The following is a 103,287-nucleotide window of genomic DNA, read 5'->3' on the forward strand; positions in this document are numbered from 1 at the left end:
CTCGTCGAGGATCGGGGACATCCCTCCATGGTAGGCGGTACCAGAACGCGCGTTCTCGGCCGGAGGCCGCGCTCTCCGCAGGGGGTCCGGGGCCGGGTGCTGCTGCTAGCGTCGCGCTCAGGCGCGCGGGCGCCCGGGAACGGGAGGCGGGCTCATGGTCGTCGCGATGCAGGCCGAGGGATTCGACGGGCCGGAGGCGCTGCGCGCCGTCGAGGTCGATCCGGGGGAGCCGGGCCCCGGCAGGGTGCGGATCGCGGTGCGCGCCGCGGGCGTGAACCCGGCCGACGCGAAGCTCCTGCGCGGGATGTTCGGGCGCGGGCGGGTGCCGGTCCGGCCGGGCAGCGAGATCGCCGGAGTCGTGACCGCGGTCGGCGAGGGAGCCGAGGGACTGCTCGGCCCGATCCGCGTCGGCGACGAGGTCGTGGCGTTCCGGGTCTCCGGCGGCTACTCCGCCGAGCTGGTCGCGCCCGCGAGCGCGGTCCTGCCCAAGCCCGCCGGACTCGGCTGGGCGGCGGCCTCGGGCCTGCTGCTGGCCGGGACGACCGCCGAGCACCTCGTCGAGGCCACCCGCGTCTCCTCTGGGGACACCGTCCTGGTGCACGGGGCGAGCGGAGCAGTCGGCTCGCTCGCCGTGCAGCTCGCGGTCGCCCGCGGAGCGCGGGTGCTGGGCACCACGAGCGAGCGCGGCGAGGAGGTCGTCCGCCGCTTCGGCGCGGAGCCGCTCCGCTACGGCGTCGGGCTGGAGGAGCGCGTGCGTGCCGTCGCTCCCGGCGGCGTCGACGTCGCGCTGGACACGGCGGGCACCGATGAGGCGCTGGACGCCTCCGTGGAGCTCGTCGCCGACCGCTCCCGCATCGCCACCGTCGCCGGCTTCGAGCACGCGGCCCGCCTCGGCGGGATCCTGATGCTCGGCGGCGGACCGGGAGCGGATCTCGGAACCGCACTCCGCGACGCCGCCCGGGCGGGCCTGCTCGAGCGCGCCGGTCGCGGGGAGCTCGAGGTCGTGCTCGGGCCCTCCTTCGCGCTGACCGAGGCGGCCGCCGCGCTCGCCCTCGTCGAGTCGGGCCGCGCGCGCGGCAAGACGGTGCTGCTCCCCTGAACGAGACGTCCTCCCTCGATCTGCCGGCCCTCGGGCCCTTCGACTCCGCCGGCGCCGCGAGCCTCCTCCGCAACCACGCCCTCCCCGGAGTGGAGCGGGTCTCGGCCGACGGCCGGCGGCTGGAGCGCCTGCTCACCCTCGCCGGGGCGCCGCGGCCGATCGCACTCGAGGTGACGGAGACCGGGCTGCGGGTGGAGGCGGAGCCGGATGTGCTGACGGCGGCGGCGGCGGTCGTCCGCGCCTGGTTCGACCTCGACTCCGACGTGGTGGCGATCGGCGCCGAGCTCTCGCGGGACCCGCTGCTCGCCCGCTCCGTCGCAGCCCGTCCGGGGCTGCGGGCGACGCAGTACCCGGAGGCGTTCGAGGCGGCGGTCATGGCGGTCCTCGGCCAGCAGGTGTCCGTCGCCGCGGCCCGGACCTTCGGCGGGCGGACAGCCACGGCCTTCGGCTCCCCGGGCGAGCGCGGTCTGCTGGCGTTCCCGGCACCCGCCGCCCTGCTCGCTCCGGAGTTCGAGGCGCTGCGCTCGGCGATCGGGATCACCAACGCCCGAGCGCGGACGGTGCGCGCCGTCGCCGAGGCCTTCGCCGCCGGGCCCGTGCTCGACCGCGCGGGCGACCTGCCGGAGCAGCGGCGCGCGCTCCTCGCGATCCCGGGCATCGGGCCGTGGACGGCCGACTACCTCGCGCTCCGCTTCCTCGGCGATCCGGACGCGTTCCCCGCCGGCGACCTGGTGCTGCGGAAGGCGCTCGGCCGGGTGAGCACGGCGGAGGCGGAGGCGGCGTCGCAGGCGTGGCGGCCGCACCGGGCGCACGCGGCGTTCCACCTCTGGGCGAGCACCGGAGCGGTCTGAGCGGACGGACGACCCGGGCTGAGAGGCCGCGCCGGGTGTCGCGGACCGGAACGACCCGGACGGATCAGGTCAGGTACTCGACGTCGTCGTACAGGATCGGCGCGTCCTCCACGTCCGGATCTTCGACCGGAACGTCCTCGTGCTCGAGGATGACCGCGACGCCGGGCGAGACCAGCACGCAGACCTCGCGCTCGCCGGCGACCGTGAAGCTCACCATGTCGCCGCGGTTGCGCACGGCCTCGACCAGGCGCTTCTCGAGCTCCTCGGTGTCGAGGGAGACGGCGAGGAGGAAGCGGCGGCCATCGATGCTGAGCGTGGTGCGCCGCATGGTCGCCTCGGGCTCGGGGGGAGTGCCGCGTCCGCCGCGGCCCGGCGTGACCGCCTTGACCCGCAGCGACGAGGCGTGCATCCGGATGACGGCGTTCACGAGCCCGCCTCCGGGCGCGACTCGTGGTGGCGGCGGCCGCCGGAGCGGCGGTCCTCCTTCATCTCGGACTCGAAGAGGTGGCGGCGTCCGCCGGCGAGCTCGTCGCGCGCGGCGCGCTCCTGCTCCCGGAACGCGGCGTAGTAGGTGGCGTCGTAGTCCTCGACGATCTGGAAGGTCCAGCGCCCCTCGATGACGTTGCGGCCGACGAGCTCGGCCTCGATCCGCTCGGCGGTCGCGGCGTGGCCTGCCTCGCGCAGCGCGTCGACGGCCTCGCCCAGAGCGAGGTCGGCCGCGCCGGTGAGCCGGTGGAAGCCGTAGAGCAGACCGCGGGCGTGCTCGACGGTCTCGAGCGCCTCCGAGAGCTTCCCGAGCGCCGCCACGGTGGCGTCGTCGAGACCCTCCGGGCGCAGGTGCGCGGAGTCGGGGTGGTCGTGTGAGCTGCTCATCCAGGTGAGCTTAGGCCGACCTAAATGCTCTGTGACCCCCTTGCGCCGCGGCCGGGAACCGTTCGCGCCTTCACTGGCAGGGCGTTCAGGTGCACGTCCCGCAGGGCGCCGTCGTCCGCCGTGGCGGTCAGGAAGGTGCAGGCCGGCCGGCGCCGCCGATCCGTCGGGGAGCCCGGGTTGAGCAGGCGGAGACCCGCCGGAGAGACGGTGTCCCAGGGGATGTGGCTGTGCCCGAAGACGAGCACGTCCGCGCCCGGATGGGCGGCGTCGGCGCGGATCTCGCGGCCGGTCGCCGCTCCGGTCTCGTGGACCACGCGGACGTCGAGGCCGGCGATGCGGGCGCGCGCGACCTCGGGCAGGCGGGCGCGCAGCGGCTCCGGATCGTTGTTGCCCCACACGGCCAGCAGGAGCGCCGCCCGCTCCTCCAGCGCGTCCAGCGTCGCCTCGTCGACCCAGTCGCCCGCGTGCACGACCAGGTCGGCCTCGTCGACCGCGCGCCACACCTCGTCCGGGAGGGCCTTCGCCCGCTTCGGGAGGTGCGTGTCGGCGAGCAGGAGGAGGCGGACCGGACCGTCGATCTCCGGCGGAGCGCCGTCGGGGCCGGGCTGGAGCAGGGGCATCAGCGGGCGGGGCCGGGCGTCGGCTCCACTCCGCCGTCGGCGCCGGGCTCGGTCGCGGTGCCGGAGCTGCGGAGGCGGGCGTCGAGCGCCTCGAGGTCGGCCGCGAACCAGAGGTGGTCGCCGCGGTTCGACTCGACGACGAAGGCCTGCAGCGCGCTCGACTCCGCCACCGGTCCGCTGACGTCGCCGAGGATCACCAGCCGCTTGCCGTACGACACGGACTTCTGCACGAACTCCCCGGCGATCCCGGAGCGCAGGCGGAGGAACTCGGGGTCCAGCCGGCCCACGGGCACCACGATCGTCTCCACGTCGCTCCCGTAGGTCTCGCCGATCAGTGCGATCGCATCGTCCGGGGTCGAGAGCGCGGCCCCGTCGTCGTCGACGAGCAGGAGGGGGACGCCCTGGCGGGTCTCGGTTCTCATCGGCCCAGCCAATCACGTCGGCCGGGGAGAGGCGAGCGGCGCCGTCCGGACCTCCGCTCGGGGCGTCCACTCCCGGGCCGGCCGCGCTCGCGGGGACACACCGATCAGGCGTGCGGACGGGCTGCCCGCGCCGCCGCTACGAGCCCGGCAGCTCGACGCGGCGCTGGAAGCCCACGTGCGAGTCGACGAAGCCCAGGCGCAGGGAGAAGCGGTGGGCGTCGGTGCGGGCGGCGTCCGAAGTCAGCTGGACGAGCGGCGTGCGGAGCTCGATCGCAGCGACGTCCAGCACCCAGCGCATCAGGGCCGTGCCGATCCCCGCCGACCGCTCGGCGCTCGCCACCCGGACCGCTTCGACGAGCAGACGGGAGCTGCCGCGGCGCGCCATTCCGGGGATCACGGTCAGCTGCAGCGTGCCCACCACGGCTCCGGCGCCGTCCACCGCGACCACGAGGTCGTTGCCCGGGTCCTGCGCGATGCTCCGGAAGGCGGACTCGTAGGCGGCCTCGTCCTCCTCGGAGGCGACGTCTCCGCGCCCGGCGCTGATCGGGTCGTCGGAGAGGAGCCGGACGAGCGCGGGGAGGTCGTCGAGGACCGCCCGCCGGAGGAGGAGGCTCCTCTCCTCGGGGCCGGCGTCGCGGGGGAGGGTCAGGTCGGCGATCATCCCCTCATCCTCCCGCTGCTCCACTCCGGGTGCAGCCGTTCGGACGCCGGCAGCACGCGGCTGAGAGCGGTCGGCGGATCCTGGTGGCCGGTCCGCACGTCCACGCGGCGCACTCCGCAGTCGACGCAGCGGATGTACACGACGGCGCCCTCGCTGGTCCGGTGCGCCGACTCGGTCGTCCAGCCGTGCTCGTGCGGATCCACGGCGGGCGCCGTGCCGGGACGAGGGGAGGGGGAGGAGGTGAGCATGAGGCCACTGTGCTGTCATGGTCTTATGCAGCTCAACCCTTACGGCGAGTACGCGGTCCTGCTCGCCGCCTCCCTCGCGAACGACTGGCCGTCCGACCGCGAGGGCATCGAGGCGCGAACGCGCGAGTTCGGCATGACGATGGCCTTCGAGTCCGGCCCGGACGACCACGCCAGAACACGCGACGTGATCGACGAGTGGCTGGACGTGGTCGACGCGCCGACTCCGAGCGACCGGGCGACGTCGCTGAACCGCCAGATGGCCGCGATCGCCGCGTACCCGCGCCTGACCGACCACGACGACGAGGGCTGGCACCTGCACTACCGCGACCAGGACCAGTCGCTGGCGCACGTCCTCCACGCCGTCATCGCGGTGGGCACGGCGCTGCACCTGACGACCCGGGGGATGAGCCGCCTCCTGCGGTGCGAGGCCGGTCGGGCGCCGGGAGACCACTGCAGGAACGTCGTCGTCGACGTGACGCGGAACGGCCGGCAGCGGTACTGCTCCGTCCGCTGCGCGAACCGGGCCGCGGTCCGGCGGCACCGCCTGCGCCACGCGGAGTGACCCCCCGGCTATTCGCACCGCCTGCGCCACGCGGAAGGACCTTCCCGGCCCTGTCGCACCGCCTGCGCCACGCGGAGCCGCTCCGTCACTCCGCCGCGTCGCCGCCCGGCTTCATCCAGAACGGGGAGTAGTGGTACCCGTCGAGGTCGTCGAACTGGCGCTGGTACATGAACGGGTAGTCGTCGGTGTCGCCGATCCGGCCGCCCGCGGCGGCGGCCCGCTCGACGAGCTCGTCGACGGCCTCACGGCTGTCGAGGTCGAACGAGACGGTCACCTTCGAGGGGGTGCCGGGGGCGCCGATCAGCTCCTCGGTGGCGCCGACGCTCTCGTACATCGCGCGGCTCGCGAGCATGACCGACGTGTCGGAGCCGATCGCGAAGCAGGACACGTCCTCGCGGGACATCTCGGCGTCCAGCGTCCAGCCGAGCGCGGTGTAGAAGGCGGTGGCGCGCTCGACGTCGTCGACCGGGCAGCTGATGAAGAGGCTCATGCGCTCACCCTCGCGATCCGCGGGCGGGCCGTCAAGAGCGCCGGGAGGCGACGTCGGACGGCCCGGCGGGACTCAGCGGAACGAGCGCAGCCGCAGGCTGTTCAGCACCACGAAGACGCTCGAGAACGCCATCGCGGCGCCGGCGACCAGCGGCCCGAGGAGTCCGGCCATCGCGAGCGGGATCGCGGCCACGTTGTAGGCGAAGGCCCAGAAGAGGTTGCCCCGGATGACCGCGAGGGTGCGGCGCCCGAGGCGCAGGGCGTCGGGCACCCGGCCGAGGTCGTCGCCGACGAGCGTGATGTCGCTCGCCTCGATCGCCGCGTCCGATCCGGCGCCCATCGCGATCCCCACGTCGGCGGCGGCCAGCGCTGCGGCGTCGTTCACGCCGTCGCCGACGAAGGCGACGTGCCGGCCCTCCGCCCGCAGCCGCTCGATCACGGCGAGCTTCTCCTCCGGCAGCACCTCGGCGACGACCTCGTCGATGCCGACGGCCGAGGCGACGGCCTGTGCCGCACGCGGGTTGTCGCCGGTCAGCACCAGGACCCGGAGGCCCCGCTCGCGCAGGGCGCGGACGGTGCAGGACGCCTCCGGCCTCGGCTCGTCGCGGAGGACCGCGAAGCCGCGCAGCGCTCCCTCCCAGCCGACGCCGACCACGGTGCCGCCCTCGGCGGTCGCGCGCTCGGCGCGCTCGGCGAGAGCGCCCGGCGCGAAGCCCCACTGCTCCTCCAGCCAGCGCAGCCGGCCGGCGACGACCAGGCGGCCCTCGACCCGGGCACGCACGCCGAACCCGGTGCTGGAGCGGAACCCGGTCGCCTCGGGGACGTCGAGGTGCGCGGCCCCGGCCACGATCGCCGCGGCGAGCGGATGCTCCGACCCGCGCTCGACGGCGGCGAGCATCCGCAGACTCTCGTCGTCGCTGGACTCGACGACCTGGAAGGCGCCGGTGGTGAGCGTGCCGGTCTTGTCGAGCACGACGGTGTCGATGCGGCGCCCGGCCTCGAGCACCTCCGGCCCGCGGAGGAGGATCCCGAGCTGAGATCCGCGGCCGGTGCCGACGAGGACGGCGGTCGGGGTGGCCAGGCCCAGCGCGCACGGGCACGCGACGACGAGGACGGCGACGGCGGGCGAGACGGCGGCGGCGAGGTCGGCGCCGGCGATCAGCCAGCCGGCGAGGGTGGCCAGAGCGAGCACCACCACGACCGGCACGAAGACGGAGGAGACGCGGTCGGCGAGCCGCTGGACGCGCGCCTTGCCGGCCTGGGCGTCCGAGACGAGGCGGCCCATCCGCGCGAGCGTGGTCGCGGAGCCGACGCGGTCGACGCGGACGGTGAGCAGGCCGTGCGCGTTGAGCACTCCGCCGGTCACGGTAGAGCCGGGGCCGACCTCGACCGGCACGCTCTCGCCGGTGAGCATGCTCGCGTCGATCGCGCTCGAGCCCTCGAGCACGGTGCCGTCGGCGGCGACGGTCTCGCCGGGGCGCACGCGGAGGACATCGCCGACGGCGAGCGAGGACGCGGGCACGCGCTCCTCCTGTCCGTCGGCGGCGACGCGCACGGCGTCCTTCGCGCCGAGGCGGAGGAGCGCCCGGAGCGCCGCACCGGCGTCGCGCTTCGACCGCGCCTCCAGGTAGCGGCCGGCCAGCACGAGGACGGGGACGGCGGCGGCGACCTCGAGGTAGATCTCGTCGTGGCCGGAGCGGCTGCCCAGCAGCTCGAAGGGCATGCTCATGCCGGGCCGCCCGGCGTCGCCGAGGAACAGAGCCCAGACCGACCAGGCGAAGGAGGCGCTGACGCCCAGGCTGATCAGGGTGTCCATGGTGGTCGAGCCGTGCCGCAGCGCCCGCCAGGCGTTGCGGTGGAAGGGGAGCGCGCCCCAGACCGCGACCGGTGAGGCGAGGGCGAGGGCGAGCCACTGCCAGTTCGCGAACTGCAGCGGCGGGATCATCGAGAGCAGGACCACCGGCACGGCGAGCAGGGCGGAGACGCGGAGCCGGGTGCGCAGGGCGCGCCGCTCGCGGTCGTCGTCGCTCTGCTCCTCCTGCTCCTCCTGCTCCTCCGCGGGAGCCGCGTCGCCGGTGGAGGGGACCGTCGCGCGGTAGCCCGCGGCCTCGACGGCGGCGATCGCGTCGGCCGGAGTCGTGCCGGGCGGGAGGGTCAGCGTCGCGCGCTCGAGGGCGAGGTTGACGGTCGCGTGGACGCCGGGGAGCGCGTCGAGGCGCTTCTCGACCCGCGCGACGCAGGAGGCGCAGGTCATCCCTCCGATGGCGAGCTCGAGCGGGGTGCCGGTGGTCTCGGGCATCTCAGCTCAGGGGAGCGAGGCGGTAGCCCGCGTCGGCGACGGCGGCGGCGATCTCCTCGCGGCCGAGCGGCCGGGAGGAGCCGACCGTGACGGTCGAGACCCCGTCGGGGGCGAGCGACACGTCGACCGCCGAGACCTCGGGGTAGGCGGCGAGCTCCTCGGTGACGCTGCGGACGCAGTGCTCGCACGTCATGCCCGCGACGCCGAAGCTCTGCACGGACGCGGCCGACAGGGAGCCCTGCGCCGCGTGGCCGGAGTCGGAGCGGTCAGCGCCTCCGTGGCCGCCGCACGCGCAGGCGCCGCCTCCGCCGCAGCCGCAGCCTCCCGTCGATCCGCTCGCGGTCAGGCCGAGGTCGATCCTGGTGCTCATGGGTCCTCCTGTGTCGTGCGTCCGGTCCGATCCGATCGATCGGCCCGGTGGGCGTCCGGTCGGCACGCCCGTCACGGCATACCCCCGGGGGGTACTCCATCGTAAGCCCGCCGGGCGCTCTCGGCAAGGCGGGAGGGCGGAGGAGGGATGATCTCAGGGGCGGCTCGGAGCCGCGCGAGGAGGGAGGGGCGCATGGATCCCGCATCGACGCCGCACTGGGGCGAGCCCCCGCCGCGCACGCCGCCGACGGTCCCGCTGCCCCCGCGCACGCGGTTCGAGCCGACCGCGCTGCTCGCCGCGCCCCTGCCCGCCCCGGCCGCCGTCCGGGCCCGGGTCCGCCAGGCCGCCCCGGAGCGGCAGCGCCGGCTGGCGGCGCTCGCCGCGGTCACCGAGGGGTTCGCCGTCCTGCGCACTCCCGAGCTCGACCGGGCGCTGCGCCGGATCGCGGCACCCGCCTCCGCCGCTCCGGCCGCCGCCGCCGCGGTGCTCGCCGTCGGCCGCGACGGACTCGAGCTCGCCGCCGAGCACGCGGACGCCCTGCGCATCGCCGGATGGGACCGGATCGTCTCGGTGGGCGTCGGCACCTCGCCCTCGGGAGCCCACCGGGTCCGTGCGCTGGTCCTGGCGGTCCTCGCCCCGCCCGCCTCCGCCGTCCTCCGAGCGGCCAGGCGGCGCCCGCGCACCGTCCTCGTGCCCCTGGTCGTCGCCGCACCGGCGGCCCTCGGCTGGCGCGTGGCCGACGACCGCACGTTCCTCCTCGCTCTCGACCGCCTCCAGCGCGCCCTCGAGGAGCGTGCCCGGTGAGGGTGCGGCTCCGCTTCGCGATCGCGGCCGTCGCCGTGCTCGGCCTGGGCCTGGCGCTGCGGTTCGTGCTGACGGGGCTGCTCGCGGACCTCGCCGGCGGAGTGGCCTACGTCGTGCTGGTGGCGCTGCTGATCGCGGTGCTCCTGCCCCGCATCCCGGGCGTGACGGCTGCCGGGATCGCGCTGGCCTGGTCGATCGCGATGGAGCAGCTGCAGGCGATCGGAGTCGCGTCGCGCCTGGTCGAGCTGTGGGCGCCGCTCCGCCTCGTCGTCGGCACCACCTTCTCCTGGCTCGACATCGCCGCCTACGTCGTCGGCGCGGTCGTCGCTGCGGCCGTGCACCTCGCCGTCGCCCCGCGCGAGAGTCCCGCGTGACGCGCGCCTCCGCCCCCGCGCCCCTGATTAGGGTGAAGCCATGAGCGAGCCGGCACTTTCCGAGACGACGGCCCCGAGGGCCTCGGCCCCGCACGACCACCGCCGCGACCGGCGCATCCCCGAGCCGGTCGACCGGTTCGCCACCGGCGAGGAGTACCCCGAGTACCGCGTCGACCTCGAGCGGATCCGCTTCTCGCCGTACTTCGCCCGCCTCTCCGCGGTGACCCAGGTCATCTCGCCCTCGGGCGTCGGGCAGGTCGTGCACAATCGGCTCACGCACTCGATCAAGGTCACCGCGGTCGCTCGGGCGATCGCGATGCAGCTGACCACGACCGATCCCGCTCAGCGCGAGCTGGTCGAGCGGCTCGGCGGCTGCGACCCGGTGGTCGTGCAGGCCGCGGCCAGCGCGCACGACCTCGGCCACCCTCCGTTCGGCCACCTCGGCGAGCAGGCGCTCGACCGCCTCGCGCGCGAGCGGCTGGGGCTCGCGGAGGGCTTCGAGGGCAACGCGCAGTCGTTCCGGATCCTCTCCGAGCTCGACGTCTGCGAGACGGTGGAGGTGGGGCTGAACCTCACCGCCGCCTCCCGTGCAGCCGTGCTCAAGTACCCGTGGGGGCGGACGGTCCACCGCCCCGGCATCGACTCCGCCGACCCGACCGAGCTGCCCCGCGGCTCGACCGCCAGCCGCTGGGAGACCGCGCCGCCGAAGTTCTCGGCGTACACCCTCGACCTCGACGACCTGCTCGACGCCCGCTCCGGCTTCGCCGCGATCGCCCCCTGGCAGCAGACCCTCGAGTGCTCGGTGATGGACGTCGCCGACGACATCGCCTACTCGCTGCACGACCTCGACGACTTCTACCGCGCAGGAGTGCTGCAGCAGGCGGCCGTCGCGGTGGAGTTCCGCGCGTTCCTCCGCGAGCAGAACGCCCTCGCCTCCCTCGACGCGGAGGAGCTGTGGGCGCGGGCTCCCGGGCACTCGCTCGAGATGCTCCGCCGGAGGCTCGTAGCCCGCGACCCGTGGATCGCGAGCGACGAGCACTTCCGCGCCTCCGTCGAGCGGGTGTCGACCGAGCTGGTCGAGGGGCTCCTCGCGCTCCCGTTCGACGGATCGACGCGCACCGAGCGCGCGATCGAGTCCTTCGTCTCCTCCTGGATCGGCCGCCTGCAGCGCTCCGTGGTGGTGCTCGCCGAGCCGAACGTCCGCTCGGGCCACCTCTCGCTGCTCCCGGACGCCTGGCACGACGTGGCCGTGCTGAAGTTCGTGCACACCCGCTTCGTGATCGACCGGCCCGACTTCGCCACCTACCAGCGCGGTCAGTCCCAGGTGCTCGAGACGCTGGTGACCCACCTCGACGCCTGGCTCGAGGACCCCCGCGACGGCTCGCGGGCTCCGCAGAAGCTGCTCGACCTGATCGAGCTCGCGACCGACGGCTACTTCCGCCTCCGCGCCGACCACCCCGACTGGCTCCCGGCCGACGAGCGCGGCCGGCCGACCTCCGACCCGGCGGCGCTGCAGCGGCTCGGCCGGGGACGCGGTGTGGTCGACTACGTCGCGACCCTGACGGACGAGCAGGCGATGGCGCTCGCCGCCCGCCTCCGCGGCGATCGCGAGCCGTGGGCGATGGGGACCTGACGCCCGGCGGGTGGGTTGACACCGCGCGTCGCGTATGGCCTCAGCAGCTCCTCGCCCGTCGTTCCGGGGGAGGAGCCTCGGCCCGGCCGCCGAGGACGCGTTCCGCGACCATCCAGCCGGCGTTCAGGAAGCGCTGCCTGAACGACAGCGTAAAATCACGGAGGCACATGCCAGGATCGACAACTCGACAGGGAGTTCCGTTGGACGGAAACGCAACGACCACGCACCGCAACGTCGCACTGCTGTCCGTCGCGACGACGCTGGCTCCGCGCGTGACCACGTCGGCCGAGATCGAGGCGCGGCTCGCCCCGGCGCTCAAGCGCCTCCGGCTCCCCACCGGGCTCCTCCAGCGCGTCGCCGGCGTGCACGAGCGCCGCAACTGGGGTTCCGAGCAGGGCTTCGACGGAGCGGCGATCGAGGCGGGCAAGCGGGCCCTCGCCGAGGCCGGCGTCCGCGCCGACCAGATCGGCCTGATCATCAACACCTCGGTGACCCGCAAGCACCTCGAGCCCTCGGTCGCCGTGCGCCTGCACCACGGGCTCGGCCTGCCCTCGTCGGCCATCAACTTCGACATCGCGAACGCGTGCCTCGGCTTCGTGAACGGCATGACCCTCGCCGCGCAGCTGATCGACTCCGGCCAGATCCGCTACGCGCTCATCATCGACGGCGAGGACGCCGACGAGATCCAGGTCAACACGATCGAGCGCCTCAGCCGCGACGGCGTGAAGCGCAAGGACTTCATGAGCGAGTTCGCGAGCCTGACGCTCGGCTCCGGCGCCGCTGCGGCCGTCCTCGGCCCGGCCGACGAGCACCCCAAGGGCCACCGCATCCTCGGCGGGATCACCCGTGCGGCGACGCAGTTCAACGAGCTCTGCGTCGGCAGCGTCGACGGCATGTTCACGGACGCGAAGGCGCTGCTCAAGGGCGGCATGGAGCTCGTGCTCTCGGCGTGGAAGGAGGCCACCCGCGACTGGAACTGGAGCGGGATGGACCGCTACATCACGCACCAGGTGTCGGACGTGCACACCGACGCCCTGGTGAAGGCCGTCGGCATCGACCGCAGCCGCGTCCCCACGACCTACCCCACCCTCGGCAACGTCGGCCCGGCGTCGATCCCGATCACCCTGGCCCAGGAGGCCGAGACCCTGCAGCCCGGCAACCGGGTGCTGCTCATCGGAGTGGGCTCGGGCATCAACACCGCGATGCTCGAGATCGCCTGGTGACCGCGCCCCACCCGGCCGAGCGGATCCGCGGAGCGCTCGGCTCCACGGCCGCGGCGATGCTCCCCCCGGCCGGGCTCGACGGGCTCGATCCCGCGTGGTCGCGCCTGGTCGACGCTCCGGACGCCCAGGGCGTCCCGCGCCGCTGGCACCTGCTCGACACGGGCGAGGCCCTCGGCACGGAGCCGGTCGGCACCGTCCTCTGCGTGCACGGCAACCCCACCTGGTCCTACCTCTGGCGCCGCCTCGCCGCCGCCACCCTCGAGTCCGCCCGCCGCGGGGGGCCCGCCTGGCGGGTGGTCGCCGTCGACCAGCTCGAGATGGGCTTCTCCGAGCGCACCGGCGCCCTGCACACGCTCGCCGACCGCGTGCGCGAGCTCTCGAACCTCACCGACGTGCTCGGGCTCGACGACGTGGTCACCCTCGGCCACGACTGGGGCGGAGTCGTCTCGCTGGGCTGGGCGGTCGACCACCCTCAGCAGCTGCGCGCCGCGATGCTCCTGAACACCGCGATCCACCAGAGCGCCGACGAGCCGATCCCGGCCCCGCTCCGGCTCGCCCTCGCCTCGGGCGTGCTCGGCGCCTCCACGGTCGGCACGCCGGCCTTCCTCGAGACGACCCTCGCGCTGGGGCGTCCGGCGCTGCCCACCGCGGTGAAGGAGGGGTACCGCGCGCCCTACCGGTCCGCGTCGCGCCGCGGCGGAGTGGGCGGCTTCGTCGCCGACATCCCGGTCGACTCCGCGCACCCGAGCGACCCGGAGCTGCAGCGCATCGCCCAGGGCGTCAGCACCCTGACGACGCCGGCCCTGATGCTCTGGGGCCCGCTGGACCCGATCTTCTCCGACCGCTACCTCGACGACCTCGTCGACCGCCTGCCCCACGCGCAGGTCCACCGCTACGAGGGAGCGGGCCACCTCGTGGCCGAGGACGTCGACTACGCCTCCGCCGTCCTCGCCTGGCTGGGCGACCTCTCCGACGGCGACGAGCCCTTCGGCGGCGACCCGGCCCCGGACATCCGCCGCCCGACCGCGCCGGTCGAGCCGCTGTGGGCGCACCTCGACCGCAACGCGCAGGACGGCTCGCTCGCCCTGGTCGAGATGGCGCCTCCCGGGGGCGGCGGCCCCCGCTCGGTCTCGTGGCGCCTGCTCTCGCAGCGGGTCCGCGAGCTCGCCGCCGGGCTGCGGGCCTCGGGCGTCTCCGCGGGCGACCGCGTCTCGCTCCTCGTGCCGCCCGGCGCCGACCTGACGGCGGTGCTCTACGCGTGCCTGCGGATCGGAGCCGTCGTCGTCGTCGCCGACGCGGGCCTGGGCCTGCGCGGTCTCACCCGCGCGGTCCGCGGCGCCTGGCCGGATCTCGTGGTCGGCGCCCTGCCCGGCCTCACCGTCGCGCGGGCCCTCCGCTGGCCCGGCGGTCGGGTGTCGACGCAGACCCTGCCCCGCGCCTCCGCCGCCGCTCTCGGCGTGGACACCTCGCTCGGGCAGCTCGTGGAGCTCGGCCGCGCCGAGCTGGCGGCCGACCCGGAGGCGCTGGGCGAGCCGCCCGCCGCCGACGCCGTGGCAGCGATCCTCTTCACCTCCGGCTCGACCGGCCCCGCCAAGGGCGTCGTCTACACGCACCGTCAACTCGCGGGCGTCCGCGACGCGCTCGCCCGCCAGTACGGGATCGGACCGGGCACCGGGCTCGTCGCGGGCTTCGCGCCGTTCGCCCTGCTCGGTCCCGCGCTGGGCACGCGCTCCGCCACTCCGGACATGGACGTCACCGCGCCCCGGACGCTCACCGCGTCCGCCGTCGCCGCGGCCGCCGCCCGGGTCGACGCGACCGTGCTGTTCCTGTCGCCGGCCGCGCTGGCCAACGTCGTGGCCACCGCCGGCGCGCTCGACGCCGACGACCACCGCGCCCTCGCCGGCGTGCGCACGTTCCTCTCGGCCGGCGCCCCCGTCTCGGCGGGACTGCTCGGCGAGGCGCAGGCGCTCATGCCGAACGCCTCCGCCCGCACCCCCTACGGCATGACCGAGGGGCTGCTGCTCACCGACGCGTCGCTGGAGGGCATCCGCGAGGCCGCCTCCGACGACGATCCGCGCGGAGGCGTCTGCGTGGGCGTGCCCGCCGCGGGCGTCCGACTGCGGATCGCCCCGCTCGACGCCGACGGCCGCGCCGCGGACGAGCCGGAGGAGATCGTCGGCGCGACCGGCGAGATCGTCGTCTCGGCCGGTCACGTCGAGGACCACTACGAGCGCCTCTGGCTGACCGACCGCGCCGCCCGCATCGGCGCCGTCCCGGGCGAGCGCTGGCACCGCACCGGGGACGTCGGGCGGATCGACTCCGCCGGCCGCCTCTGGGTCGAGGGCCGGATGCCGCACGTCGTCGTCACACCCGACGGCGTGGTCACGCCGGTCGGACCGGAGCAGCGGATCGAGGCGCGCGTCGCCTCGGTCGCCCGCGCCGCGATCGTCGGAGCCGGTCCGCGCGGAGTCGCGCAGCTGGTCGCCGTGGTCGAGCTGCGCTCGGGCGCGCGCCGCGTGGTGCTGGCCGAGGAGGCCCTCGCCGCCGAGGTGCGCGCGGCCGTCGGCCGGCCCGTCGCCGCGGTGCTCGTCGTCCCGGCGCTGCCCACTGACATCCGCCACAACTCCAAGATCGACCGGGCCGCGCTCTCGCGCTGGGCCGAGGGCGTGCTCGCCGGCGGCCGGATGGTGGCGCCGTGAGGGTCCTGGTCACCGGCGCGAGCGGCCTGCTCGGCGGCGCGGTGGCCGCGGGACTCGTCGCGCAGGGGCACGAGGTCCGCACCTTCCAGCGCCGGCCCTGCGGGGTCGCGGGCGTCGAGGAGGCACGGGGCTCCCTGACCGATCCGCGGGCGGTCGAGGCGGCGGTCGAGGCGGCTGAGGGCGTCGTGCACCTCGCCGCGAAGGTCTCGCTCGCCGGCGATCCGGGCGACTTCGACCGCGTGAACGTCGACGGCACCCGGCGCCTGCTCGCCGCCGCCGCCCGCGCCGGGGTGAGCCGCTTCGTCCAGATCTCGTCGCCCTCCGTCGCCCACTCCGGCTCCTCGATCACCGGCGACGACGCCGAGCCCGCCGATCCGGATCGCGCCCGCGGCGACTACGCCCGCACCAAGGCCCGCGCCGAGCTGCTGGCCCTCGCGGCCGACGCCCCCGGGTTCGCGGTGGTCGCCGTGCGCCCGCACCTGGTCTGGGGTCCGGGCGACACCCAGCTCGTCGCCCGCATCGTCGAGCGGGCGCGCGCCGGCCGACTGCCGCTCCTCGGGCACGGCCAGGCGCTGATCGACTCCACCTACATCGACAACGCCGCCTCGGCGATCGTCGCCGCTCTCGGGCGGGCGGAGGACGTGCACGGCCGCTCCTACGTCGTCACCAACGGCGAGCCGCGCCCGGTCGCCGAGCTGCTCGCCGGGATCTGCCGCGCCTCGGGCGTCGAGCCGCCGCGCTGGTCCGTCCCCGCCTCCGTCGCCCGCGCCGCGGGCTCGCTCGTCGAGCGCGTCTGGGCCGTGCGGCCCGGTGCCGACGAGCCGCCGATGACCCGATTCCTCGCCGAGCAGCTCTCGACCGCGCACTGGTTCGACCAGCGCCGCACGCGCGCCGATCTGCAGTGGAGCCCGTCGGTCACCCTCGACGAGGGTCTGGCCCGTCTGTCCGCCGCCCGCTGAGGCGCCGGCACCGGAGACGACAGAACGGACGGGACCCCGTCGCCGAGGCGAGGGGGTCCCGTCCGTCCGGGGGCTCCCGCGGCGGAGCGCGGGAGGGGAGCCGAGGTCAGTCGGCGAGGATGAGGTACAGCGCGCGACGGGTCTCGTCGAGCTTGGCGGAGGCGGCGGCGCGCTGCGCCTCGGTCGCTCCGCGGAACTGCTGCACGACGCCCATCAGCTTGCCGACGTTCTCCATGAAGGCGCGGTCGGCGTCGCTCGCGCCGGGAGTGGCCTCCCAGGCCGTGTCGAGCTCGTCGGCGTGCTCGCGCACATAGGTGCCGCCCGCGTCCGTGAGCTGGTACTCGGTGCCGCGGCCCTCGCCGACGGCCGTGATGAGGCCCTCGTCGACGAGCTGCTGGAGGGTGGGGTAGACGGAGCCGGGGCTGGGGCGCCACGATCCGTTCGTCTTCTCGGCGATGGCCTTGATCAGGCCGTAGCCGTTCGAGGACTTCTCGGAGAGGAGGGAGAGGAGGGCCGCGCGGACGTCACCGCGTCGGGCGCGTCCTCCGCCGCGGCCGAAGGGGCCGCCGAAGCCGGGGCCGAAGCCCGGGCCGAAGCCGAAGCCGGGCCCGAAGCCGCGGCCGTGACCGCCGGGTCCGCGGCGCTGTCCGCGGCCGGGGTGCTCGTGGCGGGTGGAGTGGTCGCCGTCGCGGGAGTCGCGGCGGTCGTCGGAGAAGAAGGTCCTGGAGTTCATGGGTGTGCTGCTCTCTGTCGTGAGGGGATCCCTTTCGATCGGATCCGGTCGCCCGTCGGGAGCGGCTGCTTCCGATCTGTCGGCGATGTAGTAACGATATATCGGTGATGGATCGGATGTCAACACCCGGTTTCCCCGTAGCCTGGGAGCTCCCCGTCGATCGAGAGGTCCCGCATGCCGCTGCCCGACTCCGAGCTCGAGGCGTACCTCGACTCCTCCCTCCTCGCCGGGGACGTCCTCACCGGCCGCGCGAGCAACCTCGGCAACCTCCGCCGGCTCGCCGCCCGGGAGCCCGCGCACCTCTACGGGGTGGACGTGGCCGAGCACTGGACGCTCGAGAGCCTGCTCGCCCTGATGGGAGAGCGCGTGGGGATCAGCACCGACCCCTCCTTCGAGAGCGGGCAGGACCGGATCGACGCCCGCCTGACGGTCGCGGGGCTCGCGCGCTACCGCGACCGGTTCGCCGCCGCCGTCCGCGAGGGGGCGCTGCTCCTGTTCGCGACCGCGCACCCCGCGACCCTGATGGACGTCTACCGCCGCTTCGCCGCCGCCGCGGCCGAGCGGGGCGCCCGCGTGATCGACGTGAACGGGCTCCCGTTCGCCGCCCCCGACGGCATCCGCGTCCCTCTCGCGGACGAGCACCAGGCCCTGTGGTGCACCGGCGGGGTCACCTGCGTCTACCGCGGCGGAGGGCTGCAGCACACGCACTCGCCGGAGCCGATGGACGCGCTGCTCGACCGCCTCGACGAGCTCGGCATCCGCCCGGACCTGGTCGTCGCCGACCACGGCTTCGCGGGCGCGGCCGGTCGGCGCGGGCTGCCGGTGATCGCGATCGCCGACTGCAACGACCCGGCGGTCTTCGTCGCCGAGGCTCAGGGCTCGATCGAGGTGGTCGTCCCGATCGACGACGGGCTGGCCGTCCACCTCTACGAGCCGGTGATCGACTTCGTCCTCCGCGCCCTCTGAGCCCGCGCGCACCTGACGGCTCGTAGAATCTCCTTCGGCTCGTCGCGATCCCGGATCCGACGGGCCGACCGCTCTCCCGAGTCCCCGCACTCGCCACCACTGCAGACGGAGCATCCGTGACCCAGCCCCACGACGGCCTCCTCCCGCGCTTCGCCGTCGGCGTCGACATCGGGGGGACGTCGATCAAGGCGTCCCTCGTCGACGTCACCACCGGCGAGCGGGCGGCCCGGCGCTTCGCGGTCGCGAACCCGCTGGGCAAGGAGCCCGAGGACTTCGCCGAGGCGATCGCCGGAATCGTCCGCGACGTCTCGCCGATCGCGGGCACGTCCGTGGGCGTCGGCTTCCCCGGGATCGTCCGCGGCGGCGTCGTCCGCCAGACCACCCACGTCTCGCAGCGCTGGGTCGGGCTCGACGCGCAGGCCCTCCTCTCGGAGGCCACCGGGGTCGACGTCGTCGTCGTCAACGACGCGGACGCGGCGGGGGTCGCCGAGCGCGAGTTCGGCGCGATGCGCGGCCGCGAGGGCCTCCTCCTGCTGACCACCCTCGGCACCGGCATCGGGACGGCGCTCGTCCACGAGGGCGTGGTGATCCCCAACTCCGAGCTCGGGCACCTGCACATCGACGGTCCCGACTTCGAGCCGCAGGTCGGCTTCTCGGCCGTCCGCCGCGAGGGCATCACCCTCGAGGAGTGGGCGGGGCGCCTCAGCGTCTACTACCGGCACCTCGAGATGCTGCTCTCGCCGCAGCTGTTCGTGATCGGCGGCGCGGCGGCGCACGTCTTCGACGAGTTCGCCCGCTTCCTCGACATCGGCACCGAGATCGTCCCCGCCCGCTTCGGCAACGACGCCGGCTTCACGGGCGCCGCCATGGTCGCCGTCTCGCCCGACCGCCTCGCGCCCTGGTACCGCTCCACCCGCGGCGCCCGCCTCGACCCCGGAGCCCCCGCCATCGCCGATTGACCCCCGTCGCCCCTGCCACCTCAGCGGGGCAGGAGGCCGCGGTAGACGGCGTCCAGTCGGGCGGCGGCGGCCGGCCAGGAGTGGGCGGCCGCCCAATCGACGCCGCCGCGGCCGAGGCGCGCCAGCTCCTCGGGGGAGCCCAGCAGGCTCAGGATCGCCTCGGCCCACGCCGCGGGGGAGCCGGAGTCGAGCAGCAGGCCGCTCCCGCCGTCGCGCACCGCGTCCACCAGGCCGGTCGTGCGGCGCGCGAGCACCGGAGTGCCGCTGCTGGCGGCCTCGAGCGCGATCAGCCCGAAGGTCTCCGCCGCCGAGGGCACGAGCGCCAGCTCCGCGCTCCGGAGCCGCTCCGCCACCCGGTCGCGGTCGGCGGCTCCCTCGATCAGCACGCGGTCGCCCAGCGGAGCCGCCGCGGCGCGCACCGCATCGAGGTACGACTCCCGGCCCGGTGCCGCCCCGCCCACCAGCCGCACCACGGGCCGCTCCGCCGGCGCCATCGCCGTGAGCGCCTCCACCGCCAGAAGCTGGCCCTTGAGCGGCTGCACCCGGCCGACCAGGACGACCCCGGAGCGCTCGCCGCCGCCTGGGCGGAACCGCGCGTCGACCCCGGGCGGCACCACGACGACTCGGTCCGGGTCCGCGCCGTACCCGCTGACGACGTCCGCCCGCTCCGAGGCGCCCGCCACCACGATCGCGTCGGCGGAGGCGAGCACGGAGCGCTCCGCGTCGACCCGCTGCTGCGGCTCCGCGACGTCGCCCGGGGCGAGCCGGGCGTTCTTGGCGAGCGAGCCCGAGTGCATCGAGTGCACGTGCGGTCTGCCGGTGAGCGCCCCCGCGAGGCCCGACACCCAGTAGTGCGAGTGCACGACGTCTGCTCCCGCCGCGGCCCGCGCGAACTCCGGCGCCGCGGCCGCCAGAGCGTACTTGTCGCCCGCCGGCACCGGCACGCCCACCACCCGCACACCCGGCGCGAGGGTGCGGACGCCCTCGCCGCGGGTCAGCACCTCGATCTCCCAGCCGAGCGCCGCCAGCTCCGGCAGCACCGCCGAGAGGTACACGTTCATCCCGCCCGCGTCGCCCGTCGACGGCTGCTCGAGCGGGGAGGTGTGCGCCGAGAGGACGGCCAGACGGGGCATCCCTCCATCGTAGGGACGGCCGTGCGTCCTCCACGGATCCCGGCCCGCGGCTCGCGGTGCCTCCGGAATCGGGTTGAATAGACGGATGCGCTCGTTCGAGCGCGGAGAGCGTGAGGTCCATGGCCCGCCAGAGTCCCCCCGGTGAGGTGCTGCCGTCGGCCGCACCCGGGCCGGTGACCGCCGGCCACGAGCCCTTCTCCGAGCAGGACGTCCGCGCCCTCGTCGGAACCGCCGCCCTCGAGAAGGGCACCGCGTACGCGGACGAGGGCCGCGTCCGCGAGCTGCAGTGGTTCGGCGGCCGCACCCGCCTCTTCGGCCAGGTCCGCGGATCCGGGCGCTCGCCGTACGCCGTGAGCGTGCAGCTCCGCGACGAGGGCGAGCACTGGACCCTCCTCGGCGGCGCCTGCAGCTGCCCGGTCAAGCACGAGTGCAAGCACGTCGCCGCCGTCCTGGTCGAGGCCCTGCGCCGTGAGCGCGAGGGCGGAGTGGCCGGTCCCTTCCCGGGCGAGGCCGCCGTCGACGCCGTCCCGGAGTGGCGCAGCGCGCTCGCCCCGCTGCTCGCCGGCGCCGAGCGCTCCCACACCGGCATACCGCTCGGCCTGCAGTTCGAGCTGCTGCCCGGCGAACCCGTGCGTCGCCCGCCCGGCCGCTACAACTCCTACCGGCCGCCGCCCGAGCCGCGTCCGCGCCTGGGAGTGCGCCCGGTGCGGATGGGCGACCGCGACCGCTGGGTGCGCACCGGCACCAGCTGGCGCGACCTCGGCTACCTGCACTACAGCCACGACTACGACGAGCGCCAGATCGACGTGATCCGCGAGATGCAGGGCCTGCTCTCCGGGCACAGCGCCTCCAGCTACTACTCGCCCGACACCTGGCTCTACCTCGACCAGTGCCGGAGCGAGGCGATCTGGGCGGCCCTGCACGGCGCCGTCCGCGCGGGAATCGGTCTGGTGATGGGCGACCGCGACCAGACGCCGCTGAAGATCCTCGACACGACGGCCACCGCCTCCATCGACGTCACGCGCACCGCCGCCGGCCTCGAGCTGCGCTCGCTCGTCGCGATCGGCGACCACCCGGCCCCCGAGGAGTTCGGCTTCATCGGCGACCCCGCCGTCGGCCTCTACACCTGGGAGGGCGGCGACGAGATGCGCGCCCGCCCGGTCACGCTCATCCCGTTCGCCGCGCCGCTGCTGTCCTCCGCGCGCACGTTCCTCTGGAGCCGCGAGGCCATCCGCATCCCAGTGGCCGAGGAGTCGGCGTTCCTCACGGAGCACTACCAGCGGCTGCACCGGCTGTTCGACATCGTCTCCCGCGACGGCTCCTTCGAGGCGCCTGCGGTGCCCGAGCCGCGCCTCGGCCTCACCCTCGAGCACACCGACGGCGCGGGCCTGCGCGGCTCGTGGTGGTGGCGCTACGGCGTGGAGGGGGCGCGCGGCGGCGTGGACGCCGAGCGGCTCCCGCTGCGGGTCGGCGAGGACGCGGGCTACCGCGACCCCGAGGCCGAGCAGCGGATCCTCGACTCCCTCGTCGGAGCAGGTCTCGACCCGGAGTCGACGCCGGCCCTGGTGTCCCCGTCGAGCAGGCGCCTGCGCCCCACCTTCGACCTGCGCGGCATGCAGACCGTCGGCTTCCTCACCGGCGAGGTCGAGCGGCTCCGCGAGCTGGGCACCGTCGAGATCGAGGAGATCGGCGAACGCGTCGAGTACCGCGAGGCGCAGACCGCGCCCGTGGTCGCCGTGCAGACCGTCGCCCGGCCCGACAGCCGCGACTGGTTCAACCTCGAGATCTCCGTCACCGTGAACGACGAGGCGGTCCCGCTCGCCGAGATCTTCCTCGCGCTCGCCCGCGGCGACGAGTACATGGTGCTGCCGAGCGGCGTCTACTTCGCCCTCGACGACGAGCGGTTCGGCCGCCTCCGCGAGCTGATCGCCGAAGCCCGCGAGCTCTCGGACGACCCCGGCGAGACCCTGCGGATCAGCCGCTTCCAGTCCTCCCTCTGGGACGAGCTGGTCGAGCTGGGCGTCGTGGAGGCGCAGGCCGCCGCATGGCGCCGCTCCGTGGAGGGGCTCTCCGGCTTCACCGCGACCGGTGCCCTGGAGTCGCGCGCCCTGCCCGAGGGGTTCGTGGTGGAGCTGCGGCCCTACCAGCAGCTCGGCTACGACTGGCTCTCGTTCCTCTACGACAACCAGCTCGGCGGCGTGCTCGCGGACGACATGGGCCTGGGCAAGACCGTGCAGTCCCTCGCCCTGGTCACCCGGGTGATGCAGGAGCAGCGCGCCGCGGCCGCGGAGGCGGGCACCTCGCCGCGCCCGTTCCTCGTCGTCGCCCCCACCAGCGTCGTGCCGAACTGGGTGGGCGAGGCCAAGCGCTTCGCCCCGGACCTGCGCGTGGTCGGCATCGACGAGACGTCGAAGAAGAAGCGGAAGGCGCTCTCGAGCGTCATCGGCGAGGCCGAGCTGGTCGTCACCTCCTACGCCCTGTTCCGGCTCGACTACGAGTCGTACTCGAGCATCCAGTGGTCGGGGCTCCTCCTCGACGAGGCGCAGTTCGTCAAGAACCGCCAGTCGGCGACGCATCAGCTCGCGCGCCGGCTCGACGTGCCCTTCAAGCTCGCCATCACGGGCACGCCGATGGAGAACAACGTGATGGAGCTGTGGTCGCTGCTGTCGATCGTCGCTCCGGGCCTGTTCCCCTCGCCCGCCGGGTTCGTCGAGTTCTACCAGAAGCCGATCGAGCGCGAGGCCGACACCGAGAAGCTCTCGCAGCTGCGGCGGCGCATCCGCCCGCTGATGCTGCGGCGCACCAAGGAGCTCGTCGCCAAGGAGCTGCCTCCCAAGCAGGAGCAGACCCTCGAGGTCGAGCTCGGCCCGAAGCAGCGGAAGGTCTACGACACGTACCTGGCGCGGGAGCGGCAGCGCGTGCTGGGCCTGATCGGCGACTTCGAGAAGAACCGCTTCGCGATCTTCCGCGCGCTGACCGTGCTGCGCCAGGTCGCGCTCGACGCGGCGCTGGTCGACGAGGCGCACGAGAGCGTGCCCTCCACCAAGCTCGACCTGCTCGACGAGCTGCTGGGCGACGCCCTCGGCGAGGGGCACCGCGTGCTGGTCTTCAGCCAGTTCACGCGGTTCCTCGGCCGGGTCCGCGGGCGGCTGGACGCGGCGGGCATCGAGTACGCGTACCTCGACGGAGCGACGAAGAAGCGCGACGAGGTCATCGAGCGGTTCCGCTCGGGCGCGGCGGGCGTGTTCCTGATCTCGCTCAAGGCCGGCGGCTTCGGGCTCAACCTCACCGAGGCCGACTACTGCATCCTGCTCGACCCGTGGTGGAACCCCGCCACCGAGTCGCAGGCGGTCGACCGTGCGCACCGCATCGGCCAGACCCGCTCCGTCATGGTCTACCGCCTGGTCGCGAAGGACACGATCGAGGAGAAGGTGATGGCCCTCAAGGAGGCGAAGGCCGCGCTCTTCGCCGCGGTCATGTCGGACGACGGCGCCGCGGCCACAGGCGGGATCACCGCCGAGGACGTGCGCGAGCTGCTGGGCTGATCGCCGCCGCTAGTCGCGCACCTGCTCCAGCAGGGTCGTGACGGCGGCGCGGGTGTCGGCGGCGAGTCGTCCGAGGCGGTGCGCGGCGCGGATCGACGCGGGCCGGTAGGGGTGCACGAGCCGCCGGGCCGCCGTGCAGGGCAGCGCGAACGCCGCGACGACGCCCGCGTCGATCCCGTCGAGTCCGCCGTCGTCCCGGCCGAAGACGAGCTCCCGACCCTCGCGGGCGAGAGCCTCCGGCAGGTCGGCCTCGCCGATCGGGAGGCGCAGCACGGCGAGCAGGCCGGCCGCCTGCACCCGGCGCGGCAGCGGGCGTCCGAGGCGTCCCGCCGCGTGCACCGTGAAGAAGTCGGCCTGCCGCTCGAGGATGCCCGTGACCGTCTCGGCGAGGCGCTCCATCTCGGGGTGCAGCGAGAGCCGGGCGAGCCGGCGGTAGCCGTGCACCGCGACCCGGGCGTCCACCGCGAGGGCCAGCGCGACGGGGCCGGCGAGGGAGGCCGCGGCGCGGTCGAGGAGCGGGCGCGACCTCACCGTCGGCTCCGGCGGGCGGATGTCGATGCCGCGGATCTGCGGCGAGGCCGCGAGCACGTCGCCCAGGGCGTCGGCGATCCGGTGCCGCTCGGCGGCCCAGACGGACGCGAACGCGCGGACCTGCTCGTCGGGGTGGGCGCGCGCGAGGGGGAGCACCCGGGCCACGGTGGCGTGCTCGATCGCCCGCAGGTACGCGGTGGCGACGATGGCCTCGCGGTCCAGCGGCACCTCCTCGAACTCGCGCACTGAGAAGTGCTCGCGCAGGGCGCCGTGCGCGCTGCGGTGGTGGTCCTCGAGGTCGAACGGTTCCGCGATGCCCACGTCGTGCTCCTCCGCTAGTCCGGTCCCTCCATCCTGGGCCCCCGGTGCGAGAGGCGGAAGAGCACGCGCCCATCCCTGGGACACTGGGAGCCGGTCGTCAGGCGGCCGGGGGAGCGGGGCGGGATGAGCGGGGCGCGGACGTCGGCGATCGGCGCCGTCCTCCTCGCCGCCGTCTGCTTCGGCACGACGGGGACCGCGCAGGCCCTCGGTGCGGCGGGCGTGGATCCGCTCCTCCTCGGAGCGGCGCGCATCGTCCTCGGCGGCGCCCTGCTGGCCGCCCTCCTCGGCGTGGAGGCGCTGGGCCGGCGGAGCCGCTCCCGCCCGACCCGCACCGTCGTGCTCCTCGTCGTGCTCGGAGCGGTCGGCGTCGCCGCGTACCAGCCCGCTTTCTTCACCGGCACCGCGCAGAACGGGGTCGCGGTCGGCACGATCGTCGCCCTCGGCTCCGCTCCCGCCTTCACCGGCCTGCTGGAGTGGCTCGTCCTGCGGACGACGCCGAGCCCGCGCTGGTTCGCCTCGACCTCGCTCGCCGCGGCCGGCGTGGTGCTCCTGAGCGGAGGCGGGTCCGGCGGCGTGACGCTCCCCGGCCTCGCCGCCTCGGCCGGCGCCGGCGCGTCCTACGCGCTCTACGCCGTCTGCGGCAAGCTGCTGCTCGAGCGCGGACTCAGCCCCGTCGCCGCCATGGGCGCTCAGTTCGGAGTCGCGGCGCTGCTCGCGCTCCCGTTCCTGCTGCTGGGCGATCCCTCGCGGCTCTCCGGCTCGATCCCGGCCGTGCTCTGGCTCGGAGTGGTCACGGTCGCCGTGGCCTACACCTTCTTCGCGCGCGGCCTCAGGCAGCTGCCCGCGGCCACCGTCTCGACGCTCACCCTCCTGGAGCCGGCGACCGCGACGCTCCTCGGCGTGGCGGTGCTGGGCGAGCGGCTGACCGCGGGAGCCGTGCTCGGCATCGCGGTGCTGGTCGCGGCGGTGCTGCTGCTGGCGGTGCGGGGGCGCGGTCGTTCCGGGGCGCGGACAGAGGCGCCGCCGCCCTCCGCGGAGTAGCGTCGACTCCCACCGACCCGAGGACGAGGCGGAGCGCATGACCAACCCGTGGCTGGCACGCCCTGGCAGCGGTCGGCGGCGCGCGCTGGTCGAGGAGTCGTGGGAGCGCGCACGGCGGCGGCGCCTGGATCCTGACCGGCTGACCGCGCCGCTCTCGTTCTCGGGGGACGACCTCCGCGAGTACCGCACCGGGCATCCGCTCGCCTCGGTCCTCCCGGTCATCCGCCGCCTGCTGGTGCGCGACGCCGATGAGGACAGCGGCGTGCTCGTCGCGGTGGGCGACGCGCTCGGGCGACTGCTCTGGATCGACGGGGACCAGCACCTCAAGAGCCTCGCCGAGGGGATGTCGTTCGTCGAGGGCGCCGCCTGGGCCGAGCCCGACGTCGGCACGTCTGCGCCGGGAACCGCCCTCGTGCTCGATCACGGCGTGCAGATCCACGGCGCCGAGCACTTCGCCTCGCTCGTGCACCCGTGGAGCTGCACCGCCGTCCCCGTGCACGACCCCGAGACGCACGAGATCCTCGGAGTGATCGACATCACCGGCGGCGCCGACGTCGTCGCTCCGCAGACCCTCCCGCTGATGGAGGCGACCGCCGCCGCCGTCGAGAGCGAGCTGATGGTGCAGCGGCTGCTCCGCCCGCGCCGTCCCGCCGCTCGGAGCACGGCGGCGGCCCGCGCGCCGAGTCTGCGGGTCCTCGGGCGCGAGACGGGGCTGGTGACGGCCGCCGGAGCGACGCTCGAACTCAGCACCCGGCACGCCGAGATCCTGACCCTGCTCGCCTGGCACCGGTCCGGGCTCTCGGCCGAGCAGCTCGCCCTCCTGCTCCACGGCCGGGACGACGCGGTGGTCACCGTCCGCGCCGAGATGGTGCGGCTGCGCCGCGCGCTCGAGCCGACCCTCCCGCGCCTGGCACCTCTCTCGCGCCCCTACCGCCTGGCGAGCCCGGTCGACCTCGACGCCCGCCAGGTGCTCGGCCTGCTCGACCGCGGTTCCCACCGCCTCGCCCTGGACGCGTACCGGGGCGCACCGCTGCCCTCGTCCGAGGCGCCGGGGATCCGGGCGATCGCCGACGAGCTGCGCATGCGGGTGCGGGCGAGCGTCCTCGCCGACGCGGCGCCCGCGACCCTCCTCGCCTGGGCGGAGGGACCGGACGGCCGCGACGACGCGGAGGTGTGGCGGGAGCTCCTGCGCGTCCTCCCGCCCCGCTCGCCCCGGCGTGCCGGCGTCGCCGCGCGTCTGGAGGCGCTCGAGGCGGAGCAGCGCTGAGCCGACCCGGTCGCTCCGGGAACCGCTGCCCGAGCCGTCCGGCCGCGGAGCCGTCTCGTTAGCCTCGACCCATGAGCACCCTCGCACCACCTCCCCGGGCCCTCGCGAGCGGAGTCGCGGGGGGCCTGCTCCTGATGGCGGTCTTCACGATGTGGTGGGCGAGCGACACCACGGTCGGCTGGCCGGCGCCGGCTGCGACGACCGCCGTGACCGTCTGCGCGCTCGCGGCGGTGGTCTTCGCCGTGCAGGCCGTCCGCCTCCTCCTCGCCCGACGGAGGATGGCGGTGGAGCTCACCGACGCCGACCGCGCGGCGAAACCGAACGGCCTGCTCTTCGGTGCGGTCTTCGCCGCGGAGGGCGCGCTGATCGGCGTCGCGGTCGGCGTCCTCACCGGCACCGGGCTCGACCGGTTCCTCGTGCCGGCCATCGCCGTGATCGTGGGCCTGCACTTCTACCCGATGGCGAGGATCTTCGGCCGGACCCTCGACCTCTGGCTCGCGACCTGGACGACCCTGGTCGGCGCGATCGGGGTCGTCGTGGTCCTCGTCGACGGCTCCGCCTGGCCGCAGGTGTGGTCCTGGGTGGGAGCGGGTGCCGCAGCGGCCACGGTGACCTACGGCGTGTACATGAGCCGGATCGCCCAGCGCCTGCTCGCGAGCGTCTGAGGTCCGGGCCGCAGGGCCGTCCTCCTCGGTCGGCCGCGCCCCCGCCCGGCCCTTCCGGCCGTCGTCGTCGCCGCTCCCGCCGGTGCGCCGCCCGGTGCAACGTCGTGCAACCCCCCGGGACGTAGCGTCAGGACCGGGCGCCCACCCCGCGCCCACGACAACGACGTCGATGGAGGTCCACATGACGCTGTACGCCGACCAGGTCGCCGAGCAGGCACCGCAGGAGCCGGGTTCCACGGTCTACGCCAATCCGGGCACGGAGGGATCCCTCGCCTCCTTCCGCTCGCGCTACGACCACTACATCGGAGGCGAGCACGTCGCCCCCGCGAGCGGCCAGTACTTCGAGAACATCACCCCGATCACCGGGAAGCCCTTCTGCGAGATCGCCCGCGGCACCGCCGCCGACGTCGACCGCGCGGTCGAGGCGGGCTGGAAGGCGTTCGCGAGCTGGGGGAAGACCAGCCCCGCCGAGCGCTCGAACATGCTCCTGAAGATCGCCGACCGCATGGAGGCGAACCTCGAGCTGCTCGCGGTCGCCGAGACGTGGGAGAACGGCAAGCCGGTGCGCGAGACCCTCGCCGCCGACATCCCCCTCGCGATCGACCACTTCCGCTACTTCGCCGGAGCGATCCGCGCGCAGGAGGGAGGGGTCTCCGAGATCGACCACGACACGATCGCGTACCACTTCCACGAGCCGCTGGGCGTGGTCGGGCAGATCATCCCCTGGAACTTCCCGATCCTGATGGCCGTGTGGAAGCTCGCGCCGGCGCTCGCCGCGGGCAACTGCGTGGTGCTGAAGCCGGCCGAGCAGACGCCGGCGTCCATCCACGTGCTGCTCGACCTGATCGGCGACCTCATCCCCGCCGGCGTGCTCAACGTCGTCAACGGATTCGGGTTCGAAGCGGGCGCGCCGCTCGCCTCCCACCCGCGCATCCGCAAGATCGCCTTCACCGGCGAGACGACCACCGGCCGCCTGATCATGCAGTACGCCAGCGAGAACCTCATCCCGGTGACGCTGGAGCTGGGCGGCAAGAGCCCCAACGTGTTCTTCGCCGACGTCGCCGCGGAACGCGACTCCTTCTACGACAAGGCGCTCGAGGGCTTCTCGTTCTTCGCCCTCAACCAGGGCGAGGTCTGCACGTGCCCGTCGCGGGCGCTCGTCCAGCGCTCGATCTACGACGACTTCGTCGGAGACGGCCTCGAGCGGGTCAAGCGGATCAAGCAGGGCAACCCGCTCGACACCGCCACGATGATCGGCGCCCAGGCCTCGAACGACCAGCTCGAGAAGATCCTCTCCTACATGGACATCGGCAAGCAGGAGGGAGCGAAGCTGCTCATCGGCGGCGACCGCGCCGACCTCGGCGGCGAACTCAGCGGCGGCTACTACGTCAACCCGACGGTGTTCGAAGGACGCAACTCGATGCGCATCTTCCAGGAGGAGATCTTCGGCCCGGTCCTCGCCCTCACCTCCTTCGAGGACTTCGACGACGCGATCGGCATCGCCAACGACACCCTCTACGGCCTCGGCGCCGGAGTGTGGAGCCGCAACGGCGCCCAGCTCTACCGCGCCGGCCGAGCCATCGAAGCGGGCCGCGTCTGGTCGAACACCTACCACCAGTACCCCGCGCACGCGGCGTTCGGCGGCTACAAGCAGTCGGGCATCGGACGCGAGAACCACAAGGTGATGCTCGACCACTACCAGCAGACGAAGAACCTCCTCGTCTCCTACGCGGAAGGACCCATGGGCTTCTTCTGAGTTGGTGTGCACGGGCTCCTCGTTCCTCGTCGCCCGTGCCGCGGTCGGCTCGCCGACGTGGCCGGGTGGGGAGGAGCGGGGAGCGTCCACACCGAGACGGATCCGCTGGGACGCGGATCCGCCGTTCGGTGCTCGGCCCTGCGGGCGAGGCACCTGACGACGGGTGTGTGGACGGTGCTCGGCCCTGCGGGCGAGGCACCTGACGAGGCGTGTGTGGACGGTGCTCGGCCCTGCGGGCGAGGCACCTGACGACGCGCGGCCCCCTCATGCCGACCGAGGAGGCAGCGCAGCGGGCGCATCGAGATCCTGACCGGACGAGCGTTCGCCATCAGCGGTCGGGCGCACCCCAGACAGTCCGCACCACGAGCGAAGGAGCACCACCCATGACCTCCACGAGGGTCGACGTCACTGCGGAGGCGGCCGACATGCTCCGCCGGATGACGGCGCTGCACGGGCCGCTCATGTTCCACCAGTCGGGCGGATGCTGCGACGGCAGCTCCCCGATGTGCTTCCCCGCCGGCATGTTCCGCACCGGCGCCTCGGACGTGCTCGTCGAGTCGCTCCGGCTCGACGGCCTGGACCCGATCGACTTCTGGATGTCCCGCTCCCAGTTCGAGTACTGGAAGCACACCCACCTCACCGTCGACCTCGTCGACGGGCGCGGCAGCGGGTTCAGCGTCGAAGCCCCCGAGGGCAAGCGCTTCATGATCCGCAGCCGGCTGCTCACCGACGACGAGCTCGTCGAGTTCGGGCTCCTTCCCGCCGGAGCCGTCGGACCCTGAGCCGCCCCCTGGCCCGTACCCCTGACCCCTCACCGTCTCCGATCCTCGCCGATCGGCGGCGCCACGGACCGGCGGTGTCAGCCGGCCGGAGCGGGAGCGGGCGGCGCCTTCCCCGTGCTCAGCTGCACGCCCACCACCGAGCCCTTGTCCACGCGGGTGCCCGCGGCGGGACCGGTGCCGGCCACGGTGTTCATCGGCTGCGTCGAGTCGACCTGCGACGTCGCTCCGGGGGTGAGACCTGCTGCCGTCAGCACCCGCGCGGCGGAGTCGCCGGTCCGGCCCGACAGGTCCGGCACGGTGACCTGCGGCGCGGCGATCAGCGACTGGTCGGCCTGCGGGAAGTCGGAGCCGCCGTAGCGGGAGTCGATCGCCGTCATCAGCGGCTTCCAGATCCGGTGGCGTGCCGAGGGCGCCCAGCCGCTGTCGAAGTCGATCGAGTCGAGGTTCACCCTCGAGCCGTCCTCGCGTGCCGAGATGCTGCCGACCCAGACCGCGAGGGAGGTCTCGGTCGAGGCCCCGATGGCCCAGGTGTCGGCGGAGTTGTCGGTGGTGCCCGTCTTGGTGATGTGCTGGACGCCGTTCTTCGGATCGTCCTCGACGCCCGTGCCCTCCGCGGTCACCTTGAGCATCGTGTACTGCATCGCCGAGGCGACCTTCGACGACACCGCCCGGCTGCAGGTCGTCTCCACCGGCTCGATCCCGCGACCGTCGGCTCCGACGATCGCCGTGATCGCGACGGGAGTGCAGGTCGTGCCGTTCTCGGCGATGCCGGAGTAGGCGGTCGCCATGGTGAGCGGCGCGATCTCGTTGGTGCCGAGGACCGCTCCCGGCGACTGCACGAGCGCGGTCCCGTCCGCGCGGTGCACTCCGAAGGCCTCGGCCTGCTTGCGGATCTCGCACTGGTCGAGCAGGTGCGACATCCCGGTGAAGCCCGTGTTCAGCGAGTAGATCGTCGAGTACAGCGCCGTCTGGGTGTCGGTGTAGCCGCCGTCGCCGGCGTTCTTGGGGTTGTAGGAGTCGTAGTCCCACGTGCCCTCGCAGCTGTCGGCGAAGCCGGTCCAGTTCTTCTGCTTCGAGTCGAACTGCTCGAGCAGGGTGTGCCCGCGGTCGAGCCACTCGGCGAGCGTGAACACCTTGTAGGCGGAGCCGGTCTGGAAGCCGTTGCCGCCGCCCGCGGACGCGTCGACGTTGAGGTTGATCGCCGAGAACTCCGGCCCGCTCGCGATGACGTCCGGGTCCTGGCTGTAGCGCTTGTTCTGCACCATGGTGAGGATGCGCCCGGTGCCGTTCTGAACGGCGACCGCGGTCGCCCCGACGTCGAAACGCGGATCGGAGGAGGGGACCTGCTCGTCCATGAGCTCCTGCGCGGTCCTCTGCAGGTCGAGGTCGATCGTCGTGTAGACCTTGATCCCGCCCTGCTTGATCGCCGCGTAGCGCTCGTCGTCGGTCGCGCCGAGCGCCGGGTCGTCGCGGAGGACGTGGGTCACGTAGTCGCAGAAGTAGGCCGCGCTGCCGGCCGTCTGGCAGCCGGTGGAGGGCGGGGTGATGTCGGGGGTGATCGCCTCGGCGGCCGCGGCGTCGTGCGCGGCCCGGTCGATGCTCCCCGTCTCGAGCATCCGGTCGAGGATGTAGTCGCGCCGCTCCCGGGTCTGCGCGTAGCCGTTCGCCTCGCCGTTGGCCGCGTCGTCCGGCCGGTCGAAGCGGAACTTCTCGGGGTTGTTCACGATCGCCAGGAGCGACGCCGACTGCGCGAGGGAGAGGTCTGCTGCCGGGATGCCGTAGTAGTACTCCGCCGCGGCCTCGATGCCGTAGACGGTGCCTCCGAACAGGGCGATGTTGAGATAGCCGAGGAGGATGTCGTCCTTCGAGGACACCTTCTCGAGCCCGATCGCGAGCCGCATCTCCTTGAGCTTGCGCTCGGCCGTGGTCGCCGTCGCCTCCGCGTACGCACGGTCGCGGTCGGCCTCGTCCGGGATCGACTCGGCCTTCTGCACCAACACGTTCTTCACGTACTGCTGCGTGATCGACGAGCCGCCCTGGGTGTCGCCGTCGAGGAGGTAGGTGCTGGCGATGGCGCGGAGGGTGCCCTGCAGGTCGATCCCCCCGTGGTCGTAGAAGCGCGGGTCCTCGCTCGCGACGAGCGCGTCCTTCACGGAGTCGGCGATCCGGTCGGCCGGCACCTCGATCCGGTTCTGGTCGTAGAAGGACGCCAGCAGCGTCGGGTCGTCCGGGTCGCCCGCGTAGACGTCGCTCTTCTGCATCAGGCGCCCGACCTCGAGGTAGCTCGGGAGGGACTGGAAGGCCGAGATGGTGCCGGAGGTCGCCGCTCCGGTGAGCGCGGCGGCGGGGGCGACGACGAGCGAGGCGAGCAGACCCGCCAGCACGCTGACGATCACGAATCCGAACAGCGCGCCGAGAGCCCCGTGGACTGTTCGACGGGGCTGGAAGACGGGGACGTTCGGTCGCTTCAGGATGGATCCTCTCGCTGCACCAGCACCCTAGGCGAGGCCTGCGACATCCCCGACGAGGCGCGCCACGGCCGCGCCGGACGCCTGACCGCCCGGAACCGGCGCGACGGCGCCCGCGCCGGCTCGGCTCCCGCGACAGCAGAAGGGGCCGACCCCCGGCGGGATCGGCCCCTTCGCACGACGGGCGACGTCTCTACTCGATCAGGTCGCCGTTCAGGTCCGAGATGTCGTTCGGATTGGCCGGAGCCTTGCCCGTGCTCACCTGCAGGGGGATCACCCCGCCGGCGACCGCCGTCTCCTCCGCGCTCGGCGTCGTCGACACGACGGAGCCCTCCGGGATCGTCGAGGAGTCGACCGACTCGTGCATCCCGACGACGAAACCGGCGGCCGTGAGGATCGCCGTGGCGCTCTCGACCGTCTCGCCCGTGACGTCGGGGACCTCGGAGTTCGCCGCCGATCGAGGCGAGTACGCGAGCATCGAGGCCGGCGGCGCCGTGAAGTCGTCGCCGCCGTACTTCTCGTCGAGCGCCGTCATGATCGGCTTCCAGATGGCGTGCCGGGCGTTGGAGGCGCGGATGGTGCCCTTCTCGCCCGTCAGGCTGATGAAGCGCAGGTTCTGCTTGGTGTTGTCGGCGAAGCCGTTGATGCTGCCGACCCAGACCGCGAGGGAGGCGGCCTTGCTGGCGCCCGCCGTCCACACGTCTGCGGCCTCGTCGGTGGTGCCCGTCTTGCCGATGTGCTCGATGCCGTCGAAGGGGTTCGAGGCGTAGGCCGTTCCGGAGGTCATCACCCGCTGCATCGCGTACTGCATCCCTCGGGCGACCTCGGGCGACACGGAGGGGGTGCACGCCGACGCCGGGGCGGCGACGGCGTTGCCCTCGCTGTCGGTGATCCGGTCGATGACGATCGCCGAGCAGGTCGTGCCGTCGTTCGCGATCCCCGCGTAGGCGTTGGCGACCGTCAGGGGCGCGATCTCGTTCGTCCCGAGGACCGAGGCCGGTCCGTTCGCGAGCTCGCGGCCGTCGGCGCGGTGCATCCCGAACGACTCGGCGGTGGTGCGGATGTCGCAGAGGTCGAGCTGCTGCGCCATGCCCATGAAGCCGGTGTTGATCGAGTTCGTGGTCGCGCCGAGCGCGCTCATCGAGCTCGCGTCCTCCGACGGGTCGTCGTTGCGCGGGGAGAACTTGCCGTAGTAGCCGCCGTCGCCCGCGACGTTGCACTTCTGGGGGTAGGAGCTGAAGCCGGAGGTGGGGGAGGCGAACGACTCGTTGACGGTGTGCCCCGCCTTCAGCCACTGCGCCAGCGTGAACACCTTGTAGGTGGATCCGGTCTGCACGCCGGAGCCGCCGCCCATGTCGAGGTCGACGTTGAGGTTGATCGCGCTGTAGCCGGGGTTCGCGGCGAGGAACTGCTCGTCCTGGCTGTACTGCGTGTTCTGCACCATGGAGAGCACGCGGCCCGTCTTCGCCTCGACGGAGGCGGCCGTCGCGCCGACCTGGAAGCGCGGGTCGACGGAGGGGATGTAGGCGTTGAGCGCCGCCTGCGAGACCTGCTGGATGTCGAGGTCGAGGGTCGTCACGACGTCGAAGCCGCCCTGGCGGATGCGCTGGTAGCGCTCGTCGTCGGTCGCCCCGAAGACGGAGTCGTTGCGGAGGACGTTCAGCACGTAGTCGCAGAAGTACGCGGCGTTTCCGGCGGTGGTGCAGCCGGTCGAGGGCTCCGTGATGCTCGGGGTGATCGGCTCGGCGACGGCGGCGTCGTGCGCGGCCTGGTCGATCCGGCCGTGCTTGAGCTCCTCCGAGAGGATGTAGTCGCGGCGCTCCTTGGTGGCGGCGTAGCCGTTGGCGGCGCCGTTCGCCTCGTCGCCCGGGTTGTCGAAGCGGAACTTCGCCGGGTTGTTCACGATCGCCAGCAGCGCGGCCGCCTGCGAGGTCGAGAGCTGGCTCGCCGGGATGCCGTAGTAGTAGTTCGCCGCGGCCTCGATGCCGTAGACGGTGCCTCCGAAGAGGGCGATGTTCAGGTAGCCGAGCAGGATGTCGTCCTTCGACGCCTCCTTCTCGAGGCCGATCGCGAGCCGCATCTCCTTGAGCTTGCGCTCGGGGGTCGGATCCGTCGCCTCCTGGTAGGCCTTGTCGCGCGCGGCCTCGTCGGTGATCGACTCCGCCTTCTGCACCAGGACGTTCTTGACGTACTGCTGCGTGATCGACGACCCGCCCTGCAGGTCGTCGCCCGTCAGCGTGACGGCGATGGCCCGGAGCGTGCCCTGCAGGTCGATGCCGCCGTGCTCGTAGAAGCGCGGGTCCTCGCCGGCGACGGCGGCGTCCTTCGCGGACTGCGCGACGTCGTCCCAGCCGACCTCGACGCGGTTCTGGTCGTAGACGGAGGCGAGGAGGGTCGTCCCGTCGCTCGCGTAGACGTTGGTGCGCTGCATCAGCTGGCCCACGTCGAGGTAGCCCGGCAGGTTCTGGAACATGCCGATCGTGTTGCTCGTCGCCAGGCCCGTCAGCGCGAGGGCCGGGGTGACGCCGACGGTGATCAGGACGCCCGCCACGGCGCTCATCCCGATGAACCCCATGACCGCCCGCAGCGACATCCCGAGCGGCCGGACGGAGCGGCGGGATGCAGTGGGAAGTGCCATGGAGCGGTCGTCCTTTCGACGCGGCGCGGGGCCGCGGAGATCCGGGGGAGGGTGGCGAGAAGCCTCGCGAGCAGTCGCGCGATCCCCCGAGTTCATGGTACGTGACGCATGCGGCCGGGGTGCGTCCTCCTGCGGGTGGAGATGCGGAGCTGGCGGGCGATGCGCAGGAGCGGGCGCGTCCGGGTGCTGACCTCGGGTCGATGCATCCGTATCGTGGGGGGAGCGCCGCTCCGAGGGGCGCCGCAGCACCCGTTCCACCCACCGCTCCGGGGCCCCGGGCGGCAGGCCCCGGCAGAAAGCGCACACCATGGCACGCATCCACGACGACGTGACCCAGCTCGTCGGCAGGACCCCTCTCGTCCGCATCAACCGGCTGGAGGGGGCCGACCAGGCGACGGTCCTCGCCAAGCTCGAGTTCTACAACCCCGCGAACAGCGTGAAGGACCGCATCGGCGTCGCCATCGTCGACGCGGCAGAGGCCTCCGGCGAGCTGCTCCCCGGCGGGACGATCGTCGAGGGCACGAGCGGCAACACCGGCATCGCGCTCGCGATGGTGGGCGCCGCCCGCGGCTACACGGTCGTCCTCACGATGCCCGAGACGATGTCCGTCGAGCGCCGGGTCCTCCTCCGCGCCTACGGAGCCGAGATCGTGCTCACCCCCGGCAGCGAGGGGATGCGCGGAGCGGTCGAGCGCGCCCGCGCGATCGTCGACGAGACCCCCGGCGCGGTCCTCGCCCGCCAGTTCGAGAACGCCGCCAACCCCGAGGTGCACCGCCGCACCACCGCGGAGGAGGTCTGGGAGGACACCGACGGCGAGGTCGACGTCTTCGTGGCCGGCATCGGCACCGGCGGCACCATCACCGGAGTCGGCCAGGTGCTCAAGGAGCGCAAGCCCGGCGTGCAGATCATCGGAGTGGAGCCGATCGACTCCCCGCTCCTCACCCAGGGCACCGCCGGCCCGCACAAGATCCAGGGCATCGGCGCCAACTTCGTCCCCGCGATCCTCGACCGCGAGGTCTACGACGAGATCATCGACGTGACGCTCGACGACTCCGTGCGGGTGGCCCGCGAGATGGCCTCTCAGGAGGGCATCCTCGGCGGCATCTCCTCCGGCTCGATCATGTGGGCCGCGCTCGAGGTCGCGAAGCGCCCCGAGAACGCGGGGAAGACCGTCGTGGCCATCGTCTGCGACTTCGGCGAGCGGTACATCTCGACCGTCCTGTACGAGGACCTCCGCAGCTGAGCGCCTCGAGACGAGGCGGGACGCCACGCTCCGGCCGCGACGGCCGGCCGGAGCGCCGAGTCCCCTCCGGACCCGAGCGTCCCGGACTCCTCACCCTGCTCCGCGAGGACGTGCGCACCGCCCGGGAGCGCGACCCCGCCGCCCGGAGCGCGGCGGAGGTCGTCCTCTCCTACCCGGGAGTGCACGCGGTCTGGGTGCACCGCGTCGCGCACGCCTGGTGGCGGCGCGGCCTCCGCCTGCCCGCCCGGCTGCTCAGCCAGGCGGCGCGCGCGGCGACCGGAGTGGAGATCCATCCCGGTGCGACCATCGGCCGGCGCCTGTTCATCGACCACGGCATGGGCGTCGTCATCGGCGAGACCGCGCGGATCGGCGACGACTGCATGCTGTACCACTCCGTCACGCTGGGCGGGAGGTCGGCCCGGCGCGAGCGGCGGCACCCCACGCTCGGCGACCGGGTGGTCGTCGGTGCCGGCGCCGTCGTCCTGGGCCCGCTCGTGCTCGGGTCCGACGTCAGCGTGGGCGCGAACGCCGTCGTGGTGAAGGACGCGCCCGACGGAGCGGTGCTCGTCGGCATCCCGGCCCGCGATCTGCGCGATCAGGGCGGGGAGGAGGACCCGCTCGCCGGGTCCGGCCGCTCCGTCTGACCGGCGGGACGCCTCTCACCGGCGACGCTCAGTCGTCGCCCCGGGGCGTGATGTCGCGCGGGGCGCTCTTGATCTGCGCGAAGGCGTCCAGCGCGTGCGCCCGCGTCTCCTTGAGGTCGACGAGAGGCGCCGGATAGCCGTCCGCGCCTCCGGTCAGCGTGTCCTCGAGCGTCCACGGCTCGTGCACGGCCGCGCCCTCGACGCCGCCCAGCTCGGGCACGTTGTGGCGGATGTACTCGCCGGCCGGGTCGAACTTCTTCGACTGCGTGACCGGGTTGAACACCCGGAAGAACGGTGAGGCATCGGCTCCGGAGCCCGCGACCCACTGCCAGTTCGCGGCGTTGCTCGCCGGGTCCGCGTCGACCAGGGTGTCCCAGAACCACTCCTCGCCCACCCGCCAGTCGACCAGCAGGTTCTTGATCAGGAACGACGCGGTCACCATCCGGACCCGGTTGTGCATGTAGCCGGTGCTCCAGAGCTCACGCATGCCGGCGTCCACCAGCGGGTATCCGGTGCGGCCCTGGTGCCACGCGTCGATCGCCTGCTGGCCGGGGCGCCCCCACGGGAAGGAGTCGAAGCGGGTGTCGAAGTTCGCGGTCGCCAGATCCGGCCAGTGGAACAGCAGGTGGTAGCAGAACTCGCGCCAGAGCACCTCGGAGAGGAACCGGTCGCTGCCGTCGCCGCGGTGCAGGCCCTTCGCGTGCGCCTCCTCCAGGGCGTGCCACACCTGGAAGGGGCTGATCTCGCCCCACCGCAGGTGCGGCGAGAGGTTCGAGGTCGCGTCCTCCGCGGGCCGGTCGCGGCCGTCGGCGTAGTCGTCGAGCTGCTCCGCGAGGAACGCGCGCAGCCGGTCGGCCGCCGCCTTCTCTCCGGGGACCCAGCGCTCGCGCAGCCCTCCCGCCCAGTCGGGACGCGTGGGCAGCAGCTCCCAGTCGTCGAGGGAGTCGGAGGCGATGTCTCCCGTGACGCCGTCGAGCGAGCGGGGGCGGGGGAGTGGCGCGCGCGGCGTCGGCTTCGCACGGCAGGCGCGGGCGAAGGGCGTGTAGACGGAGTAGGGGCCGCCGGCGCCGGTCTGCACGGTCCACGGCTCGAACATCAGCGAGCCCTGGTGGCTCTCGGCCTCGAGGCCGCGGTCGCGGAGCGACTCCTTCACCGCCGCGTCGACGGTGCGCTCGGCCCTCCCGTAGCGGCGGTTCCAGTGCACGGCCCCGGCGCCGATCTCCTCGGCGAGCTGGAGGACGACGGCCTCGGCCGGTCCGCGGCGCAGGATCAGCGGGGCGCCGTGGTCGCGCAGGTCGGCGGCGAGGGCCGCGAGGCTGCCGTGCAGCCACCAGCGGGAGGCGCCCCCGAGCGGACGGATGCCCGCCGACTCCTCGTCGAGCACGTAGCAGACCGCGACGGGACCGCCACGGTCGATCGCGGCGCGCAGGGCGGGGTTGTCGGCCAGGCGCAGGTCGTCGCGGAGCCAGACGAGGGTGGGGGAGGTGTCACTCATGGTGACCCCCATGATCCGGGAGTCCCGCGCCCCGGCGAAGACCTGGCCGGTCGCTGCGGCCCGTGCTAGCGGGGACGGATCAGGAGGAGGCGATGCCGTCGCGGAGCTTGTCGCAGAGTGCGGTCAGCTGCTTCAGCTCGTCCTCGTCGAGGACGCCGCCGACCTGCTCCGAGATGGTCGTCATGTGGGTGAGCGCGACGCGGCGGAAGAGCGCGTAGCCCTCGTCGGTGATCGCGATGATCGTGCCGCGGGCGTCCGCCGGGTCCTCGCTCTTCTCGACGCAGCCGCGGGCGGCGAGCCGGTCGATCAGTCTGCTGACGCTGGGCTGCGTCAGGAGGACGTGCCGGTTCAGGTCGCGCAGCCGTGCGCGCCGGCCGGGCTGCCGGGTGAGATTGAAGAGCACGTCGTACTCGTTCATCGAGATCTCCCGCGAGGGGAACTCGGTGCTCAGGGCTCGCATCACCTGGACCTGGGCGCGGAAGAGCGACTCCCAGGCGGCGACGGCCTCTCTCGACCCCACTGGTCCTCCTTCTCGGCGATCAGGAAGCGGCTCCCTGACATCCAGACGCCGCACAGCCTACGCCGGGGTGCTGGGAGGGGGGGAGTCGGAGGAGCAGGGGCGGGGGAACGACAGAAGGCCGGCCGCTGAGGCGAGCGGCCGGCCTTCGTTCCCTTGCACCAAGAGTGTCCTGCAATCACTTCTCGCGCTTCCCGCCACAGCAAACGGTCGACGCACTTGAACTATATAACGACCTGGTAACGGCGCAACCCTCTCTTTCCTGAATCCTCCCTGAGCTCTCCCCGTCCCGTCCGCCGCCGCGCCCGCCAGCGCTCCGATGGCTCTCTCCCGGCCCAGGACGCCCCGTCTGCTCCCCTCCGACCTCCATCCCGGACTGCAGCCCATCCCGGACCGTCCGCGAACACGAGGAGCACCTCCTGCCCTCGTCCCCCGCCGACGCACCCCGGCCCCGTCATCCAGCCCCGCGAGGCGTGACCCGTCCCGGCACGGCTCCGACCATGCATCGGGCCGTCGAGCAGCCCTCCCCGTTCGAAGGGCGGTCACGCACATCCCCGAGGGCTGAGAGGACTTCCCGCCCTCGAGGCGAACGCGGGAAACGCGTGCCAGCGTTTCCTGCTAGCCGGACGCGACCCGCTCTGCGGAACGCTCCCGCAGGTGGAAGCCGACCGCGGTGAGGAGAGCGCAAGCGCTCTCCTCACAGATCAGAACAGATCCGGCGACGGCGTCGACGCGTAGCGGATGGCGACGTCGGCGTGGCGGTCGAAGCGGTAGCCGACTCCGCGGACGGTGCGCACGATCTCCTCGTAGCGGCCGAGCTTGGCGCGGAGGCGGCGGACGTGGACGTCGATGGTGCGCTCGTTCGGCGCGTCGTCGTCCGCGGCGCCCCAGAGCGAGGCGATGAGCTCGGCGCGCTCGATGGTGCGGCCCTCGCGGAGCACGAGGTACTGGAGGAGCTCGAACTCCTTGTAGGTGAGGGCGGCGGTCTCGTCGTCGAGGATGACGCGCTTGCGGGAGATGTCGATGACGACGCCGCCGGGTGCGCGGTCGAGGTCGGGCTCGGCGTCGGAGCGGCGCTTGGCGACGGCGGCCGGGTCCTGCAGCGCGAGGCGGACCACGTCCACATCGCGGCCGCCGGCGCCCTGCGGGGCGAGGGCGACGGAGGCGTAGGTCTCGGCGTCGGGGGCGAGCTGCGCCGTGACTCGCTTGAGCTCCTCGACCAGGCGGCCGAGGTCGACTCCGGCGGCGCGGGCCTTGGCCTCGTCGATGCCGACGTAGAGGGCGAAGCCGCGGGCCTCGGTGCCCTGCGGGACGGCGCGGAGGCGGGGCGCTGCGGGCGCGACGTCGGCGACGGGCTGGAGGCGGGGCTCCTCGGTCGCGGTGGCGGCGGCCGGGACGGTACGGGTGTGGAGGAGGGTCATGACGAGTCCTTGGCTGGTCGGATCCGGGACGAGTGTCCGAGGGAGCGGATCCGGGTGTGCGATCGAGCCGGCCCGCGGTACGCGGTGGCGGCAGAGACGGATGCGGGGCATCCAGGGGATCGTCCGCGCCTCGGACGCTCAGCCGATCGTGATCAGCGGGCGGAGGCGGTGCGGGGATCCGGCGAGGTCAGTTCCTCATGCACACATTCGACAGCACATGACGGGGCCACCGGCCATCATCATGCCGGCATTCCCGAAGGCCTCGAGGGAGGTCAGGGCGTGCAGGGTGTCAGTCATGTCCGTCAGTAAAGCGGAGGCCGGTGCGGTGCGTCAACACTTCCGTGGGGATGGACGGCGCGTCGGGGGTGGTTCCGGAGCCCGGGAGGAGGTGCGAGCCGGGACGGGGGTCTCGAGACGCCCGTTGCGCGGGCCGCTCGATCACCAGGGGGAGCGGCGCCGGCTGGGCGCGGCGGCGGATCCCGACGCTCGGCCGAGCCGGCCGACCGACACGGCTCAGCGGAGCGCTCCGTTCCGGGGCCCGACGCGAGGCCCGCCCGTCCGGGGGCCGGCGGGCTCAGCCCGCGAGGCCGTAGAGGCGGTCGCCCGCGTCGCCGAGGCCGGGGACGATGTAGCCGAGCTCGTTGAGCTTCTCGTCGAGGGAGCCGAGGACGATGGTCACGTCGCGGTCGCCGAAGGCCTTCTCGACGGCGGCCAGGCCCTCGGGGGCGGCGAGCAGGCAGACGGCGGTGACGTCGACCGCTCCCCGGTCGAAGAGGAACTGGATGGCCGCGACGAGCGAGCCGCCGGTCGCGAGCATCGGGTCGAGGACGAAGCACTGCCGGTTCGACAGGTCGTCGGGGAGGCGCTCCGCGTACGTGGTCGGCTCGAGCGTCTCCTCGTTGCGCGCCATGCCCAGGAAGCCGACCTCGGCGGTCGGGATGAGCTTGACCATGCCCTCGAGCATCCCGAGACCGGCCCGGAGGATCGGGACGACCAGCGGCTGCGGGTCGCTGAGCGCGAGGCCGGTGGTCTGCGTCACGGGGGTCTCGATGGTGACGGTGCGGGTGCGGACGCCGCGAGTGGCCTCGTAGGCGAGGAGCGTCATCAGCTCCTCGGCGAGCTGCCGGAAGGTGGGGGAGGGGGTGCGCTTGTCACGCAGCACGGTGAGCTTGTGGGTGATCAGCGGGTGGTCGGCTACGTGGACGCGCATAAGCTCAATCTACTGGCCGCAGCGGCGCCCCACCGGCCGCAGCGGGCCGCCGCAGGAGGGGGAGCGATGCGCGACAGTGATCTCCGTATCCCCCGCCGCTCCGAGGAGTGGATGGGCCTGGCGCTCGACGAGGCGCGTCGGGCCACGGGCTGGGGCGACGTCCCTGTGGGTGCGGTGGTCGTCGACTCCGAGGGCGAGGTGCTCGGGCTCGGGCGCAACGAGCGCGAGCTGCGGCGGGATCCGACGGCGCACGCCGAGGTGGTCGCGATCCGCGCGGCGGCCGAGGCCCGCGGCGACTGGCATCTCGAGGGCTGCACGCTGGTGGTCACGCTCGAGCCGTGCGTGCTCTGCGCCGGGGCGATCCTGGCGGCGCGGATCGACCGCGTCGTCTTCGGCGCGTGGGACGAGAAGGCGGGCGCCTCAGGATCGGTGCACGACCTCCTCCGCGACCGCCGGCACAACCACGTGGTCGAGGTGTACCCCGGGGTCCGCGCCGCGGAGAGCTCGCGGCTCCTGCTCGACTTCTTCCTCGACCGCCGCTGACGCCGACCGCCGTCGACCCCTCAGCTCGGAGCGCCCAGCCACTCCGTCAGCGCGAGCCGCGTCGCCGCGTGCATCCGCTCGAAGCGCTCCGCCGCGACGTCGGCGTCGAGCACGGCGGCGTCGTAGCCCGCCGCTCCTGCCCATTCCCCGTCGCCCTCGAGCCAGTGCGCGGCCATCGTTCCGGTCAGCTCGGGGTGGAACTGCACGCCGAGGAGCCAGTCCTCCACCGCGAACGCCTGCACCTCGCCGACCGGCGACGACGCCAGCAGCGCCGCTCCGCTCGGCAGCGCGAAGGTGTCGCCGTGCCACTGCATGACGTCGACGCCGGCGAGGTGCCGGAGCGGGGAGCGGGCGCCCTCCTCCGTGAGCACGACCGGGCGGAAGCCGACCTCGCGGGCCGATCCGGGACGGACGGACTCGCCCAGGGCGGCCGCGATCAGCTGCGCTCCGAAGCAGACGCCGAGCGTGGGACGACGGTGGTGCATCCGGTCCTGCAGGAGCGCGATCTCGGGGCTGATGAAGGGGTGCCGCGAGGTCTCGTAGACGCCGGCGCTGGAGCCGAGCGTGACGACGAGGTCGGGAGCGAGGATGTCGATCGCGTCGAGGTCCGTCCCCGCGACGGCGTCGACGGCGAATCCGCGCTCGGTCAGCACCGGCTCGAGCGCGCCGAGCCCGGCACCGCGCTCGTTGACGATCGCCAGGGCCCGGCGCATCTCAGGCGCTCCCGTGCGGCGAGGCCGGCGGGGAGGCGGCGGGCGCAGCGGCGGCGGGCGGAGCGCTCCCCGCGGCTGCCCCTCCCGCCTCCGTCACGACCGGACGGGACGCCGCCGATCCCGCGCGTCCGCGGTCGACGTCGGGCTCGAGGTAGATCGTGGTGGCGGCGGGAACGGCCTCGCGGATCCGCTGCTCGGCTGCGTCGATCCCGGCGGCCACGTGCTCGAGGGTCTCGGCGGCCGGGAAGGCGAGCTTCGCGGCCACGAGGATCTCGTCCGGTCCGAGGTAGAGGGTGCGCATGTGGATGACGCGCTCGACGTCGCGCCCTGCCTCGAGAGCGGCGCGGATCGAGGCGGCGTCGGCGGGAGTCGCCCCCTCGCCGACCAGCAGGCTCTTCGTCTCGACGCCCAGGACGACCGCCACCACGATCAGCAGGGTGCCGATCATGATCGTGCCGATCGCGTCGTAGACCGAGTCGCCGGTGATCACGGTCAGCCCGACTCCGAGCAGCGCGAACGTCAGGCCTGTGAGCGCGGCGACGTCCTCGAGGAGCACCACGGGCAGCTCCGGCGCCTTCGCCCGGCGGATGAACTGGAACCACGACTGCGAGCCGCGGACCCGGTTCGACTCCTTCACTCCGGTGCGCAGCGAGTAGCCCTCGAGGCAGATCGAGATCACGAGGACCAGGATCGGCAGCCAGGCGTTCTCGAGCTCGTGCGGCTCGGCGATCTTCTCGATGCCCTCGTAGAGCGAGAAGACGCCGCCGACGGAGAACAGGATGATCGACACCACGAAGGCGTAGACGTAGCGCTCGCGCCCGTAGCCGAAGGGGTGCTCCTCGTCGGCGGCCTTCCGCGACTTGCGGCCGCCGAGCAGCAGGAGCAGCTGATTGCCGGAGTCGGCGAGCGAGTGCACGCCCTCGGCGAGCATGGAGGCGGATCCGGAGAAGAACCAGGCGACGAACTTCGTCAGGGCGATGCCGAGGTTGGCCGCGAGCGCCGCGATGATCGCGGTGCCGCCTCCGGATGCGCTCACGTGGTCTCCTCGGGCTCGCCGCTGGATGGTCGGGCCATCCTACGAGGCCCCGGACCGGCCCCGGACCCCCTTGCCGCGGGCTCTTCGTAGGATGAGCGGCGTGACCGATGCGCCCGTCCTGCTCCCGTCCATCGCCGTCCTCGGCCTCGGCTCGATGGGAGGCGCGATCCTCCAGGGCCTGCTGGCTCCCGGCGTGCGCGTCGAGGGGGGCGTGCGGGTGACCAACCGCGACTCCGCGAAGGCCGCCGCGTGGGACGGGCACCCGGTGGTGACCGCCTTCGCCACCGCGGACGACCCGGAGGCCAACCGGCGCGCGGTCGAGGGCGCGGCGGTCGTGCTCGTGGCCGTCAAGCCGCACATGGTGCCGGACCTGCTCGACGAGATCGCCGACGCGCTCGCCCCGGGCGCGGTCGTCGTCTCCGTCGCCGCCGGCGTGACCTCGGCCACGTTCGAGCGGCACCTGCCCGCGTCGGTCGCCGTGCTCCGCTCGATGCCGAACACTCCCGCGGTCGTGGGCCGCGCCGTCACCGGCCTCAGCGCCGGCACGCGGTCCGGCGACGAGGACCTGGCGCTCGTGCGCCGCCTGTTCGAGACGGTCGGCGAGGTGGTCGAGGTGCCGGAGTCGCAGCTCGACGCGCTCTCGACGATCTCCGGCTCGGGGCCCGCCTACGTGTTCCTGCTGATCGAGGAGCTCATCGCGGCCGCTGTCGCGAAGGGCTTCACTCCGGAGCAGGCGTCGACGATGGTGGTCGGCACGTTCCGCGGCGCGGCGGAGCTGCTCGCCCACTCCGGCGAGGAGCCCGCGGAGCTGCGCCGCCGGGTCACCAGCCCGAAGGGCACCACCGAGCGGGCCGTCGCGGTCCTCCAGGAGGCCGACCTCGCCGCGCTCTTCACGCGGGCGACCGACGCCGCCCTGGCGCGCGCCCGCGAGCTCGCCGCGTCCTGACTCCGGCCTCCTCTCCGCGAGATGCCACTTGTGTACGCGACACGCCGGAGGGGGCGTACCGAAGTGGCATCTCGCGGAGGAGGAGGGGAGGGGCGGGTCAGGAGCCGAGGGCCGCGAACCGCTCGATGTCGCTGGGTGTGCCGCTGACCACGATGAGGTCGTGGTTCGAGACGACGGTCTGCTCGGTCGCGTAGGTGAAGGGCTTGCCCGGGCTCTTGACGCCGACGACGGTCACGCGGTGCTTGCGGCGCACGCCCGACTCCGTGAGCGTCAGCCCCCGGATCGGCTTGGGCGGGTACATCTTCGCGAGCACGAAATCGTCGTCGAACTCGATGAAGTCGAGCATGCGGCCCGAGACCAGGTGCGCGACGCGCTCGCCCGCCTCCGCCTCGGGGTAGATCACGTGGTTCGCGCCGATCCGCTCGAGGATCTTGCCGTGCGAGCGCGAGATCGCCTTCGCCCAGATCTGCGGGATCTTGAGGTCGACGAGGTTCGCCGTGATCAGCACGGACGCCTCGATCGAGGAGCCGACCGCGACGACGGCGACCTGGAAGTCCTGCGCGCCGATCTGCGCGAGCGCGTCGAGCGAGCGGGCGTCGGCCTGCACCGCGTGGGTGACCCGCTCCGACCACTTCTGCACGAGACCGGCGTCGGCGTCGATGGCGAGCACCTCGCGGTCGAGGCGGTCGAGCTGGCCGGCCGTGGCGGCTCCGAAGCGCCCGAGGCCGATCACCAGCACCGGGGCGTCGTACCTGATGCGGTCAACCAACGATGGGCCTCTCTTCCGGTCGTCTGAACAACTGCCTCCGCTGGCTCGCGGCGAGCGCGGCGGCGAGAGTCACGGTACCAACGCGTCCCATGAACATCGTCAGCGCGAGGATGTAGACCCCGGACGGCGGCAGCTCCGCGGTGAGCCCCGTCGAGAGCCCGGAGGTCGCGAAGGCCGAGATCACGTCGAAGAGCACGTGGTCGAGGGGCGCCTTGGTGATGTGAAGGATCAGGACGCTCGACACGGCGACCGTCGTCGCGCCCCACAGCACGACCGAGACGGCCAGGCGCAGGACGTCGTTCGGGATCCGGCGGCCGAAGGCCTCCATGTCGTTGTTGCCGCGGGCCTCGGCGAAGGCGGCCAGGAAGAGGATCGCGAGGGTCGTGACCTTGATCCCGCCGGCCGTGGAGGCCGATCCTCCGCCGATGAACATCAGCATGTCCGTCACGAGCAGGCTCGAGCCGTTCAAGTCGGGGACCGAGATCGTCGAGAAGCCGCCCGACCGCGTCATCGTCGAGAGGAAGAAGGACTGGAAGACGGTGTCCCCCGCATCGAGGCTGCCGAAGGTCCTCGGATTGTCGAACTCCAGCACGATGTAGAGGACGGCCCCGGCGACAAGCAGGATCAGGGAGGTGACCAGCGTCAGCTTCACGTGGACCGACCACTTGCGCGGGCGCCGCCAGCCGCGGGAGAAGGCGTAGATGACGGGGAAGCCGATCGAGCCGAGGAAGACGCCGAGCATCAGGATGCCGAGGAACCAGTAGTCGTCCTCGAACGGGGTGAGGCCTGCGGCGTTCGGAGCGAAGCCGGTGTTCGTGAACGCCATCGCGGAGTAGTAGAAGGAGTGCCAGACGGCCTCGCCGATCGGGATCCCGTCGATCAGCATCCGCGGGAACAGCAGCAGCGCGACGATGATCTCGATCGCGGCGGCGCTGATCGCGACGGTGGCGAGCAGTCCGCCGATCTCGCCCAGGCGCACGGCCTGGCCCTCGGCGACGGGGCCGGAGTGGATCCGCAGCGGGTTCGAGTCGCTGGCGACCATGAGCTTCGCTCGGAGGCCGAGGCGGCGCGAGATCGCCAGGCCCATGATCGAGGCGAGCGTCAGCACCCCCAGAGCGCCGATGTTCACGCCGACGAAGACGATCGAGTGGCCGAACGCCGACCAGTGCGTCGCCATGTCGACCGTCGCGAGGCCGGTCACGCAGATCACCGACATCGCGGTGAAGAAGGCGTCGTGCAGCGGAGTGACGGTGCCCGTGGTGCTCGACACCGGCAGCGAGAACAGCAGGGTGAAGACGAGCACGAGCGCCGAGAAGATGAGGATGGCGAAGCGGGACGGCGAGCGTCCGGCGAAGTCGTCGATGAGGTCGCGGGCCCGCTCGAACCCCGACCAGGGGGAGACGGGCGAGACGCCCACGGGGCTGCGGAACTGCTGCCGAACCACCACGGCGGATCCTCCACTCGATCGCGGCCATGCTACCCGCTCGGTGCCGGGCCCCCGGGGCGCTGACTAGCCTGGGCGCATGGCTGACATCTTCGGGGTGATCGCGGACGGGACCCGCCGGGACATCCTCGCCCTGCTGCTCGAGCAGCGGCGGGACGGCTCGGCCGAGGGCATGAGCGTGTCGCGGATCGTGGCGCGCCTCGAGCTGAGCCAGCCGACCGTCTCCAAGCACCTCAAGGTGCTGCGCGAGACCGGCCTCGTCACGGTGCGCGAGAGCGGACAGCACCGCTTCTACGCGCTCGAGTACGCGCCGCTGGCGGAGGTCGAGGACTGGCTGCTGCCCTTCCTCGCCGAGGACGAGGCGGCCGGCGCCCTGCTCGACGCTCCGACCGCGGCCCGGGCGGAGTCGCTGGGCCGGGCCCTCGCCGAGCGCACCCACCAGGTCAGCACCGTGGTGCAGGACATCCAGCGAGGCGTCAGCGAGGGAGCGACGAAGGTCGCGGAGGCGCTGCGCATCCGCAAGTGAGGGCGCCGAGGAGCCGGAACCGGTGGAGCCCCGGGTCGTGTAAGCTCGCGGGAGCCAGTTTTTCGTAAGCGGCCGCCCGTCGGGCGGTCGACCCCCTGAACGTTGTGAGGTCTTCGTGGGTTCTGTCATCAAGAAGCGTCGCAAGCGTATGGCGAAGAAGAAGCACCGCAAGCTGCTTCGCAAGACTCGCCACCAGCGTCGCAACAAGAAGTAGGCTCGCGCCTCTTCCCACTCGAGCGTCCGCCCTTCCGGGGTCGGGCGCTCGTCTGCGTTCACGGGGCGGTCCCGTCGGCGCTCGCCGTCCCGGCGCCCGTCGCCGCGGCCGCCGTACACTGACCGCATGGTGGACGTGGAGCTGACGCTCGTGGGCAAGCCGGGCTGTCATCTCTGCGACGACGCGCGGACCGTGGTCGAGCAGGTGGTCGCCGATCTGGGCGGCGAGGCGTCGGTCGCCGTCTCGGAGGTGTCGATCCTCGACGATCCGGAGCTGCACGAGCGCTTCGTCGAGGAGATCCCGGTGGTGCTGATCGACGGGCGCGTCCACACCTTCTGGCGGGTCGATCCCGCGCGGCTGCGCCGAGCTCTCCTCGCCCGCGGATGAGCGTCGACCGGGCCGTTCGGATGGATGCACGGCCGAGACGTCCCTCTGACGGGGGACAACACGGCTCGCGATGGCTCGTCTCTCGCCCGTACCCTCGTGAGGGGGGAGTGCGCTCCTCCGTGCGCGGACGCAGATCGTCGCCCGTGGAGGAAGGAACCGCCATGCCGTCATCCCGCCGACTCGCCCTGCCCGCCGCCGCTCTCGCGGCGCTCGTGCTCGGCCTGGCCCTCCCTGGAGCGGCCGTCGCGGCCCCCGCCGCCTCGACGGTCTCGACCACGGTCGAGCAGCCGGCCGCGACGACGGTCCCCGGCGTGCCGGAGGATCCCGAGCAGCCGGGCGACGGCGGCTCCGACCCCGTCCCGGGCGTCCCCGAGGAGCCCTCCGTCCCCGGAGTGCCCGAGGTGCCGGTGGAGCCCGAGCAGCCCGCTCCCGTCGATCCCGCGCCCGTGGACCCCGCGCCGGTCGATCCGGCACCGGTCGACCCGGCACCGGTCGACCCCGCGCCCCAGCAGCCGAGCCAGCCCTCCACCGGCGGCGGATCGACCGGCGGCGGCCAGCAGGGCGGCTCCGGCGGCGGCCAGCCCTCCACCGGCGGCGGATCGTCCTCCGGCGGCACAGGCTCCGGCGGCGGCACCACGGGCGGCACCTCCACGGGCGGAGGAACGTCCGGCGGCACCTCCGGCGGCGGGACCACCTCCGGCACCACCACGTCCGGCACGGCCGGCTCCTCCGGTGCGGGCGCCGTCACTCCGGCGGCGTCGGCCCCCGGACGCACCGAGCTCGGCACCTCGACCGAGGGCGCGAAGCCGGCGGCGGGCACCGCGACCGCCGATGTCTTCCTCACCCGCGAGCTCGCCGTCCAGCCGGAGGCGCTCACCGTCGAGCTCGCCCGCTTCTACGGCGTCGGCTTCTCGTACACCGGCTTCGCGAGCGGCGAGGCCGTCTCGGCGGTCCTCCGCGACCCGAACGGCACCAAGACCCCGCTGACCCTCGAGGCGGGGAGCGGCACCGCCACCGTGCCGACCGCGCTGATCACCAAGTCGGGCGCCTTCACGGTCGACCTCACGGGCGACCAGGGCTCCGCCGCCAAGGTCGTCTTCCGGCTCGCGGCGTCCTCCGGCAACGGCCTCCTGCTCGAGCCGCGCGAGCTCGGCGACGGCAGCACCGAGGCGCCCCGCGGCGCCGTCTGGGGCTTCGACGCCGACGAGGAGGTCGCCGTGGGCGCCTTCGAGACCTCCGGGGCCCGCGCCGACCTGGCCGCCGGCGACGTCGCCGTGCAGTCCGACGCCATCGGCTGGGCCGAGCTGGCACTGGGCGACGCGGTCGTCGCCGACCCCGATCCCTCCGTCTACTGCGTCGTCGCCTTCGGCCGCGAGTCGCACCGCACCGCGGCCGTGACCGTCTCCTACCGCGACAGCGACACCACGGCCGCGCCGTGGGAGGCGCAGCAGGTCTGCGGCACCGCGATCAGCGCCGCACGCACCGCCTTCATCAGCACGGCCGCCTCGGCGGGACCGGCCGGCATCACTCCGACCGCCGCGCTGATGATCGGCGGCGGGGCCGTCGTCGCGTCCCTCGTCGCCTGCGCGGCCGTCCTGGTCGTCATGCGTCGTCGGCGCATGAACACGGACCTCTTCATCGGCGGACCGCTCCCGCGCACGCAGAGCGACTGACCCGTCCCGAGGACGACGGAAGGCCCGCGGGACGCGATCCCGCGGGCCTTCCCTCGTCCTCTGCCGGTGCTCAGCCGGCTGCGGTGAAGCGGAGCAGGATCGTCCGCGCCTCCGGCCGCAGCTGGAAGTCGGGCCACACGTCCGGACCGCACGCGCGCGAGCCCAGGCCGTGCTGGGCGGCGTCGATCACGAGGACCGCGCGCTCCGACTCCGGCAGCTCGTGCGGGTGCGCGGCGGACGTGATCTCCTGCGGCGTGTGCCGCGCCAGGGTGAAGCCGGGGAGGCGCCCGTGCAGGTCGCGCGCGGCCTCGATGCGGAGCCGGGGCGAGCCCGCGTCCATCAGCGTCAGCTCGCGCACGCTGCTGCGGTGACCGCTCTCCTGAGGGCGGGAGTAGGGAGTCGTCAGCCGGTCCATCGCCGCCGTGAAGCGCCCCACCCGCGCGGCCCGGAGGCTGTCGGGGTAGGACTCGAGCGGGCCGGTGCCGAACCACTCCGCGCCGTCGATCGACGCGGGCAGGTCGATCCGGATGCCCAGTCGCGGCCACACGGAGTCCCAGCCCCGGGTCGGCACGAGATCGACGCGGAGGACCGTGCTCTCGCCGTCGACGCTCCAGCGCTCCTCCATCAGGAGTCCTGCGTCGAGGTCCGCGGCCGAGAAGCGGGTCACGCGGCGGAGACCGGCGGAGGCGTCCACCTCCTGCACGCGGCCGACCAGGCGGTCGAGTCCGGCCTCGCGCCAGCGGGCGGCGGAGGAGGGGGCCGGGGTCCCGCGGCCGTCGCCGTCGAAGGGGTCGCCGGCGACGTAGCCGGGGAAGCCCTCGCCCTCGTCGTTGTCGGTCGGGGCGCGCCAGAGCTCGGCGCGCGGTCCGTCGACGGGCAGGCCCGCGAGAGAGGAGAGCCGGCCGTCGCGGAACCGCGCGACTCCGAGCGCACCGCCCTCGAGCGGCGGGGCGGAGCGGACGGCTCGGGTCCATGCGGGCACCGCCGAGGGGGCGGCGAGGAGGTGCTGACCGGTGGAGAGCACGTGGCCCTCCTCCGCCCAGGCGGTCGTGGCGTCGAGGACCGCGTCGACGGTGAGCCAGGTCTCGCCGCCGGGGCGCACCTCGAGCGGAGGGAGCTCCACGTGCACGGCGTCGCCGGCCGCGATCACCGGGGCGTCGAGCACTCCCTCCGCGGTGACCCGCCCGTCCCGCTCGACCCGCCACGCGAAGCGCAGATCGGCGGTGGAGGCGTCGTGCCGGCGGTTCTCGATGACGACGCCGTCGCCGCGGACCGTGAGGCGCACCGGGGCGACGATCTGCTTCCACTCGAACAGGCCCGGGCTGGGCGTGCCGTCGGAGAGCACCATGCCGTCCATCACGAAGTTGCCGTCGTGCACCACCTCGCCGAAGTCGCCGCCGTACGCGTAGTACTCGACGCCGTCCGGCGTGCGCGCCCGCAGGCCGTGGTCGCGCCACTCCCAGACGAAGCCGCCGTGCAGCCGCGGGAAGCGGTCGACGAGGTCCTCGTACTGGTCGATCGCTCCCGGGCCGTTGCCCATCGCGTGCACGTACTCGCAGAGCAGGAAGGGCTTGGAGCGCTGCCGCGCGGACTCGCCGGGGGAGCAGCCGAGCAGCGGAGTGAGCGAGCCGTCGGTGCCGATCCGCTCGGTCTCGGGGATCGAGGAGTACATCCGCGAGTACACGTCGGTGTAGGCGCCGGTGTAGTCGCCCTCGTAGTGGACGGGGCGCTCCGGGTCGCGCCCGTGCACCCAGGCGGACATCGCGGCGAGGTTCGCGCCGGTGCCCGCCTCGTTGCCGAGGGACCAGAGCACGATGCTCGGATGGTTCTTGTCGCGCTCGACGGTCCGCTCGATGCGATCGAGGTACGCCTCGCGCCACGCGGGGTCGTCGCTGGGGTTGCCGGCCCAGCCGACGCGCTCGAACCCGTGGGTCTCGAGATCGCACTCGAGGACCACCCAGAAGCCGAGCTCGTCGGCGAGGTCGAGCAGACGCGGGTGCGGGGGGTAGTGGCTGGTGCGGATGGCGTTCACGTTGAAGCGCTTCATCATCGCGAGGTCCTCGCGGGCGGAGTCCTCGTCGAACGCGCGGCCGCGGTCGGGGTGCGTCTCGTGGCGGTTGACGCCGTGGAAGACGACGCGCTCGCCGTTGACCAGGAAGCGGTCGCCGCGGATCTCGACCGTGCGGAAGCCGAGCCGGAGCGAGACCGTCTCCCCGGCCGAGGCGAGGGTGGCGTCGTAGAGGCGCGGAGCCTCCGCCGACCACGGCTCGACCTCGGGGACCTCGATCGCGGCGATCTCCTCCGCCGAGGCCCAGACCGTCTCGATCCCGAGACCGGGCACGCGCAGCGTCAACGGGAACGCGTCGGCCGCGGCGGTCACCTCCGCCTCGATGCGGCCCGCGCCGCCGGCGAAGGAGGAGCGCAGCCACACGTCCTCGATCCCGCCGACGGGGCGCGCGAGCAGGTGCACCGAGCGGAAGATCCCCGGCAGCCACCACTGGTCCTGGTCCTCCACGTAGCTCGAGGCCGACCACTGGTGCACGCGGACCACGACGAGGTTCTCGCCCGGGCGGACGACGCCGGTGACGTCGAACTCCTGCGCGAGCCGGCTGCCGGAGCCGATCCCGATCTCGACGCCGTTGACCCAGACGCGGTAGCGGGACTCGACCCCGTCGAAGCGCAGGACGACCGCCTCGGCGGAGTCCCACTCCTCCGGTACCACGACGGTGCGGCGGTAGTCGCCCGTCGGGTTCGCGTCCGGCACGAACGGCGGCTCGGTCGGGAACGGGAACTGCACGTTCGTGTAGGCCGGCAGTCCGTAGCGCCCGTCGCCCTGCAGCACCCAGTGCGAGGGCACCGGCATCAGGTCCCAGCCGGAGTCGTCGAACGACTCGTCCCCGACGGCGTCCACGCCCTCGCCCTCCGGCAGCACGCCGGCGCCGCCCGGGGTCCCCGGAGCGGCGGGGAGCAGGCGGAAGCGCCACTCCCCGTCCAGCGGGAGCGCCGGGGCGTCGGTGTGCAGCCACGAGCGCGCGGCCCGGCGGCGGCCGGAGCCCGGTCCGGTGTCCGTCAGGTAGTGGGAGGTCGTCGGGGGAGTCGTCACTTCACGGAGCCTTCCGTCAGGCCGCCGCGCCAGAAGCGCTGCAGCACGATCATGGCGATGGCGAGCGGGATGATCGACAGCAGGACGCCGCCGGTCGTCAGCTCGTAGAACTCGGGCAGGCGATCGACCTGTCCGAGCCAGTTGTTCAGTCCCAGTGTGATCGGGAACAGGTTCGTGTCCGAGAGCATCACCAGAGGCAGGAAGTAGTTGTTCCAGATCCCGACCAGCTGGAAGAGGAACACGGTGACCAGCGCGGGCGTCAGGATGCGCAGCCCGAGCGTGTGGAAGATCCGCAGCTCCCCGGCGCCGTCGATGCGCGCCGCCTCGATGATCGCGGTGTCCACCGTCGCCTGAGCGTAGATCCGGCAGAGGAACAGCCCGAACGGCGAGACGAGCGAGGGGATCAGCACGCTCCAGTAGGTGTTCGCGATGCCCATCTGGCTGAAGAGCAGGAACAGCGGCAGAGCGGTCGCGGTGCCCGGCACCAGGACGCCCGCGAGGATCGTCCCGAACACCAGCCTGCTGCCGCGGAACTCGTACTTGGCCAGCGCGTAGCCGCCCGCTGCGGCGAGGTAGGTCGCGAGCAGGGCGCCCACTCCGGCGTAGAGGACGGAGTTGAGGAACCAGCGGACGAAGATGCCGTCACCGTAGGTCAGCACCTGCGTCAGGTTGTCCCAGAGCGCGAAGGTCGGGGCGAACCAGAAGCCGTAGGTGGCGAAGAGGTCCTCCGTGGTCTTGGTCGCCGCGACGACGACCCAGTACACCGGGATGAGGAAGTAGACCGCCACGACGACGAGGATCGCGGTGACGATGATGGTCGAGGCGCGGTTGCGGCCGGCCGAGCGGTCGGGCCCGCGACCGGCCTTCACGGGGCGGTCGGCGGTGACGACTCCGGTGGTCGTGGTCGGCGGGGTCTCGGTGCGGCTCATGACGACCTCCTGTTCGAGATCGAGAGGAACGTGAAGGAGAGCAGGAACGCGACCAGCGCGATCAGGACGGCCTGGGCGGCGGCGACGTTGTAGTCGTTGTAGGCGAAGGCCGTGGTGTACGCGCTGAGGTTCGGGGTGTACTGGCTGTCGATCGCCGGTGCGACGGTCTTCAGCACCTGCGCCTCCGCGAACAGCTGGAGCGTGCCGATGATCGAGAAGATCGTCGTCAGCACGAGCGCGGGGCGGATGAGCGGCAGCTGGATGCTGCGCGCGACGCGCCAGGTGGAGGCGCCGTCGACCTTCGCGGCCTCGTAGAGCTCGACCGGGATCGCCTTGAGCTGGGCGACGATGATCAGCATGTTGTAGCCGGTGTAGCTCCAGAGCGAGATGTTGGCGATCGACCAGAGCACCGTGTCCGCGCCGAGGAAGTCGGGCTGGAGCCCGACCACGTTCGCCGCGTCGATGAGCGGGCTGAGGCCCGGCACGTAGAGGAACGACCAGAGGATCGTCGCGATCACTCCGGGCACGCCGTAGGGGAGGAAGTAGGCCGCCCGGAAGAACCCCGGGAACCTCGCCGACGCCGACTCGAGCATCAGCGCGAGGACCGTGCAGAAGGCGATCATCACCGGCACCTGGACGACGCCGAAGAGGAACATCCGCCCGATGGAGGCGATGAAGTTGCCGTCCGCGAGGGCCTGCGCGTAGTTGTCGAAGCCCGCGAAGCCGCTGGTCACGCCGGCCTCGCCGAAGAGGCCGGAGCGCGTCACCTTCGTGAAGCTGGAGCCGACGGCGACGACGATCGGAACGATGAACGTGAGGACGAACAGAGCGAGGAAGGGGCCGAGGAGGATCCACGGGGCGCGGGCGACCGCGCGGCTGCGCCGGGGCGCGCCCGGCTTCCGCGTGGCGGCCGCGACCGCGGCGGCGGCGGCGGAGGTCGTGGTGGTCATGCGGAGGCCCTCCTGATGCTCAGGCCCTTGTTCTCGAAGACCGTGATGATCTGCTGCTCGGCCTCGGCGACCGCGTCCACGAGCGAGAGCCCGGACGCCTTCTTCCGGAAGCCGTCGCTGAGGATGTTGAAGGACTGCTGCGTGACGGGCCACCAGGACCAGTCGGGGTTCTGCTCCTTCGACGCGGGCACGAGGACGTCCTCGTTGTAGTTCTGTCCGCTGAAGAAGTCGCTCGGACCCTTGCGGGCCGTGCCGATCTCGCCGACCGCGGGCGACCAGCCGATGCCGCTGTTGGCGATCATCGCGTCGATGCCCTCCTGCGTGGTGGTCATCCAGACGGCGAACTCGATCGCCTCCTCCGGGTGCTTGCTGCTCGAGAACACCGCCGCGGTCGATCCGCCGAGGAAGCTCGAGCCGAAGCCGGTGCCGCCCCAGACGGGCATGGGAGCCGCGCGCCACTTGCCCGCGCCTCCGCTGACCCCCTCGATCAGGGCGTCGCCCCAGCTGCCGGTGGCGCAGGAGGCGATGCCGCCCTTCGCCGCGGCCGCGAACCACGCGGGGGAGTAGGCGCCGTAGCCGGTCTGCACCAGGTCCTGGTCGATGGCCGTGTCGAAGAAGGAGGCGACGCGCGTCGTGGCGTCGTCGGTCATGTCGATGACCCAGCCGTCCTCCTCCGGGCGCAGCCACTGCGCGCCGGCCTGCGTCGCGAACGCGGCGAAGACCGAGGCGTCGGCGAGCGGGAAGCAGTCGATGTAGGAGCCGGCTCCGCGCAGCTCCGTCGCCACTTCGGCCCAGTCGTCCCAGGTCGTCGGCGGCTCCGCGCCCACCTTCCCGAACACCTCGGGTTGGTAGAAGAGCGCCATCGGGCCGCTGTCCTGCGGGATCCCGTAGACGCCGCCGGTGTAGCTGACCTGGCCCCAGAGGGTGGGGTCGTACAGGTCCCGGTACTGCTCGACGCCGTACCGGGTGAGGTCCACGAGGCCGTTGACGAGCATGAACTCGGGGACGGAGCGGATCTCGACCTGGCCGAGGTCGGGCCCGCCGCCCGCGGCGAGGGCCGAGTAGAGCTTCTGGTACCCGCCCGCGTTGCCGCCGGGGATCCAGACGGCCTCGACCTGGATCTCGGGGTGCGAGGCGTTCCAGACGTCGCAGACCTTCTGCAGGTCCTTCAGCCAGCCCCAGTACTGCAGGCGGACCGGGCCGGTGGCCGGGGCGATCGTCGGCGCCGTGTTGACCGAGACGGTGCCCGGTGTCGCGCAGGCCGTCAGGCTCCCGAGGGCCGCGGTGCCGAGACCGGCGGCGATGAGCTGTCTCCGGGTGAACGGATGCATCTTCCCTCACTTCGTCGTGGTGGAGAGCCGGGGAGTCTCACCCGGCGATGACCGGGACGCTACCACGAATTCGAGTAGGTACTCGAAATTGGCGCCACTGCTCCTCCGCCGCCGCTACGCTGGCCGTTCGAGGGCACGGCGAGGCGCCCTCATCGCTGAGGAGGGGTCGATGGCGGAGGCGACGAGGCGACGCGGCCCGTACGCGAAGTCGGCCGAGCGCCGCCGCGCCATCATCGAGGCCGCCCACCAGGTCTTCGCCGCGCGGGGCTACGCCCGCGGCTCCCTCCAGGAGGTCGCCGACCGCGTCGGGCTCAGCCAGACGAGCCTCCTGCACTACTTCCCGTCGAAGACCGACCTGCTCTTCGCGGTCCTCGAGCACCGCGATCTGATCACGGGGGACGGCTCCTCGCCGCCCGACCCGGAGGAGGGGCTGGTCGCCGGCGTCCTGCGGCAGACCCGCTACAACGAGACGGCGCCGGGAGTGATCGAGCTGTACGCCGTGCTCTGCGGCGAGTCGACGACGCAGGAGCACCCGGGGCGCGACTTCTTCGCCGCGCGGTTCCGCCGGCTCCGGAGCGAGTACGCGGCCGAGCTGCGCGAGCTCCAGGCCGCCGGGCGCCTGCGCGAGGGGTCGGATCCGGAGCGGGTGGCGGCGTCGATCATCGCGCTCTGGGACGGCGTGCAGCTGCAGTGGCTGCTCGAGCGCGACGCGGTGGACATGGTGGCCTGCCTGGCCGACTACCTCGACCTCGTGGTGCTGCCGGCTCCCTAGCGGGTGACGCGAGGGAACCCCGGCCCGTCGAGGGAACCAGCTGCTGCTGGCGGCCTCGACGGTCCGGGGTTCCCTCGACCGGGGTCCGCGCCTAGGGCAGCAGGCGGGTCGGGCCGCGGAACAGGTAGGTGACCTCGCGGAGGTTCGCCTGGTTCAGCATCAGCATGATCACGCGTGAGAGGCCCATGCCGAAGCCGCCGTGCGGCGGGACGCCGTAGCGGAAGAAGTCGAGGTAGAACTCGAGCTCCTCCGGCTCCAGGCCCTTCTCGCGGGCCTGCTCGACGAGGACGTCGACGCGGTGCTCGCGCTGCGCTCCCGTCGAGATCTCGACGCCGTTGTAGATGAGGTCGTAGCTGTTGGTGATCGTCCCGTCGCCCTCGCGGCGCATGTGGTAGAACGGCCGGATGCTCGACGCGTAGTCGGTGAGGAACACGAAGTCGTGCCCGAACTCCTCCTGCACGTAGGCCGCGATGCGGCGCTCGCCCTCGGGGTCCATGTCGTCGTCGGCGCGAGGCACCTCGTAGCCGCGCTCGGCGACGATGCGCTTGGCCTCGGCGAGCGGGATGCGCGGGAACGGCGTGGTCGGGACGGTCAGGTCGATGTCGAAGAGCGCCTTGACCTCGGCGCCGTGCTTCTCGACGACGGCGGTCAGGCCGGCGACCATCAGCTGCTCGTGCAGCTCCATCACGTCCTCGTGCGAGTCGATCCAGGAGACCTCGGCGTCGACGCTCGTGAACTCGGTCGCGTGACGCGAGGTGAAGCTCGGGTCGGCGCGGAAGGCGGGGCCGACCTCGAAGACCTTGCCGAACCCGGCGGGCTGCGCCATCTGCTTGAAGAACTGCGGGCTCTGCGCGAGGTAGGCCTTCGTCTCGAAGTACTCGACCTCGAAGAGCTCGGCCCGCGACTCCGAGGCGCTCGCCATGAGCTTCGGGGTGTGGATCTCGATGAAGTCGTGCTCGATCCAGTACGTGCGCAGCGCGTGCTCGAACGTGGTCTGCACGCGGGCGATGAGGTTCTGCTCGGGACGGCGCAGGTCGAGGAATCGCCAGTCCATCCGCTTGTCGATGCCGGAGTCGGGCGCGATCGGCGCCTCCGGGACCGACGCGGCGACGACCTCGAGGGTCTCGAGCTTGACCTCGATGCCGCCGAGCTTCACGCGTTCGTCGTGCTTGAGCTGCCCCGTCACGGTGATGAAGGAGCCCTGCGCGAGGCCGGAGATCGCCTCGGTGATCGCGAGCTTCGCCTCCGACGCCGCGTCGCCCTCGACGGCCTCGCGGACCGCGGGGTTCACGAGCTGCACGGCGCCCGACTCGTCGCGGAGGACGACGAACTGCACCTTCTTCTGGTCGCGCACCGTCTCGACCCAGCCGGAGACGCGCACCGGCCCGTCTTCGAGGGCGGCGAGCTTCTTGACGGTGGTTCGGGGGAGGCGGGTCGCGTCGGTCACGGTAGGGGAGTCTACTCGCGAGGGGTCGGCGGGCGTTCGGCTCGGAGGCTACGGCCGGTGCCCCCGAACCATGCGGTGTCTACCGCGGGCGGTGGCTCTGACGAGCGGAAGCGGTTCACGCGGCTGCCGGATACGAAGCCAAGGCCCTCACGTAGAGATCCCGATCCAGTCGGATGTTCGGAGAGAGGCCGAGGCGAGAAGGGCTGAGAACGGTCTGCCACTCCCCGATGAATGGCAGGACCACCACGCCACGCAATCCACGGTTCCATGCGGCCTCGAGCGCCTCTACCACTAGATACTCCGGGGACGTCGGGACGAGCGGCGTCGGTCGACTGACCCGGTTCACCCAATGCTCCATTCTCTCCTGGTCGATTCCCTCGTCACCCCACTCTGCCGACCACTTCGGCGGGTGCTGACTGTGGCGCGGCGCGCCGGGCGTGTTGAGGCTTCGGATGAGCGCCGGATCGATCGTCGTCGCGTCACTGGGCGACTCATACCACTCCGTTCCTCGGCGCCACGCCTGCGACCATCGTCGGGACCACTCTTCTCTCCCTTCGCTCTCCGGGATCTCCGACTCCACGCGATCCACCGCTAGGAGAAGCTCCGGGAAGTGCTCATCTGTCTCCAGATTCCACGCCGCCCGGAGGAAGAGAAGCTCGAGCAAGTGTCGTGGACGCTCATCGACGATGAATGACATTCCTTTCGGCCAGGCGGATGTCCTTTCGCGCCCCGAGCCGTTTCTACCGAATCTCATGCTTCATCCTCATTCTGCCAGCGCTGGACCATGCTCCGGACGCAGATCCGCTGCCGTCTGCGTATCGACGCCTCTCGCGCCGTTGCCGGGCAGTCCTCGCTCACCAGGCGTCGTAAGGAAGGGCAGATGAGCAGGTCAAGCCGTTGTTCAGAATGGCGTAGGAGCCGGCGCGGACCTGTCCGAAGCCGGAGGCGTTGCCGCCGACCGCCTTGAAATGCGTAGCCGACCACGTGGTGGACGCAGCCAGGCCGTTGAAGTCCTCGGACCATGTTCCTGAACTGGTCGCCCCATCGACCTTCCATTCGTGGCCGATGGAGTAGCCGAGAGTGACGGAATAGGCGGTGTAGATGTTGATTCCGGAACTTCCTGCGCGTGTGATGAACAAAGTCGAGGTGCCGCAGTTGCCGGATCTCGTGTCGCGCGCAGCGAGCCCACCACCCGCGATGGCAAGTTCTTCTGCTTCCTTCTTAGCGGCATCGGTCACGGGAATGGACTCGAAGGTACCGTCATCGTGGACGACGATCTGATAGCCGTGCGCCTCAGCGACGGCCGCATCGTAGCCGGACAGTGTCATGGCGGCTGTTTCGTGTTCGACAACCGCAGCGGAGGGTTCGGATGCATCAGCCGGCGCTGCGGAGAGCGCGCCTACTACCCCAACTGTGATGCAGTAGATGAGAAACTTCTTCTTGAAACCGAACACAATGTACCCCCCGGTCAGTGTCTTGCTCTCGACGTCGATGTCGGAGATGGCTTGGTAGCAGCGATTCTAATTCGCATCACGAATACATCAAGTTCCCCAACATGGGGGACTTCTCGAAAATAGGCCCGGGTCCGAGCGCGGAGAGGGCGACGCGGGTAGGGGAGTCTACTCGCGAGGGGTCGGCGGGCGTCGCGAGGGTCAGTGCAGCACGCCCAGGCGCCGGGCCGCGGAGACGGCGGCGGTGCGCGAGGAGACGTCGAGCTTGGCGAAGACGTGGACGAGGTGGGACTTGACCGTCGTCTCGGAGACGAAGAGGCGGGCCGCGACCTCGGTGTTGCTGAGCCCGCGGGCGACCAGCGCGAGCACCTCGGTCTCGCGCGGGCTCAGTCGCGCGATGGGGGAGCGGAGCCGCTCGAACAGCCGGGCGGCGACGGCGGGGGCGAGGGCGCTCTCGCCGGCGGCCGCCGCTCGGATCGCGGTGATCAGTTCGTTGGGCGGTGCGTCCTTCAGGAGGTAGCCGCTGGCGCCCGCCTCGACGGCGCCCAGGATGTCGGCGTCGGTGTCGTACGTGGTGAGCACGAGAACGGAGGGAGGATCGGGCAGCGCCCGCAGCGCGCGGGTCGCGTCGACTCCGGTGCCCGCTCCGGCCCCGAAGCGGAGGTCCATCAGCACCACGTCCGGGGCGACCGCGCTCGCGACGGCGAGCGACTCCTCCGGCGATCCCGCCTCGCCGACGACGGTGAGGCCCTCCTCGGCGCCGATGAGCGCGCGCAGGCCGGCCCGCACGATGGGGTGGTCGTCGACCAGGACGATGCGGATCACGACGCCTCGAGGGCGGGCAGCTCGACGCTCACTCTCGTGCCCGTCGCGTCGGAGTCGACCTGCAGCCGGCCGCCGAGCTGCTCGGCCCGCTCGCGCATGGCGCGCAGGCCGAAGGAGTCGGGCCGGTCGCCCGACGCGACGGAGTCCGGATCGAACCCGGTTCCGTCGTCGGTGATCCGGAGGCGCGCGGTCGATCCGTCGCTGCGGAGGACCACCTCGACAGCGCTGCCGCCCGAGTGCTGCAGCGCGTTGGCCACCGCGCCCTGCGCGAGGCGGAGCAGGGCCGTCTGGGTCTGCATGGGCAGTGCGCGGCCGTCGTCGGCGTCGACGGTGACGGCGACCCCCGAGCGCTCCCAGTGCGTGCCGGCGAGGCGCCGCAGCGCGCCGTCGATGCTCTCGTGCTCGAGCGCGGGGGGCGCGAGCTCGCGGATGAACCGGCGAGTCTCGTCGAGGTCGGCCGCCGCCGTCTCGCGGGCCAGCCGGACGTGCTCGATCCCGGGCCGGCCAGGGTCGGCCCGCTCGGCGGCATGCAGCAGCATCTGGATGCTCGACAGCCCCTGCGCGACGGTGTCGTGGATCTCGCGCGCGAGCCGGGCGCGCTCCTGGGCGACCGCCGTCGCCCGCTCGCTCGCGCCGAGCCGGTCGCGGGTCGCGAGGAGCTCGGCGAGCAGCGCCTCCCTCTCACGCGCCTCGCGGGCGAGGGCGCGGGCGGCGAGCCCGATCAGGATGGCGACGGCCGCCGCGATCAGCGGGCCGACCACCCCGCCGACGCTCCAGCCGGCCCGCCAGCCCAGCGCGACGACGGCGACGGCGGTGAGCGCCAGCACCGCCGCGACGGCCGAGCGCGGCGGCAGGACGTGCATCGCGAGGAAGAAGAGGGGGAAGGCGAGGTACGCGGCGTCCGCCTCGAGCAGCACGAGGCCTGCCCAGACGATGGTCACGCCGACGAGCCAGGCGACGCCGCGACTCCGCGAGCCCCGGGTCAGCCGCGGCCCGGCGAGGTAGGCGGCCAGCAGCGCGGCGCACAGGAGGAGCACCGCCGGCGTCCGCGGACCCGGCTCGAGTGAGGCGCGCACGGCCACGAGCACGAGCAGGCCGCCGACGAGCGCGTGCAGCCCCGCGCGCAGCCCGGTCATCACGGGAGCGAGGGCGGTGTGCGGCACGGAGTCGACGGTACGCATCGCCGCGCCCGCTGTCATCGTACGAAGGAAGGACCCGGGCGCCCTCCGCGGGAACGGCCGACGAGGGGCCCGCGCGCACGATGCGGCGCGGCCCGCCGTCTCGCAGTCTGGAGCGGTCGCGGATCTCGCGGCACCGATCCTCCGGAGGCCCTCTTGTTCGTCGCCTGGCGCGAGCTGCGTTCCGCGCGCGGCCGCTTCCTCCTGATCGGCGCGGTCGTCGCGCTGCTCACCCTGCTCGTGGGGTTCCTGTCGGGGCTCACGGGCGGGCTCGCCCTGCAGAACGTCTCGGCGGTGCTGGCGGTGCCGGCCGACCGCTTCGTGTTCTCGGGCGGCGACGACGCTCCGTCGTTCGCCGACTCCGCCGTCACCGCCCGGCAGGCGGCGGAGTGGTCGGCGCTCGCCGGCGTCGACTCCGTCGAGCCTCTGGGCATCGTGCAGGCGCGAGCCGAATCGGGCGCCTCGCATCTCGGCGTCGCCGTCCTCGGATCGAGCAGCGCGCTCGGGGCGCCGTCCGCCGCGGGCGGGATCGCGCTGACGACCGCCGCCGCCTCGTCACTCGGGGTCGGTGTCGGAGGCGCCGTCACGATCGCCGGAACCTCGTTCACCGTCTCGTCGATCGGCGGCGACGACTGGTACAGCCACACCCCGGTCGTCCGCCTGCAGCTCGGCGACTGGCAGCACCTCGCGGCGGCGCTCGGCTCGCCCGTGGAGGCGACCGTGCTCGCTGTGCGGGGCGCTCCCGACTGGGCGTCGGCGGAGGCGGCGACCGGCACGGTCACGCGCTCGCCCGTCGCATCGCTCACCGCGATCGGCTCGTTCCGCTCCGAGATCGGCTCACTGCTGATGATGGTCGCGATGCTCTTCGGCATCGCCGCGCTCGTCGTCGGGGCCTTCTTCACGGTCTGGACGATGCAGCGCTCGGGCGATGTCGCCGTGCTCAAGGCGCTGGGAGCCTCCACGCCCTCACTGCTGCGCGATGCGCTGGGCCAGGCGCTCGCCGTGCTGCTGGCCGGCACTCTCGTCGGCATGGCGGCCGTCGTCGCGCTCGGCGCTCTGGCGGGGACCGCGCTGCCGTTCCTCCTGAGCCCCCTGACCACCCTGGCCCCTGCGGCGCTCATGATCGCCCTCGGCCTCCTCGGCGCGGCGGCGGCCCTGCGCACTGTGGTCTCGACCGACCCCCTCACCGCACTCGGGAGCGCACGATGATCGAACTGCACGACGTCACCCTCTGCTTCGACGACGGCGGCACGCGGCTCACCGCCGTCGACCGTGCCGATCTGGAGTGCCGGCCCGGCAGCGTGACCGGACTCACCGGGCCCAGCGGCTCGGGCAAGTCGAGCCTGCTCGCGGTGGCCGCGACACTGATCCGCCCCGACTCGGGTCGGGTGGTCATCGACGGCGTCGACGTGTCGACCCTGTCTCGGGCGGAGGCGAGTCGGCTGCGGCGCTCGAGCATCGGGATCGTGTTCCAGCAGGCGAATCTGCTGCCGGCGCTGACAGCGCGCGAGCAGCTGCTGGTCATGGACCGGCTCGGCGGACGCCGCGAGCGTGCCCGCGCCGCGGCTCGAGCCGACGAGCTGCTCGCCGAGGTCGGTCTCGAGGGGCGCGCGGGCGCTCGGCCCGCGCAGCTCTCGGGGGGTCAGCGGCAGCGGATCAACGTCGCGCGGGCCTTGATGAACGCGCCCTCGGTGCTGCTCGTCGACGAGCCCACCAGCGCACTCGACAGCGAGCGCGGCGCGGCGATCGTCGACCTCGTCGTGCGGCTGACCCGCGAGCGCGGGACGGCGACGCTCCTGGTGACCCACGAGGCCGCGCATCTGCCGCGGCTGGACCGGGTTCTGACGATGCGCGACGGGCGGCTCGCGGCCTGAGGCGACCGCGCGGTCCGGTGCAATGGTGCGGTCTGCAGGGGCGTGTGCGGTCAGCTGGCGACCCGGCGGAATCCGTCCCGTTCGCGGTCGGCGTGGCCCAGGGATTCGAGACAGTCCTCCGCAGACGAGTGGTTCACGAGCTGCACGGCGCCCGAGTCGCGGAGGACGATGACCTGGACCTCCTTCTGATTGCGGGGCGCGAGCTTCTTGACGGTGGTTCGGGGGAGGCCGGTCGGGGCAGTGTCCTCGCGAGAGATCGCGCACGATCTGCAGGGCTGAGGGCACTCCCTTCTGCTGACCCGAATCGCGGCAGCGGCTCCGGGGCCGCGACTTCGGAGGTGGGGCGGCCTGATCGGGGCGTGCCACTCGGCCGGGCAGCAGACGGAGGTGGTCTCGTCGTACGCGACCGAGACGAGACGAGCGGCAGGTCGAGTGCAATCGTGTGCTTCAAGCACGTCAGGACGGCCAGAGACCTCGGGCCGTCGGTTTCGGCGCATCTGATGCCGGTGACGAGTTTCGAGCATCCGCCAGGGGGCGCGAGGCTCAGGATTCCGCCGCGCAGAGCGGAAGCCGCCCGCGACGCTCGCAAACGATCGTTTTCGATGGAGGGTGAAGGAGCGCCCCCAGATGAGCTTTAGGCCTCGGCGATCCATGCGACCCCCGTTCCCACCTCCCGGCCGAGAACCCGCATTCACCGCGGAGGGCCGGCGACACCGGTCAGCGCGTCATGACATGCGTCCGAACCTGCTCGCCGTTCGACTCAGATGTACCCCGATTTGTCCCCACATTACCCGACATGACATTTGCCCACACTTGGCCCATACTTGGAAACAAAATAGCTTCTCGTCTCATCAAAAACAAAGATGATCTTCGAAGCCATCGATCGACAAGAGGGATCTCCAACATGGCGACAAGACGACAGTTTGTTGCGACGCTTGTTGCAGCGACGGCCGCTGCCGCGGCACCGAACGCCTCGGCGGATCCTGCGCTGGCAACAACAACCGGAGCTACGCCCATGGTATCCATGGTCGCTGGCGCCCCAAACACTATGGCGATTGTCTCGAGCGACTATACCGCTCGATCGACCGTACCTTTCTCCCTAAGCCAATTAGTCGAGCTCAGCAACCCAAGCTCGTTCCGAGTCTTGGTTCAGTTCGACAGCAGGCTCTTCACACCAGGGGAGATCGCAGTCTCCTCATATGGCGAGCACTACGAGATATCTCCGACCGCGGTGGACCTTGCCGAAGCGCCAACTCCATCCACCGTTAGATATGAACTGCCCGACGTATTCAATGGGGCATCTGTCGCAACAGTCAATCTATCACTGCCCCTCACGGCAATTGATCGCTATCCAAACGAAGGCCTCGACACACCGATGTCGTTATCGCTCGTTATCGCATCCATCGAGGGGACCGAATTAGCGCGTGTCGAGTGGGCCGTCACAGAGGCCCCCGCGCCGGTCGTCGCGTGGGGAGCTGAGGTCACGGCCATCTGGACCGACACACAAGTTGTCAACGGCGGAACGAACGAGTCGACTCGTTACCGGTACCCTGCAGCTCTTCAATGCTCGAGCGTAGGCCCGGCCTCCATTCCCGTGGGATCAACCTTCACTGTCGAGATGGACGGCTCGGTGATCAGTAGCTGCGGCGTAGGCCAGATCAGGACTAGCGCAATATCGGCGTCTCCGACCGCCGAGCTCGCGACACTAGACGCAGGACAGTCGGTCGCATCTGATCCTCTACCAGCCGCTGGTGCTGCGGTCATAGCCCCGATCGAGCGTCCGGTCTGGCCAACGGCAACCTATTCGATTACAAGCGAGACTGCCAACAATGTTGTCCGCACCTCAGTTTCCCTCAACCAAGAGATTCCAGCAGGCACCGCGATCGAGATCGCCCTAGAGGTTCAAACCGTGACAGGAGAACCGACGATTTCCACAATCACTTACGCGACGGCCTTCCTTTCCGGTCCCTCTGACAATGCATATTGGCAGCGGAACACGGGGAAGTATTTAGTCAATGACCTAACCGCCTCCGGCACACCTCAAGTTACTGGTGTCGCCGAAGGGAAAATCTGAACTGGGAGCACGGAATGGTCGATCAGTGGGTATTAAACTCCCAAACTTGGGTTAACAACAAATACGCGAACGTTCCCGGTTTCGTTGCGGCACCGCTTGACGGAAAGCCGGGCTGGAAGACGATGTTCGCCCTCACCCGCGCTCTTCAGTGGGAGCTCGGGATCACTGCCCTTTCCGACAACTTTGGGGCTGGGACGCTCTCCGCCTTAACAACAAAATTCCCGTCAGTGTCCTCGGCCACAACCAACGCCAACATTCGAGGAATCGTCCAGGCTGCGCTTTGGTGCAAAGGCTATAGCGGCATGGCGATCACAGGCGGGACGTGGACCACCTGGGACTCGACTACGTCGAATTCGATTGTAACTCTTCGCGCAAATTTAGGCCTTTCAGCAGCTCCGACCATCTTCCCCAAATTGTTCAAGAGCCTGCTCACGATGGACGCCTACACTCTCGTTTCCGCGGGCTCTACCCTTGTTCGTTCGATTCAGCGGTCCCTCAACACGCGGTACAACACCCGCCGGGACTTCTTCTTGCTACCATGCGACGGCTTGTATTCGCGCGACGTACAAACAGGTCTGCTGTATGCGCTGCAGTTCGAAATCGGGATGGACGATGGGGTCGCTAACGGCTTTCTCGGACCCGCTACGAAAGCTGGCTTGAGCTCCGCGGCTGCTAATGTCGCCCAGGGATCGTCCGACTCAGACAAGTACTTTGTCCATCTGTTCCAAGCAGCACTCGTGTTCAACGGCTTTTACAGCGGGCCTTACGACGGCATCTTCTCTGCAACTATGGCCGCGAATGTGAAGTTGTTTCAGGTCTTTACGATGCTTCCTCAGACCGGTCGCGCGGACTGGAAGACCTGGGCTTCTCTGCTTGTGTCGACCGGAGACCCAGAAAGAACCGATAGCGCCAAAGCGGTCGATTGCATTACCGCAATAACTAGTGATCGAGCCGCAACGCTGAAGGCCAACGGCTACTCGATCGTCGGACGCTACCTCACTAACACGCCTTTTGTTGAAGACCCGACCGACAAGAATATCAAAGCTGGTGAGCTGACAACAATATTCGGAAACGCCCTGCGAGTGTTCCCGATCTTCCAAGAAGGTAGCCATGATGCCGCGTCATTCGACAAGGACCTTGGTAGCCTTTCAGGCTACCGGGCCTATTCTGCCGCCCGAGCGTACGGTTTCAAGGATGACACCGTAATCTATTTCGCCGTCGATTTTGATGCTCTCGAGGAAGAAATCTACGGGAGCGTTGTACCTTATTTCCAAGGCGTGAACGAAGCGTTCATAAATATGGGCAAAAAGTACCGTATCGGCGTTTACGGCGCCCGAAATACTTGCGCCATTGTCTCGGCGGCAAAACTCGCAGTTTTCAGCTTTGTAAGCGGGATGTCAACTGGCTACAGCGGAAACCTCGGTTACCCGTTGCCGAAAAATTGGGCTTTTGACCAAATTAAGGAATACACGATTGGCACCGGCTCGGGTGCGATTGGCGTTGACAAGAATATTGTCCAGGGCCGCGACGGAGGTCAGGCTGCGGTCAGCCTGGCTCTGAACGCAGATGCATTCGCTTACGTTGACAAGATTCAGCAGGCCGCTGAGACCTTCGTCTCGACGAGAATGCCCGGGTTGTCGCCGAGCGTCTTGACGTTGCAATACTTGAGATACCCGGAGTACAACGATGCGAATGCGCTGTGGGCGTCGGTTGCTGGCGCAGTCGTCATCGAGTTCATTCAACACGTGGATACGGAACTCAAGATTCCCCGGATCACTGCTCTGATTGAACCGCAAGAATCGCGGGCACTAGGACTCGCTCATCTCGCGGTTGCTGCGAATGGGGTCACCTTTGCGGGACTGAAATCAGTAGCGAGTGAAGCAGTGAACGTTGCGGACATGGCCGGCTGGGCGGGTGATGTCATCCAGAACATGGTAAATTGGATACGATGGGGCCAAATCAAATATGGCGCCAATGCCTTTGCAAACGAATATATTGGAAAATTCGACGAACTCGAATGGGACAATCAATTCCCTTGGTCCGACCTCATCCAAGACGTTGATGGCGTCAACTTGGGCAATAAATTGCGGAACAATCCGGCGCTCTCCTTTGCCCAGCTCTTCAGGGCCTATTACGGCACCAGTTCCACCGCAGGCTGGCGAACTCGATACTCCACCTTCAAAACCCTTCGTTTCGGCACGGACGACGCTCGGGCAATCAAGATTGCGACTGCCGCACTTATCCAAACTTCCGACCAGACCTACAATGTAAATCGAGCCGCTCTTGTCACCGCCATGGGAGCCACCGAAGGTGCCATCGCCAACAACGAAAAGGGCTCTATTGCTCGTGGCTTCTACGAGGTTCTGAAGGCAAAGGCGGTAGGTCACTAGCATGACGGTTACACCCGTAGCGGGCTTACTCCTCCCAATTTTCATCTGGGCCGTCTGGCTCACAGTCGCGAGAGGCGCGAATAGAGCGAGCATCCGCGTCCGGCTGGCGTGGGCAGCCGCAAGTATTATCGGAATCTTAGTGACTATCGGATTTGCAATCGCCAAATTCTCCGAGCCTTCCACCGATAAGGATCCTCTATCGAGCGCCATCTCATTCTCGGCACTGGATGGTTCCATTCTCATTGCCAGCGCGCTCTTTTCGACTGTTCTCTTGATCGTCCTTCTATTCCTCGCGGGGAGCAGGACGGAGCAAGACAACCCACCGGCGGAGCGAGACCAAGGCTCAAAGTCGGACGCGTCCCGAAAGTTGGGCGACGACTGGTAGCAGTCGGAAAAGCATGCGACGCAGACGCAACCGCACATGGCGCGTTTTAATCCTCGGCCGGCATGATCGACAAGCCCGAAAGGGTCGCCGAATGAACACAAAATCGGTAATCTAGTCCTGGCACCGGTACCGTAGCGGTTTCGGTGCAGCAAGTCAGGAGGGGGCCGGCCGATGCCGGGCCTGGCTGGCGTTTTGGGGGGAATTCTTTCGTCTGCACGCATACGCTAACGCACAGATTTTTCTCCTTCGCTAGCTGCGTGGACATCTATACTCGCGCCACGCTTTCTTCGGTTGGACGCGGTCCTTTCCGCGTGGAGTAAGGAGCACGATGAAAAAGAAGCTGAACGCCCTCATCACGGCCGTCGCAGTCAGTGGCCTATTGATCGTCGGAGCACCCGCCCAGGCGGCGCAGCCGGGGGCTTTGGAACCAATTTCGCCAGAGAACAGCTATCTAGCAACACCCGAGGACCTCGAAGTTCTCGGGCTCGGTCAGGAAGTGGTGGACGCGCAGCGTGCTGCCTGGGAAGCTCTTCCAGAAACTGAGCGCGAGGCTCAGTCTGAGCTCGAAGCGGAGCAGGATGCAAGCGCGATAGATCTCGCCTCGGTACCCGTCTTCCACACAGGGACTCAAAATGGCGGTGTTTCGGCGAGGACCGTCTATCCGAATCCTTGCACCGATCAGCCGAACGGTTACAAGATTGGTAGAGAGAGAAGCGGGTCCACGTCCTTCACTTACACCTGCTATATCGGCTCCGGAGTCTACGACTACGGCGCAAACGAACTCACAAAGGTGCGGAACCTGCGTCCGGGCAACTACAAAGGCCGCGTGCTTTACCACTACTCGAACTCGAACTACTACTGGAGCGTAGACCGGGGACCCGATTTCAACACGTACTCGTTCGACCTCACCCCCGGTTCGGTCTACGTCAAGTCAGTTCAGCTATACTGATTGCACTCCCGCCTGCATCTGCTGTGCTGGTCAATCCCAGTGCGGCAGGTGCAGGCGGACTATTGTCGTGTTCTAAGGAGCTGGCGTCTCGTTTCCGAAGCTACCCTGCTGGTAATTGAAGCAGATCTGATACGCCCTGTCGGCTTCGGAGAGGGCATCCCAGGCGTGCATCTGGGCGAGTGCCTGTTCGCGGGTGCCCATGTCTTGTGGCAACGCGAGCGGGCTGTTCTCAGGAGAGATCGTCGACTGTTCCAGGGCGCCTTCGATACGTGACGCTGTCGGATCGACGGAACACGCTGCTAAGTCGTCGGAAGTCATAACGACTGAAGGTAGAGGACTTTCTGAGGCAGTTGGCGACACCGGCACCGGGGAGGCGGCCTCAACACGGCCGGCACACCCCGCGAGCAGAAATACTGACACCACAACGAGTGTCCTGGTACGTATTGACGTTGATGTCACTGTTACCCCCTAGTCGCTCCACCGTACCTCGTCGCGTCGCGGGAAGCTAGTTCGCCGGGTTGTACCGAGTCAGGTCCGGTCCCCTAATTGTGGGATCATCAGTCCCTGAGAAGGTCGCCATACAGTGCGCGATCGCATGCTTGCTGACTCTTGTAAGCGCTGGTAGCAGTCCGAGGGTCGGTCAGCGCTTATCCCCGGAGAGGGGCAGCCTCCTGTAGCTTCAACACATGACACACTACGTTTATGCGACGAGCGGCCATGCCGTCGGCTTCATACGAGGAAGATATGTTCACCGACTCACGGGTCAGGCCATCGGCCAACTTCGCGGCGCTCATGTGCACCGGCTAAGCGGTGAATATGTCGGAGAATTGCATGATGATCAGGTCGTGGACAAGCACTTGGGCAACCTGGGTAATATCGGTAATCCGGGTAATCCGGGTAATCCGGGTAATCCGGGTAATCCGGGTAATCCGGGTAATCCGGGTAATCCGGGTAATCCGGGTAATCCGGGTAATCCGGGTAATCCGGGTAATCCGGGTAATCCGGGTAATCCGGGTAATCCGGGTAATCCGGGTAATCCGGGTAATCCGGGTAATCCGGGTAATCCGGGTAATCCGGGTAATCCGGGAAATCCCGGGAATCCCGGGAATCCGGGCAATCCGGGCAATCCGGGGAACAGAGGCAACCGCGGCTGTTCCTATCGAGATGTTTTCGAACGGTTGCTATGAACGCGCGGGCTAAGTGGACACTTGGTGCTGAGCTGCGCACACTCCCTCGACCTAACACCCCTCTTGCCAACATCCGATAACCCCGATTACGTCAGTTATCTGACAGATGCGCGTCGGATGACGCTTCCTCTAGGTCAGGTGTGCTCCAAGTGGCCGTCAGAAAACGGCGCCGGTCTCCGCCGCGGTGCTGAGGCCCTTGCGAGAGTCGGGAGCTCCTTAGTCCCGAGGTTGCTGAACGCAGGTTCCGTTAGCGACCGAGCAGGCCCGCGCTAGGGAAGTCGCGGTGGCGCGATCAATTCGAGGTAGCCGCCGAGCGCACCCTCGAGGTAGACGATGCGTGTACCCGCTCGGGCGCCGCTGGTCATCCGGTGGGGCGGACCGACCGGCCGCCAACCGTGCGTAGCACACAGGCCCAGCACCCGGTCGAGGTCCGAGACCGTCAGCGCGATGTGCACCGTGCCGATGTCCGCGGGTGAGCCGGCTGCTCGAGCCGACCGAGGGGGGTCGTACTGCAGCAGCTCGACTCGGTGGTCTCCGAGCGTCACCACCGCTCCCCGGATCGTCGTTCCGTCGACGCCCGTGGTCGCGACCGTGGTTTCCGCATCAAGCGTGAACGTGCGTTCGAGTGTGAAGCCGAGACCGGAGCACCACAGTTCCACCGAGTCGTCGAGATCGGTCACGGTGAGGCCGGAGTGAGCGACGGCCAAGACGAGTGGTGATGTCATCCCATGAGTATCCGGCTCGACTCGGCGGCCCCTCGAGAACGGGGAGCGGGCGTACGACTATCGGCGCATTGAGCAACATATCGCCGATAGTTCTGACTGTGTCAATCTGCCTGCTTGCCGCTCGTGAGACTCCGGCGAGAGGCCCCGACGTTCCGGGGCTGGACGCGAACGGCAGGGTGTCGCCAGGAGCGCAGCGATCGATGCGCAACGGAAGTCGCTCGAGCGGATCTGATGCGAACAGCGATCGACGGCCCAGCGAGGCCGCGCACACTTGTCTCCGGGCGGCCGAACGGGGTGCTCACCAGTCCATCGCAGAGGAGCCTCATGAGCACCGCACTGATCACCGGAGCCTCGAGCGGCATCGGCGCCGCCTTCGCGCGCGCCTTCGCCCGGCGGGGCTGGAGCCTCGTGCTGGTCGCTCGCGGCACGCAGCGGCTCCATGAGGCGGCCCGCACCTTCGAGGCTCTCGGTGCCCCGCACGTCGAGGTCCTCGCGGCCGATCTCAGCGATCGCGAGCAGGTGGAGCGGGTGCGCGCGCGAGTGGCGGACCCGACCCGCCCCGTCCTCGTCCTCGTCAACAACGCCGGCTTCGGCATCGACGGCAGCTTCTCCGAGCCCGACATCGCGGCGCAGGACGAGGCGTTCGAGGTGATGGTCCGCTCGGTCGCGGTGCTCTCGGGCGCGGCGGCGGAGGCGATGGTGGAGCGCGGCCGGGGTGCGATCCTCACGGTCTCGAGCGTCGCCGGCTTCGTGCACCTCGGTCCCTACTCGGCGGTGAAGGCCTGGGCGACGGCGTTCACGCAGTCGCTCGCGGTCGAGCTGCGCGGCACCGGTGTGCGGGCGGCGGCGCTCTGCCCGGGGTGGGTGCGCACCGAGTTCCACGAGCGCGCGGCCATGGACACCTCGGCGATCCCGGAGGTGCTGTGGCTCGACGCCGACGAGGTCGTCGAGGAGTTCCTGCGTGACGTGGCCCGCGGCCGGGTGGTGTCGGTGCCGTCGTGGCGGTTCGGGGTGCCGGTGGCCCTCGCGCGGCACCTTCCCGATGCGCTCGTCCGCCGCATCTCGGCGGCGGTCCTCGCGCGGCGCTGAGCGCGCCGCTGAGCCTGAGTGCGGCTGCGGCTCAGGCGGCCCTTTCCCGGCGTTCGTCCACGCCGCGTTCCGTACACTTGACGCTCGTGGTTGCCGATCAGATCCATCTCGTGCGGCACGGCGAGGTGTTCAACCCCGACCGGGTCCTCTACGGACGACTCCCGAGCTTCCGGCTCTCGGATCTGGGCCACCGCATGGCCCGCTCCGCCGCCGACGACCTGCTCGAGCGCCGGCGCCACGTCACGACGCTGATCGCCTCGCCGCTCCAGCGCACGCAGGAGTCCGCGCAGCCGATCTCGCAGGCGTTCGAGCTCGAGATCCGCACCGACGAGCGGGTGATCGAGCCGAGCAACCGCTTCGAGGGGAAGTCCCTCGCCGCGCGCAGCTCCGCCCTGCGGAACCCCAAGCACTGGCCCTGGCTCCGCAACCCCTTCGAGCCCAGCTGGGGCGAGCCGTACCTCTCCATCTCGGCGCGGATGTACGCGGCGATCGAGTCGGCGTGGGAGAGCACCGAGGAGGGCGACGCCGCGATCGTCAGCCACCAGCTCCCCATCTGGACCGTCCACCGCGCCCTCGCCGGCGAGCGCCTGTTCCACGACCCGCGCAAGCGCCGCTGCGCCCTGTCGAGCATCACGACCCTCGAGCGCCGCGGCGACGGCTTCGTCGAGGTCGGCTACTCCGACCCGGCCGCCGGCCTGCAGGGCCTGGCCACCGACGTGGGAGCGGTCTGATGCGCCGGACGGGGCGGCTCCGCGCCGCGGGCGTCCTCGCACTGGCCGCCGCGCTCGCGCTGACGGGCTGCACCGAGGATCCGCTCGCCGACCAGTACCGCAACGGCAGCAACAAGGGCTACATCTCGGGGGACGGCACCGTCACCGAGATCGCCGCCGCCGACCGGGACGACCCCATCGTCTTCTCCGGCACCGACGAGACCGGCGCGACGATCGACTCCGCCGACCTCGCCGGGCAGGTCGTCGTCGTCAACTTCTGGTACGCCAGCTGCGCCCCGTGCCGCGCCGAGGCCGCGGACCTCGAGACGGTGAACACGGAGTTCGCCGACAAGGGCGTCTCGTTCGTCGGCGTCAACGTGCGCGACCAGGCGCCCACCGCGGCCGCGTTCGCCGAGACCTTCGGGCTCGGCTACCCCTCGATCGTCGACACCGACTCCTCCGTGCAGCTCGCCTTCACCGGCACCGTCCCGCCGAACGCCGTGCCCACGACGCTCGTCCTCGACCAGGAGGGGCGCGTCGCGTCGCGCATCCTCGGGCAGCTCCAGGAGGCGTCGATCCTCTCGACCCTCGTGGGCGACACGCTCGCCGAGGGGGAGTAGCGGCGTGGGCGACATCGTCGTCAGCGGTCAGCTCCTGCTGGCCGTGCCGATCGCGCTCCTGGCCGGTCTGGTGTCGTTCGCGTCGCCCTGCGTGCTTCCGCTGGTACCCGGCTACCTCGCCTACGTCGGCGGATTCACCGACGCCGACGAGCGGGCGGCCCGCGGGCGCCGCCGGGTCGTGCTGGGCGTGCTCCTGTTCGTGCTCGGATTCTCGCTGGTGTTCGTCCTCTACGGTGCGGCGGCCGGCACGGTCGGCTTCTGGCTGCGCCAGTACACCGACCTGATCACCCGGGTCCTCGGGCTCGTCGTGATCGCGATGGGGCTCGTCTTCATCGGGCAGTTCTCGTTCCTCCAGCGCACGCTCCGGCCCGGGATCCGTCCCGCCACCGGGCTCATCGGGGCGCCGCTGCTCGGCATCGTCTTCGGCGTCGGCTGGACGCCCTGCCTCGGCCCGACGCTGAGCTCGATCCTCGCCCTCAGCTACGGCGTCGGCTCGCCCTGGCGCGGAGCGCTCCTCGCCCTGGTCTACTGCCTCGGACTCGGCATCCCCTTCCTCCTCGTCGCCTTCGGCTTCAGCTGGGTGACCAGCACGCTCGCCTTCGTGAGGCGCCACATCCGCGTGGTCAACATCCTCGGCGGAGCCGCCCTCGTCCTGATCGGAGTCCTGATGGTCACGGGCATCTGGAACACCCTCGTCTACGGATCCCTCTCGGCGGTGATCGATGGCTTCCAGCCGGCGATCTGAGCCCGAGGAGAGCACGCGCCGCCCCGACGAGGCCGCGCAGCGGAAGACGGACGCCTCCTTCCGCCCCGCCGACCACTACGACTCCGACGGCACCGTCACGCAGCCGGCGCTCGGGTTCACCGGCTGGCTCCGCTGGATGTGGCGCCAGCTCACCAGCATGCGCACGGCGCTGTTCCTGCTGCTGCTGCTGGCGATCGCGGCGGTCCCCGGATCGCTCGTGCCGCAGCGCTCCTCCGACCCCAACGGCGTGACGCAGTACTTCGTCGACAACCCCGACCTCGCGCCCCTGCTCGACAAGGTGCAGGCGTTCGACACCTACACCTCCGCCTGGTTCTCGAGCATCTACCTGCTGCTGTTCATCTCCCTGATCGGCTGCATCGTCCCGCGCACGCGCCACCACTTCCAGGCGATGCGCTCGCGGCCGCCGCGGACCCCTGCTCGGCTGCAGCGCCTCGCCGGCTACACCGTCCGCGAGGTCGAGGGCGCGACGGAGGAGGAGGCCGTCGCCTCCGCCCACTCCGTCCTGCGCCGGGCGGGCTACCGCGTCGAGCGCTACGACGACCCGCGCGGCCGCTGGTCGAGCGTCTCGGCCGAGCGCGGCTACCTCCGCGAGACGGGCAACCTGGTCTTCCACTCCGCCCTGGTCGGCATCCTCGTCGCCGTCGGCGTGGGCGGCGGCTTCGGCTACAGCGGGCAGCGCGTCCTGGTCGAGGGCTCGCAGGGGTTCGCGAACAACCTCGCGGCCTACGACTCCTTCAACCCCGGCCGCTTCTTCGACAGCAGCCAGCTCGACCCGTACCAGCTGACCCTCGACAGCCTCGACGTGAAGTACGAGGAGCAGAACCAGTCGGCGCTCGGCCAGCCCGTCGACTTCACCGCGAACGTCACGACCTCCGAGCGCGGCGGGGGCACCGAGGACCGCACGATCAAGGTCAACGACCCTCTGGCGATCGGCGGCACGAACGTCTACCTCCTCGGCAACGGGTACGCCCCGACGATCACGGTCCGCGACCCCTCCGGCCGCGCGATCTTCACCGACTCGGTGCCGTTTCTCCCGCAGGACGCGAACCTGACCTCCGTCGGCGTCGTCAAGGTGCCGGACGGGCTCTCCGAGCAGCTGGGCCTCACCGGCTTCTTCTACCCGACGCAGGACACGCTGGCCTCCGGGGCGTCGACCTCGATCTTCCCCGACCTGCAGTACCCCGTGCTCTCGCTGAACGTCTTCGCCGGCGACCTCGGCCTCGACGGGGGAGTGCCCACGTCCGTCTACGTGCTCAACACCGACTCGCTGACTCGGCTCACCGGCGGCACCACCGGCGTCGCGCCGATCACCCTGAAGCCCGGCGACACGGCCGAGCTCCCGAACGGGCTCGGCAGCGTGACCTTCGACAACACGGGCGCCGACCCGACGCGGATCGGCACCGACAGCGTCAAGCGCTTCGCCTCGTTCGACATCCACCACGACGCGACCCAGGGCTGGGTGCTGCTCTTCGCGATCCTCGTGCTCGCCGGACTCCTCACCTCGCTGTTCGTCCCGCGGCGCCGCGTGTGGGTGAAGGCGACCGCCCAGGACGACGGCGGACTGCTCCTCGAGTACGCGGGACTCGCCCGCGGCGAGGACCCGCAGCTGGTGCGCGCCGTGCGGACGATCGCCGACCGGCACGCCCCGCTCGACTGACCCGGCACCCGGAGATCCCTCCACGGCCGTCACCCGGCTGGGCAGGGGCCGAGTCTGTGCAACCGCGAAGGGGCGGGCGGGGCGGCGAGCGATTACCCTGAGGAGGTGATCGCGACCCTCTCGCAGTACTCGGTGCTGTGCCTCTCCTCCGCCATGGGCATCTACGCCATGGCGTTCGTCTTCTTCGCGATCGACCTCGCCCGCCGCGCCTCCCTGGCCGACGGCGAGTCGATCGAGGTCGTGCAGGAGGCGGAGCGCGTCGCGTCCGCGGCCGCCGCCGACCGCGCGGCCAGCGGCAAGGCCACCGTCGCCGCCGCCGGCTCCGGACGCACCGCGACGCTCTCCCGCATCGGCAGCCGGGTCGAGGACGAGGTCTACCGCGCCCCCGCCCGCTCGAAGACCATGCGCATCGGGTTCTCGCTCACGCTCCTCGGCTTCGTGCTGCACCTCGCCGCGACCGTCCTCCGCGGCGTCGCCGCCGGCCGCGTCCCCTGGGCGAACATGTACGAGTTCTCCATGACCGGGACGCTCATCATCATCGGCGTGTTCCTCGCCGTCCAGCTGCGCTGGGACCTCCGCTTCCTCGGAGCGTTCATCACCGGCCTCGTCCTGGTACTCCTCGGCATCGCGACCGTCAACTACTACGTCGCCGTCGTCCCGCTCCCGCCGGCACTCCAGTCGTACTGGCTCGTGATCCACGTGCTCGTCGCGATCCTCGGCACCGCCTTCTTCGCCCTCGGCTTCGCGCTCTCGGTCACCCAGCTCCTCCAGGCCCGCCGCGAATCCTCCGGCGACAGCCCCCGCTCGGTCCTCCGCTTCCTGCGCACCCTCCCCAGCTCCCTCACCCTCGAGAACCTCGCCTACCGCGTCACGATCCTCGGCTTCATCCTCTGGACCTTCACCCTCATCGCCGGCGCCGTCTGGGCCGAGAAGGCCTGGGGCCGCTACTGGGGCTGGGACACCAAAGAGGTCTGGACCTTCATCATCTGGACCATCTACGCCGGCTACATCCACGCCCGCGCCACCCGCGGCTGGCGCGGCACCCCCTCCGCCTGGCTCGCCATCGTCGGCTTCGCCGCCGTCATGTTCAACTTCGGCGTCGTCAACGTGTTCTTCAAGGGACTCCACGCCTACTCCGGCCTCGACACCGGCATGTGATCGGCGGGGCCTGGTGGGGCCGCTCGCGGCGTTGTCGGCGACGAACGTAGCGCCGCTACGCCCGACGCCTCCGCCTTGCGATCGACCCCACCAGGCCCCGCCGACCCAGCCCTAGGACGTGGACCGATGACGGCTCCGCTTCGCGGTCGCCGCTGAGGGGGGCTCCGCTTCGCGGTCGGGTTCGGGGGGGCTCCGCTCCGCGGTCGGGTTCAGGTGGGCTCCGCTTCGCGGTCGGGTTCGGGTGGGCTCCGCTTCGCGGTCGGGTTCGGGGGGTACTCCCGCTTCGCGGTCGAGTGCGGGTGCGCTGCGCCTCGCGGTCGGGACCGGCGGGGTGCGCTTCGCGAGCGAGTTCTGGGGGTTCTGCTCGGCGGACGCGGTCCGACCGGCGTCGGCTCGCGGTCGGGATCGGGCGGGCTCCGCTTCGCGGACGGGCCCGGAAGGGGGGCGGTCGCCGGGACAGGCTGATCGAGCAGCGAGGGCAGTGCGCGCATCGAGATCTCGTCACACGGGCGTGCGGGCGGCTGATTCGAGATCCCGTGGCACGGATGCGCGTGGGCGATGCCTGCTGATCGAGCGTCCAGCAGGGTGCGCGTGTCCGATCCGGGGCGCGGACGGACCGTGGCCGGAGCGGTGCCGGTCGAATGCCCTCAGCGCGCGCAGCGGGACGCCGGGGGCGCCGGCGGACCGGTCAGACGGCGGTGACGACGTCGATGAGGTGGGGGGCGAAGGGGGCGTCGAGGGCGAGGACGACGCGGGTGCGGGCGTCGGAGGGGTGGACGCCGCGATAGATGCCGCGGAGGTCGGCGACGGTCTGGCCGCGGCCGGGGCCGTGGGTGGCGTCGACCGTGACATGGACGCGGGGGGCCGAGGTGAGGGAGACGGCGTCGACGGCGATCGCGGCGGCCATGGGGTCGTGCATGGCGGCGGTGCGCTCGCCGAAGTGGCCGACGTAGAAGTCGAAGTAGAAGTCGAGCGCCTGCCCGATGGCCTGCGCGAGGGGATCGGGCGACGCGAGCAGCACGCCGCGGTCCTCCTCCGTCAGCAGGTGCCGCATGGTCACGTCCAGGGGCACGAGCGTGAGGTCCCAGTCGGCCGCGACGACCTCGGCGGCGGCCGCCGGGTCGTGCCAGATGTTGGCCTCCGCCACGGCGGTCACGTTGCCGGGGACCAGCGCCGCTCCGCCCATCACGGTCACCGAGTGGACGAGGGACGCGATCTCCGGGTGCGCGCGGAGGGCGAGAGCGAGATTCGTCAGCGGGCCGATCGCGACCAGCCGCAGCTCTCCCTCGTGCTCGCGGGCGAGACGGAGGAGCAGATCGGCCGGATCCTCGTCGACCGGCTCGCCGCCCGCGGGCAGCGCGACCCCGCCGATCCCGTCGTCGCCGTGGACGTGCGGGGATCCGCCGGCGTAGTACTCCTCGAGGAAGTGGTGCGCCCCCACGGCGACCGGCACGTCGTCGCGACCGGCCAGCGCGAGCAGGCCGAGGCTGTTGACGGCGGCCCGGCGGGCGTCGGTGTTGCCGCTGACCGTGCTGATCCCGACGAGGCGGGCCCGGGGCGAGCGGAGGAGGTAGGCCAGGGCGAGCGAGTCGTCGATGCCGGTGTCGCAGTCGAGGAAGACGGGGACGGTCGATGCGCTCACGGGGCTCCGATGCTCGAGGGTGGGGGACGCGTCGGGCACCGGCGGCCGACGCTCCCATTCTGCCGCCCCTCCGACACGGCGCCCGCCGCCGACGATCAGAGCAGCGCGTAGGAGTCGCGGAGCCGCGCCCGCCACCAGGCGAGTCGCTCCGGCGACACGGCGTGGCGGGAGAGGAGCTCCTCCGAGACCTCCACGCGGCCGACGGGGATGCTGCCGTCGACCGGCCGCAGCGGCCGCTCCGTGACGTCCGCGGCGAGGAGGGACGCGGTGCCGAGACCGCAGTCGAAGGGCAGCTCGGGGAGTGCCGCGGCCAGGGCGGCGCCCATCGCGAGTCCGACCGAGCTGTCGATCGCGCTCGAGACCACCGCCGGCAGCCCCGCTTCGGCGACGAGGGCCAGCGCCCGACGCGTCCCCCCGAGCGGCTGGGCTTTCACGACGAGCAGGTCCGCGGCTCCGGCCCGGGCGACGGCGAGCGGATCGGCGGCCTTGCGGACGCTCTCGTCGGCGGCGATCGGGATGCCCATGTACTTCACCCGGTAGCGCAGCTCCGCCAGCTCGTCGACGCTCGCGCACGGCTGCTCGATGTACTCCAGGTCGGACTCCGCGAGGGCGTGGACGGCGTGCTCGGCCTCGTCGAGGTTCCAGCCGCCGTTCGCGTCCACGCGGATCCGGCCCTCCGGACCGAGCAGGCGGCGGACCTCGACGACCCGCGCCACGTCGTCGGCCAGCGTCTGGCCGCGCTCGGCGACCTTCACCTTCGCGGTGCGGCAGCCGTGATAGCTCTCCAGCACTGCGGCGACCTCGTGCGGCGCGACGGCCGGGACGGTCGCGTTCACCGGGATGCGATCGCGGAGCGGTGCCGGCTGCTCGCTCCAGCCGTAGTCGATCGCCGCCCGGAGCCACGCCGCCGACTCCTCCGCGCCGTACTCGAGGAAGGGCGAGAACTCGGTCCAGCCCTCGGGGCCGCGCACCAGCGCGATCTCGCGGCGGTCCACGCCGCGGAAGCGGGTGCGCAGCGGCAGGGCGACGACGCGGAGTCCCGCGTCGAGCTCGCCGAGGGAGGGGAGCGGGGAGGCGGGTACGACGTCGTCCATCCGGCCATTGTCCACCGGCCGGGGCGGCGCAGCGGCCACCCGGGCGCAGGAGGTCCGTGCCGCGCGCGCAAGCCCCCGGGGTCCCTCCTCCGAGCGCCCGCCGAGGTGCCAGACTGACGAGGCTGCCGTTGGAGTCCGGAGGAGTGCGATGAGCCAGATGCCGATGAGCCCGCCGCCCGTGCCCGCCCCGGGGCCGACGCAGGGCTCCTCCCCCTCCCCTCGACCGCTCGGGAGAGGCGCCTGGATCGCGCTCGGGACGAGCCTGCTCGTGGGCGTCGTCTACACCGGCGTGCTCGGAACGGTCGTCGCCGTCGGAGTGGGCGGCGCGCTCGACTCCGCCGCCGACAGCGCGTCGACGAGCGCTCCGGCCGAGCCGTTCGGCGACCCGACGGACGACCCGTTCGGCAGCGGGGACCCGTCCGATCCGCTCTACGACTACCCCGGCTACCAGGACGGCGACGCCGCGACGATCCTCGGCCAGCCGTCCGCGGAGGACGTGCGCGCGAGTGCCGAGAAGGCCGTCGCGGCCGTCGAGGGCGCCGTCCCCGAGGAGTGGACCTCGGCCGACGACGAGTACTACGAGCAGTCGCAGAACGCCTACGGCGGGCCCTCCCTCCTCTACGACTACATCTCGGCGACCGAGTACGCCGCCGCCGACGTCTCGACCGACGCCGATAGGCAGGCGGCGGTCGACCGCTTCACGGCAGCGCTCTCGCCCCTCGGCTTCGACGACGTCGAGGTGGCCGACACCCCCGAGGAGTGGTCGGAGGCGGGCTACGAGCTCGACGGCGACCTCTCGGACGAGGAGGCCTCGGCCGCGCTCTGGATCGTCACCGCGCGCTCCTCCGCCGACCTCGTGCCCGCTATCGAGCTGGGCCTCGTCGACCTCGACGCCGATCCGACCGGCCTGGTCGCCGACATGCTCGACGGAGTCGGCCTCTCGCCGGACCCGCAGGGCGCGTTCCTGGCGGGGTACGCGAACGGGGTCCTCCAGGACGAGGACCGCGGCGAGTTCACCGACCGCCTCGAGGAGTACGGCGGAGTCGCCGCGACCTGACCGGGCGCTACAAGCAAGCCCGTCCGCCCGCAAGCCCGAATCGGCGCACCGCCCGCGCCCTACGGTGAGGGGATGGCTGCACCTCGCTCGACCAGGCCCCTGCGCGACTACGCCGCGATCGGAGACGGTCGCACGGTCGCCCTGATCGCGAAGGACGGCAGCGTCGACTGGATGCCCGTCCCCGACCTCGGCTCCACCCCCGCCTTCGCCGCCCTGATCGACGCCGAGTCCGGCGGCTGCGTCGAGCTCGCCCCCGAGGAGCCCGCCGAGGTCTCGCGCGCCTACATCCGCGACACGAACGTCCTCGAGACCACCTTCACCACCGAGTCGGGCACCGTCCGCGTGACGGACGCGCTCGTCACCGGGATCGCCGGCCGCCTCCCGTGGGCCGAGCTCGCGCGCCGCGTGGACGGCGTCGACGGCGAGGTGCGGATGCGGTGGGCCGTGCGCCCCGGGACGGGTCTCGGCCGGTTCTCCCCGTGGATCCAGAACGCCGACGGCCGCTCGCTCATCCGCGCCGGCGACATCACCATCGGCGTCACCGGCCAGGAGCACGGGCCCGACGGAGACGACGCGCCCTCCGGTGCCGGCGACGAGCTGACGGGATCCTTCGTCGTGACCGCGGGGAAGGACGCGGTGCGGCACGTCCTGGTCGTCTCGGCCACGCACGACGAGCCGCTGCACTTCCCCGTCGCGAAGAACGTCGACCGCGGCATCGACCGCACCATCCGCAGCTGGCAGGACTGGTCCGAGGAGTTCTCCTACGACGGCCCGTGGTCCGAGGCCGTCCAGCGCAGCGCCCTCGCGCTCAAGCTGCTGATCTACTCGCCCACCGGGGCCATCGCGGCGGCCGCGACCACCTCGCTCCCGGAGTCGCCCAACGGCGGGAAGAACTGGGACTACCGCTTCGCCTGGGTGCGCGACGCCGCGTACACGATGCACGCGCTGGTGCGCTTCGGCCTTCGCGAGGAGACGCACGCCGCGCTGTCCTGGCTCCTCCGCACGATCAAGGCGCACGGGCCGGACCTGCACATCTTCTACGGACTCGACGGCTCCATGCCGACCGTGCTCGAGGAGTTCGACGTCCCGGGCTACGCCGGCATCGGACCGGTCGTCGCCGGCAACGGAGCGCAGAGCCAGCTGCAGCTGGGCGTCTTCGGCGACCTCTTCGACATCTGCCGCATCTACGTCGACGAGGGCAACGTCCTCGACATCCAGACCGGCCGGCTCCTCGCCCGCGTCGCCGACACCACCTGCGACCTGTGGCGCAACCGCGATGCGGGCATGTGGGAGCTGGAGGAGGAGCAGCACTACACCTCCTCGAAGATGGGCTGCTGGCAGGCGCTCGACGCGGCCGTGCACCTGGCGGAGCTCGGCCAGGTCGCGGGCAGCCCCGAGCGCTGGCGCTTCGAGCGGGACCGCATCCGCGAGTGGATCGAGGAGCACTGCTGGTCCGAGGAGCTCGGCTCCTACGTGATGTACCCCGGCAGCGAGGAGCTGGACGCCTCGGTGCTCCTGCACGCGCCCAGCGGCTACGAGCGCGGCGAGCGGATGGTCTCGACCATCGACGCCCTGGTGAAGGAGCTGGGCCGCGGCGCGCTGCTGTTCCGCTACTCCGGCATGGAGGGCGAGGAGCACCCGTTCGTGGCCTGCTCGTTCTGGCTCGCCTCCGCCCTGGCCTGCGTCGGTCGGCACGAGGAGTCGGTCGCCCTGATGGACGAGCTCGTCGCCACGGTCCCGAACGACGTCGGGATCATGTCCGAGATGATCGCGGTCGACGACCTGGCCTTCTGGGGCAACCTGCCGCAGGGGCTCAGCCACCTCGCGCTGATCAACGCGGCCATCACGATCGAGCAGCTGGCGCCCGAGGAGACCGATCGCGCGTAACCCCGCCCACGGCCTCCGCGCAACCCGTTGAGGGCCGGCCCCGAGGGGCGTAGACCGGAACCACCCCCTCGCACCGCACCCACAAGGAGCACCTCAGCATGGACCTCGGAATCACCGGCCGCACCGCCCTCGTCACCGGAGGCGACTCCGGCATCGGCCTGGCTACGGCGCAGCTCCTCCTCGCCGAGGGCGCGACCGTCGTGATCACCGACAAGGACCAGGCGGAGCTGGACCGGGCCGCGGCCGGGCTCGATGCTCCGGAGGGACGCCTGCACGCCTTCGCCGCCGACGTCACCAGCTCGGAGCAGCTCGCCGAGCTGCACCGCCGGGTGGCGGGAGCGGTCGGCGGGATCGACATCCTCGTGCAGTGCGCCGGGGTCACGGGGGCGCAGGGCCTCTTCCACGAGATCGACGACGAGGGCTGGACCAGCACCCTCGAGGTCGACCTGCTCGGGCCCGTGCGGCTCGTGCGCGAGTTCCTCCCCGACCTCCGCTCCGGAGGCTGGGGCCGGCTCGTGCTCACCGCCTCCGAGGACGCCGTGCAGCCCTACGACGACGAACTGCCCTACTGCGCCGCGAAGGCGGGCGTCCTCGCCTTCGCCAAGGGCCTCTCGCGCTCCTACGCGCAGGAGGGCCTCCTCGTGAACACGGTCTCGCCCGCGTTCATCCGCTCTCCGATGACCGACGCGATGATGTCCAAGCGCGCCGAGCAGAGGGGCACCTCGGTCGACGAGGCGATCTCGTCCTTCCTCGACGAGGAGCGGCCGTACATGGAGCTGAAGCGCCGGGGCGAGGCGGAGGAGGTCGCAGCCGTGATCGCCTTCCTCTGCTCCGACCGCGCCTCGTTCGTGAACGGCTCGAACTACCGCGTCGACTCCGGATCCGTCGCCACGATCTGATCCCCGCAACCACGGACCCCGCCCAGCGCGCGCACCCCGCGCGTGCGGGCGCTGTCCAGCCGAAGAAGCCAGACTCGGGGCGGGACACCGCGCCCGGCACTGCAAGAGAAAGGAATGGTCCATGACCACCACCCTCGAACGCCACGTCGAAGCCCCCGCGGGCTCCGGTGCCAAGACCAGCCGCCGCCAGAACGCCGAGAAGGGCTTCAAGGCCTCCAAGGAGCTGCTCGACAGCCTCCAGATCGTCCTCGTCGATCTGATCGAGCTCCACGTCCAGGGCAAGCAGGCCCACTGGAACGTCGTCGGCAAGAACTTCCGCGACCTCCACCTGCAGCTCGACGAGATCATCGAGGCCGCGCGCGAGTTCAGCGACGACATCGCCGAGCGCATGCGCGCCCTCCACGGGATCCCGGACGGCCGCAGCGACACCGTCGCGGCGACGACCACCCTCCCCGAGTACCCGCACGGCGAGATCGACACGGCCGAGACCGTCGACCTGGTCACGATCCGCCTCGAGAACACCGCCGCCACCATGCGCGAGGTCCACGACCAGGTGGACGAGGAGGACCCGACCAGCGCGGACCTCCTCCACGCGATCATCCAGAGCCTCGAGCAGTACGCCTGGATGGTGTCGGCCGAGAACCGCACCACCTCCGCCGCCAAGTAGCGGCGAGCACCGGCAAGGGGACTCCGCGGGAGCGGGGTCCCCTTCCGTCTGCCCGGACGGTGTCGAGTCGCCGTGCAGTCCGGATCAGTAGGGTCGTGGCATGAGCACGCAGGTCTCCGAACTGTTCGACGCGCACCGCTGGGCGGCCGTCGACGGCTTCGACGCACTCGAGGACATCACCTACCACCACGACCGCTCCGGCCGCATCGCGCGGGTCGCGTTCGACCGGCCCGAGGTCCGCAACGCGTTCCGGCCGCGCACGGTCGACGAGCTGTTCCGCGCCCTCGAGGACGCCCGCACGAACCCGCGCATCGGCGTCGTCATCCTGACCGGCAACGGCCCGAGCCCGCGCGACGGAGGCTGGGCGTTCTGCTCCGGCGGCGACCAGCGGATCCGCGGCCGCGACGGCTACCGGTACTCGGACGGCGAGACCGCCGAGGGCATCGACTCCGCCCGGAACGGCCGCCTGCACATCCTCGAGGTGCAGCGCCTCATCCGCTTCATGCCGAAGGTCGTCATCGCGGCCGTCCCCGGCTGGGCCGCGGGAGGCGGGCACTCGCTGCACGTGGTCTGCGACCTCACCCTCGCCTCCGCCGAGCACGGGCGCTTCAAGCAGACGGACGCCGACGTCGGCTCCTTCGACGCGGGCTACGGCTCCGCGTACTTCGCCCGCCAGATCGGGCAGAAGGCCGCGCGAGAGGTGTTCTTCCTCGCTCGGGAGTACTCCGCGCAGCGCGCCTACGAGATGGGCGCCGTGAACGCGGTCGTACCGCACGCCGAGCTCGAGACGACCGCGGTGGAGTGGGCCGAGACGATCCTCACCAAGTCGCCCACGGCCATCCGGATGCTGAAGTACGCGTTCAACGCCGTGGACGACGGGCTCGTGGGTCAGCAGCTCTTCGCGGGCGAGACCACGCGCCTCGCCTACGGCACCGACGAGGCCGTCGAGGGACGCGACTCCTTCCTCGAGAAGCGCGAGCCCGACTGGTCGCCGTTCCCGTGGCAGTTCTGAGCAGGACGGCGTCGAGGTGACCCGCCCGCTCGCCGGTGTCGACGCGACGGTCGAGACCGTCCTCCTCGCTCTGCGCGCGGCCCTGGACGGCAGCGGCCCGGCGATCCGCGTGTCCGCCCCCGGTGCTGCGACGGCCTCCGATGACGCCGTCGTGCCGCAGCGCGTCGCCGCTGTCGTCGAGACCTCGGGCTCGTCGGGGCCGCCCAAGCGGGTCGCGCTCTCGACAGCGGCCCTGCTCACCAGCGCCTCCGCGACCCTCGCCGAGCTGGGCGGGCCGGGACGCTGGCTGCTCTGCCTGCCGACGCACTACGTCGCGGGCCTGCAGGTCCTCGTCCGGTCGCTGACGGCGGAGGCCGACCCGGTGGTCCTCCCGGCCGGCGGCTTCGATGCGGCCGCCTTCCTCGCTCTCGCCCGGACGATGCCGGCGGGGGAGCGGCGCTACTCCTCGCTGGTCCCGGTCCAGCTCGCGCGGCTGCTGGACCTCGCCGAGCGCGATCCTTCCGCGGCCGAGGCGCTCCGCTCGTTCGACGCCCTCCTGATCGGCGGCCAGGCGACGCCGCAGCCGCTGCGGGACCGCGCCGCGGCCCTCGGCGTGCGCATCCGCCTGACCTACGGTTCGAGCGAGACGTCCGGCGGCTGCGTCTACGACGGCGTCCCGCTCCACGACGTGCGGATGCGCGTCGAGGACGGCCAGGTGCTGCTCGGTGGCCCGACCCTCGCGGAGGGCTACCTCGACGCCGACGGCGCGATCGACCACGAGCGCAGCGCCTCCGCCTTCCTCGAGCTCGACGGGGAGCGCTGGTACCGCACCGGCGACGCGGGCACCGTCGTCGACGGGCGCCTCCGGGTGACCGGTCGGCTGGACCGCGTGATCGTGTCGGGCGGAGAGAAGGTCTCGCTCGACGCCGTCGAGGCCGTGCTCCGCGAGGGGACCGTCCCCGACGCGGTCGTCGTGCGGCGGGCGGACGAGCAGTGGGGCGAGGTCCCGGTCGTCGTCACGGCGGAGGAGGCTCCCGCGCTCGCGGACCTGCGCGCCCTGATCGCCGACCGCCTCGGGCGCGCCGCCGCTCCCGCGGCCGTGCTTCCGGTCGCCCGCATCCCCCTCCTCGCCTCCGGGAAGCCCGACCGCCGCGCCCTCGAGGTGCTCGCCGCGCAGGGCTGACCGGCTCCGAGCGTCGACGGGCCGGTGGGTAGGATTCCCTCCGTGTCGAGTACGAGTCGCAAGAAGAAGTCCTCCAGCGGCCGCCCCGGGGGCAGCCCGCGAGCGGTCGTCGTGAAGCCCGCCGGTCCCCGCGAGTGGATCGCCGGCGCCCGCCTCCGCACCCTCCCGCTGGCCGTCGCCCCCGTGCTCATCGGCACCGGAGCGACCCAGGTCGTCGACGAGGGCTGGCACTGGGTGCGCGCCCTGCTCTGCCTGGCCGTCTCGCTCGCCCTGCAGATCGCCGTCAACTACGCCAACGACTACTCCGACGGCGTGCGCGGCACCGACGCCAATCGCGTCGGACCCTCGCGGCTGACCGGCTCCGGAGCGGCGAAACCCCGTCAGGTGCTCACCGTCGCCCTGGTCTTCTTCGGGATCGCGGCCGTCGCCGGCCTCGTGCTCACCGCCCTCTCGGGGCAGTGGTGGTTCCTGATCGTCGGCGCGGCGGCGATCGCGGCCGGCTGGTTCTACACCGGCGGACGCCGCCCCTACGGCTACCTCGGGCTCGGCGAGCTCTTCGTCTTCGTGTTCTTCGGCCTGGTCGCCACCGTCGGCACCACGTTCGTGCAGATCGGCCGCACCAACCAGGAGTCGTGGCTCGGCGCCGTGGCGGCGGGCCTGTTCGCCTGCGCCGTGCTCATGGTCAACAACATCCGCGACATCCCGACCGACCGCCTCTCGGGCAAGCGGACCCTCGCGGTCCTCGCGGGACCGGCCGTGTCCCGGGCGATCTACACGGGCTTCGTGCTGATCCCGTTCGGCATCGCGGTGATCCTCGCGCTGTTCTACCCGCTGGCATGGCTGACGCTCTTCGTGCTGCTGATGATCCTGCCGGCCATCCTGATCACTCTGACGGCGAAGACGGCGAAGGAGCTCATCCTGGCACTGCAGCTGACGAGCCTCGGCGGGCTCGCCTACGCGGTCGTCCTCGGGGCGGCGCTGGCGTTCTAGAGCGGCGGCGCCGGCGAGACGGGCTCGGGCGACGCGGGCGCGGACAGGACGGACTCGTCCGGGCCGGGCTCGGGGCGGACGGGCTGCTGCGGGGCGGGCCCGGTGCTGACGGGCTCAGCGCGTTCGAGCGGAGTCCTCGCCGACGGGAGCGTCCGGCTCAGCGCTCGTCGCGGGTCGCGTCGACCGCGGCGTCCTCGACGTCGTCGTCGGTCGGGGCGCGCGGGACGTCCTTGCGCCGCTCGTAGATCGCCTCCGCGATGCGCTCACGGGGCTTCCTCAGCAGGATGTACGAGAGGGACAGGCTCGCGATCGCGGCGACGAAGCCCGCGGTGACCGCGGCCGTCAGCTCCGAGTCGACGAAGGTGCGCGCCGGCAGGTACACCAGCACGAAGACGCCGGCGAACATGGCCAGGCGCAGGAGCGAGTAGACGACGACCGCGCGGCTCAGTTTCACCGGGACAGTGTACGTCGGCCCCTGCACGCGCTTCCGTGAGCACCGTGGGAGCCTCCTGTCCAGCGTCCGTGCGGACCCTCCCCGACGAGGGTGCCGGACGTAGACTCGTGTCCATGATCCGCCTCGTCATCGGCCTGCTCGTGGCCCTCGCCGTCTTCACGGTCTACACCGTGATCGACGTCGCGATGAGCAACCGTCACGCCGTGCGTGCGATCCCCAAGTGGTCCTGGCTCCTGGTGGTGCTCATCCTCCCCGTCATCGGTGCGGGACTGTGGTTCTGGATCGGCCGGCCCCGCAAGCAGCGCGCCGCCGGCCGCCGCTACACCGCTCCGGATGACGACCCCGACTTCCTCGGCACGCTCCGCACCGAGCGCGACCCCGAGGAGGAGCGCCTGCAGGCCGAGCGCATCGCCCAGCTCGAGCGCGACCTCGCCGACATGGACGAGCAGGGCGAGGCCGACGGCCCCGGCCGCCGGGATGCCTGAGCACAGGCCGGTCGCCCCCTCCACCCGATTCGCGGTCGACCTCCTCACCCGCTTCGTCGCGCTCGGCGTCCGCGACGTCGTCGTCGCTCCGGGCTCCCGCTCGCAGGCGCTCGCCCTGGTGGCGGCAGAGCTCGAGACCCGCGGCGACGTCCGGCTGCACGTGCGGATCGACGAGCGCTCCGCCGGGTTCCTGGCGCTGGGCCTCGCCCTCGAATCCCGGATGCCGGCGCTCGTGATCACGACCTCCGGCACGGCGACCGCGAACCTGCACCCGGCCGTGCTCGAAGCGGACGCCTCGGACGTGCCGATGATCGTCCTCACGGCCGACCGTCCCGACGAGCTGCGCGGCATCCGCTCCAACCAGACGGCCGAGCAGCGCGAGCTGTACGGGCGTGCCGTGCGCCTGTTCGAGGACGTGGCGGCTCCGGACGACGACTCCCGGCCCGAGGACGCGCGGGCGCTCGCCGATCGGGCCGTCGCCGCCGCGCGACGCGGGCCGGTCCACCTCAATCTCGCCTTCCGCGATCCGCTCTCCTCCGCTCTGCCGGACATCGAGCGGATCGAACCGGTCTCGTCGCCCGCGATCGGATCCGGGACCCCGCGTGCCGTCGTGACCGCCGGGCCGGGTGAGCCGCTCACTGTCGTCATCGCCGGCGACAAGGCGGGCGCGGAGGCCGAGGACGTCGCGCGCGCGGGAGACTGGCCGCTGCTGGCCGAGGTCTCCTCCGGCGCCCGCTTCGGGCCGCAGCTCGTCGTCGCCTGGCGGCGCCTGCTCGGCGAGCCGGACTTCGGTGGACGCATCCGCCGGGCGATCGTGCTCGGCCACCCGACGCTCTCCCGCGAGGTCCCCGAGCTGCTGCGGCGCGAGGGAGTCGAGGTGATCGTCGTCGACCCCGTGCGCGAGCAGTTCTACAACCCCGGCCGGCGCGCCCGACGCGTCGGAGGCGTCGACGTGGTCCGCCCCGAGGGGTCGCCGCGTCCCGAGCGCGGCGAGCGCGCCTGGGCCGGATCCTGGGTGTCCGCGAGCCGCGCCCTGACGGTCGATCCCGACGAGCTGGACGAGGTCCCCGACGCGGGGTCGATGTCGGTCGAGGACCGCCGCGGCTACGCGCGCAACGCCCTCGCCGCGATCAGGGCACCGCTCACCCGGGAGTTCGTCGTCGCCGCGGTCTGGAAGGTGACCTGGCCGCACGACCGGCTCCTGTTCGGAGCCTCGCGACTGATCCGCGTCGCCGACGGGACTCTGCCGGGCAAGCGCATCTCCGTTCTGGCGAACCGCGGCCTCGCCGGCATCGACGGCACGATCTCGACCGCGCTCGGCATTGCGGTGGCCTCGCAGGCCACCGAGCAGGGAGCGGGCGGCGTCACCCGCGTGGTCCTCGGCGACCTCACTCTGCTCCACGAGGCCGGCGGCCTCCTCCTCCCGCCCGGAGAGCGGCGACCGCGCGTGCAGCTCGTCGTCGTGAACGACGGGGGCGGCACGATCTTCGACGGGCTCGAGGTCGCGTCGAGCTCGCATCCCGACGCGTTCGACCGCGTGCAGTTCACTCCGCAGAACGCCGACCTGGAGGCTCTCGCGCGCGCCTACGGGTGGGGCCACCGCCGTGCGGCGACGCGCGGCGAGCTGGAGCAGGCGCTGACCTCGCCGGGCGACGGGCCGGGCATCGTGGAGATCCGGCTCGAGCGCTGAGTCCGCACGGGTCCGGTCGGACGGTCCTCCACAGGTCGTCCTCGGGCGCGGTTCTCCCCGGGACGCCTCGTTCGAGCTCCGGAGCCCGTCTGCTGCTGCTTCGCTGGAGGCATGGCTGATGCGGAGACCGTGCGAGGAGAAGTCCTCGCCCTCGGCGACCGGGCGGCGGCGCTCGCGAGGAGCGCCTCCCCGGTGCTCCTGTCCGCCGCGGAGGCGCTGCACGCGGGACACCGCACAGCACTGACCTGTCCCGAGGCGTTCGCCCGAGGCTCCTCGGCGCGCGACGAGGATGCGACGGACCTCGTCGACCGGTCGATCCGAGCCGAATTCGCCGTCGCCCTCGGGATCTCCGAGCGCACCGCCGCCAGGGAGCTGCTGCACGCCTCGCTCCTGATGGAGGAGCTGCCGCGGACCCGTGCCGCGCTCGCCCACGCCAGGATGCGCTGGGAGGCCGGCCAGCTCATCTGCTCCGTCGCGGCGACCCTCCCGGCAGCGGCGCGCGCGGCCTACGACGACCGGGCCGTCGACCTCGCCGAGACGCTGACCCCGGGGCAGCTGCGCCACGCCCTCGCGCGGGTGCGGGAGGAGCTGCACGACGAACCCCTCATGGAGCGACACGCTCGCGCCCGGGAGGACCGCCGGGTGTGGCTGACGGCCGGGATCGACGGCATGGCGACGGTCTGCGCGCACGTCCCCGCGCCTCAGGCCGTCGGAGCACTCGCCCGGCTCGACCGCATCGCGAGGGATCTGCGCGACGGCGGCGAAGGGGAGCGCGATCTGCGGACGCTGGCGCAGCTCCGCGCCGACGCGTGGACCGACCTGCTCTGCCACGGGGACGTGGCGGGGACCACTCCGGAGGGAGCCGCGGCGCCCTCGACGGGGCCGCGGGCCGAGGTGAGAGTCACCGTAGCGGCGAGCACCGCCGCGGGCGACGACGAGGCGGCCGCTGAACTCGACGGCTACGGGCCGATCCCCGCCGAGGCGGTGCGAGCGCTGATCGACGACGACGCCGCCTTCACCCCGGTGCTGACCGACGAGGAGACCGGAGCGGTCGTCTCCGTCGGGCGCCGCCACCGCCTCCCGCCGCCGAGAATGAGGCTGCTGGTCCGCCTCCGCGACCAGACCTGCCGCTTCCCGGGCTGCACCCGACCGGCGTCCTCGACGGAGACCGACCACAGCGTCGAATGGCGCAACGGGGGAGAGACGGCACCCGAGAACCTCGCCTCACTGTGCGTCGCCCACCACCACGTGCGCCACGGCGACCGGTGGACGTATCTGCTCCATCCGGACGGCACAGCGGACTGGACCACACCGACGGGCCGACGCGTAACGACCCGACCGCCGGCGCTGCCCGGGCGTCCGCCGGAGGGCGCAGGACGACGGCCGGTCGTGCCCCGGCTCGACGGAGACCCGGCGGGCTAGGCAGCGGCGGGACAGCGGCCGGGTGGTCGACGGCCTCAGCGACTCCCGACGTACGTCAGGCGAGCGCGTCGGTGATCGGCCGGAACTTCATCCGGGTCTCGGCGAGCTCGGAGTCGGGCACACTGTCGGCCACGATGCCGGCGCCCGCCCAGGCCGTGACCGCGCCCTCGGCCGTGACCTCGGCGCTCCGGAGGCCGACGGCCCACTCGCCGTCGCCGTTGCCGTCGATCCAGCCGACGGGTCCTGCGTACCGACCGCGGTCGAAGGGCTCCAGGTGCTCGATGAGCGCGAGGGCGTCGGCGGTCGGAGTGCCGGCCACTGCCGCGGTCGGATGCAGAGCGTCGACGAGATCGAGCGCACTGGAGGAGTCGTCCAGAATCCCTCGCACGTCCGTCGCGAGGTGCCAGAGGTTCGGCAGGCGGAGCGTGAACGGGGCGACGCCGGCCGTCAGCTTCCGCGTGTGGGGCTCGAGCTCCCGGACCAGGCTGGCGAGAGCGAAAGCGTGCTCCGAGCGGTCCTTCGGGCTCGCGAGCAGAGCGGTCTCCACCTGGGCGTCGGCGAGCGGGTCCTCTCCTCGGGCAGCTGTGCCCGCGAGCACCCTCGCCGAGATCTCGCCCCGATCGACCGCGACCAGCGTCTCCGGGCTGGCGCCGAGGAATCCGTCCACGGCGAAGCCCCAGCAGTCCGGGTAGCGCTCGGTGAGCGCACCCAGCATCCGACGCAGGTCCGCGCCCGGAGGAAGCCGCCCCTGCAGATCGCGCGCGATCACGACCTTGGACAGCTTTCCCGCCCGGATCGCCTCCACGCCTGCGGCCACCGCCTCGCGGTACCCGTCCGGCGACAGAGCACCCGGCGAGAGCGGCACGTGGTACTCCGCTCCCAGCGGCTCCTCGCCCGGCGTCTCCGGTCCCTCCGACTCGCTGATCGTGATCCGCGTCAGCCACGACCGGCCGTCGCGCGTCCCGATCACGGTCCGCGGCACGATCAGCACGCTCGTCGCCTCGGATCGGCTCGAGAAAGCGAAGGTCCCGAACGCGACCAGCCCCGTCCCGGGCAGTCCGACCCGGTCGTCCACCGTCGCCGCGTCGCAGAGCCGACGCCACGCCGCCGCCGCGTCCCGCAGCCGTTCCGGCCCCGAGAACTCGAGCCGCAGGGCCTCGCCGCGTCCGCTGAGGCCGGCGCCGTCGCGCTGCCAGAGGAGGGGCCGTCGCGGGTCGGAGTGGGAGAGGAGCGACTGCGGAGAGTCCAGAGGAGTCGTCTCCGCACGCAGCAGTGGGGTTACAGCGCCGATGAGCGTCACCTCAGCAGGGTACGCCCGCGCCAGAAGGTGGGACGTCCCACGCCGCGGGGCTCGGGGCGCTGGGCTCCGTTGCTACCGTGATCCGGTCCGGCGCCGCCGCGCGAGGCGGAGCGGGGCGGCCCCGGCGCTTCCCCAGGGGGAGCGCGCCGACCGGGCGCGGGACGGCGGATGCACAGCCGCCGTCCCGCGTCTCGCCGTAGACTTGCGGATCGTGACGAAGGCAGACCTCACCAAACGGCCCGACGAGGTCGCCTCGATGTTCGACACCGTGGCTCCCGCCTACGACCTGGTGAACGGACTCCTCTCGGTGGGGAACGACCGGCTCTGGCGGATCGCGACGACTCGCGCCGTGAACCCTGCTCCCGGTGAGCGCATCCTCGACATCGCGGCCGGCACCGGCACGTCGAGCGCGTCGCTGGCGCGGTCGGGTGCCCAGGTCGTCGCAGCCGACTTCTCCCCGGGGATGATCGCCGTCGGCCGTCGCCGTCAGGCGGGCAACGACCGGATCGAGTTCGTCCAGGCCGACGCGATGGACCTCCCGTTCGAGGACGAGTCGTTCGACGCCGTGACCATCTCGTTCGGTCTGCGCAACGTGGCCGAGCCCAGGACGGCGCTCGCCGAGTTCCTGCGTGTGCTGAAGCCGGGCGGCCGGGTCGTGATCTGCGAGTTCTCGACTCCGCCGATCGCCCCGCTGGCCGCCGCGTACGACTTCTACCTGTCGACCGTCATGCCCGCCGTCGTGCGGCTGGCGTCGTCGAACAATCCCGCGTACGACTATCTCGGCGATTCCATCCGGGCCTGGCCGGCGCAGAGGGTTGTCGCCGCCTGGCTCCGCGCCGCGGGCTTCGAGCGCGTGGCCTACCGCGATCTGACCGCGGGCATCGTGGCGCTGCACCGCGGCGTCAAGCCGATCGCGGCGACCCGATGACCACCGGGGTCCGCACAGGCCGAGACGTTAGGGTCTCCCTGTGAACGCCACTGCGCCCGTCGCTCGTCGCAGCCCGTCTCTGACGGCGCAGCTCGGCCTCTCCGAGCGCATCTTCTCCTCCTCGTCGGACCGGGCTCTCGCCCGCACGATAGACGCGGGACTGGAGCAGGTCGAGGAGGGTCTCGTCCGGCAGCTGTCCTTCGCGGACGCCGTGGCCGACGTCTCCACCCGGTACCTCCTCGAGGCGGGCGGGAAGCGCGTCCGCCCGATGCTCACCCTCCTGGCCGCGTCGCTCGGCCGCGGCAACACGCCGCAGGTCCTGCTCGGTGCGCAGGCGATCGAGATCACGCATCTCGCGTCGCTCTACCATGACGACGTCATGGACGAGGCGGAGAAGCGCCGCGGCGTCCCGTCGGCCCAGACCGTGTGGGGCAACAACGTGGCCATCTTGACGGGCGATCTGCTCTTCGCCCGCGCGAACCAGCTGATGGTCGAGCTCGGCGACAAGGCGATCCGGCTCCAGGCCGACACGTTCGAGCGGCTCGTCCTCGGGCAGCTGCACGAGACGGTCGGCCCGACCGACGGCGAGGACCCGGTCGAGCACTACCTGTCGGTCCTGGCCGACAAGACCGGGTCGCTGATCGCCGCGGCGGGCCGCACGGGCGTCGCGTTCTCGGAGGCTCCGGAGGAGTACGAGGAGGCCATGCGCGTCTTCGGCGAGAAGATCGGCGTCGCCTTCCAGATCGTCGACGACGTCATCGACCTCTCGCCCCAGCCGGAGGAGACCGGCAAGAACCCCGGCACTGACATCCGCGCCGGTGTGTCGACGCTGCCGATCCTGCGTCTGCGGGAGCGCGCCTCGTCCGACAGGGAGGCGGCGGCTCTCCTCGCCCGCATCGAGAGCTACGTGAGCCGTTCGAACGACGCCATCGCGCACACGGAGGAGCAGAGCGCCGACATCTCGGACGCCATCGCTCAGCTGCGCGATCACGACGTCACTGCGCAGACCCTCTCCGAGGCCCACCGCTGGGCCGACGAGGCCGTCGCCGCCCTCGCTCCGCTGCCCGACGGCTCCGTCCGCAAGGCGCTGACGCGCTTCGCCGACACCGTCGTCGAGCGCAACGGCTGACCCCGATCGTCGCGGCGCGCCCTGCGCCGCAGGAATGAGACCGGTTGTGCGCTGCGGCGCCCCGGCAGGAGGAACGCAATGACCAAGCTCAGGCTGGCCATCGTCGGCGCGGGTCCCGCGGGCATCTACGCCGCCGACCTCATGATCAAGGCCGAGAAGAAGTACGACGTCTCGATCGATCTGTTCGAGCACCTGCCCGCTCCCTACGGCCTGGTCCGCTACGGAGTCGCGCCCGATCACCCGCGCATCAAGGGGATCATCACCGCGCTGCGGGAGGTGCTCGACCGGGGCGACATCCGCATCTTCGGCAACGTGCACTTCGGGACCGACATCACGCTCGAGGATCTCAAGCGGCACTACCACGCCGTGATCTTCGCGACCGGCGCCGTCCGCGACGCTCCGCTCGTCGTCCCCGGCGTCGAGCTCGAGGGCTCCTACGGCGCGGCCGACTTCGTCAGCTGGTTCGACGGCCACCCCGACGTGCCGCGAACCTGGCCGTTGGAGGCCTCCTCCGTCGCCGTCATCGGCAACGGCAACGTGGCGCTCGACGTCTCGCGGATGCTGGCGAAGCACGCCGAGGACCTCCTGCCCACCGAGGTCCCGCCGAACGTCTACGAGGGGCTCAAGGCGTCTCCCGTCACCGACGTGCACGTCTTCGGGCGCCGTGGTCCCGCTCAGGTGAAGTTCACTCCGCTGGAGCTGCGCGAGCTGGGCGAGCTGCGCGACGTGGACATGATCGTCGCCGACGAGGACTTCGACCTCGATCCCGCTTCGGAGGCCGCCATCGCGACCAACAAGCAGGTCATGGTCATCAACCGGGTGCTCAACCAGTGGCGCACCCGCGAGGTCGGGGGCGCCTCGCGCCGCCTGCACCTGCACTTCTGGGCGAAGCCTCTCGAATTCGTGGACGACGGATCCGGTCGGGTCGGCGCGATCCGGTACGAGCGCACCGAGCCGGACGGCGAGGGTGGAGTGCGCGGCACGGGTGAGATCCGCGAGGTCCCCGTGCAGGCCGTGTACCGCGCGGTCGGCTACTTCGGCTCACCGCTCGACGGCCTCCCGTTCGACGAGATGCGAGGCGTGATCCCGAACCGTGAGGGCCAGGTCCTGGACGACGAGGACCAGCAGGTCCACGGCGTCTACGCGACCGGCTGGATCAAGCGCGGACCGGTGGGCCTCATCGGGCACACCAAGTCCGATGCCATGGAGACGGTCGCGCACGTGCTCAACGATCAGGCGTCGTGGTGGACGCCCGAGCACCCCGAGGAGGCTGCCGTGGTCGCGCTGCTCGAGGAGCGGGAGATCGCCTACACGGATCTCGACGGCTGGCACCGGCTGGACGAGCACGAGATGGCGCTGGGCGAGCCCGAGGGCCGTGCGCGTGTGAAGGTCGTTCCCCGTGAGGACATGATCGCGATCTCGCGGGCGGAGCCGGCCGCGCTCTGACGCGAGCTCTCCGAACGGCCCTCCGATGCACTTCGGAGGGCCGTTCGTCGTTCCGGCGCGGACGCCGCGCGCCTCCTCTAGGCTTCGGGCACCGCTCTGGACGGAGACAGCATGACCACGCCCGCGCCCCACGACGTCATCCGGGTGCGCGGTGCGCGCCAGAACAATCTCCGGGGGGTCGACGTCGACATCCCGAAGCGGAGGATCACCGTGTTCACCGGGGTCTCTGGCTCCGGTAAGTCGTCTCTCGTCTTCGGCACCATCGCGGCCGAGTCCCAGCGCCTCATCAACGAGACCTACTCCGCCTTCGTGCAGCAGTTCATGGGGTCGCCCGCCCGCCCGGACGTGGAGTCGCTCGACGGGCTGTCGGCCACGATCGTCGTCGACCAGGAGCGGATGGGGTCGAACGGCCGGTCCACGGTCGGCACGGCGACCGACGCGTACACGATGCTCCGGATCCTCTTCAGCCGGATCGGCGACCCGCACGCGGGCACGAGCGGTACGTTCTCCTTCAACCTGCCGGAGGGGATGTGCCCCCGGTGCGAGGGGACGGGCCGCGTGTCGAGCATCGACCTCGACGCGCTGATCGACCGCTCGAAGTCGCTCGAGGGCGGTGCTCTCGACGCGATCCCGAACTTCGTCGTCGGCGGCTGGTACTGGAAGGGCCTCGCCGAGTCGGGCCTGTATCCGGCCGATGTCCCGATCGCGGACTTCACGCCCGAGCAGATGGACGCGTTCCTCCACCGTCCCGCCACCAAGATGGCCATCGCCGGGATGACGATGACCTACGAGGGCCTCCTCGTGAAGGTCACCCGCCTCTACCTGGCGAAGGAGGCGGCGCAGCCGCACATCCGCGCCTTCGCCGAGCGGGTGGCCACGTTCGCCGCCTGTCCCGAGTGCGGAGGCGGGCGGCTCACCCGGGCGGCATTGGAGTCGCGCATCGAGGGGCGGAACATCGCCGAGTGCGCCGCGCTGCAGGCGACCGACCTCGCCGCGTGGCTCCGTGGACTGCAGGCGCCGTCCGTCGCTCCGATCGTCGAGACCCTCCTCGGGACGCTCGACGCCCTCGTCCAGGTCGGCCTCGGCTATCTGTCGCTCGATCGGGAGTCGGGCACCCTCTCGGGCGGTGAGGCGCAGCGGGTCAAGATGGTGCGGCATCTGGGGTCGAGCCTCACGGATGTCACGTACGTCTTCGACGAGCCGACGGCGGGGCTGCATCCGCACGACGTCTCGCGGATGATCGAGCTTCTGCGCCGCCTGCGGGACAAGGGCAACACCGTCCTGGTCGTCGAGCACAAGCCGGAGATCATCGAGATCGCCGATCACGTGGTCGATCTCGGTCCGAGGGCCGGCGCGCACGGCGGCGAGCTGCGGTTCGAGGGGACGGTGGCGCAGCTGCGCACGTCCGACACTCTGACGGGCCGCCATCTCGGTCACCGTGTCCCGCTGAAGGAGGCCGTGCGCCGTCCGACCGGGGCGGTCGAGATCCGCGGAGCCTCCACGCACAATCTCCGCGGCGTCGACGTGGACGTCCCGCTCGGCGTGCTGACCGTCGTCACCGGAGTCGCCGGCTCGGGCAAGTCGTCGCTCCTGCACGGCTCGCTCGCGGGTCGGCCCGGCGTGGTGGTGGCCGACCAGTCGCCGATCCGCGGCTCGCGGCGCAGCAATCCGGCGACCTACACCGGGGTCCTCGATGCGATCCGTGCGGCCTTCGCGAAGGCGAACGGCGTGCGACCGGCGCTCTTCAGCGCCAACTCGGCGGGCGCCTGCCCCGTCTGCAAGGGTGCCGGGATGATCTTCACCGAGCTGGGCCCCGCCGCGACCGTCTCGTCGGTCTGCGAGGAGTGCGACGGCAAGCGGTTCACCGCGGAGGTGCTCGAGTACCGCCTCCGCGGGAGGAACATCCACGAGGTGCTCTCGATGCCGATCGTCGATGCCGCGGAGTTCTTCGCGACCGGACCGGCGCACACGGTGCTCGCCCGACTCGTCGACGTCGGTCTCGGCTACCTCACCCTCGGACAGCCGTTGAACACGCTGTCCGGGGGCGAGCGCCAGCGCCTCAAGCTCGCGATCAACATGGCCTCGGCCGGATCCGTCTACCTGCTCGACGAGCCGACGACGGGTCTGCACCTCGCGGACGTCGACACGCTGCTCGGCCTGCTCGACCGGCTGGTCGACTCCGGGAACTCCGTCGTGGTGATCGAGCACCACCGCGCCCTGATGGCCCACGCCGACTGGATCATCGACGTGGGGCCCGGTGCCGGGCACGACGGAGGGACGATCGTCTTCGAGGGGACTCCGGTCGGGCTCGCGGCGGCGGACACGCTGACCGGACGTGCCCTCGCCGAGTACGCGCGCTGACGCACCCGGAGCGGCGACGCCCGAGGGTCAGCGCGAGAACGGGCCGGACAGGGCCGCCCACTGCAGGAGCACGATCGTCTTCGCGTCGACGATCTGCACGCCGATCTGGGTCAGCGCCTCGTCGAACGAGAGCTCGAGGACCTCGATGTCCTCGCCCTCGTCGGCGAGTCCGGCGAATGCTCCGCTGCGCGTGCCCGCGCGGTAGCGCCCGGCGTAGAAGTGCAGCTTCTCGGTGACCGAGCCGGGACTCATGAACGCGTCGAACACGTGCTCGAGCCGGCCGACCTCGAGTCCCGTCTCCTCGGACGCCTCGCGGCGGGCGCCCTCCTCGGGCCCGTCCTCGTCCAGGAGGCCGGCGGGGACTTCGAGGAGCATCCCGTCGATGTCGCCGTTCACGTACGCGGGGTAGCGGAACTGCCGGATCAGGACGACGGTGCGCGCCTCGGCGTCGTAGAGCAGGACCGCCGCACCGTTCCCCCGGTCGTACGTCTCGCGCTGCTCGGTGGTCCAGCTGCCGTCGCGGTGCCGGTAGTCGAAGCGAGTGGTGCGGAGGACGTACCAGTCGCTCGAGAGGAGGGTGACCTCCTTCACGACCACGTCGGGGTTCCCGACGAGGTCGAGGCCCTCCCGGTCGAGTCCGGAGCGGCCCCGCCGGTCGGGCTCGTCGATGCCGGCGGTCACGCGCGTGCTCCCGAGTGCGCCATCCCTCAGCGGAAGTTGACGAACTGGAGGTCGAGCTCGAGGTCGGCCCCGCGCAGGAGCGCCATGGTCGCCTGGAGGTCGTCGCGGCTCTTCGAGGACACGCGGAGCTCGTCGCCCTGGATCTGCGACTTGACCGATTTCGGGGCCTCGTCGCGGATGAGCTTGTTGATCTTCTTCGCGTGCTCCTGGTCGATGCCCTCCTTGAGGGTGGCCTCGATCCGGTACTCCTTGCCGGAGGCGAAGGGCTCGCCCGCGTCGAGGCTCTTGAGGCTGATGCCGCGCTTGATCAGCTTCGACTGGAAGACGTCGAGGATGGCGTTCGCCCGCTCCTCGGTGTTGGCTTTGATCAGGATCTTCTCGCCGCTCCAGGCGATCGAGGCGCCGACGTTCTTGAAGTCGTAGCGCTGCTCGACCTCCTTGTGGGCCTGGTTCAGGGCGTTGTCCGCCTCCATCTTGTCGATCTTGCTGACGACGTCGAACGTTGAATCTGCCATGGCTCCGAGTTTAGCTTTCAGGCGTGGCGGAGCCCGGCCCCAGGCGCGGCTGGTACCTCTGAGGAGTGCGCCGCCTCCCCGTTCTCGTCCTCGTCCCGCTCGCAGGCCTCCTCCTCGCCGGCTGCGGTCAGCGGCCGCCCGCGCTGACGGTCGAGGAGGGCCTGTCCACCGTTCCTCCCGCGGCGACCGCTCCCGTCGCGGCCGACCCCGTCGTGCTGGAGGATCCCGAGCAGGCCGCGGCGACGCCCGTGCGGCTGCTCGCCGACGAGGCGTGGCTGGGCACGGCGTCCGAGGGGAGCGGCATCCCGCTGCGCGCGCTCACCGCCTACGCGGGCACGGCCCTCCTCACGGCGTCGGTCGACCCCGACTGCCGCCTCGACTGGGCGACCCTGGCCGGCATCGGCTACGTCGAGAGCAGGCACGGCACGATCGACGGCGGCGAGCTGGGCGAGGACGGGCGGCCGACGGAGCCGATCTACGGCCCCCGCCTGGACGGCACGCGCTTCGACCGGGTCCCCGACAACGACGGCGGGGCTCTGGACGGCGACGCCGAGGTCGACCGGGCGATGGGTCCGCTGCAGATCATCCCGGCGACCTGGATGGCGTGGGCGTCGAGCGGATGGGATCCGCAGAACGTGGACCAGCAGGCGGTGACCGCCGCCCGGTACCTCTGCGACGCCGGCGGCGACCTCTCGACGGAGTCGGGCTGGCGGGCGGCGATCGCGGCCTACAACCCGGCCGGGAGCTATGCGGGGAAGGTCGCGGAGGCGGCGTCCCGCTACGCGGCGGAGGCGGACTGAGCCCTCGCGGCACCGATTTCCGATCCGCCGGTCGCGTGGGTATCCTTGCTGAGCGCCTCCGGTTGTGAACACGCGGTCGGGTGCGCCACGGCGAGTTACCCTAGCGGCCAAAGGGATCTGACTGTAAATCAGACGGCGTAGCCTTCGGGGGTTCGAATCCCTCACTCGCCACCGAGCAGGAGCACCCAGCAGACGCCCCGGCATCATCAGATGCGCGGGGCGTTCCGCATGTCGGGGCAGCACCGGTCCGGGGCAGCACCGGTCCGGGGCAGCACGGGTCCGGCGGATCCTCGGGGGGCGGTCCTTCCTGCCGCCGCACCCCGCGCGCCGTCACCTCGGCCTGCGCCGTCGCCTCAGCCCCGCGCCTCCTGCTCCAGGAACCCCGCGAGGGAGAGCGGCGGCCGTCCGGTCAGCCGCTCGACGTCGCGCGAGACGTGCTCCAGCTGCCCGGCGGCGATCGCGGAGTAGGTGCTGACCCAGGCGTCCAGCTGCCAGTCCGGCGCGTTCCAGCGGCGGCGCGAGGCGTACGCCTCCTCGAGGGTCTCGTCGACGAACGAGGCGGGACGTCCTGCCGCCGTCAGGGTCGCCGCGACCTCGTCGAGGGTGAGCGCTTCGGGTCCGGTCAGCTCGTAGGCGGCTCCGCGGTGCTCTGCGGGGGACCGGAGGACGGCGGCGGCCGAGCGGGCCACGTCCTCGCGCGCGACGACGGCGGCACGGCCCGATCCCGCGGGTCCGCGGATCGCGCCGTCCTCGCCGAGCATCGCGGGCAGGAAGTCGAGGTAGAGGTTGTCGCGGAGGAACGTCCAGCCCATGCCGGAGCGGCGGATCGCGTCCTCGGTGGCCGCGTGGTCGCGGGCGAGGGTGAAGACCGCGTCGAGTGCGGCTCCGGCGAAGGAGGTGTAGACGACGTGCTCGACGCCCGCGGCGGCGGCCGCGTCGACGAACGCGAGGTGCTCGGCGCGGCGCTCCTCGTTCTCGGAGGCGGAGACCATCAGGAGGAGGCGCACCCCCTCGAGCGAGTCGCCCGCGTCGGCGAAGGAGGAGCGCACCACCTCCGCCCCGGGGAGCTCGGGCGCGCGGGACGGGTCTCGGACCAGCAGGCGGAGGGCGTGACCGGCGTCGGCGAGCTCGCGCGCGACGCGGCCGCCCACGGCTCCGGTGGCTCCGGTGAGGGCGATCGGGGTGCTCATCCCCCCATGATGGGCCCGATCCCTAGGCTGGGGCCATGAGCGACAACGCCCCCCTCCTCGCCATCGCCCGCTCGATCGCCGTCGAGGCGGCGCACCTCGCCCGCCAGCGGCGGCAGGACGGTGTCGAGATCGCCGCGTCGAAGTCGTCCCCGGAGGACGTGGTGACAGCAGCGGACCGGGAGGTCGAGCAGCTGATCCGCCGGCGCCTGGCCGAGGCGCGACCGGACGACGGCTTCCTCGGCGAGGAGTCGGGGTCGGGGGGCGGCACGAGCGGCCTGACCTGGGTCGTCGATCCGATCGACGGGACCGTCAACTACCTCTACGGCATCCCGTCCTACGCGGTCAGCATCGCGGTGGTGGAGGGGGAGCCGGATCCCGCGACCTGGACCGCGCTCGCCGGCGCGGTCGTGAACGGAGCGACGGGCGAGGTCACCACGGCCAGCCGAGGCGGGGGAGCCGAGCGGGACGGCGTCGCCCTGCAGGTCTCGGCTCCCTCCTCCCTCTCGCTCGCGCTGGTCGGCACCGGCTTCGGCTACGACGCCGGCCGCCGGATGCGCCAGGGCGCCGTGGTGCAGGAGCTTCTGGGCTCGGTCCGCGACATCCGCCGCATCGGCTCGGCGGCGCTCGACCTGTGCTCGGTGGCCACCGGGCAGCTGAACGCGTACTACGAGCGCGGCCTGAACCCGTGGGACCTCGCCGCCGGCGCCCTCATCGCCGAGGAGGCGGGCGCGCGGGTCGCAGGACTCGACGGCGCCCCCTTCGGCTCCGGGCTGCTGATCGCGGCGCCGGAGCCCCTCTTCGCCGAGCTGGAGGATCTGCTGCGCCGTTTGCGCGCGGACGAGGTGTAACCGCTCTCCCGCGTCGGGCCGACACGGATTCCGTGCGTCGGCAGGTGGATCAGCGCAGGATCCCGTCGGGGCTCGCCGCGTGCCGTGCCCCGATCACGCCTGTGCGCGGCGGGCTCTGGCCGGATCCCGCCGGCCGTGGTTATCCTTTATGAATTCGTGATGTTCGCACATGCTGCGCTCACGGAACCGAGCGGTGCCTCTCCCTGGAGGCCCGCTCGTCCCCTGCCCCCGACGGAAGACATCGATTTCGTGAGCCCCGATTCGCCCGCCCCCGCTGCCCCTGCAT

General features: G+C 71.9%; 95 protein-coding genes and 1 tRNA gene (1 of these 96 running past the window's edge). 55 read left to right on the forward strand and 41 right to left on the reverse strand.

The annotated features are described in order from the left end of the window. Nucleotides 1-21: the beginning of a TetR/AcrR family transcriptional regulator gene (locus tag C5D44_RS04410; protein ID WP_104280963.1), read on the reverse strand. It extends 555 nt beyond the left edge of the window; the window shows 21 of its 576 coding nt (coding positions 1-21); the start codon lies at nt 19-21; its stop codon lies off the left edge, out of view. Nucleotides 22-154: 133 nt separating this feature from the next. Here C5D44_RS04410 and C5D44_RS04415 point away from each other — a divergent pair, with 133 nt between their 5' ends. Together C5D44_RS04415 and C5D44_RS04420 are read left to right on the forward strand one after the other, a co-directional pair. Continuing rightward, on the forward strand, nt 155-1,099 hold the full coding sequence (locus C5D44_RS04415; RefSeq protein WP_258067875.1) for an NADP-dependent oxidoreductase: 945 nt from the start codon (nt 155-157) through the stop codon (nt 1,097-1,099). A gap of 20 nt (nt 1,100-1,119) precedes the next feature. Continuing rightward, complete coding sequence (locus C5D44_RS04420) at nt 1,120-1,950, forward strand: DNA-3-methyladenine glycosylase (protein WP_258065248.1); 831 nt, start codon at nt 1,120-1,122, stop codon at nt 1,948-1,950. Between the two features lie 64 nt (nt 1,951-2,014). On the opposite strand, the gene C5D44_RS04425 is transcribed toward C5D44_RS04420, so the two are convergent. The 6 genes from C5D44_RS04425 to C5D44_RS04450 all read right to left on the reverse strand — a co-directional run bounded on the left by C5D44_RS04425 (nt 2,015) and on the right by C5D44_RS04450 (nt 4,774). Continuing rightward, nucleotides 2,015-2,377: a hypothetical protein gene (locus C5D44_RS04425; protein WP_104280964.1), complete on the reverse strand. Its 363-nt coding sequence runs from the start codon at nt 2,375-2,377 to the stop codon at nt 2,015-2,017. Then, nucleotides 2,374-2,823 carry a hypothetical protein gene (locus C5D44_RS04430; RefSeq protein WP_104276609.1) on the reverse strand — a complete coding sequence of 150 codons (450 nt, stop codon included), beginning with the start codon at nt 2,821-2,823 and terminating at the stop codon, nt 2,374-2,376. Before C5D44_RS04430 ends, C5D44_RS04425 begins: the two co-directional genes overlap by 4 nt. A 20-nt stretch (nt 2,824-2,843) precedes the next feature. Continuing rightward, a complete protein-coding gene (locus tag C5D44_RS04435; RefSeq protein ID WP_104276610.1) occupies nt 2,844-3,443 on the reverse strand; it encodes a metallophosphoesterase in 600 nt (199 codons plus the stop codon). Next, nucleotides 3,443-3,865, reverse strand: a complete 423-nt coding sequence (locus C5D44_RS04440; protein ID WP_104276611.1) for a DUF4180 domain-containing protein — start codon at nt 3,863-3,865, stop codon at nt 3,443-3,445. Before C5D44_RS04440 ends, C5D44_RS04435 begins: the two co-directional genes overlap by 1 nt. A gap of 136 nt (nt 3,866-4,001) precedes the next feature. Then, nucleotides 4,002-4,526, reverse strand: a complete 525-nt coding sequence (locus C5D44_RS04445; RefSeq protein ID WP_104280965.1) for a GNAT family N-acetyltransferase — start codon at nt 4,524-4,526, stop codon at nt 4,002-4,004. Next, complete coding sequence (locus C5D44_RS04450) at nt 4,523-4,774, reverse strand: hypothetical protein (RefSeq protein ID WP_104276613.1); 252 nt, start codon at nt 4,772-4,774, stop codon at nt 4,523-4,525. Before C5D44_RS04450 ends, C5D44_RS04445 begins: the two co-directional genes overlap by 4 nt. A 25-nt stretch (nt 4,775-4,799) precedes the next feature. On the opposite strand from C5D44_RS04450, the gene C5D44_RS04455 reads away from it, so the two are divergent. Continuing rightward, nucleotides 4,800-5,336: a CGNR zinc finger domain-containing protein gene (locus tag C5D44_RS04455; RefSeq protein WP_104280966.1), complete on the forward strand. Its 537-nt coding sequence runs from the start codon at nt 4,800-4,802 to the stop codon at nt 5,334-5,336. 85 nt (nt 5,337-5,421) lie between these two features. Here C5D44_RS04455 and C5D44_RS04460 read toward each other — a convergent pair whose 3' ends face one another. The 3 genes from C5D44_RS04460 to C5D44_RS18380 all read right to left on the reverse strand — a co-directional run bounded on the left by C5D44_RS04460 (nt 5,422) and on the right by C5D44_RS18380 (nt 8,494). Continuing rightward, the gene (locus C5D44_RS04460) at nt 5,422-5,826 is read right to left on the reverse strand and encodes a VOC family protein (protein WP_104280967.1); all 405 of its coding nucleotides are present in this window, start codon (nt 5,824-5,826) and stop codon (nt 5,422-5,424) included. Between the two features lie 72 nt (nt 5,827-5,898). Further along, nucleotides 5,899-8,124 carry a cation-translocating P-type ATPase gene (locus tag C5D44_RS04465; protein ID WP_104280968.1) on the reverse strand — a complete coding sequence of 742 codons (2,226 nt, stop codon included), beginning with the start codon at nt 8,122-8,124 and terminating at the stop codon, nt 5,899-5,901. A gap of 1 nt (nt 8,125) precedes the next feature. Next, on the reverse strand, nt 8,126-8,494 hold the full coding sequence (locus tag C5D44_RS18380; protein ID WP_104276617.1) for a heavy-metal-associated domain-containing protein: 369 nt from the start codon (nt 8,492-8,494) through the stop codon (nt 8,126-8,128). A gap of 192 nt (nt 8,495-8,686) precedes the next feature. On the opposite strand from C5D44_RS18380, the gene C5D44_RS17890 reads away from it, so the two are divergent. The 6 genes from C5D44_RS17890 (at nt 8,687) to C5D44_RS04495 (ending at nt 16,186) form a co-directional block, all read left to right on the forward strand. Beyond that, nucleotides 8,687-9,298 (forward strand): hypothetical protein, encoded by a 612-nt coding sequence (locus C5D44_RS17890; RefSeq protein ID WP_181110018.1) that lies wholly within the window; start codon nt 8,687-8,689, stop codon nt 9,296-9,298. Next, on the forward strand, nt 9,295-9,672 hold the full coding sequence (locus C5D44_RS17895; protein ID WP_181110020.1) for a DUF2809 domain-containing protein: 378 nt from the start codon (nt 9,295-9,297) through the stop codon (nt 9,670-9,672). The genes C5D44_RS17890 and C5D44_RS17895 overlap by 4 nt, the downstream gene beginning before the upstream one ends. 40 nt (nt 9,673-9,712) lie before the next feature. Then, on the forward strand, nt 9,713-11,305 hold the full coding sequence (locus tag C5D44_RS04480) for a deoxyguanosinetriphosphate triphosphohydrolase family protein (protein WP_104276619.1): 1,593 nt from the start codon (nt 9,713-9,715) through the stop codon (nt 11,303-11,305). A gap of 167 nt (nt 11,306-11,472) precedes the next feature. Beyond that, entirely contained in the window at nt 11,473-12,528 is a 1,056-nt protein-coding gene (locus C5D44_RS04485) for a 3-oxoacyl-ACP synthase III (RefSeq protein WP_104276620.1), read from the forward strand. Between the two features lie 56 nt (nt 12,529-12,584). Next, entirely contained in the window at nt 12,585-15,227 is a 2,643-nt protein-coding gene (locus C5D44_RS04490) for an alpha/beta fold hydrolase (RefSeq protein WP_104281007.1), read from the forward strand. Next, on the forward strand, nt 15,224-16,186 hold the full coding sequence (locus tag C5D44_RS04495; RefSeq protein WP_104280969.1) for an NAD(P)-dependent oxidoreductase: 963 nt from the start codon (nt 15,224-15,226) through the stop codon (nt 16,184-16,186). The genes C5D44_RS04490 and C5D44_RS04495 overlap by 4 nt, the downstream gene beginning before the upstream one ends. Before the next feature lie 106 nt (nt 16,187-16,292). Here the strand turns inward: C5D44_RS04495 and C5D44_RS04500 are convergent, their stop codons facing one another. Continuing rightward, complete coding sequence (locus C5D44_RS04500) at nt 16,293-16,919, reverse strand: PadR family transcriptional regulator (protein ID WP_104280970.1); 627 nt, start codon at nt 16,917-16,919, stop codon at nt 16,293-16,295. 174 nt (nt 16,920-17,093) lie between these two features. On the opposite strand from C5D44_RS04500, the gene C5D44_RS04505 reads away from it, so the two are divergent. Both C5D44_RS04505 and C5D44_RS04510 read left to right on the forward strand, forming a co-directional pair. After that, complete coding sequence (locus C5D44_RS04505) at nt 17,094-17,885, forward strand: phosphatase (protein WP_104280971.1); 792 nt, start codon at nt 17,094-17,096, stop codon at nt 17,883-17,885. A gap of 116 nt (nt 17,886-18,001) precedes the next feature. Continuing rightward, nucleotides 18,002-18,844 carry an ROK family protein gene (locus tag C5D44_RS04510; RefSeq protein ID WP_258067878.1) on the forward strand — a complete coding sequence of 281 codons (843 nt, stop codon included), beginning with the start codon at nt 18,002-18,004 and terminating at the stop codon, nt 18,842-18,844. A 20-nt stretch (nt 18,845-18,864) separates the two neighbouring features. Here C5D44_RS04510 and C5D44_RS04515 read toward each other — a convergent pair whose 3' ends face one another. Beyond that, nucleotides 18,865-19,977, reverse strand: coding sequence for a glycosyltransferase (locus tag C5D44_RS04515; RefSeq protein WP_104280973.1), 1,113 nt, complete (start codon nt 19,975-19,977; stop codon nt 18,865-18,867). Between the two features lie 119 nt (nt 19,978-20,096). Between C5D44_RS04515 and C5D44_RS04520 the strand changes: the two genes are divergently transcribed. Next, nucleotides 20,097-23,522 carry a DEAD/DEAH box helicase gene (locus C5D44_RS04520; protein ID WP_104280974.1) on the forward strand — a complete coding sequence of 1,142 codons (3,426 nt, stop codon included), beginning with the start codon at nt 20,097-20,099 and terminating at the stop codon, nt 23,520-23,522. 9 nt (nt 23,523-23,531) lie between these two features. Here the strand turns inward: C5D44_RS04520 and C5D44_RS04525 are convergent, their stop codons facing one another. After that, on the reverse strand, nt 23,532-24,374 hold the full coding sequence (locus tag C5D44_RS04525; protein WP_104280975.1) for a hypothetical protein: 843 nt from the start codon (nt 24,372-24,374) through the stop codon (nt 23,532-23,534). Between the two features lie 123 nt (nt 24,375-24,497). Here C5D44_RS04525 and C5D44_RS04530 point away from each other — a divergent pair, with 123 nt between their 5' ends. From C5D44_RS04530 to C5D44_RS04550, 5 genes are all read left to right on the forward strand, one after another. Next, nucleotides 24,498-25,415: a DMT family transporter gene (locus C5D44_RS04530; RefSeq protein WP_104280976.1), complete on the forward strand. Its 918-nt coding sequence runs from the start codon at nt 24,498-24,500 to the stop codon at nt 25,413-25,415. Between the two features lie 37 nt (nt 25,416-25,452). After that, a complete protein-coding gene (locus tag C5D44_RS04535; RefSeq protein WP_104276629.1) occupies nt 25,453-26,682 on the forward strand; it encodes a GAF domain-containing protein in 1,230 nt (409 codons plus the stop codon). A gap of 71 nt (nt 26,683-26,753) precedes the next feature. Next, complete coding sequence (locus C5D44_RS04540) at nt 26,754-27,347, forward strand: hypothetical protein (protein WP_104280977.1); 594 nt, start codon at nt 26,754-26,756, stop codon at nt 27,345-27,347. Between the two features lie 181 nt (nt 27,348-27,528). Continuing rightward, nucleotides 27,529-29,103, forward strand: a complete 1,575-nt coding sequence (locus C5D44_RS04545; protein ID WP_104281008.1) for an aldehyde dehydrogenase family protein — start codon at nt 27,529-27,531, stop codon at nt 29,101-29,103. Between the two features lie 383 nt (nt 29,104-29,486). Next, nucleotides 29,487-29,885 carry a DUF779 domain-containing protein gene (locus tag C5D44_RS04550; RefSeq protein ID WP_104276632.1) on the forward strand — a complete coding sequence of 133 codons (399 nt, stop codon included), beginning with the start codon at nt 29,487-29,489 and terminating at the stop codon, nt 29,883-29,885. A gap of 77 nt (nt 29,886-29,962) precedes the next feature. Here C5D44_RS04550 and C5D44_RS04555 read toward each other — a convergent pair whose 3' ends face one another. Both C5D44_RS04555 and C5D44_RS04560 read right to left on the reverse strand, forming a co-directional pair. Beyond that, nucleotides 29,963-32,281 (reverse strand): transglycosylase domain-containing protein, encoded by a 2,319-nt coding sequence (locus tag C5D44_RS04555; RefSeq protein WP_104280978.1) that lies wholly within the window; start codon nt 32,279-32,281, stop codon nt 29,963-29,965. 265 nt (nt 32,282-32,546) lie between these two features. Beyond that, on the reverse strand, nt 32,547-34,991 hold the full coding sequence (locus C5D44_RS04560) for a penicillin-binding protein (protein ID WP_181110026.1): 2,445 nt from the start codon (nt 34,989-34,991) through the stop codon (nt 32,547-32,549). A 307-nt stretch (nt 34,992-35,298) separates the two neighbouring features. On the opposite strand from C5D44_RS04560, the gene cysK reads away from it, so the two are divergent. Both cysK and epsC read left to right on the forward strand, forming a co-directional pair. After that, a complete protein-coding gene (gene cysK / locus C5D44_RS04565; RefSeq protein WP_104281009.1) occupies nt 35,299-36,234 on the forward strand; it encodes a cysteine synthase A in 936 nt (311 codons plus the stop codon). 110 nt (nt 36,235-36,344) lie between these two features. Continuing rightward, nucleotides 36,345-36,878 carry a serine O-acetyltransferase EpsC gene (gene epsC, locus C5D44_RS04570; protein ID WP_374953938.1) on the forward strand — a complete coding sequence of 178 codons (534 nt, stop codon included), beginning with the start codon at nt 36,345-36,347 and terminating at the stop codon, nt 36,876-36,878. Nucleotides 36,879-36,906: 28 nt separating this feature from the next. On the opposite strand, the gene C5D44_RS04575 is transcribed toward epsC, so the two are convergent. The 4 genes from C5D44_RS04575 to upp form a co-directional block, all read right to left on the reverse strand. Further along, nucleotides 36,907-38,373, reverse strand: coding sequence for a deoxyribodipyrimidine photo-lyase (locus tag C5D44_RS04575; protein WP_104276665.1), 1,467 nt, complete (start codon nt 38,371-38,373; stop codon nt 36,907-36,909). Between the two features lie 79 nt (nt 38,374-38,452). Next, a complete protein-coding gene (locus C5D44_RS04580) occupies nt 38,453-38,833 on the reverse strand; it encodes a MarR family winged helix-turn-helix transcriptional regulator (RefSeq protein WP_104276666.1) in 381 nt (126 codons plus the stop codon). A 761-nt stretch (nt 38,834-39,594) separates the two neighbouring features. Further along, a complete protein-coding gene (locus C5D44_RS04585) occupies nt 39,595-40,311 on the reverse strand; it encodes a winged helix-turn-helix domain-containing protein (RefSeq protein ID WP_104276636.1) in 717 nt (238 codons plus the stop codon). A gap of 574 nt (nt 40,312-40,885) precedes the next feature. After that, nucleotides 40,886-41,521: a uracil phosphoribosyltransferase gene (gene upp / locus C5D44_RS04590; RefSeq protein ID WP_104224850.1), complete on the reverse strand. Its 636-nt coding sequence runs from the start codon at nt 41,519-41,521 to the stop codon at nt 40,886-40,888. A gap of 66 nt (nt 41,522-41,587) precedes the next feature. Between upp and C5D44_RS04595 the strand changes: the two genes are divergently transcribed. Next, entirely contained in the window at nt 41,588-42,064 is a 477-nt protein-coding gene (locus tag C5D44_RS04595) for a nucleoside deaminase (RefSeq protein WP_258065071.1), read from the forward strand. A 20-nt stretch (nt 42,065-42,084) separates the two neighbouring features. Here the strand turns inward: C5D44_RS04595 and C5D44_RS04600 are convergent, their stop codons facing one another. Further along, entirely contained in the window at nt 42,085-42,777 is a 693-nt protein-coding gene (locus C5D44_RS04600) for a gamma-glutamyl-gamma-aminobutyrate hydrolase family protein (RefSeq protein ID WP_104276637.1), read from the reverse strand. 1 nt (nt 42,778) lies between these two features. Further along, a complete protein-coding gene (locus C5D44_RS04605) occupies nt 42,779-43,813 on the reverse strand; it encodes a cation diffusion facilitator family transporter (protein WP_104280980.1) in 1,035 nt (344 codons plus the stop codon). Nucleotides 43,814-43,904: 91 nt separating this feature from the next. Here C5D44_RS04605 and proC point away from each other — a divergent pair, with 91 nt between their 5' ends. After that, nucleotides 43,905-44,759: a pyrroline-5-carboxylate reductase gene (gene proC, locus C5D44_RS04610; RefSeq protein ID WP_104276639.1), complete on the forward strand. Its 855-nt coding sequence runs from the start codon at nt 43,905-43,907 to the stop codon at nt 44,757-44,759. 97 nt (nt 44,760-44,856) lie between these two features. Here proC and C5D44_RS04615 read toward each other — a convergent pair whose 3' ends face one another. Both C5D44_RS04615 and C5D44_RS04620 read right to left on the reverse strand, forming a co-directional pair. Further along, nucleotides 44,857-45,528: a TrkA family potassium uptake protein gene (locus tag C5D44_RS04615; RefSeq protein WP_068255410.1), complete on the reverse strand. Its 672-nt coding sequence runs from the start codon at nt 45,526-45,528 to the stop codon at nt 44,857-44,859. Continuing rightward, a complete protein-coding gene (locus C5D44_RS04620; RefSeq protein ID WP_258067884.1) occupies nt 45,521-46,891 on the reverse strand; it encodes a TrkH family potassium uptake protein in 1,371 nt (456 codons plus the stop codon). Before C5D44_RS04620 ends, C5D44_RS04615 begins: the two co-directional genes overlap by 8 nt. A gap of 160 nt (nt 46,892-47,051) precedes the next feature. Here C5D44_RS04620 and C5D44_RS04625 point away from each other — a divergent pair, with 160 nt between their 5' ends. The 4 genes from C5D44_RS04625 (at nt 47,052) to C5D44_RS04640 (ending at nt 49,772) form a co-directional block, all read left to right on the forward strand. After that, nucleotides 47,052-47,498 carry a helix-turn-helix transcriptional regulator gene (locus C5D44_RS04625; protein ID WP_104224854.1) on the forward strand — a complete coding sequence of 149 codons (447 nt, stop codon included), beginning with the start codon at nt 47,052-47,054 and terminating at the stop codon, nt 47,496-47,498. 115 nt (nt 47,499-47,613) lie between these two features. After that, a complete protein-coding gene (locus C5D44_RS04630; protein WP_003792170.1) occupies nt 47,614-47,712 on the forward strand; it encodes a 30S ribosomal protein bS22 in 99 nt (32 codons plus the stop codon). A 126-nt stretch (nt 47,713-47,838) separates the two neighbouring features. Further along, nucleotides 47,839-48,099: a glutaredoxin family protein gene (locus tag C5D44_RS04635; RefSeq protein WP_104276640.1), complete on the forward strand. Its 261-nt coding sequence runs from the start codon at nt 47,839-47,841 to the stop codon at nt 48,097-48,099. A 161-nt stretch (nt 48,100-48,260) separates the two neighbouring features. Further along, a complete protein-coding gene (locus C5D44_RS04640; protein ID WP_104280981.1) occupies nt 48,261-49,772 on the forward strand; it encodes a hypothetical protein in 1,512 nt (503 codons plus the stop codon). A 70-nt stretch (nt 49,773-49,842) separates the two neighbouring features. Here C5D44_RS04640 and C5D44_RS04645 read toward each other — a convergent pair whose 3' ends face one another. Genes C5D44_RS04645 through C5D44_RS04660 form a run of 4 tightly spaced genes read right to left on the reverse strand, consistent with a single transcriptional unit; the run spans nt 49,843 to nt 56,085 of the window. Then, nucleotides 49,843-52,875, reverse strand: a complete 3,033-nt coding sequence (locus C5D44_RS04645; RefSeq protein WP_219815321.1) for a glycoside hydrolase family 2 TIM barrel-domain containing protein — start codon at nt 52,873-52,875, stop codon at nt 49,843-49,845. Further along, nucleotides 52,872-53,804, reverse strand: coding sequence for a carbohydrate ABC transporter permease (locus tag C5D44_RS04650; RefSeq protein ID WP_104225919.1), 933 nt, complete (start codon nt 53,802-53,804; stop codon nt 52,872-52,874). The genes C5D44_RS04645 and C5D44_RS04650 overlap by 4 nt, the downstream gene beginning before the upstream one ends. Then, nucleotides 53,801-54,754, reverse strand: a complete 954-nt coding sequence (locus C5D44_RS04655; RefSeq protein WP_104280982.1) for a carbohydrate ABC transporter permease — start codon at nt 54,752-54,754, stop codon at nt 53,801-53,803. Before C5D44_RS04655 ends, C5D44_RS04650 begins: the two co-directional genes overlap by 4 nt. Further along, nucleotides 54,751-56,085, reverse strand: a complete 1,335-nt coding sequence (locus tag C5D44_RS04660; RefSeq protein WP_104280983.1) for an ABC transporter substrate-binding protein — start codon at nt 56,083-56,085, stop codon at nt 54,751-54,753. Before C5D44_RS04660 ends, C5D44_RS04655 begins: the two co-directional genes overlap by 4 nt. Before the next feature lie 169 nt (nt 56,086-56,254). Between C5D44_RS04660 and C5D44_RS04665 the strand changes: the two genes are divergently transcribed. After that, nucleotides 56,255-56,857, forward strand: a complete 603-nt coding sequence (locus tag C5D44_RS04665; protein ID WP_104280984.1) for a TetR/AcrR family transcriptional regulator — start codon at nt 56,255-56,257, stop codon at nt 56,855-56,857. A 91-nt stretch (nt 56,858-56,948) separates the two neighbouring features. On the opposite strand, the gene aspS is transcribed toward C5D44_RS04665, so the two are convergent. The 5 genes from aspS to C5D44_RS04690 form a co-directional block, all read right to left on the reverse strand. After that, nucleotides 56,949-58,304: an aspartate--tRNA(Asn) ligase gene (gene aspS / locus C5D44_RS04670; RefSeq protein WP_258067879.1), complete on the reverse strand. Its 1,356-nt coding sequence runs from the start codon at nt 58,302-58,304 to the stop codon at nt 56,949-56,951. 115 nt (nt 58,305-58,419) lie between these two features. After that, nucleotides 58,420-59,058 (reverse strand): hypothetical protein, encoded by a 639-nt coding sequence (locus tag C5D44_RS04675; protein ID WP_146087973.1) that lies wholly within the window; start codon nt 59,056-59,058, stop codon nt 58,420-58,422. A gap of 100 nt (nt 59,059-59,158) precedes the next feature. After that, nucleotides 59,159-59,758 (reverse strand): hypothetical protein, encoded by a 600-nt coding sequence (locus C5D44_RS04680; protein ID WP_146082542.1) that lies wholly within the window; start codon nt 59,756-59,758, stop codon nt 59,159-59,161. A 198-nt stretch (nt 59,759-59,956) separates the two neighbouring features. Beyond that, nucleotides 59,957-60,580, reverse strand: a complete 624-nt coding sequence (locus tag C5D44_RS04685) for a response regulator transcription factor (RefSeq protein WP_104280987.1) — start codon at nt 60,578-60,580, stop codon at nt 59,957-59,959. After that, a complete protein-coding gene (locus C5D44_RS04690; protein ID WP_104281014.1) occupies nt 60,577-61,743 on the reverse strand; it encodes a sensor histidine kinase in 1,167 nt (388 codons plus the stop codon). The genes C5D44_RS04685 and C5D44_RS04690 overlap by 4 nt, the downstream gene beginning before the upstream one ends. Before the next feature lie 171 nt (nt 61,744-61,914). Here C5D44_RS04690 and C5D44_RS04695 point away from each other — a divergent pair, with 171 nt between their 5' ends. The 5 genes from C5D44_RS04695 to C5D44_RS17605 all read left to right on the forward strand — a co-directional run bounded on the left by C5D44_RS04695 (nt 61,915) and on the right by C5D44_RS17605 (nt 69,430). After that, nucleotides 61,915-62,967 carry an FtsX-like permease family protein gene (locus C5D44_RS04695; protein ID WP_104280988.1) on the forward strand — a complete coding sequence of 351 codons (1,053 nt, stop codon included), beginning with the start codon at nt 61,915-61,917 and terminating at the stop codon, nt 62,965-62,967. Further along, entirely contained in the window at nt 62,964-63,632 is a 669-nt protein-coding gene (locus C5D44_RS04700; RefSeq protein WP_104280989.1) for an ABC transporter ATP-binding protein, read from the forward strand. The genes C5D44_RS04695 and C5D44_RS04700 overlap by 4 nt, the downstream gene beginning before the upstream one ends. A gap of 796 nt (nt 63,633-64,428) precedes the next feature. Beyond that, on the forward strand, nt 64,429-65,706 hold the full coding sequence (locus C5D44_RS17600) for a hypothetical protein (protein WP_146082541.1): 1,278 nt from the start codon (nt 64,429-64,431) through the stop codon (nt 65,704-65,706). Between the two features lie 14 nt (nt 65,707-65,720). After that, nucleotides 65,721-68,096 (forward strand): glycoside hydrolase domain-containing protein, encoded by a 2,376-nt coding sequence (locus C5D44_RS04705; protein ID WP_104280990.1) that lies wholly within the window; start codon nt 65,721-65,723, stop codon nt 68,094-68,096. Between the two features lie 713 nt (nt 68,097-68,809). Further along, entirely contained in the window at nt 68,810-69,430 is a 621-nt protein-coding gene (locus tag C5D44_RS17605; RefSeq protein WP_146087974.1) for a hypothetical protein, read from the forward strand. 72 nt (nt 69,431-69,502) lie between these two features. On the opposite strand, the gene C5D44_RS17610 is transcribed toward C5D44_RS17605, so the two are convergent. Further along, nucleotides 69,503-69,748, reverse strand: a complete 246-nt coding sequence (locus C5D44_RS17610; protein WP_146082539.1) for a hypothetical protein — start codon at nt 69,746-69,748, stop codon at nt 69,503-69,505. Nucleotides 69,749-70,116: 368 nt separating this feature from the next. On the opposite strand from C5D44_RS17610, the gene C5D44_RS18265 reads away from it, so the two are divergent. Next, complete coding sequence (locus C5D44_RS18265) at nt 70,117-70,617, forward strand: 4-fold beta flower protein (protein WP_374954066.1); 501 nt, start codon at nt 70,117-70,119, stop codon at nt 70,615-70,617. Nucleotides 70,618-70,886: 269 nt separating this feature from the next. On the opposite strand, the gene C5D44_RS04715 is transcribed toward C5D44_RS18265, so the two are convergent. Continuing rightward, the gene (locus tag C5D44_RS04715) at nt 70,887-71,342 is read right to left on the reverse strand and encodes a VOC family protein (RefSeq protein ID WP_104280991.1); all 456 of its coding nucleotides are present in this window, start codon (nt 71,340-71,342) and stop codon (nt 70,887-70,889) included. Between the two features lie 324 nt (nt 71,343-71,666). Here C5D44_RS04715 and C5D44_RS04720 point away from each other — a divergent pair, with 324 nt between their 5' ends. From C5D44_RS04720 to ccsB, 6 genes are all read left to right on the forward strand, one after another. After that, nucleotides 71,667-72,431: an SDR family oxidoreductase gene (locus C5D44_RS04720; protein ID WP_104280992.1), complete on the forward strand. Its 765-nt coding sequence runs from the start codon at nt 71,667-71,669 to the stop codon at nt 72,429-72,431. 86 nt (nt 72,432-72,517) lie between these two features. Beyond that, the gene (locus C5D44_RS04725; RefSeq protein ID WP_104276643.1) at nt 72,518-73,162 is read left to right on the forward strand and encodes a histidine phosphatase family protein; all 645 of its coding nucleotides are present in this window, start codon (nt 72,518-72,520) and stop codon (nt 73,160-73,162) included. Then, nucleotides 73,162-73,761 (forward strand): TlpA disulfide reductase family protein, encoded by a 600-nt coding sequence (locus C5D44_RS04730; RefSeq protein WP_104280993.1) that lies wholly within the window; start codon nt 73,162-73,164, stop codon nt 73,759-73,761. The genes C5D44_RS04725 and C5D44_RS04730 overlap by 1 nt, the downstream gene beginning before the upstream one ends. A 4-nt stretch (nt 73,762-73,765) precedes the next feature. Then, nucleotides 73,766-74,506, forward strand: coding sequence for a cytochrome c biogenesis CcdA family protein (locus C5D44_RS04735; RefSeq protein ID WP_258067880.1), 741 nt, complete (start codon nt 73,766-73,768; stop codon nt 74,504-74,506). After that, the gene (locus C5D44_RS04740; RefSeq protein ID WP_104280994.1) at nt 74,484-76,184 is read left to right on the forward strand and encodes a cytochrome c biogenesis protein ResB; all 1,701 of its coding nucleotides are present in this window, start codon (nt 74,484-74,486) and stop codon (nt 76,182-76,184) included. Before C5D44_RS04735 ends, C5D44_RS04740 begins: the two co-directional genes overlap by 23 nt. 153 nt (nt 76,185-76,337) lie before the next feature. Next, nucleotides 76,338-77,342: a c-type cytochrome biogenesis protein CcsB gene (gene ccsB, locus C5D44_RS04745; protein WP_104249832.1), complete on the forward strand. Its 1,005-nt coding sequence runs from the start codon at nt 76,338-76,340 to the stop codon at nt 77,340-77,342. Nucleotides 77,343-78,030: 688 nt separating this feature from the next. Here ccsB and C5D44_RS04750 read toward each other — a convergent pair. Together C5D44_RS04750 and C5D44_RS04755 are read right to left on the reverse strand one after the other, a co-directional pair. Beyond that, nucleotides 78,031-78,984 carry a nucleoside hydrolase gene (locus tag C5D44_RS04750; RefSeq protein ID WP_104280995.1) on the reverse strand — a complete coding sequence of 318 codons (954 nt, stop codon included), beginning with the start codon at nt 78,982-78,984 and terminating at the stop codon, nt 78,031-78,033. A 95-nt stretch (nt 78,985-79,079) separates the two neighbouring features. Then, entirely contained in the window at nt 79,080-80,078 is a 999-nt protein-coding gene (locus C5D44_RS04755) for an o-succinylbenzoate synthase (protein ID WP_104280996.1), read from the reverse strand. 148 nt (nt 80,079-80,226) lie between these two features. Here C5D44_RS04755 and C5D44_RS17910 point away from each other — a divergent pair, with 148 nt between their 5' ends. The 7 genes from C5D44_RS17910 (at nt 80,227) to C5D44_RS04790 (ending at nt 87,752) form a co-directional block, all read left to right on the forward strand. Next, a complete protein-coding gene (locus C5D44_RS17910) occupies nt 80,227-81,135 on the forward strand; it encodes a hypothetical protein (RefSeq protein WP_181118446.1) in 909 nt (302 codons plus the stop codon). Nucleotides 81,136-81,207: 72 nt separating this feature from the next. After that, a complete protein-coding gene (locus tag C5D44_RS04765) occupies nt 81,208-83,022 on the forward strand; it encodes a glycoside hydrolase family 15 protein (RefSeq protein WP_104276648.1) in 1,815 nt (604 codons plus the stop codon). A gap of 98 nt (nt 83,023-83,120) precedes the next feature. Then, the gene (locus C5D44_RS04770; protein ID WP_104280997.1) at nt 83,121-83,921 is read left to right on the forward strand and encodes an SDR family NAD(P)-dependent oxidoreductase; all 801 of its coding nucleotides are present in this window, start codon (nt 83,121-83,123) and stop codon (nt 83,919-83,921) included. A gap of 121 nt (nt 83,922-84,042) precedes the next feature. Beyond that, on the forward strand, nt 84,043-84,588 hold the full coding sequence (locus C5D44_RS04775; RefSeq protein ID WP_104223596.1) for a Dps family protein: 546 nt from the start codon (nt 84,043-84,045) through the stop codon (nt 84,586-84,588). Nucleotides 84,589-84,688: 100 nt separating this feature from the next. Continuing rightward, a complete protein-coding gene (locus C5D44_RS04780) occupies nt 84,689-85,600 on the forward strand; it encodes a 1,4-dihydroxy-2-naphthoyl-CoA synthase (RefSeq protein ID WP_068255374.1) in 912 nt (303 codons plus the stop codon). A gap of 16 nt (nt 85,601-85,616) precedes the next feature. Next, nucleotides 85,617-86,762, forward strand: a complete 1,146-nt coding sequence (locus C5D44_RS04785; protein WP_104280998.1) for an AMP-binding protein — start codon at nt 85,617-85,619, stop codon at nt 86,760-86,762. A gap of 42 nt (nt 86,763-86,804) precedes the next feature. Next, the gene (locus C5D44_RS04790) at nt 86,805-87,752 is read left to right on the forward strand and encodes a 1,4-dihydroxy-2-naphthoate polyprenyltransferase (protein WP_374954067.1); all 948 of its coding nucleotides are present in this window, start codon (nt 86,805-86,807) and stop codon (nt 87,750-87,752) included. Nucleotides 87,753-87,909: 157 nt separating this feature from the next. Here C5D44_RS04790 and C5D44_RS04795 read toward each other — a convergent pair whose 3' ends face one another. After that, nucleotides 87,910-88,206: a DUF4229 domain-containing protein gene (locus C5D44_RS04795; RefSeq protein ID WP_104304572.1), complete on the reverse strand. Its 297-nt coding sequence runs from the start codon at nt 88,204-88,206 to the stop codon at nt 87,910-87,912. Between the two features lie 113 nt (nt 88,207-88,319). Here C5D44_RS04795 and C5D44_RS04800 point away from each other — a divergent pair, with 113 nt between their 5' ends. The 3 genes from C5D44_RS04800 to C5D44_RS04810 all read left to right on the forward strand — a co-directional run bounded on the left by C5D44_RS04800 (nt 88,320) and on the right by C5D44_RS04810 (nt 91,803). Continuing rightward, the gene (locus tag C5D44_RS04800) at nt 88,320-88,691 is read left to right on the forward strand and encodes a PLD nuclease N-terminal domain-containing protein (protein WP_104225908.1); all 372 of its coding nucleotides are present in this window, start codon (nt 88,320-88,322) and stop codon (nt 88,689-88,691) included. Then, nucleotides 88,684-90,381, forward strand: a complete 1,698-nt coding sequence (gene menD, locus C5D44_RS04805; protein ID WP_104281001.1) for a 2-succinyl-5-enolpyruvyl-6-hydroxy-3-cyclohexene-1-carboxylic-acid synthase — start codon at nt 88,684-88,686, stop codon at nt 90,379-90,381. The genes C5D44_RS04800 and menD overlap by 8 nt, the downstream gene beginning before the upstream one ends. A gap of 111 nt (nt 90,382-90,492) precedes the next feature. Beyond that, nucleotides 90,493-91,803: an HNH endonuclease signature motif containing protein gene (locus tag C5D44_RS04810; protein WP_104281002.1), complete on the forward strand. Its 1,311-nt coding sequence runs from the start codon at nt 90,493-90,495 to the stop codon at nt 91,801-91,803. Between the two features lie 55 nt (nt 91,804-91,858). Here C5D44_RS04810 and C5D44_RS04815 read toward each other — a convergent pair whose 3' ends face one another. Further along, entirely contained in the window at nt 91,859-93,103 is a 1,245-nt protein-coding gene (locus C5D44_RS04815; protein WP_308471641.1) for an isochorismate synthase, read from the reverse strand. A gap of 211 nt (nt 93,104-93,314) precedes the next feature. Here C5D44_RS04815 and ubiE point away from each other — a divergent pair, with 211 nt between their 5' ends. The 4 genes from ubiE to C5D44_RS04835 all read left to right on the forward strand — a co-directional run bounded on the left by ubiE (nt 93,315) and on the right by C5D44_RS04835 (nt 98,967). After that, complete coding sequence (gene ubiE / locus C5D44_RS04820) at nt 93,315-94,031, forward strand: bifunctional demethylmenaquinone methyltransferase/2-methoxy-6-polyprenyl-1,4-benzoquinol methylase UbiE (protein WP_258067883.1); 717 nt, start codon at nt 93,315-93,317, stop codon at nt 94,029-94,031. Between the two features lie 40 nt (nt 94,032-94,071). Next, entirely contained in the window at nt 94,072-95,160 is a 1,089-nt protein-coding gene (locus tag C5D44_RS04825) for a polyprenyl synthetase family protein (protein ID WP_104276655.1), read from the forward strand. 78 nt (nt 95,161-95,238) lie between these two features. Then, entirely contained in the window at nt 95,239-96,606 is a 1,368-nt protein-coding gene (locus C5D44_RS04830) for an FAD-dependent oxidoreductase (protein ID WP_104276656.1), read from the forward strand. A 111-nt stretch (nt 96,607-96,717) separates the two neighbouring features. Further along, on the forward strand, nt 96,718-98,967 hold the full coding sequence (locus C5D44_RS04835; RefSeq protein WP_104281003.1) for an excinuclease ABC subunit UvrA: 2,250 nt from the start codon (nt 96,718-96,720) through the stop codon (nt 98,965-98,967). A 27-nt stretch (nt 98,968-98,994) separates the two neighbouring features. Here the strand turns inward: C5D44_RS04835 and C5D44_RS04840 are convergent, their stop codons facing one another. Both C5D44_RS04840 and C5D44_RS04845 read right to left on the reverse strand, forming a co-directional pair. After that, nucleotides 98,995-99,648, reverse strand: coding sequence for an NUDIX domain-containing protein (locus C5D44_RS04840; protein ID WP_104281004.1), 654 nt, complete (start codon nt 99,646-99,648; stop codon nt 98,995-98,997). A 26-nt stretch (nt 99,649-99,674) separates the two neighbouring features. Continuing rightward, complete coding sequence (locus tag C5D44_RS04845) at nt 99,675-100,163, reverse strand: YajQ family cyclic di-GMP-binding protein (protein WP_104223606.1); 489 nt, start codon at nt 100,161-100,163, stop codon at nt 99,675-99,677. A gap of 65 nt (nt 100,164-100,228) precedes the next feature. Between C5D44_RS04845 and C5D44_RS04850 the strand changes: the two genes are divergently transcribed. Together C5D44_RS04850 and C5D44_RS04855 are read left to right on the forward strand one after the other, a co-directional pair. Continuing rightward, entirely contained in the window at nt 100,229-100,963 is a 735-nt protein-coding gene (locus C5D44_RS04850; protein WP_104247936.1) for a hypothetical protein, read from the forward strand. An 89-nt stretch (nt 100,964-101,052) separates the two neighbouring features. Continuing rightward, nucleotides 101,053-101,134, forward strand: a tRNA-Tyr gene (locus C5D44_RS04855). Nucleotides 101,135-101,316: 182 nt separating this feature from the next. Here C5D44_RS04855 and C5D44_RS04860 read toward each other — a convergent pair. After that, complete coding sequence (locus C5D44_RS04860; RefSeq protein WP_104281005.1) at nt 101,317-102,153, reverse strand: SDR family oxidoreductase; 837 nt, start codon at nt 102,151-102,153, stop codon at nt 101,317-101,319. Nucleotides 102,154-102,188: 35 nt separating this feature from the next. Here C5D44_RS04860 and C5D44_RS04865 point away from each other — a divergent pair, with 35 nt between their 5' ends. Beyond that, a complete protein-coding gene (locus tag C5D44_RS04865) occupies nt 102,189-103,001 on the forward strand; it encodes an inositol monophosphatase family protein (protein WP_104276660.1) in 813 nt (270 codons plus the stop codon). Nucleotides 103,002-103,287: the final 286 nt, after the last annotated feature.

It is taken from the genome of Rathayibacter sp. AY1B5, assembly GCF_002932795.1.
Classification (GTDB): Bacteria; Actinomycetota; Actinomycetes; order Actinomycetales; family Microbacteriaceae; genus Rathayibacter.

What these genes read in the sequence shown, in the direction of transcription:
- C5D44_RS04625 (WP_104224854.1), top strand. Translation starts at nt 47,052, where the DNA reads ATGGCTGACATCTTCGGGGTGATCGCGGACGGGACCCGCCGGGACATC.
- C5D44_RS17600 (WP_146082541.1), top strand. Translation starts at nt 64,429, where the DNA reads ATGACATTTGCCCACACTTGGCCCATACTTGGAAACAAAATAGCTTCT.
- ccsB (WP_104249832.1), top strand. Translation starts at nt 76,338, where the DNA reads ATGGGCATCTACGCCATGGCGTTCGTCTTCTTCGCGATCGACCTCGCC.
- C5D44_RS04765 (WP_104276648.1), top strand. Translation starts at nt 81,208, where the DNA reads ATGGCTGCACCTCGCTCGACCAGGCCCCTGCGCGACTACGCCGCGATC.
- C5D44_RS04435 (WP_104276610.1), bottom strand. Translation starts at nt 3,443, where the DNA reads ATGCCCCTGCTCCAGCCCGGCCCCGACGGCGCTCCGCCGGAGATCGAC.
- menD (WP_104281001.1), top strand. Translation starts at nt 88,684, where the DNA reads ATGCCTGAGCACAGGCCGGTCGCCCCCTCCACCCGATTCGCGGTCGAC.
- C5D44_RS04595 (WP_258065071.1), top strand. Translation starts at nt 41,588, where the DNA reads ATGCGCGACAGTGATCTCCGTATCCCCCGCCGCTCCGAGGAGTGGATG.
- C5D44_RS04780 (WP_068255374.1), top strand. Translation starts at nt 84,689, where the DNA reads ATGAGCACGCAGGTCTCCGAACTGTTCGACGCGCACCGCTGGGCGGCC.
- C5D44_RS04740 (WP_104280994.1), top strand. Translation starts at nt 74,484, where the DNA reads ATGGCTTCCAGCCGGCGATCTGAGCCCGAGGAGAGCACGCGCCGCCCC.
- C5D44_RS04560 (WP_181110026.1), bottom strand. Translation starts at nt 34,991, where the DNA reads ATGGCACTTCCCACTGCATCCCGCCGCTCCGTCCGGCCGCTCGGGATG.
- C5D44_RS04720 (WP_104280992.1), top strand. Translation starts at nt 71,667, where the DNA reads ATGAGCACCGCACTGATCACCGGAGCCTCGAGCGGCATCGGCGCCGCC.
- C5D44_RS04440 (WP_104276611.1), bottom strand. Translation starts at nt 3,865, where the DNA reads ATGAGAACCGAGACCCGCCAGGGCGTCCCCCTCCTGCTCGTCGACGAC.
- C5D44_RS04730 (WP_104280993.1), top strand. Translation starts at nt 73,162, where the DNA reads ATGCGCCGGACGGGGCGGCTCCGCGCCGCGGGCGTCCTCGCACTGGCC.
- C5D44_RS18380 (WP_104276617.1), bottom strand. Translation starts at nt 8,494, where the DNA reads ATGAGCACCAGGATCGACCTCGGCCTGACCGCGAGCGGATCGACGGGA.
- C5D44_RS04715 (WP_104280991.1), bottom strand. Translation starts at nt 71,342, where the DNA reads ATGACATCACCACTCGTCTTGGCCGTCGCTCACTCCGGCCTCACCGTG.
- C5D44_RS04705 (WP_104280990.1), top strand. Translation starts at nt 65,721, where the DNA reads ATGGTCGATCAGTGGGTATTAAACTCCCAAACTTGGGTTAACAACAAA.
- C5D44_RS04755 (WP_104280996.1), bottom strand. Translation starts at nt 80,078, where the DNA reads ATGGACGACGTCGTACCCGCCTCCCCGCTCCCCTCCCTCGGCGAGCTC.
- C5D44_RS04575 (WP_104276665.1), bottom strand. Translation starts at nt 38,373, where the DNA reads ATGAGTGACACCTCCCCCACCCTCGTCTGGCTCCGCGACGACCTGCGC.
- cysK (WP_104281009.1), top strand. Translation starts at nt 35,299, where the DNA reads ATGGCACGCATCCACGACGACGTGACCCAGCTCGTCGGCAGGACCCCT.
- C5D44_RS04540 (WP_104280977.1), top strand. Translation starts at nt 26,754, where the DNA reads ATGAGCACCCTCGCACCACCTCCCCGGGCCCTCGCGAGCGGAGTCGCG.
- C5D44_RS04585 (WP_104276636.1), bottom strand. Translation starts at nt 40,311, where the DNA reads ATGACCCTCCTCCACACCCGTACCGTCCCGGCCGCCGCCACCGCGACC.
- C5D44_RS04445 (WP_104280965.1), bottom strand. Translation starts at nt 4,526, where the DNA reads ATGATCGCCGACCTGACCCTCCCCCGCGACGCCGGCCCCGAGGAGAGG.
- C5D44_RS04530 (WP_104280976.1), top strand. Translation starts at nt 24,498, where the DNA reads ATGAGCGGGGCGCGGACGTCGGCGATCGGCGCCGTCCTCCTCGCCGCC.
- C5D44_RS17610 (WP_146082539.1), bottom strand. Translation starts at nt 69,748, where the DNA reads ATGACTTCCGACGACTTAGCAGCGTGTTCCGTCGATCCGACAGCGTCA.
- C5D44_RS04490 (WP_104281007.1), top strand. Translation starts at nt 12,585, where the DNA reads ATGCTCCCCCCGGCCGGGCTCGACGGGCTCGATCCCGCGTGGTCGCGC.
- C5D44_RS04600 (WP_104276637.1), bottom strand. Translation starts at nt 42,777, where the DNA reads ATGCGCCGGGCCCTGGCGATCGTCAACGAGCGCGGTGCCGGGCTCGGC.
- C5D44_RS17890 (WP_181110018.1), top strand. Translation starts at nt 8,687, where the DNA reads ATGGATCCCGCATCGACGCCGCACTGGGGCGAGCCCCCGCCGCGCACG.
- C5D44_RS04460 (WP_104280967.1), bottom strand. Translation starts at nt 5,826, where the DNA reads ATGAGCCTCTTCATCAGCTGCCCGGTCGACGACGTCGAGCGCGCCACC.
- C5D44_RS04515 (WP_104280973.1), bottom strand. Translation starts at nt 19,977, where the DNA reads ATGCCCCGTCTGGCCGTCCTCTCGGCGCACACCTCCCCGCTCGAGCAG.
- C5D44_RS04700 (WP_104280989.1), top strand. Translation starts at nt 62,964, where the DNA reads ATGATCGAACTGCACGACGTCACCCTCTGCTTCGACGACGGCGGCACG.
- C5D44_RS04640 (WP_104280981.1), top strand. Translation starts at nt 48,261, where the DNA reads ATGCCGTCATCCCGCCGACTCGCCCTGCCCGCCGCCGCTCTCGCGGCG.
- C5D44_RS04635 (WP_104276640.1), top strand. Translation starts at nt 47,839, where the DNA reads ATGGTGGACGTGGAGCTGACGCTCGTGGGCAAGCCGGGCTGTCATCTC.
- C5D44_RS04520 (WP_104280974.1), top strand. Translation starts at nt 20,097, where the DNA reads ATGGCCCGCCAGAGTCCCCCCGGTGAGGTGCTGCCGTCGGCCGCACCC.
- C5D44_RS04810 (WP_104281002.1), top strand. Translation starts at nt 90,493, where the DNA reads ATGGCTGATGCGGAGACCGTGCGAGGAGAAGTCCTCGCCCTCGGCGAC.
- C5D44_RS04550 (WP_104276632.1), top strand. Translation starts at nt 29,487, where the DNA reads ATGACCTCCACGAGGGTCGACGTCACTGCGGAGGCGGCCGACATGCTC.
- C5D44_RS04775 (WP_104223596.1), top strand. Translation starts at nt 84,043, where the DNA reads ATGACCACCACCCTCGAACGCCACGTCGAAGCCCCCGCGGGCTCCGGT.
- upp (WP_104224850.1), bottom strand. Translation starts at nt 41,521, where the DNA reads ATGCGCGTCCACGTAGCCGACCACCCGCTGATCACCCACAAGCTCACC.
- C5D44_RS04455 (WP_104280966.1), top strand. Translation starts at nt 4,800, where the DNA reads ATGCAGCTCAACCCTTACGGCGAGTACGCGGTCCTGCTCGCCGCCTCC.
- C5D44_RS04465 (WP_104280968.1), bottom strand. Translation starts at nt 8,124, where the DNA reads ATGCCCGAGACCACCGGCACCCCGCTCGAGCTCGCCATCGGAGGGATG.
- C5D44_RS04860 (WP_104281005.1), bottom strand. Translation starts at nt 102,153, where the DNA reads ATGAGCACCCCGATCGCCCTCACCGGAGCCACCGGAGCCGTGGGCGGC.
- C5D44_RS04415 (WP_258067875.1), top strand. Translation starts at nt 155, where the DNA reads ATGGTCGTCGCGATGCAGGCCGAGGGATTCGACGGGCCGGAGGCGCTG.
- C5D44_RS04660 (WP_104280983.1), bottom strand. Translation starts at nt 56,085, where the DNA reads ATGCATCCGTTCACCCGGAGACAGCTCATCGCCGCCGGTCTCGGCACC.
- C5D44_RS04545 (WP_104281008.1), top strand. Translation starts at nt 27,529, where the DNA reads ATGACGCTGTACGCCGACCAGGTCGCCGAGCAGGCACCGCAGGAGCCG.
- C5D44_RS04485 (WP_104276620.1), top strand. Translation starts at nt 11,473, where the DNA reads ATGCCAGGATCGACAACTCGACAGGGAGTTCCGTTGGACGGAAACGCA.
- C5D44_RS04500 (WP_104280970.1), bottom strand. Translation starts at nt 16,919, where the DNA reads ATGAACTCCAGGACCTTCTTCTCCGACGACCGCCGCGACTCCCGCGAC.
- C5D44_RS17910 (WP_181118446.1), top strand. Translation starts at nt 80,227, where the DNA reads ATGAGCCAGATGCCGATGAGCCCGCCGCCCGTGCCCGCCCCGGGGCCG.
- C5D44_RS04430 (WP_104276609.1), bottom strand. Translation starts at nt 2,823, where the DNA reads ATGAGCAGCTCACACGACCACCCCGACTCCGCGCACCTGCGCCCGGAG.
- C5D44_RS04580 (WP_104276666.1), bottom strand. Translation starts at nt 38,833, where the DNA reads ATGCGAGCCCTGAGCACCGAGTTCCCCTCGCGGGAGATCTCGATGAAC.
- C5D44_RS04800 (WP_104225908.1), top strand. Translation starts at nt 88,320, where the DNA reads ATGATCCGCCTCGTCATCGGCCTGCTCGTGGCCCTCGCCGTCTTCACG.
- C5D44_RS18265 (WP_374954066.1), top strand. Translation starts at nt 70,117, where the DNA reads ATGACACACTACGTTTATGCGACGAGCGGCCATGCCGTCGGCTTCATA.
- C5D44_RS04480 (WP_104276619.1), top strand. Translation starts at nt 9,713, where the DNA reads ATGAGCGAGCCGGCACTTTCCGAGACGACGGCCCCGAGGGCCTCGGCC.
- C5D44_RS04535 (WP_104276629.1), top strand. Translation starts at nt 25,453, where the DNA reads ATGACCAACCCGTGGCTGGCACGCCCTGGCAGCGGTCGGCGGCGCGCG.
- C5D44_RS04655 (WP_104280982.1), bottom strand. Translation starts at nt 54,754, where the DNA reads ATGACCACCACGACCTCCGCCGCCGCCGCCGCGGTCGCGGCCGCCACG.
- C5D44_RS04650 (WP_104225919.1), bottom strand. Translation starts at nt 53,804, where the DNA reads ATGAGCCGCACCGAGACCCCGCCGACCACGACCACCGGAGTCGTCACC.
- C5D44_RS04835 (WP_104281003.1), top strand. Translation starts at nt 96,718, where the DNA reads ATGACCACGCCCGCGCCCCACGACGTCATCCGGGTGCGCGGTGCGCGC.
- C5D44_RS04675 (WP_146087973.1), bottom strand. Translation starts at nt 59,058, where the DNA reads ATGAGATTCGGTAGAAACGGCTCGGGGCGCGAAAGGACATCCGCCTGG.
- C5D44_RS04845 (WP_104223606.1), bottom strand. Translation starts at nt 100,163, where the DNA reads ATGGCAGATTCAACGTTCGACGTCGTCAGCAAGATCGACAAGATGGAG.
- C5D44_RS04665 (WP_104280984.1), top strand. Translation starts at nt 56,255, where the DNA reads ATGGCGGAGGCGACGAGGCGACGCGGCCCGTACGCGAAGTCGGCCGAG.
- C5D44_RS17605 (WP_146087974.1), top strand. Translation starts at nt 68,810, where the DNA reads ATGAAAAAGAAGCTGAACGCCCTCATCACGGCCGTCGCAGTCAGTGGC.
- C5D44_RS04865 (WP_104276660.1), top strand. Translation starts at nt 102,189, where the DNA reads ATGAGCGACAACGCCCCCCTCCTCGCCATCGCCCGCTCGATCGCCGTC.
- C5D44_RS04450 (WP_104276613.1), bottom strand. Translation starts at nt 4,774, where the DNA reads ATGCTCACCTCCTCCCCCTCCCCTCGTCCCGGCACGGCGCCCGCCGTG.
- proC (WP_104276639.1), top strand. Translation starts at nt 43,905, where the DNA reads ATGAGCGGCGTGACCGATGCGCCCGTCCTGCTCCCGTCCATCGCCGTC.
- C5D44_RS04770 (WP_104280997.1), top strand. Translation starts at nt 83,121, where the DNA reads ATGGACCTCGGAATCACCGGCCGCACCGCCCTCGTCACCGGAGGCGAC.
- C5D44_RS04505 (WP_104280971.1), top strand. Translation starts at nt 17,094, where the DNA reads ATGCCGCTGCCCGACTCCGAGCTCGAGGCGTACCTCGACTCCTCCCTC.
- C5D44_RS04830 (WP_104276656.1), top strand. Translation starts at nt 95,239, where the DNA reads ATGACCAAGCTCAGGCTGGCCATCGTCGGCGCGGGTCCCGCGGGCATC.